90 protein-coding genes, 1 pseudogene and 2 riboswitches (1 of these 93 only partly in view) are annotated in these 114,443 nt (G+C 59.5%); of the genes and pseudogenes, 65 read left to right on the top strand and 26 right to left on the bottom strand.

Annotated features, from left to right (window positions below):
* The 3 genes in view from J2046_RS23725 to J2046_RS23735 are tightly spaced (at most 10 nt apart) and all read right to left on the bottom strand, a layout consistent with a single transcriptional unit that may run on beyond the window.
* Window positions 1–290, bottom strand: the 5' end (the start) of a protein-coding gene (locus J2046_RS23725; protein ID WP_037156461.1) for an NADP-dependent oxidoreductase. 637 nt of this gene lie to the left of the window's left edge; only the first 290 of its 927 coding nucleotides appear in the window; its start codon is at window positions 288–290; its stop codon lies off the left edge, out of view.
* Window positions 291–294: 4 nt separating this feature from the next.
* Window positions 295–1,254 carry a C-terminal binding protein gene (locus J2046_RS23730; RefSeq protein WP_210056098.1) on the bottom strand — a complete coding sequence of 320 codons (960 nt, stop codon included), beginning with the start codon at window positions 1,252–1,254 and terminating at the stop codon, window positions 295–297.
* A gap of 10 nt (window positions 1,255–1,264) precedes the next feature.
* Entirely contained in the window at window positions 1,265–2,020 is a 756-nt protein-coding gene (locus J2046_RS23735) for an HpcH/HpaI aldolase family protein (protein ID WP_210056100.1), read from the bottom strand.
* A 251-nt stretch (window positions 2,021–2,271) separates the two neighbouring features.
* On the opposite strand from J2046_RS23735, the gene J2046_RS23740 reads away from it, so the two are divergent.
* The 3 genes from J2046_RS23740 to J2046_RS23750 are packed head-to-tail and all read left to right on the top strand — an operon-like array spanning window position 2,272 to window position 4,576.
* Window positions 2,272–2,979, top strand: coding sequence for a GntR family transcriptional regulator (locus J2046_RS23740; protein WP_210056103.1), 708 nt, complete (start codon window positions 2,272–2,274; stop codon window positions 2,977–2,979).
* The gene (locus tag J2046_RS23745; protein ID WP_210056104.1) at window positions 2,976–4,070 is read left to right on the top strand and encodes an LLM class flavin-dependent oxidoreductase; all 1,095 of its coding nucleotides are present in this window, start codon (window positions 2,976–2,978) and stop codon (window positions 4,068–4,070) included. Before J2046_RS23740 ends, J2046_RS23745 begins: the two co-directional genes overlap by 4 nt.
* Window positions 4,067–4,576, top strand: a complete 510-nt coding sequence (locus J2046_RS23750; RefSeq protein WP_210056106.1) for a flavin reductase — start codon at window positions 4,067–4,069, stop codon at window positions 4,574–4,576. The genes J2046_RS23745 and J2046_RS23750 overlap by 4 nt, the downstream gene beginning before the upstream one ends.
* Window positions 4,577–4,616: 40 nt before the next feature.
* On the opposite strand, the gene J2046_RS23755 is transcribed toward J2046_RS23750, so the two are convergent.
* Window positions 4,617–5,894, bottom strand: coding sequence for a cysteine desulfurase-like protein (locus tag J2046_RS23755; protein WP_210056108.1), 1,278 nt, complete (start codon window positions 5,892–5,894; stop codon window positions 4,617–4,619).
* A 242-nt stretch (window positions 5,895–6,136) separates the two neighbouring features.
* On the opposite strand from J2046_RS23755, the gene J2046_RS23760 reads away from it, so the two are divergent.
* Window positions 6,137–6,823, top strand: a complete 687-nt coding sequence (locus J2046_RS23760; protein ID WP_210056110.1) for a GntR family transcriptional regulator — start codon at window positions 6,137–6,139, stop codon at window positions 6,821–6,823.
* A 42-nt stretch (window positions 6,824–6,865) separates the two neighbouring features.
* Here the strand turns inward: J2046_RS23760 and J2046_RS23765 are convergent, their stop codons facing one another.
* Window positions 6,866–7,684 (bottom strand): sugar phosphate isomerase/epimerase family protein, encoded by an 819-nt coding sequence (locus J2046_RS23765; protein WP_210056112.1) that lies wholly within the window; start codon window positions 7,682–7,684, stop codon window positions 6,866–6,868.
* Between the two features lie 496 nt (window positions 7,685–8,180).
* Here J2046_RS23765 and J2046_RS23770 point away from each other — a divergent pair, with 496 nt between their 5' ends.
* The 12 genes from J2046_RS23770 (at window position 8,181) to J2046_RS23825 (ending at window position 20,338) form a co-directional block, all read left to right on the top strand.
* Complete coding sequence (locus J2046_RS23770; protein ID WP_210056115.1) at window positions 8,181–8,855, top strand: TerC family protein; 675 nt, start codon at window positions 8,181–8,183, stop codon at window positions 8,853–8,855.
* A gap of 272 nt (window positions 8,856–9,127) precedes the next feature.
* The gene (locus tag J2046_RS23775) at window positions 9,128–10,084 is read left to right on the top strand and encodes a VOC family protein (RefSeq protein ID WP_210056117.1); all 957 of its coding nucleotides are present in this window, start codon (window positions 9,128–9,130) and stop codon (window positions 10,082–10,084) included.
* A 17-nt stretch (window positions 10,085–10,101) separates the two neighbouring features.
* Window positions 10,102–10,830 carry a PIG-L deacetylase family protein gene (locus J2046_RS23780; RefSeq protein WP_037156479.1) on the top strand — a complete coding sequence of 243 codons (729 nt, stop codon included), beginning with the start codon at window positions 10,102–10,104 and terminating at the stop codon, window positions 10,828–10,830.
* The gene (locus J2046_RS23785) at window positions 10,830–11,501 is read left to right on the top strand and encodes a 4-carboxy-4-hydroxy-2-oxoadipate aldolase/oxaloacetate decarboxylase (protein WP_210056119.1); all 672 of its coding nucleotides are present in this window, start codon (window positions 10,830–10,832) and stop codon (window positions 11,499–11,501) included. Before J2046_RS23780 ends, J2046_RS23785 begins: the two co-directional genes overlap by 1 nt.
* Before the next feature lie 23 nt (window positions 11,502–11,524).
* Window positions 11,525–12,580, top strand: coding sequence for a 4-oxalomesaconate tautomerase (locus J2046_RS23790; protein WP_210056121.1), 1,056 nt, complete (start codon window positions 11,525–11,527; stop codon window positions 12,578–12,580).
* 14 nt (window positions 12,581–12,594) lie between these two features.
* Window positions 12,595–13,467, top strand: a complete 873-nt coding sequence (locus J2046_RS23795; RefSeq protein ID WP_210056123.1) for an NAD(P)-dependent oxidoreductase — start codon at window positions 12,595–12,597, stop codon at window positions 13,465–13,467.
* Window positions 13,468–13,643: 176 nt separating this feature from the next.
* Window positions 13,644–14,378 carry a GntR family transcriptional regulator gene (locus tag J2046_RS23800; RefSeq protein ID WP_037156487.1) on the top strand — a complete coding sequence of 245 codons (735 nt, stop codon included), beginning with the start codon at window positions 13,644–13,646 and terminating at the stop codon, window positions 14,376–14,378.
* A 146-nt stretch (window positions 14,379–14,524) separates the two neighbouring features.
* Entirely contained in the window at window positions 14,525–15,937 is a 1,413-nt protein-coding gene (gene ligM, locus J2046_RS23805; RefSeq protein ID WP_210056125.1) for a vanillate/3-O-methylgallate O-demethylase, read from the top strand.
* Between the two features lie 90 nt (window positions 15,938–16,027).
* Window positions 16,028–16,951 (top strand): methylenetetrahydrofolate reductase, encoded by a 924-nt coding sequence (locus J2046_RS23810; RefSeq protein WP_210056127.1) that lies wholly within the window; start codon window positions 16,028–16,030, stop codon window positions 16,949–16,951.
* Between the two features lie 79 nt (window positions 16,952–17,030).
* Window positions 17,031–18,281: a LysR substrate-binding domain-containing protein gene (locus tag J2046_RS23815; RefSeq protein ID WP_210056128.1), complete on the top strand. Its 1,251-nt coding sequence runs from the start codon at window positions 17,031–17,033 to the stop codon at window positions 18,279–18,281.
* 91 nt (window positions 18,282–18,372) lie between these two features.
* Window positions 18,373–19,152 (top strand): IclR family transcriptional regulator, encoded by a 780-nt coding sequence (locus J2046_RS23820; protein WP_210056130.1) that lies wholly within the window; start codon window positions 18,373–18,375, stop codon window positions 19,150–19,152.
* Between the two features lie 172 nt (window positions 19,153–19,324).
* Entirely contained in the window at window positions 19,325–20,338 is a 1,014-nt protein-coding gene (locus tag J2046_RS23825) for an amidohydrolase family protein (RefSeq protein WP_210056132.1), read from the top strand.
* A gap of 54 nt (window positions 20,339–20,392) precedes the next feature.
* Here J2046_RS23825 and J2046_RS23830 read toward each other — a convergent pair whose 3' ends face one another.
* Window positions 20,393–21,205, bottom strand: a complete 813-nt coding sequence (locus J2046_RS23830) for an MBL fold metallo-hydrolase (protein ID WP_210056134.1) — start codon at window positions 21,203–21,205, stop codon at window positions 20,393–20,395.
* A gap of 187 nt (window positions 21,206–21,392) precedes the next feature.
* On the opposite strand from J2046_RS23830, the gene J2046_RS23835 reads away from it, so the two are divergent.
* Window positions 21,393–22,499, top strand: coding sequence for an acyltransferase family protein (locus J2046_RS23835; protein WP_210056137.1), 1,107 nt, complete (start codon window positions 21,393–21,395; stop codon window positions 22,497–22,499).
* Window positions 22,500–22,700: 201 nt separating this feature from the next.
* Here J2046_RS23835 and J2046_RS23840 read toward each other — a convergent pair whose 3' ends face one another.
* Window positions 22,701–23,609, bottom strand: coding sequence for a LysR family transcriptional regulator (locus J2046_RS23840; protein ID WP_210056138.1), 909 nt, complete (start codon window positions 23,607–23,609; stop codon window positions 22,701–22,703).
* A 235-nt stretch (window positions 23,610–23,844) separates the two neighbouring features.
* Between J2046_RS23840 and J2046_RS23845 the strand changes: the two genes are divergently transcribed.
* From J2046_RS23845 to pbpC, 20 genes and pseudogenes are all read left to right on the top strand, one after another.
* Window positions 23,845–25,908 (top strand): hydantoinase/oxoprolinase family protein, encoded by a 2,064-nt coding sequence (locus tag J2046_RS23845; protein ID WP_210056139.1) that lies wholly within the window; start codon window positions 23,845–23,847, stop codon window positions 25,906–25,908.
* Window positions 25,909–25,911: 3 nt separating this feature from the next.
* Entirely contained in the window at window positions 25,912–27,621 is a 1,710-nt protein-coding gene (locus tag J2046_RS23850) for a hydantoinase B/oxoprolinase family protein (protein WP_210056140.1), read from the top strand.
* An 11-nt stretch (window positions 27,622–27,632) separates the two neighbouring features.
* Window positions 27,633–28,745, top strand: a complete 1,113-nt coding sequence (locus J2046_RS23855; RefSeq protein WP_210056141.1) for a M24 family metallopeptidase — start codon at window positions 27,633–27,635, stop codon at window positions 28,743–28,745.
* Complete coding sequence (locus tag J2046_RS23860; protein ID WP_210056142.1) at window positions 28,742–29,797, top strand: aminopeptidase P family N-terminal domain-containing protein; 1,056 nt, start codon at window positions 28,742–28,744, stop codon at window positions 29,795–29,797. The genes J2046_RS23855 and J2046_RS23860 overlap by 4 nt, the downstream gene beginning before the upstream one ends.
* A complete protein-coding gene (locus tag J2046_RS23865; RefSeq protein ID WP_210056143.1) occupies window positions 29,794–31,080 on the top strand; it encodes an MmgE/PrpD family protein in 1,287 nt (428 codons plus the stop codon). The genes J2046_RS23860 and J2046_RS23865 overlap by 4 nt, the downstream gene beginning before the upstream one ends.
* 63 nt (window positions 31,081–31,143) lie before the next feature.
* Window positions 31,144–32,124, top strand: a complete 981-nt coding sequence (locus J2046_RS23870; protein ID WP_210056144.1) for an ABC transporter substrate-binding protein — start codon at window positions 31,144–31,146, stop codon at window positions 32,122–32,124.
* A 61-nt stretch (window positions 32,125–32,185) separates the two neighbouring features.
* On the top strand, window positions 32,186–32,980 hold the full coding sequence (locus tag J2046_RS23875; RefSeq protein ID WP_210056146.1) for an ABC transporter ATP-binding protein: 795 nt from the start codon (window positions 32,186–32,188) through the stop codon (window positions 32,978–32,980).
* The gene (locus J2046_RS23880) at window positions 32,977–33,792 is read left to right on the top strand and encodes an ABC transporter permease (protein ID WP_210056148.1); all 816 of its coding nucleotides are present in this window, start codon (window positions 32,977–32,979) and stop codon (window positions 33,790–33,792) included. Before J2046_RS23875 ends, J2046_RS23880 begins: the two co-directional genes overlap by 4 nt.
* Window positions 33,789–34,565 (top strand): ABC transporter permease, encoded by a 777-nt coding sequence (locus tag J2046_RS23885; protein ID WP_210056150.1) that lies wholly within the window; start codon window positions 33,789–33,791, stop codon window positions 34,563–34,565. Before J2046_RS23880 ends, J2046_RS23885 begins: the two co-directional genes overlap by 4 nt.
* Before the next feature lie 18 nt (window positions 34,566–34,583).
* Complete coding sequence (locus J2046_RS23890; protein WP_210056152.1) at window positions 34,584–35,594, top strand: amidohydrolase family protein; 1,011 nt, start codon at window positions 34,584–34,586, stop codon at window positions 35,592–35,594.
* 103 nt (window positions 35,595–35,697) lie between these two features.
* Window positions 35,698–36,504 carry an SDR family NAD(P)-dependent oxidoreductase gene (locus tag J2046_RS23895; protein ID WP_210056154.1) on the top strand — a complete coding sequence of 269 codons (807 nt, stop codon included), beginning with the start codon at window positions 35,698–35,700 and terminating at the stop codon, window positions 36,502–36,504.
* Window positions 36,505–36,818: 314 nt separating this feature from the next.
* Window positions 36,819–38,675, top strand: a complete 1,857-nt coding sequence (locus J2046_RS23900; protein WP_210056255.1) for a TRAP transporter large permease — start codon at window positions 36,819–36,821, stop codon at window positions 38,673–38,675.
* Window positions 38,676–38,722: 47 nt separating this feature from the next.
* Complete coding sequence (locus J2046_RS23905; RefSeq protein WP_210056156.1) at window positions 38,723–39,742, top strand: TRAP transporter substrate-binding protein; 1,020 nt, start codon at window positions 38,723–38,725, stop codon at window positions 39,740–39,742.
* 35 nt (window positions 39,743–39,777) lie between these two features.
* On the top strand, window positions 39,778–40,659 hold the full coding sequence (locus tag J2046_RS23910) for an IclR family transcriptional regulator (RefSeq protein WP_233470233.1): 882 nt from the start codon (window positions 39,778–39,780) through the stop codon (window positions 40,657–40,659).
* 16 nt (window positions 40,660–40,675) lie between these two features.
* Entirely contained in the window at window positions 40,676–41,845 is a 1,170-nt protein-coding gene (locus J2046_RS23915) for an acetyl-CoA acetyltransferase (RefSeq protein ID WP_210056157.1), read from the top strand.
* Window positions 41,842–43,470, top strand: a pseudogene (locus J2046_RS23920) (acyl-CoA synthetase); the annotation flags it as partial. The gene J2046_RS23915 and the pseudogene J2046_RS23920, both read left to right, overlap by 4 nt.
* A 396-nt stretch (window positions 43,471–43,866) precedes the next feature.
* Window positions 43,867–44,346 carry a PCC domain-containing protein gene (locus J2046_RS34160; RefSeq protein WP_267950867.1) on the top strand — a complete coding sequence of 160 codons (480 nt, stop codon included), beginning with the start codon at window positions 43,867–43,869 and terminating at the stop codon, window positions 44,344–44,346.
* Between the two features lie 2 nt (window positions 44,347–44,348).
* Entirely contained in the window at window positions 44,349–45,098 is a 750-nt protein-coding gene (locus J2046_RS23925) for an SDR family NAD(P)-dependent oxidoreductase (protein ID WP_210056159.1), read from the top strand.
* A 136-nt stretch (window positions 45,099–45,234) separates the two neighbouring features.
* Window positions 45,235–50,682, top strand: coding sequence for an alpha-2-macroglobulin family protein (locus J2046_RS23930; protein WP_210056160.1), 5,448 nt, complete (start codon window positions 45,235–45,237; stop codon window positions 50,680–50,682).
* Between the two features lie 16 nt (window positions 50,683–50,698).
* Window positions 50,699–52,780 (top strand): penicillin-binding protein 1C, encoded by a 2,082-nt coding sequence (gene pbpC, locus J2046_RS23935; RefSeq protein ID WP_210056161.1) that lies wholly within the window; start codon window positions 50,699–50,701, stop codon window positions 52,778–52,780.
* On the opposite strand, the gene J2046_RS23940 is transcribed toward pbpC, so the two are convergent.
* The 5 genes from J2046_RS23940 to J2046_RS23960 all read right to left on the bottom strand — a co-directional run bounded on the left by J2046_RS23940 (window position 52,781) and on the right by J2046_RS23960 (window position 58,175).
* Window positions 52,781–53,626, bottom strand: coding sequence for a dipeptide ABC transporter ATP-binding protein (locus J2046_RS23940; protein ID WP_210056162.1), 846 nt, complete (start codon window positions 53,624–53,626; stop codon window positions 52,781–52,783).
* Window positions 53,623–54,480, bottom strand: a complete 858-nt coding sequence (locus J2046_RS23945; RefSeq protein ID WP_210056163.1) for an ABC transporter ATP-binding protein — start codon at window positions 54,478–54,480, stop codon at window positions 53,623–53,625. Before J2046_RS23945 ends, J2046_RS23940 begins: the two co-directional genes overlap by 4 nt.
* Before the next feature lie 2 nt (window positions 54,481–54,482).
* Window positions 54,483–55,388 (bottom strand): ABC transporter permease subunit, encoded by a 906-nt coding sequence (locus tag J2046_RS23950; RefSeq protein WP_233470253.1) that lies wholly within the window; start codon window positions 55,386–55,388, stop codon window positions 54,483–54,485.
* Between the two features lie 27 nt (window positions 55,389–55,415).
* Window positions 55,416–56,420: an ABC transporter permease subunit gene (locus J2046_RS23955; protein WP_037156546.1), complete on the bottom strand. Its 1,005-nt coding sequence runs from the start codon at window positions 56,418–56,420 to the stop codon at window positions 55,416–55,418.
* A gap of 159 nt (window positions 56,421–56,579) precedes the next feature.
* The gene (locus tag J2046_RS23960) at window positions 56,580–58,175 is read right to left on the bottom strand and encodes an ABC transporter substrate-binding protein (protein ID WP_210056166.1); all 1,596 of its coding nucleotides are present in this window, start codon (window positions 58,173–58,175) and stop codon (window positions 56,580–56,582) included.
* Window positions 58,176–58,694: 519 nt separating this feature from the next.
* On the opposite strand from J2046_RS23960, the gene J2046_RS23965 reads away from it, so the two are divergent.
* From J2046_RS23965 to J2046_RS23990, 6 genes are all read left to right on the top strand, one after another.
* Window positions 58,695–60,128, top strand: a complete 1,434-nt coding sequence (locus J2046_RS23965) for a M20 family metallopeptidase (RefSeq protein WP_210056168.1) — start codon at window positions 58,695–58,697, stop codon at window positions 60,126–60,128.
* 133 nt (window positions 60,129–60,261) lie between these two features.
* On the top strand, window positions 60,262–61,617 hold the full coding sequence (locus J2046_RS23970; RefSeq protein WP_210056170.1) for an aspartate aminotransferase family protein: 1,356 nt from the start codon (window positions 60,262–60,264) through the stop codon (window positions 61,615–61,617).
* A gap of 77 nt (window positions 61,618–61,694) precedes the next feature.
* The gene (locus J2046_RS23975; protein WP_210056172.1) at window positions 61,695–63,155 is read left to right on the top strand and encodes a phospholipase D-like domain-containing protein; all 1,461 of its coding nucleotides are present in this window, start codon (window positions 61,695–61,697) and stop codon (window positions 63,153–63,155) included.
* A gap of 73 nt (window positions 63,156–63,228) precedes the next feature.
* Window positions 63,229–64,059, top strand: coding sequence for an endonuclease/exonuclease/phosphatase family protein (locus tag J2046_RS23980; protein WP_210056173.1), 831 nt, complete (start codon window positions 63,229–63,231; stop codon window positions 64,057–64,059).
* An 87-nt stretch (window positions 64,060–64,146) separates the two neighbouring features.
* On the top strand, window positions 64,147–65,121 hold the full coding sequence (locus tag J2046_RS23985; protein ID WP_210056176.1) for a threonine ammonia-lyase: 975 nt from the start codon (window positions 64,147–64,149) through the stop codon (window positions 65,119–65,121).
* A gap of 175 nt (window positions 65,122–65,296) precedes the next feature.
* Window positions 65,297–65,440, top strand: coding sequence for a hypothetical protein (locus J2046_RS23990; protein WP_210056178.1), 144 nt, complete (start codon window positions 65,297–65,299; stop codon window positions 65,438–65,440).
* Between the two features lie 74 nt (window positions 65,441–65,514).
* On the opposite strand, the gene J2046_RS23995 is transcribed toward J2046_RS23990, so the two are convergent.
* Window positions 65,515–66,678 (bottom strand): M20 aminoacylase family protein, encoded by a 1,164-nt coding sequence (locus J2046_RS23995; protein WP_233470235.1) that lies wholly within the window; start codon window positions 66,676–66,678, stop codon window positions 65,515–65,517.
* A gap of 438 nt (window positions 66,679–67,116) precedes the next feature.
* On the opposite strand from J2046_RS23995, the gene J2046_RS24000 reads away from it, so the two are divergent.
* Window positions 67,117–75,621, top strand: coding sequence for a GH36-type glycosyl hydrolase domain-containing protein (locus J2046_RS24000; protein ID WP_210056180.1), 8,505 nt, complete (start codon window positions 67,117–67,119; stop codon window positions 75,619–75,621).
* An 86-nt stretch (window positions 75,622–75,707) separates the two neighbouring features.
* Here J2046_RS24000 and J2046_RS24005 read toward each other — a convergent pair whose 3' ends face one another.
* The gene (locus J2046_RS24005; protein ID WP_210056182.1) at window positions 75,708–77,477 is read right to left on the bottom strand and encodes a glucan ABC transporter ATP-binding protein/ permease; all 1,770 of its coding nucleotides are present in this window, start codon (window positions 77,475–77,477) and stop codon (window positions 75,708–75,710) included.
* 302 nt (window positions 77,478–77,779) lie between these two features.
* On the opposite strand from J2046_RS24005, the gene J2046_RS24010 reads away from it, so the two are divergent.
* The 6 genes from J2046_RS24010 to J2046_RS24035 all read left to right on the top strand — a co-directional run bounded on the left by J2046_RS24010 (window position 77,780) and on the right by J2046_RS24035 (window position 86,765).
* A complete protein-coding gene (locus J2046_RS24010) occupies window positions 77,780–78,520 on the top strand; it encodes a LuxR family transcriptional regulator (RefSeq protein WP_210056184.1) in 741 nt (246 codons plus the stop codon).
* A 134-nt stretch (window positions 78,521–78,654) separates the two neighbouring features.
* Entirely contained in the window at window positions 78,655–82,116 is a 3,462-nt protein-coding gene (gene pyc / locus J2046_RS24015) for a pyruvate carboxylase (protein WP_210056186.1), read from the top strand.
* A 216-nt stretch (window positions 82,117–82,332) separates the two neighbouring features.
* A complete protein-coding gene (locus tag J2046_RS24020; protein WP_210056188.1) occupies window positions 82,333–83,523 on the top strand; it encodes an MFS transporter in 1,191 nt (396 codons plus the stop codon).
* Between the two features lie 128 nt (window positions 83,524–83,651).
* On the top strand, window positions 83,652–84,902 hold the full coding sequence (gene ispG, locus J2046_RS24025; protein WP_210056190.1) for a flavodoxin-dependent (E)-4-hydroxy-3-methylbut-2-enyl-diphosphate synthase: 1,251 nt from the start codon (window positions 83,652–83,654) through the stop codon (window positions 84,900–84,902).
* A 3-nt stretch (window positions 84,903–84,905) separates the two neighbouring features.
* A complete protein-coding gene (hisC, locus tag J2046_RS24030) occupies window positions 84,906–85,973 on the top strand; it encodes a histidinol-phosphate transaminase (RefSeq protein ID WP_210056191.1) in 1,068 nt (355 codons plus the stop codon).
* Window positions 85,974–86,099: 126 nt separating this feature from the next.
* On the top strand, window positions 86,100–86,765 hold the full coding sequence (locus J2046_RS24035) for an OmpA family protein (protein ID WP_037156571.1): 666 nt from the start codon (window positions 86,100–86,102) through the stop codon (window positions 86,763–86,765).
* Between the two features lie 27 nt (window positions 86,766–86,792).
* Here J2046_RS24035 and J2046_RS24040 read toward each other — a convergent pair whose 3' ends face one another.
* Together J2046_RS24040 and J2046_RS24045 are read right to left on the bottom strand one after the other, a co-directional pair.
* Entirely contained in the window at window positions 86,793–87,434 is a 642-nt protein-coding gene (locus tag J2046_RS24040) for a LysE family translocator (protein WP_210056193.1), read from the bottom strand.
* An 11-nt stretch (window positions 87,435–87,445) separates the two neighbouring features.
* Window positions 87,446–88,360, bottom strand: coding sequence for a polyprenyl synthetase family protein (locus J2046_RS24045; protein WP_210056195.1), 915 nt, complete (start codon window positions 88,358–88,360; stop codon window positions 87,446–87,448).
* Window positions 88,361–88,490: 130 nt separating this feature from the next.
* On the opposite strand from J2046_RS24045, the gene mtgA reads away from it, so the two are divergent.
* From mtgA to J2046_RS24065, 4 genes are all read left to right on the top strand, one after another.
* A complete protein-coding gene (gene mtgA / locus J2046_RS24050) occupies window positions 88,491–89,231 on the top strand; it encodes a monofunctional biosynthetic peptidoglycan transglycosylase (RefSeq protein ID WP_411828548.1) in 741 nt (246 codons plus the stop codon).
* Window positions 89,232–89,304: 73 nt separating this feature from the next.
* Window positions 89,305–89,952, top strand: coding sequence for a glutathione S-transferase family protein (locus J2046_RS24055; protein ID WP_210056199.1), 648 nt, complete (start codon window positions 89,305–89,307; stop codon window positions 89,950–89,952).
* 147 nt (window positions 89,953–90,099) lie between these two features.
* Complete coding sequence (gene rpmF / locus J2046_RS24060; protein WP_003535764.1) at window positions 90,100–90,285, top strand: 50S ribosomal protein L32; 186 nt, start codon at window positions 90,100–90,102, stop codon at window positions 90,283–90,285.
* A 128-nt stretch (window positions 90,286–90,413) separates the two neighbouring features.
* Window positions 90,414–90,821, top strand: coding sequence for a hypothetical protein (locus J2046_RS24065; protein WP_210056201.1), 408 nt, complete (start codon window positions 90,414–90,416; stop codon window positions 90,819–90,821).
* Between the two features lie 15 nt (window positions 90,822–90,836).
* Here the strand turns inward: J2046_RS24065 and phaR are convergent, their stop codons facing one another.
* Window positions 90,837–91,412, bottom strand: a complete 576-nt coding sequence (phaR, locus tag J2046_RS24070; protein WP_210056203.1) for a polyhydroxyalkanoate synthesis repressor PhaR — start codon at window positions 91,410–91,412, stop codon at window positions 90,837–90,839.
* Window positions 91,413–91,661: 249 nt separating this feature from the next.
* Here phaR and J2046_RS24075 point away from each other — a divergent pair, with 249 nt between their 5' ends.
* Together J2046_RS24075 and phbB are read left to right on the top strand one after the other, a co-directional pair.
* Window positions 91,662–92,843 carry an acetyl-CoA C-acetyltransferase gene (locus J2046_RS24075; protein ID WP_210056204.1) on the top strand — a complete coding sequence of 394 codons (1,182 nt, stop codon included), beginning with the start codon at window positions 91,662–91,664 and terminating at the stop codon, window positions 92,841–92,843.
* 126 nt (window positions 92,844–92,969) lie between these two features.
* Window positions 92,970–93,698, top strand: a complete 729-nt coding sequence (gene phbB / locus J2046_RS24080; protein WP_210056206.1) for a beta-ketoacyl-ACP reductase — start codon at window positions 92,970–92,972, stop codon at window positions 93,696–93,698.
* A gap of 242 nt (window positions 93,699–93,940) precedes the next feature.
* On the opposite strand, the gene J2046_RS24085 is transcribed toward phbB, so the two are convergent.
* Both J2046_RS24085 and J2046_RS24090 read right to left on the bottom strand, forming a co-directional pair.
* The gene (locus J2046_RS24085; protein WP_210056208.1) at window positions 93,941–94,201 is read right to left on the bottom strand and encodes a YMGG-like glycine zipper-containing protein; all 261 of its coding nucleotides are present in this window, start codon (window positions 94,199–94,201) and stop codon (window positions 93,941–93,943) included.
* A 40-nt stretch (window positions 94,202–94,241) separates the two neighbouring features.
* Window positions 94,242–94,397, bottom strand: coding sequence for a DUF3309 family protein (locus J2046_RS24090; protein ID WP_081952972.1), 156 nt, complete (start codon window positions 94,395–94,397; stop codon window positions 94,242–94,244).
* Between the two features lie 701 nt (window positions 94,398–95,098).
* Between J2046_RS24090 and J2046_RS24095 the strand changes: the two genes are divergently transcribed.
* From J2046_RS24095 to J2046_RS24115, 5 genes are all read left to right on the top strand, one after another.
* Window positions 95,099–98,197 carry a helicase-related protein gene (locus tag J2046_RS24095; protein ID WP_210056210.1) on the top strand — a complete coding sequence of 1,033 codons (3,099 nt, stop codon included), beginning with the start codon at window positions 95,099–95,101 and terminating at the stop codon, window positions 98,195–98,197.
* Window positions 98,198–98,201: 4 nt separating this feature from the next.
* On the top strand, window positions 98,202–98,570 hold the full coding sequence (locus J2046_RS24100; RefSeq protein WP_210056212.1) for an RNA-binding S4 domain-containing protein: 369 nt from the start codon (window positions 98,202–98,204) through the stop codon (window positions 98,568–98,570).
* 238 nt (window positions 98,571–98,808) lie between these two features.
* The gene (fdxA, locus tag J2046_RS24105; RefSeq protein WP_037156591.1) at window positions 98,809–99,147 is read left to right on the top strand and encodes a ferredoxin FdxA; all 339 of its coding nucleotides are present in this window, start codon (window positions 98,809–98,811) and stop codon (window positions 99,145–99,147) included.
* A 389-nt stretch (window positions 99,148–99,536) separates the two neighbouring features.
* Window positions 99,537–100,109 (top strand): CarD family transcriptional regulator, encoded by a 573-nt coding sequence (locus J2046_RS24110; RefSeq protein ID WP_037156593.1) that lies wholly within the window; start codon window positions 99,537–99,539, stop codon window positions 100,107–100,109.
* Window positions 100,110–100,418: 309 nt separating this feature from the next.
* On the top strand, window positions 100,419–101,282 hold the full coding sequence (locus tag J2046_RS24115) for an RNA polymerase factor sigma-32 (protein WP_210056214.1): 864 nt from the start codon (window positions 100,419–100,421) through the stop codon (window positions 101,280–101,282).
* 11 nt (window positions 101,283–101,293) lie between these two features.
* Here J2046_RS24115 and J2046_RS24120 read toward each other — a convergent pair whose 3' ends face one another.
* The 7 genes from J2046_RS24120 to J2046_RS24150 all read right to left on the bottom strand — a co-directional run bounded on the left by J2046_RS24120 (window position 101,294) and on the right by J2046_RS24150 (window position 109,788).
* The gene (locus tag J2046_RS24120; RefSeq protein ID WP_233470237.1) at window positions 101,294–102,760 is read right to left on the bottom strand and encodes a M48 family metalloprotease; all 1,467 of its coding nucleotides are present in this window, start codon (window positions 102,758–102,760) and stop codon (window positions 101,294–101,296) included.
* 329 nt (window positions 102,761–103,089) lie between these two features.
* Window positions 103,090–103,797, bottom strand: a complete 708-nt coding sequence (locus tag J2046_RS24125; RefSeq protein ID WP_210056218.1) for a thiamine ABC transporter ATP-binding protein — start codon at window positions 103,795–103,797, stop codon at window positions 103,090–103,092.
* A complete protein-coding gene (gene thiP, locus J2046_RS24130) occupies window positions 103,790–105,409 on the bottom strand; it encodes a thiamine/thiamine pyrophosphate ABC transporter permease ThiP (protein ID WP_210056220.1) in 1,620 nt (539 codons plus the stop codon). The genes J2046_RS24125 and thiP overlap by 8 nt, the downstream gene beginning before the upstream one ends.
* Before the next feature lie 10 nt (window positions 105,410–105,419).
* The gene (thiB, locus tag J2046_RS24135; protein ID WP_210056222.1) at window positions 105,420–106,430 is read right to left on the bottom strand and encodes a thiamine ABC transporter substrate binding subunit; all 1,011 of its coding nucleotides are present in this window, start codon (window positions 106,428–106,430) and stop codon (window positions 105,420–105,422) included.
* A 35-nt stretch (window positions 106,431–106,465) separates the two neighbouring features.
* A riboswitch (TPP riboswitch) is annotated at window positions 106,466–106,567 on the bottom strand.
* Between the two features lie 133 nt (window positions 106,568–106,700).
* Window positions 106,701–107,156, bottom strand: coding sequence for a response regulator (locus tag J2046_RS24140; RefSeq protein WP_210056223.1), 456 nt, complete (start codon window positions 107,154–107,156; stop codon window positions 106,701–106,703).
* 157 nt (window positions 107,157–107,313) lie between these two features.
* The gene (locus J2046_RS24145; protein WP_210056226.1) at window positions 107,314–109,134 is read right to left on the bottom strand and encodes an ABC-F family ATP-binding cassette domain-containing protein; all 1,821 of its coding nucleotides are present in this window, start codon (window positions 109,132–109,134) and stop codon (window positions 107,314–107,316) included.
* Between the two features lie 3 nt (window positions 109,135–109,137).
* Window positions 109,138–109,788, bottom strand: coding sequence for a thiamine diphosphokinase (locus J2046_RS24150; RefSeq protein ID WP_210056228.1), 651 nt, complete (start codon window positions 109,786–109,788; stop codon window positions 109,138–109,140).
* Window positions 109,789–109,888: 100 nt separating this feature from the next.
* Here J2046_RS24150 and J2046_RS24155 point away from each other — a divergent pair, with 100 nt between their 5' ends.
* The 4 genes from J2046_RS24155 to J2046_RS24170 all read left to right on the top strand — a co-directional run bounded on the left by J2046_RS24155 (window position 109,889) and on the right by J2046_RS24170 (window position 114,158).
* Window positions 109,889–110,728 (top strand): AAA family ATPase, encoded by an 840-nt coding sequence (locus J2046_RS24155; RefSeq protein WP_210056230.1) that lies wholly within the window; start codon window positions 109,889–109,891, stop codon window positions 110,726–110,728.
* A 53-nt stretch (window positions 110,729–110,781) separates the two neighbouring features.
* Window positions 110,782–110,859: riboswitch (SAM riboswitch) on the top strand.
* Window positions 110,860–110,928: 69 nt separating this feature from the next.
* Window positions 110,929–111,867, top strand: a complete 939-nt coding sequence (gene metA, locus J2046_RS24160; RefSeq protein WP_210056232.1) for a homoserine O-acetyltransferase MetA — start codon at window positions 110,929–110,931, stop codon at window positions 111,865–111,867.
* 6 nt (window positions 111,868–111,873) lie between these two features.
* Window positions 111,874–113,055: a vWA domain-containing protein gene (locus J2046_RS24165; RefSeq protein ID WP_210056234.1), complete on the top strand. Its 1,182-nt coding sequence runs from the start codon at window positions 111,874–111,876 to the stop codon at window positions 113,053–113,055.
* A gap of 80 nt (window positions 113,056–113,135) precedes the next feature.
* A complete protein-coding gene (locus J2046_RS24170; protein ID WP_210056236.1) occupies window positions 113,136–114,158 on the top strand; it encodes an aldose epimerase family protein in 1,023 nt (340 codons plus the stop codon).
* The last annotated feature ends 285 nt before the right edge of the window (window positions 114,159–114,443 follow it).

A 114,443-nucleotide genomic window follows, 5' to 3' on the forward strand; every position in this document is an offset into this window, starting at 1 on the left:
CCCTGAGCGAAGACGCCGGCCATGACGGCAACTCGATCGCCAACCGTGAATTCGGTTACGCCGTTACCGACTGCGACCACCGTACCGCCGGCATCGCGGCCAGGCACACTCGGCATGGGCAGGGTGAAATGATTCTGCAGATACCCGGCACGAAGCTTCCAGTCGAAGGGCGTTACGCTTGCGGCCTCGATCTTCAGGAGGACCTGGCCAGGCCCGGCGACCGGATCCGGCAGGTCGATGTAGTGCATCACATCGGCCGGGCCGTGCTCGCTGTATTGAATGGCCTTCATGGTGTCATTCCTTGAAATTGACCGGGTATCTCGGCTTTTCGCCCTTCAACACGGCTGCGACATCCGCAAATACCTTGCTGCGGACTTCGGCATAGCTCTGCGTGGAATAATGCGCCGCGTGGGGTGAGACGATCACCTGGTCGAGTGTGAGCAGCGGATTGTCCGGTGCGGGTGGCTCCTTCTCGAACGTGTCGATACCAGCGCCAGCAATATGACCGCTCTGAATTGCCTCCGCGAGAGCAGTCTCGTCCACGAGCCCGCCCCGCGAGACATTGATCACATATGCGCCCTTTTTCATCTTTCTAAGTGCTTCGATCGAGATGATCTTGCGGGTCTCGGGCGTTGCCGGAATGTGCAACGAGATGAAATCGGCTTGAGCAAATAGTTCATCCAGAGAAACCGGCCTGGCGCCGGTGGCGGAAATTCGCTCCGCCGAGATATATGGATCGTAGGCGATGATCTCGTAGCCGAAGGCCTTTGCCTTCATGGCCGTCAGGCGGCCGATCTGTCCGAAGCCGATGAGACCAAGTATCTGCTGGTCCGGCCTTGTAATGCCGGCGCCGTCGTCCATGGCGAGCCAGCGGCCCTTGCGCACGGCGCCATCATAGACTTTGAGCTTTCGGGCGAGTGACAGGATCAGCGCCAGCGCATGGGTGCTGACCTCATCGATGTTGGAATCCGGCACGTAGGTGACCTGGACGCCGGCTTGAGTGGCTGCCCCGACGTCGATCGAGTCCAGGCCGACGCCGAAACGACCGATAACCTTGAGGTTCTTGAGCTCCGACAAAACGCGGGCGGTGATCGGCTCGCGCAACACCATCAGTGCATCGGCATCCCTGGCCTCGGCGATCAATGCTTCCTCGGTCAGCAGGGTCTTCTCCACGAACTCGGCGCCAAGACCTTCGAGATAGGCAAGTTGTTCCGGTTCGACGGCTAGCATGCCATCCGTCTTGATGATCTTCATGGCCGCCACCTCACACTTTGCGGGCGGCAGCAATGCCGGCGGCAAGGCTTCCACCGAGAAACATCGTGTCGCTGGCGAGCATGAAGAAGCTGATGCCGACTTCGGCCCATCTGCCGACGTCATCTGCCGACGGGCGAAAAATACCGACCGCCTTGCCGGCCTTGCGAGCGGCGTTGGTGATGGTGGTGATCGCCGCGCTAAGTTTTTCCGCTCCGGCTGGACCCATGGCGTCGATCGAAACGGAGAGGTCGCCGGGGCCGATGAAGATAATATCGACGCCTTCGACTGCGGCGATTTCCCCGACATTCGCAAGGCCTTCCGCCGTCTCGATCTGTATCGCCAGAACGAGGCTCTCATTGGCGGCCTTCAGGTAATCGGGAATGCGGTAGCCATAGGCGGAAGCCCGGCCGGGGCCGACTCCACGTTCGCCGATAGGCGGGTAGCGGGTCGCCATCACGGCGGCTTTGGCCTGAGCGGAGGTCGAAACGCGTGGAACCAGCACGCCCGCCGCGCCGGCATCGAGCGCTGAGGCGATCCACTCCGATGCGTGGCTCGGAACGCGGACCAGCGCCGGTATGCGATGGGCGTCAGAAGCCCGCACGAGATTTTCGATCAACTCGCGATCGATCTGCGAGTGTTCCGCATCGATGCACAGGAAGTCGAGCCCGGTCGCGGCAGTCACTTCGATCGCGACGGGATGGGGAATGGCGGCAAAGGTTCCGATCACCCGTTCATAGCTGATGCACTTCTTGCGGAAATCGCTCATGACAATCCTCTGGAAATTTATTCCCTTTACGCGCTGGCGGTGCACGGCCTCTTGGTGGGCAAAGGAAAGTTTAAGCCTAAAATTATTGAAGCTGCAAGCCGAATAACGGAAATGGTGCAGACTAAATTCACCCGTCTGCAGCGGCAGATCAGTATACGGAATATAGCGAAATCGATCGATATATGGGCTATTGCAACAATAATCCCTTGAAACTTGAAATAAACCGTATACGAATAAACTCGGAGATTTCGATGGTGAAACCGAGCGACAATCTGGTGGATACGGTTTATTCCGACCTGCGGTCGAAGCTGCAGAGGAGCGCGATTTCCCCATCCGTCAGATTGGTTGACACGGAGATCGCCGCGACAAATGGGATTTCCCGCATGCCGGCCCGCGAGGCGCTGCTACGTCTGGTGGCAGAGGGCTATTTGATCGGCACCACGCGTGGCTTCGCCGTCAGGGAATTGTCGCTCGAAGATATTTCCGGGCTATTCGAGGTGCGACGCCAGCTCGAGCCTCGGGCAGCCGCGAGTGCGGCCCGCGACATGACATCAGATATCGAGGAAGAACTCACCGCAGCGATGAACCGAGTGGAACAGATGCTCAACAGCAACGATATCTCGGGATTGCTGGCGGCGAATGTGGAATTTCGCAATGCCTGGCTGAAGGCGGTGTCGAACCCGCATATGGCGGCGACCATTTCCCGCTTCATGGATTATTTCCAGTCAGTGCGGCTCGGTACATTCACCGATCCCGGGACGGCTGAGCGATATATCGACGGCCTTTCCCGGATCTATTCGGCTTTTCTCGCCCGTGACCCCCTGATGGTCCAGGACCGCATGACGCTTTTCATGTTCGCGGCGGAGGAGGCCTATCTCTCCGTTCGCCGGCGCCAGTTGCAGGAAGCCGCGGAAACACGCCCCGGCCGAAGAAGAAACACCAGGAGACGAACAGCATGATCAAGCAGCATCCGCTGAAAGGTCCCAGCAAACTGAAACTCGGCGTGTTTTCCGCCAATGCGGATGGTGGCCTGGCAATCACTGACGTGCCGGAGCGATGGCAGGCCCGCTGGGAGGACAATCTCAATGCAATTCAGATTGCTGATCGCGGCGGGCTCGACTTCTTCTTGCCGATCGCCCGCTGGAAGGGTTTCGGCGGCAAGAACAGGGTGCGGGAATGGTCCTTCGAAACGTTCACCTGGGCGGCAGGACTCGCCTCCGTCACGGAGCGGATCGGACTCTTCATGACTGTGCATGTGCCGCTCGTGCATCCGCTTTATGCGGCAAAGGCACTTGCGACCGTCGACCATATCAGCAACGGTCGCGCTGGGCTCAACATCGTCTGCGGCTGGAATCCGAAGGAATTCGGTATGTTCGGGGTGCCGCTGGTGGAAAAGGGTTATGACCAGGCAGGCGAATGGCTGGAGCTCATGGAGCGAGCTTATACTTCAGACACACCCTTCGACTATGACGGCACCTACTACAAGCTGAGGGATGTCGTCAGTCGTCCTGCCAGTCTTCAGGCGCCTCGGCCGGTCACCATGAATGCGGCCTTCGGTGGGCCGGGCCGGGATTTCGCTGCCAAGAATTGTGACTATCTCTTTACCACCTTCACGGAGATTTCCGAGGCCGGAAAACATGTGGAGGACATCAGAAGGCGGGCGGACAAGCTCGGACGGGACGTTGGCGCCTACACGGTCTGCCACGTCGTCTGCCGTGGGAGCCAACGGGAGGCGGAGGACTATTACGAACGCTACGCCGTGACGTTTGCCGATCACGAGGCGGTCGATGCGCATATGGCCGGCAAAAAGGAATTCTCTCAGTCGCATGACAAGGATACCTACGACCGCTACCGCAAGCGGTTTGCCGGCGGTGCTGGCGGTTATCCATTGATCGGCACGCCGGAGAAGATCGCCGAGGACATGATTGCAATTTCCGAGCAGGGTTATTCAGGCATCGCCCTGTCATTCGTGAACTATACCTATGAACTACCCTTTTTCTGTGATCGAGTGATGCCATTGCTCAGGCAAGCGGGGCTGCGAGTCGAATGACGATCAATTCCATTCACGACGAGGTTGAGGCAACGCGGCTTGCCTTCCGCGATGGGATGTCGCGGTTGGCCGCTGCAGTCAATATAGTGACAACCGATGGGCCGGGTGGCCTCGCAGGTTTCACAGCGTCCGCCGTCTGCAGCGTAACAGATAAGCCGCCGACGCTCCTCGTCTGCCTCAATCGGTCGAGTTCGGTGGCCGGCATGTTCGAGAGGAATCGGGTGCTTTGCGTCAATACGCTGGCGTCCGGTCACGAAGCAATGTCGAAACTGTTCGGTGGATCGACGCCGCAGGAAGACCGATTTGCTGTCGGCGATTGGATAATGAGCACCACCGGTTCGCCGCGGCTGACGGATGCAATCGTATCTTTCGACTGCGAGGTGGAGAGCGCCATCGAAAGCGGGACGCATCACGTTCTGTTCTGCCGAGTCGTTGGCATCGCGTATGGCGCGGATGACGAAGAAGCGCTCATTTATTTCCGCCGGCGCTACCATCACATCAAATGAAAAAGGTCCGGCGGAAGCGCTTCCGCCGGACCTCACGATTTTAGTTCGTGTTGGCGATAATCTCGCCAAGCACCTTGTCGAAGCGGTCGATCTCTTCCACCTTGTTGTAGTGGACCATGGAAACGCGCATGCAGCCTGTTTCCATGGCCAAACCAAGTCGTTTCATCAGGCGTGGCGCAAACATGTGGCCATCGCGGCTGCCGATACTGTTTTTACCCAGTTCTGCGGCGATGTATTGCGGCGTTAGCCCTGGAATGTTGAAGCAGATGGTTGGGACGCGCCTCTCGATCTGACTTTCATCGGAAATCCCATAAATCGCAGCGCCATGCTTTTTGAGAACCGCGAGCATCTTTTTTGACAATGTCTGTTCGTAAGCTCGGATTGCGCCCATGGCGGCGGCGATTGCATCACGGCGGGAATGTTGACCTGCTCCCAAGAATTCGTGGCCGATCTCTTCGAGATAACGAACGGCGGCGTCCATGCCGGCGACGTTTTCATAGGTGAAAGTGCCGACCTCGATCTTGTAGGGAGGCACGTTCGGGATGAAATCCTCCTTGAACGTCGGCAGTTTGACGAGCGCGTCGTAGCGGCCCCAGAGGAACCCCATATGGGGGGAGAAGTTCTTGTAGCCGGAGCAGACAAGATAGTCGCAATCCCAGGTCTGCACGTCGATCAATCCATGTGGGCCGTAATGCACACAGTCGAGGAAGACCTCAGCCCCGGCCGCATGGGCAAGCTTGCCGACGGTTGCGACATCGACGATGGTGCCGATCGAATGGGCTGTGACCGTGCAGGCAACGAGGCGCGTCCTGTCGTTCAAAAGCGGCTTCAGATCATCGGTGTGCAGCATGCCGTCATCGCGCATTTTCCACCAGACGATCTTGGCGCCCTCGGCTTCGAGCGCCAGCCAGGTGGCGATGTCGGCGTCATGGTCCATGTCGGTGACGATGATCTCGTTACGCTCCTGCAGCATCTTGGCGATGCCGAGGCTGACGAGCCGGATGAAGGATGTGGCATTGAGGCCGAATGAAATCTCCTCCGGTCGGTAGGCGTTCACAAGGATGCCGACGCTAGTGCGGGCGTTTGCAACCGTTTGATCGACGCCCTGACTGTGCAGATAGGGCGCCATGCGCTGCACGTTACAATCCACGAGATGATTCGCGACCGCATCAACCACCGCCTGGGGTACCTGGGCGCCGCCGGCATTTTCGAAGAAGATGAAGTCCCGGTATTTCTGTAGTGCCGGAAACTTGGCTCGAATCTTGTCGACTGGAAAAGCCTTGGCGATGTTGTCGCCGGCTGAAACGTGCGTATCCATGGAATTCTCCCGGGTATCGGATTGGAGGAAGGCGGAAGGTGACAAAAACCTCTCCTCGAGTTATCTTCGCCGCCGACAGATGAGCATTTGATCAAATTGTAGGTGTTCTATTGTGCCGATAGCATTTGATCAAGGGGAGAATCGCTTCGAGAAGAAGGTTGCGCACACGGGCGATTACGCTTGAAGAGCAAGGCCTCTTATGCGAGGCCTGGTTGTGATTCGACGGATAGCAGAGGGTAAAAATGGCGGATACCGGGCTTTCGAAGGTGACGTCGCGGGTGACGGTTCAGGACACGGTCTATGAACAGTTGCGCCGTGCACTGATGTGGGGTTCGTTTGCTCCTTCCCAGGCCATTACCATCTCTTCGCTGGCAACCGAGTTCGGCACCAGCCACATGCCTGTGCGCGAGGCGCTTCGGCGGCTTGCCGCGGAGAACGGGCTGGAGATCGGTCACAATGGCTCGGCGCGAGTGCCGGCCGTTTCACGTCAACGACTTGACGATCTGTGCCAAGCGCGAATCGCGCTTGAGGGATTGGCGACCGAACTCGCGGCGGCATGTGCGACCAACGAGGACATGGATCGGTTGGAGGCGCTTGCTCGGGAACATGAGGAGACCGGGAAGGCCGGGGACGTCTATGGTATGTTGCGCAAAAACCAAGCCTTCCATTTCAGCATCTACGAAATGTCGGGCTCGGAAGTGCTGCCGCAACATATTGAAATGTTGTGGCTGCGTTTTGGCCCCTATATGCGGATGCTGACCAACTATGTGGAAAGGGAATTCGACAAGGGTGTCGTTCATCCCTTCTCCTCCTATCATTTCCAAATCGTCGCGGCATTGCGCGAGCGAAACGGCGTGCTCGCCCGGGAAATGATGGTGGGCGACATTCTCGCGACGCAAGTGCTGCTGCGAGATATGTGCTCGGAATAATCCCGGCGGTATCGCCGGGATTATGCTCATTCAGTCAGCAGATCACTGACCGAGACCCAGCAAGGCGAGATATTCCACCGAAGCAGGTATCTTCGACTTGTCTTTGATCTCAACGATCAGGCGCGGATTGCTGGTGAGATCGGCAAGCGCGGCGAAGACGGAACGCCAGAGGATATTGCCTTCGCCGAGCGCCCAATGGCGATCGGCATAACCATCAGCATCCTGCAGGTGGACGTGGTGTAAGCGATCGCCGGCGGCCTTCACGTAATAATCAACCGGTGGCGCGCCTGTGGAGCCGTGGGCATAATGGGCATGGCCGGTATCGATCGAAACTGCGACGGCCGGGGAGTTGAAACTATCAGCGAGCGCAATGCGGGCGTACTGGTCAATATCCTCGATGTTTTCGAGAACGATCACAACACCTATGTCTTCCGCCTGCTTGACGGCATCGCGCATGGTGAGATGCACGTATTCGAACACCCGGTCGCGCTCGCCTTTGTTGTTGTCAAGATTGTTGTAGGACCAGGTGGAATAGGGGCTATGGGAAACCATCTGGGTCGCGCCGATGGCAGCGCAGACATCGAGGCCCTGCCTCATGCGTTTGGCGACGACAGCGCGGATATCCGGATCCTGTGAAGCGATGGTGAAGCCCCAGAACGGACCGTGGATGCCAAGGCGGCCCTGGTAGCCGTTAAGCAGCTTCCTGGTGCGCTCGGCGAGTGCCGCCCAATCGCCGTTCAGGACGTCCGCGGTTGTGAAGTCCTGGAGCTCGAGATCGCGCTGCTTGTCAAAGAGCCAGTTACGATGGATTTCGAGTTCGTCGAGCGTCATGGCGGCGCCGATCACGGGAGGGGGAGACATGAAAACTCCATCAAACAGAAGAAATGTCGGAAAATGGAACTGGAAGAACACCCGGGGTATCGGGTCCATGACAGGGTTTTGTGTCGCCAATATTACATGTGTAACACGAAACTGCGAAACTTGTATCCAATGTCAATTTCTCGTCTCAAGCCGCGGTCGATAAATCGGCCACGGCTGTTTTTTTCCACTGAGGATGTGACGATGGGCCATCGGCCGATTTTCGGGGAGCGGAACTTGGCTCGCAAACTCACCACTTGAGTTTTTGCAGTTGTCCCGCTAAATCTCACGCCACCAGGACCGGGCCCCTCTGGCAGTTCATATCTGAGCTGTGATGTCGGACTGGAATTGTCCAACTTAGGTGCCTGGTGTTCGTGGAGGTCATCCGACAGAGGTGATGGCGAATTCTACGGCAGGCAGGAATGCCAGCCGTATGCACACCGTCGATCTGTTTCTACGACATAAGGCACGCTCGCGCTTTTAAGAGATTGGGTGCCAAATGATGGAATTTTTCACGCCGGAGGCGTTGTCCGCCCTCCTGCAAGTTATCATGATCGACCTCGTGCTTGCCGGCGACAACGCGATCGTCATCGGCCTTGCCGCCGCCGGCCTTCCGAAAGCACAGAGAACGAAGGCGATCCTCGTCGGCATCATCGCAGCGACCGTTCTGCGCATTGGCTTCGCGCTCGCAACCACGCAACTCCTGCAGATCGTTGGACTATTGCTGGCCGGCGGTATCCTTCTTCTCTGGGTTTGCTGGAAGATGTGGCGCGAACTGCGCACGCCTCACCACCAGGAGGAAGAAGCGAGCGAGGCGCTTGAAGAGACCGATTTCAACAAGGACGGAACGATTGCCGGAGGCGCTCCGCGCAAGACTTTCGCCCAGGCCGCATGGCAGATCGTTATTGCCGACGTTTCCATGTCGCTCGATAACGTGCTTGCGGTTGCTGGTGCCGCTCACGAACATCCCGAGGTTCTCATCTTTGGTCTGATTCTGTCCATCGCGCTGATGGGGGTTGCCGCGAGTTTCATCGCGCGCCTGCTCAACAAGTATCGCTGGATCGCGTATGTCGGTCTTGCCGTCATTCTCTACGTTGCACTTGAGATGATCTGGCGCGGCGGGATAGAGGTCTGGGGTGAGGCGCAGGCCTTCGTGCCGGGTCTCGGTAGCTGATCTTTCCTGGCGCGGCGGTCCTTTCGCCGCGCCCTTCCCTTGGCGCGTGCTCGTTCCCATCTTCTCCGGCGCCAACCGCTTTTCCCATCTCAACCAAAACTTATGCCGCGGCAGTAGAACCTATTCGTCAGGTCGCCGATCTGCTTCTATGTCTTCACAAAGCTGCGGCGCCTCGGGTGCTGGGCCGCGTCGAGGTGGAGGGCGCGGCCGCGATTTTGGAGGAGAATACGCCTCTCCACCGGGCGCTGGTGAACGACCACCTAGGAAAAGCCATGACCGAACCCTGTTATGATGTCGCCCATCTGGGCCATGTAGAACTCTATTCAGACCGGTTTGACGAAACGCTCGATTTTTTCGTCCGGGTCTACGGACTCACCGAAAGCGGCCGTGAGGGCAACAGTGTCTATCTTCGCGCTTATGACGACTATGAATTCCACACGCTGAAGCTCACCAAGCATCATACGACCGGCGTCGGCCATATCGCCTATCGTACCTCTTCTGCGGAAGCGCTGGAGCGACGCGTCAAGGTAATCGAAGAAATGGGTTGCGGCGTCGGCTGGATCGATGGCGACCTCGGCCATGGTCGTGCCTATCAGTTCAAGAGTCCGGACGGCCATCTCTTCGAGCTTTATTACGACACCAAGGAATATGTCGCGCCGCCGGAAGAAAAACCGGCGCTCAAGAACATTGCCCAGCGCTACCACGGCCGCGGCGCATGCCCGCGCCGCCTTGACCACGTCAACTTGCTCGCCGCCGATGTAAGCCTGATCCGCGAGTTCATGACCAAGGCCCTCGGCAGCCGCGTCACTGAAATGATCCAGCTCGACAACGGCCGTCTCGGCGGCTGCTGGTTCACCATCAACAACAAGACCTATGACCTCGCCTGCTCCGAGGATCATACCGGTGCTCATGGCCGTTTCCACCATGTCACATATGCCTGCGACCAGCGCGAGGACATCCTGCGCGCCGCAGATATCTTTCTGGAAAACGGTGTACATATCGAATCCGGACCGCACAAGCATGCGATTCAGGGCACATTTTTCCTTTATGTCTGGGAGCCGGCTGGCAACCGCGTCGAACTCGCCAATGCCGGTGCGCGGCTTATCCTGCGTCCGGACTGGAAGCCCGTCGTCTGGACCGAGGCTGACCGCAAGAAGGGGCAGGCGTGGGGCATGAAGACGATCGAGACCTTCCATACGCACGGCACCCCGCCGGTCTCCAAAAAGTAAGAGCAAGAGGCATTTCCATGGCAAAGACAGCATTGGTCATCAGCGCCCATTCGGCCGATTTCGTCTGGCGGTGCGGCGGTGCGATCGCCCTTCACGAGGAGAAGGGTTATGAAGTCACCGTCGTTTGCCTTTCCTATGGCGAACGCGGTGAAAGCGCCAAGCTCTGGAAGAACCCGGGCATGACGCTGGAAAAGGTGAAGACCGAGCGCCGCAAGGAAGCGGAAAACGCCGCGAAGGCGCTCGAAGTTACCGATATCCAGTTTTTTGATCTTGGTGACTATCCGCTCGTCGTGGATCAGGAAGCCAAATTCAAGCTAGTCGAAGTGATCCGCAAGGTGCAGCCGGAATTCATGCTCTCCCATTCCAGATGGGATCCCTACAACACCGACCACATGTATGCGACGCAGGTGGCGCTCGACGCGCGCATGATCGCCCAGGCCTGGGGCCATAATCCGGGTGAGAAAATTCTTGGCGCGCCGCAACTCTATCTTTTCGAGCCGCACCAGACCGAACAGATGGAGTGGAAGCCGGACGTCTTCCTCGACATTTCGCCCGTCTGGGAGAAAAAGTGGGCGGCTATCCAGTGCATGGAAGGCCAGGAGCACCTGTGGCATTATTACAAGAATGTCGCCGAGAACCGGGGCAACCATTTCATGCGCAATTCAGGCGGCCAGTCCGGCGGGCGCAAGTCGACCCATGCCGAAGGCTTTCAGTCGGTCTTCCCGCGTACTGTGGATGAACTCTGATGTCGGTCGTCGTCCAGAACATCGAGCGTGCGGATCAGTCGGTCATCGACCGGCTGGCCGTTTGTGGCGTCGCGACCGTGCATGAAGCGCAGGGCCGAAAGGGCCTGCTCGCCAGCTATATGCGGCCGATCTATACGGGCGCGCGTCTTGCGGCGAGTGCCATCACGATCTCTGCGCCTCCCGGCGACAACTGGATGCTGCATGTGGCGATTGAGCAGATCAGGCCGGGCGATATCCTGCTGCTCGCCCCGACGAGCCCCTGCGAGGATGGTTATTTCGGTGATCTCCTCGCAACGTCCGCCTCGGCGCGTGGCTGCAGAGGCCTTGTCATTGATGCCGGGGTCCGCGATGTGGCCGATCTTACTGCAATGAGATTTCCCGTCTGGTCCAGAGCTGTCTTCGCCCAGGGCACGGTCAAGGAGACGCTTGGTTCCGTCAATGTGCCGGTCGTCTGCGCAGGGGCTTATGTCCGTCCGGGCGATGTGATCGTCGCTGACGACGACGGCGTCTGCGTTGTGCTGCGTGAGGAAGCGGAAGCGGTGGCCAAGAAGGCTGAGGCCCGCATGGCGGCCGAAGATGATAAGCGCAAGCGGCTCGCCGCTGGTGAGCTTGGCCTCGATATCTACGACATGCGCGGCCGGCTTGCCGAAAAGGGCCTTAAATATATCTGAGCACTGCGAGATCGGAGGCGGTCATGAATGGAAATGAAACCGGCGTCCGGTGCATGTGGATGCGTGGTGGCACGTCCAAGGGCGGTTATTTCCTGGCCGAGGATCTGCCGGCCGATCGGGACAGCTTCCTCCTGCGGGTCATGGGTTCGCCCGATCCCCGCCAGATCGACGGCATGGGCGGTGCGCATCCGCTGACGTCAAAGGTGGCGGTCGTGAAGAAGTCGGAACGGGAAGGGGTGGATGTCGACTATCTCTTCCTGCAGGTTTTCGTGGATCAGCCGATCGTCACGGATGCGCAGAACTGCGGCAACATCCTTGCCGGCGTTGGACCTTTCGCCATCGAGCGCGGCTTGGTGCCAATCAAGGGCGAGAAAACCGAAGTCTCCATCTTCATGGAGAACACCGGCCAAATCGCGATTGCTACGATCGAAACGCCTGGCGGGAGGGTGAATTACAAGGGAGAGGCCAGGATCGATGGGGTGCCGGGTACGGCAGCGCCCGTGCCGATCGTCTTTGCCGACACGGCCGGCTCCTCCTGTGGTGCATTGCTGCCGACCGGAAATTCGGTCGATGAGATCGAAGGTATCGCCTGCACGCTGATCGATAACGGCATGCCCTGTGTCGTGATGCGCGCCGATGTACTCGGTATTATCGGCACCGAGAGCCCCAAGGAACTCGAAGCGAACCAGGAGTTGCGGGCGAAGCTGGAGGCGATCCGGTTGAAAGCCGGGCCGATGATGAACCTTGGCGAAGTCACCAAGAAATCCGTGCCGAAGATGACCATGGTATCGGCGCCGACGGCGGGCGGGGCGATCTCGACCCGGACCTTTATCCCGCATACGTGCCACGACGCGATCGGCGTGCTTGGCGCGGTCAGCGTCGCGACTGCCTGCCTCCTGCCGCAAGGGCCGGCAGCCGAACTGGCCGTAATCCCCGAGGGCGACGAGAAGCTGTTATCGATCGAACATCCGACGGGGGAGATGAGCGTCGTTGCGACGATGAAGGGCGATGAAGTCGATCGCGCTGCGGTTCTGCGTACGGCGCGCAAGCTTTTCGACGGCATCGTTTTCACAGGTTAAGCAAAGGGCAAGATATGAGGATCTCATTCTTAGGCTTCGGTGAAGCGGCGCGCGCCTTTCACGATAGCCTTGCGCCGAAGCTGGAACATGGCGAATTCCGGGCCTATGACCTGTTTCTCGATCACGCCGACAGCGCCGACGAGATGCGGGCGGCGATGACGAGCCGCGGTATCAAGTCTGCCCAGTCTCCCGCAGAACTCGGCGATGCCGAATGGATTTTCAGTGCCGTCACCGCCGACCAGAGCTTGAACGCTGCGCAGTCTATCGCTCCGTATCTCGGCCAGGGGGCGCTGTTCATCGATATCAATTCCGTCTCTCCGGAGCGCAAGCGTGAGACCGCGGCTCTCATCAACGGCTCGGGTGCCGAGTATCTCGACATGGCCGTCATGGCGCCGGTGCATCCGAAAGGCCACGCGACACCGGTCCTGCTCGCGGGCAAGTCGGCAGCCGAGTTGCTGAGGCGCTTTCGCGACCTCGGATTCAATGTCGAGGTCGCTGGAGACGCGCCCGGTTCGGCAACCGCCATCAAGATGGTGCGCTCGGTTTTTGTCAAAGGTTTGGAAGCGATCACGGTCGAAGCGCTGCTTGCAGCCGAAGCCTCCGGATGTTTCGAGGAAATCCTGTCCTCGTTGTCACAAAGCTTTCCCGGGCTCGACTGGTCGAAATTTCCTGATTATCAGTTCGAACGCACGACCCGTCATGGTCGCCGCCGTGCTGCCGAGATGCGGGAAAGTGGTGTCACGCTCGACGCGCTCGGGCTTAACGGAGGGCTTGCCCGGGAGATCGCGGTCGTCCAGGACGCAATGGCTGCCAGTGGCATCCAGCCGGGCGACGATCTGATGGACACCGTCGCACGTGTTCTCGCTGCACGCCGTCAGTTGAAATAGCGCCAAAAACATTGAGTTTATGCTGTATACGCGTCAGCTGCCGGCCGGAGGATGCAGCTCGTCATCCACAGCCTGGCGGTCTGTATACATCGGGCTTGGCCAATTCGTCAGATGTGGCTAAGATTTCTGGATCGACGGGCGCGCTTGCGCCAGCCTCGACGCAGGAAGGTGCTGATTTGGAAGAGACCGCAAGAACGACCCACACGATGCGCGCACTGATGGAGTTGCGCAAGAAGATATTGAGCGGCGACTATCCCGGCGGCACCCGGCTTTTCGAGGTTCCGCTCGCGGAGACGTTGCAGATTTCCCGTACGCCGGTACGCGAGGTGATGTCGCGCCTTGCTGAAGAGGGACTGCTTGACCGTCTGGCGAATGGCGGTTTCGTGGTGCGAAGCTTCACTTATGCAGATGCGGTCGACGCGATCGAGCTGCGTGGCGTATTAGAAGGAACCGCGGCGCGGCTCGCTGCTGAGCGCGGTGTTTCTCAAGCCGGATTGGACCAGCTTCGGGACCTTCTGGCGCGGCTTGAGGAATGTTTCGGCCAGGCGTTGGATGAAGTGGATCTGGAAGCTTATTCCGAGGCGAATGCCAAATTTCATGCAGGCCTCGTTGAACTTTCCGGAAGCACGGTGATCCAGCGCGAAGTCGACCGAGCCACGCGGCTTCCCTTCGCTTCACCTTCGGCGTTTCTTTCCGGTCGGGCGCATGTAGTCGCCTTCCGTCAATCCCTTCATATCGCGCAGGACCAGCATCGTTCGCTGGTGTCGGCGATTGCTGGCCGCGAAGGTGCGCGGGCGGAGTTCATCGCTCGCGAACATGCGCGCATTGCCCGCAAGAATCTCGAATATGCCGTCTTCGAGGACCCGGAACTGATGCTGACGGTTCCGGGCCTCGTCCTCCTCAATTCCTGACCGGTTCGTCACGAGTTTTCCACTGAACTGAAGCCTTCGGTTTACTAATCCGAGGGCGACTGTCAGCCTGCCGAATATTCCCCCTTGCATTTGTGCGTTGATGTCGTCATGTATACATCATACTTCAAACCACAGGGAGGAATTCCGTGACCCAAGCCAATCTTACTCAAGTTTTGAAGGATGCCGGCAACACCGTCGAGCATCTGCGCAACTCCAAGACCGGCATCTATGTATACCCGGTTGTTGCTCCGGAGTTTTCCAACTGGCGTTCCGAACAGGCTGCATGGCGCGAAGGCGCCGTTCTCTTTGACCAGTCGCATCACATGGATGAATTGGTCGTCGAAGGTCCGGATGCCGCCAAATTCCTCGAAAGCCTGGCGATCAACAGCTTCGCCAATTTTGGCACCAATCGCGCCAAGCACTATGTTCCGGTAACGCCGGCGGGTCATGTCATCGGCGACATGATCATCTTCCGCGAAACCGAAGAGAAGTTCGTTCTCGTCGGCCGCGCTCCGACCGCGAACTGGCTGCTCTACAACGCTTCGCTCGGCAAGTATAACGTCAAGCTCACCCACGACCCGCGCTCCCCGTCGCGTCCGGATGGCAAGCTGGTTACCCGCATCCATTACCGTTTCCAGATCCAGGGTCCGGATGCGCCGAAGGTCTTCGAGAAGATGAACGGCGGCCCGATCCCGGATATCAAGTTCTTCCACGTCGACTGGATCAATGTTGCCGGCCGCAAGGTTCAGGCTCTTCGTCATGGCATGGCCGGCGCTCCGGGTCTCGAAATCTGGGGACCGTATGCGGAGAAGGACGAAGTCCGCGCCGCGATCATCAAGGCAGCTGAAGACGCCGGCGTCGACCTGCGTCCCGTCGGTAGCCGCGCCTATGCCACCAACACACTGGAATCCGGCTGGATTCCGTCGCCGCTTCCGGCGATCTATACCGGCGCCGAACTGCAGGCTTATCGCGATTGGCTTTCGGCGCAGAGCTACGAAGCCAGCGGTTCGATCGGCGGTAGCTACGTCTCCGACAATATCGAAGACTACTACCTGAACCCCTACGAGCTGGGTTACGGCGTCTACGTCAAGTTCGACCATGACTTCGTCGGCCGCGCAGCCGTCGAGAAGCAGAAGGAAACGCCGCAGCGCCGCAAGGTCACCTTCGAGTGGAACTCGGACGACGTCGTCAAGGTGATCGCTTCAGCCTTCCAGCCGGGCGAACAGGCTGCCAAGTGGATCGACTTCCCGCTCTCCAACTACGCATCGTCGAGCTTCGATAAAGTCCTGAAGAACGGCAAGGTCGTCGGTCTCTCCATGTTCAACGGCTATAGCTATAACGAGCGCTCCATGCTGTCGCTCGGCGTCGTCGATGCGGACATCAAAGAGAACGACATCCTGACGTTGATCTGGGGCGAGCCGGATGGCGGCACCTCCAAGACATCTGTTGAGCAGGGCCATAAGCAGGCCGAGATTCGCGTTCGCGTCGCGGCTGTGCCCTATGCCCAGGAAGCACGCGAAAATTACGCCGAAAGCTGGCGCACAAAGAAAGCCCTCTAACTGCATGGCGTGCGAGAACGGGGTTCTCGCACGCCGCTCCGTCCATTTCGGCCGGGCGTTCATCTTGGAGCAGACGGGGGAGGATCAAGGATGGCACTTTTAAATCTTTTCAAAGGAAAGCAGGAAGAGAGGTTCGTGGAGCCGGCCAGCTTCAGGGACCTCATCGAAGGGTATTCGATCGAGGTCATGCCGCGCACGGCGGCGAAGATCGAAGACTTCAAAGCGCTGCTACCGAAGGGTACACGGGTGTATATCGCCCATATCGACGGCACGCCGATCGAGGAGATGGTTCAGACGGCAAAACGCCTGAGCACGGACGGCTTTCCGGTGATGCCGCATTTCCCGTCGCGCATTATTCCAAGCGCCGCTATCCTTGAAGATTGGATCAAACGCTACCACAACGAAGCAGGGGTCGAACAGGCGCTGCTGCTCGGAGGTGGCGTCTCGACCCCGGCAGGCGACTTCGACAGCTCGATCCAGCTTATAGAGACTGGCCTTTTTGACCGATATGGCTTCAAGCGCCTGCACGTTGCCGGCCACCCGGAAGGCAACAAGGACATCGACAAGGACGGCGGCACGAAGATCGTCGACGAGGCGTTGAAGTTCAAGCAGGCCTATTCAGAACGCACCGATGCTGAAATGGCAATCACCACGCAGTTCGCTTTCGATGCCAAGCCTGTCATTGCCTGGGCCGAACGCATTGCAGCTGCCGGCATCACGCTGCCGATCCATCTCGGCATCGCCGGCCCAACCAAGTTGCAGACGCTTATCAAATTTGCGATCGCCTGCGGCGTCGGGCCGTCCCTCAGCGTCCTGCAGAAGCGCGCGCTCGATCTGAGCAAGCTGCTTACACCCTATGAGCCGGACGAGTTGCTGACGAATATCGCCGATTACAAAGCTGCTCATCCGGAAAGCCTGATTCAATCCATCCATGTCTTCCCGCTCGGCGGTATCCGTGCCAGCGCTGAATGGATGAACGAACAACTGGCCGGCGAGCGTAACGTCGCTCCGTGATTTTCCTGGGGCGAGGCGTGTGTTGAACTCGCCTCGCATCCGCTGCCGGGAGGAGTAAGGCAGGGGAGGATATCGAGGGATGAACTATCCCAATCTGCGCCACATTCGACTGTTCTGCGCCTGCCTGCGTGCCGGCTCGCTGACGCAGGCTGCCGATATCGTCGGAGTCACTCAACCCGCTGCATCGCAAGCGATTTCCCGCCTTGAAGATCTCTTTGGCGCTCGTCTTCTGGAGCGTGGCCCTGGCCATGCCATGGCAACGCCGGAAGGTCGCGTCGTGCAAGGCCGTTCCCAGCGGGCTCTGGAGCTTATCCATGCCGGCTGTAAGGAACTCCAAGTCGATTCCGGATTGCGCAGTCTGAGTACCGATACACGGCTGACGATCTCTCATCTCAGGGCACTGCAGGCTTTTTCCCAGGCGGGTGGATTTCCTGGGGCGGCACGCATCCTCGAACAGTCTGGAGCCGCGGTTCAGCGTACGGCGCGCAACGCGGAAGCGATTTTGGGAGTAGGCCTTTTCGAGGCAGACGGAAGGATCACGCGGCTTACCAGCGCCGGTCATGCGGTCGCCCGATGGGCCGGCCTTTCTCTGAAAGAGCTCGGCAATGCCATGGAGGAGGTGCAGGAGTTGCGCGGCAACTTCGACGGCTTGATATCGATCGGTGCGCTACCTATGGCGCGTACGACGATCGTACCCGACGCGATCGCGTTACTGGCTTCCACCTATCCGTTGGCGCGTTTCGAGATCCTGGAGGGCAGCTATGAGCAGCTTCTCAGCGACCTCGAAATGGGCCATATCGATTTCCTCATCGGCGCTCTCCGCAGCCATGTAGCGACCGCACTGGTTCAAGAACCGCTTTTCGATTTCCGGCTCGCGGTTGTCGCCGGTGCCGGCCATCCGCTTTTGGACAAGGCGGACGTGTCAATCAACGATCTTGCCGAGTACCCCTGGGTCGTGGCGCGCAAGGGTACGCCGAACCGCAGCACGTTCGACGCACTGGCGGCGACGTTTCCGGAAGGGCGACCAAAACAAGGAACTGTAGAGACAGGTTCGCTGACGGCGCTACGCGGCATTCTCATGCAATCGGATCGATTGGCATTGCTCTCCCGGCATCAGCTCAGGCATGAACTGAAAGCCGGGTTCCTGACGCTCCTGAATTACGAAGTGCCGGCAATGCCGCTTTCCATCGGGATCACCACGCGCTGTAACTGGCATCCAACCGCCCTCCAGGCGGAATATTTGTCGGCGATCCGCCGGGTCGTTACAGGGGAGGCGGCGGCGAGTGCCTCAGAGGGAGCGCGTCTATCCACGCTGAAAGCAGCCGAATAGCGCCACTTGCCATTGTAGATTTCGTGTTTATCGTTATTTCCGCTTATGTTCGGCCGTCCGACGTCGCGCCGTTGAAAGAGAGCGGAGCATCTTGATAAAGAAGGCCGTCAACAGTCTCGAACGCCTGCAAGCTGTGCTTGACGTTTTCACTGAAGACCGTCTGGAATGGACGCCGGAAGAACTGATGGAAGAGCTCGGCTACAGCCGACCGACGCTCTATCGCTATCTGAAAATTCTGAAGGACCGTGGATTCCTCACGTCGATGCCCAACACCGGATTCACTCTCGGGCCGAGAGTGGTGGAGATGGACTATCTCCTCAGGAAATCCGATAACCTTATCCTGTCGGGGGCACCGTATTTGCGGAAACTCACCGAGCGGTATGAGTGCACGGCGCTTCTGGTCCGCTGGTACGGGGAGAAGATTCTCTGTGTCGATTCCTTAAGTTCCAGCCGTGAGGCGATCAGCAGCTATCCCCGCGGCCGGCCGATGCCGCTCAGTCGCGGCGCAATCGGTCGTTCCATCATCGCATTTCTGCCGCGACGCAATCTGGTGCCGCTGATCAAGCGCACGCTTCACGAGTGGCAGGCAGCGGGTGTTGGCGACACCGTGGATGCCGTCCTGAACGGACTCAAGTCGGTCCGCAAGAAGGGGTATGCCGTGGCCTATGGCGAGGTGACGCCGGGCGTTACCGGTTTCGCCGCGCCAATTTTCGATGCCGGCCAAAGCCCTATCGCGAGTTTTTCCGTGACGATTGCTCAGGATCAAGTCAGGGGTTCCGCCGTAGAGGAGATCGGTCTGGAAGTTCGCCTTGCAGCCGGTGAAATCAGCGCTGCACTCGCTTCTCACAGGCACAAAATTTTGAGTCAATAATCTCATATTACAAGAAAATTTATTGACTTTCAGCGAGTGTCTCCGCATCTTGACGCGACGGAGCGTGGCCGTGACGTTGGCGTATCTCCGCTCGCAGATTTTTCGGAAGCTTCGGCCACTGCACTTTTCGAGTTCGCGGTGCCGCGCGGAGCAAATCAGGAGGAACCATTCCATGAAGAAGATCGATATTTTCAATCACATCTGGCCGAAGCCGTTCTTCGATCGCCTGATTGGCTATATCGGCACCATGACGGACGTCACCATGCGCAGTGGCGCAGTGCCGATGATGACCGACCTCGACCGTCGTTTTCAGGTCATGGACATGTTTGGCGGAGATTATCAGCAAGTCCTGTCGCTCGCGTCGCCGCCGCTCGAAAAGCTTGCCGGCGCCGAGCGTGCACTTGACCTCGGCCAGATCGGCAACGACTCCATGGCCGAACTCTGCCAGAAATATCCGGAACGCTTCCCTGCCTTCATCGCCACCGCGCCGATGGAAAATGAAGAATGGATGATGAAGGAAACCAGGCGTTGTATCGAGGATCTCGGTGCCTCCGCCATACAGATCTTCACCAACTACAGCGGCAAGCCGCTCGATCTGCCGCAGTTTGAGCCCTTCTTCGAATATATGGCGAAATCCGGCAAGCCGGTCTTCCTGCATCCGTCGCGCGGCGCAAACTTCCCGGATTACCTCACTGAAGACCGTTCGGAATACGAGATCTTCTGGACCTTCGGCTGGCCATATGAGACCTCGGCGGCCATGGCGCGCCTCGTCTTCTCGCGTATCTTCGACAAGTACAAAGGCTTGAAGGTCGTCACCCACCATGCCGGGGGAATGGTGCCCTTCTTCGAAGGCCGCGTTGGCGCAGGCTGGGACCAGATGGGCAAACGCACCTCCGATCGTGACCTTTCGGTCGTGCTGAAGGCGCTGGAGCGGCCGCATTTGGAATACTTCAAGGAATTCTATGCCGATACGGCGAGCTTCGGCTCGACCAAGGCCATTGAACACGCGATCGAATTCTTCGGGGAGGACCGCGTCGTGTTCGCATCCGACGCGCCGTTCGACCCGGAAGGCGGTCCGATGTATATCCGCGAGACCATCAAGGTTCTCGACAACATGAACATCTCCGATGCCACCCGGCAGAAGATCTATGAGGGCAATGCCAAGAAGCTGCTTGGCCTGAAGTAAGCGATTACTGTTTGGACCTTCCCAAGCGCGCGGATCCCCGGGTCTGCGCGTTTTTCATTCTTCCGGCCCTGCAAGGCGGGCGATATAGCGCTCTGCCGACCGGGTGACGATCTCCTGGCCGTTTCTCCGAACATTCTGGTGCGAAAAGGCGCCATAGATGCGTTCGAACGGCCAGGGTGCCAGCCGCTCGGCAACATCTGCGACTTCCACGGCGCTGAGCGGCAGCATGTTGGGATAGCTCCACATGAAGGAAACATAGTCGGCGCCAGGTGTCACCTGCACGATGTCGCCGGCGAACAGCACGCCCTGGCCATCATCGCTTGCCCAATGCAGCATCGTACCGCCGGCGAAATGCCCGCCACCGCGGACAAGCGTTATGACGGAGGATAGGACAAGTGCATCGTCCTCCCACAGCCGGATGTAATCCGAAGGGCGGCAGACCCACTCCTTGTCGGCGGCATGCAGATAGATTGGCGCATCGAAGGCCGCAGCCCAATCCTGCATCGTCGTGTAATAATGCGGATGCGAAATGGCGATGGCGCTCAAGCCGCCCAGAGCCTGAACTATCGCCTTCGTGGCATCATCGAGTAACGCGATGCAATCCCAAAGCACATTTCCCACCGGGGTCTGAAGCAGCAATGCGCGTTGGTTGATGGCGAAGGCCGGCATGGTCTGGATCGCCATGAGGCCAGGCTCGAGCTGGAGCCAAGCGTTGCGATGTGTTCTTGCGAGTTTCTCCGTGGTCGTCCACGCCTGACCGGAAGCAGGGACGTACTGACGTTCATCATTGCAGATCGGGCAGGCTGCCGGCGCTTCATTCGTTTCGCCAAAGGACGTGCCGCAAGCGGAGCAGAGAAAAACAGTCATCGAATCCTCCCTCGTTATTGGATCGTGCTGCCAGGAAACAGATAAGAAATGATATTCGCGACAGAAAGAAAAGCGTTGCTTGTCTTATGGACAATCGGGAGGTCCACATTCGCGCTGATGGATTCATCTTTTCCAAAGGCTCCCGCGGTAAGGTTCGCGCTAATTTTCTTCGCGCACTGAGGATCGGATGACGAGCCCGAAGACGTCACGGCTGCTGAACCTGGATATCCTGCGCCTCATTTCGGCGCTGATGGTGCTGACGTTCCACTACGGTTTCCGGATGCGGATTTCGGGCGAAGGCGGCGGCTTAGGCTTTCCGGAACTGGCACCTGTCGCCATGTGGTTCGATACGGGTCTGCTGATCTTCTTCGCGATTTCCGGCTATGTCATCACCATGTCGGCGGAGGGGCGTTCTGCCTATGATTTTGCTGCGGGGCGTTTCGCCCGGCTCTGGCCGACCTTCATTGTCTGTGCGAGCCTAACGGCCGTCGTGCTTACCATTTGGCCAGTGCCGACCATCGATCCCCCAACCGTCGGACAGTGGCTGGCGCATGCTGTGATCATCTCGCGCGGGTTTGGCCATCCATTCCTCGACGGCGCCTATTGGACGATCGCCTACGAGATGATCTTTTACGGCTGGATCTTCCTGATGATCGCGACGGGCGTTTTCAACCGCAGCTGGCGAGTTGTCGTGATGGCTTGGCTGGCAATTTCCGTCGTCAACGAGATGACGATCGGCAGCGGTGTGATCCGGAAACTGCTGATCACCGAATATTCCGGATACTTTGCCTTCGGATTGGCGCTTTATAAGACGCAAAAGCAACTCTCGATGGTGAGCCTCCTTGTGTTGGCTGCGGCTGCCTGTTGGGCGATCGTGACGCCGTTCCTCACCGAGCCGGATTTCGTCGAAATGTATGGACTGAACCGGAGCACTTTGGGCCTTGCTTCGATCGGGCCACTGGCGCTCGGCGTGATGGCCTTGTGCGCGACAGCGCCGTCGCTGCGTATCTCGCCACCACTGGCGATCGGCCTCGGTGGGCTAACCTACCCGCTCTATCTGCTCCACCAGAACATCGGTTACGCCCTCTTTGCGCATTTCGGCACGGAGCAGAACCGCTGGGCTGTGGCTCTCATGCTGATTGCGGTCCTGCTTCTCGTCTCTTGGGGGATCGCCGGAACCATCGAGCCAAGGGCGCGGCGGGCAATCATCCGTCTCTCCCTCCGCTTCAAGGAAGCATTCCTGCGGTTCAAGTCGCGGGATGCCTTCGAAACCCAGCAATCGGTCAAGAAGTAGGCCCGGTCGTAGTTTCTTTTCCTGGGCATCGTTCTGGTTTTCGTGGGGTTTGTCTTCGACACGATGCTGGCCTCCGCGGGCTCGGCGCTAGGTCGCTTCCTGAGGTATCATCCTCTGATTCGGGCTATCCAGAAGTGGATGTTCGCATCGCTGCTGATCGGCTTTGGTGTACGCTTGGCGCTGTCCGGTCGACCGCAATAGTCAGGCGAAGGCTTTGTGGTTGGTCCTGAGATAATCCATCAGGTCAGCCGCCGGCTTGGAGAGCGGCCGGCGAAGCGAGGCGATCTGGCGGACGTCGAAGGTCAGATCGTCACCGGCGAAGTCGAGTTTCGTAAGCTGGCCGCGCTCGATATCGGCGGCGACGCTTCGCTCCAGCGAACAGGCGATGCCGACACCGGCGACCACGAATTCGCGCAGGAACTGATACTCCGTCGCCTGGGCAGCGACCTTCACATGGCTGACCCCCGCATTGGCGAGCAGTTTCGAGACGCCGCGCCCGAATAGCGAAGAGGGCGGCGGACCGACGAAATCGTAGCGCGCCACGTCCTGCGGCCTGATCCGCTTGCGGCGGGCGAGCGGGTGTTCGGGGGAGGCGATCAGCACCAGCTTTTCCCGGCCGATGATCTCGGCGCGCACGCCGCGCAGGTCTTCGTTCCCTAAAAAACAGCCGACATCGGCGACACCGTCGCGTACTTCGGAAAAAACGTCTTCCTGCTTGCCGATTCTGAGGACGAGCTGGATATCCGGCCGAGCAAGCGCGAAGTCGGTGATTTCCTTGCGTAAAACGAAGTTGGCCAGGCTGCGCTGGCAGGACAGCACAACCTGCTGGCCGGTCTCGCCGCGGATTTTCACTACCTCGGCCCGCATGTCGTCGGCTTCTGCCAGAAGCTCGCGCGCATGTTGTAACACGCTCCTGCCTATCTCTGTGAGCAGCGGCTTGCGGCCGCGCCGGCGCAAGAAGATCTGGCCGCCGATTTCCTTCTCGATCGCCATGATATGCGCGCTGACGGAGGGTTGGGCGATGCCGAAACGATCCGCGGCGGCCGCGAAGCTTCCCTCCTCGACCACTGCAACCAGGACTTCCATGCGCCGGAGCGTGACATTGAACATGGTGATAACCTATAGCCTATAGGCTATCAAACCTAAAGCCTCCAAACCCGTTGCTAGTTATCGTTCGAATGGATCAAATGCTGTTCGAGGACGAGGAACGACATGGAACATTCTGATTTGGGAGCCTGACGGGATCACCGTCAGCCGGAGCGTTCTTGTCGCCTGAGGCCGAGGTTTCGGCCAATCCCTGAAGAGACAGCATTCCGCGCGCCGTGGCGTGCGGACAGGAGGACGTATGAATATTGTCGGAATTGATATTGGCGGTACTTTCACCGATCTTGTCGGTTATGTCGACGGAAAGATCGTGACGTCGAAGACCTCGACGGTGCCGGCCGATCCGACCCAGGGCATAGCCCGCAGCCTGGAACTCGCCGATTGCAACCCGAATGCACTCAACGAAATCCTGCATGGCTCGACCATCGCCATCAACACAGTGTTGGAGCGCAAAGGCGCCCGCACGGCGCTGATCACGACGAGCGGTTTTCGCGATGTCTATGCTATCGGCCGCTCGAACCGCATCCAGGCCTTCAACCTGTTCTTCAAGCGCCCGCAGCCGCTCGTGCCGCGCAGCCTGACCTTCGAAATTCCGGAACGCGTCCTGGCTTCTGGCGAAGTCCTGCAGGCCCTCGACGAGAAGACGGTCGCGGGTATCATCGCGGAAGTCGAGGCCGCCGGCGTCGAATCCGTCGCGGTCTGCCTGCTGCATTCCTGGGCCAATCCTGCCCATGAACGTCGCGTTGGCGATATGCTCCGGGAGGCGCTGCCGAATGTCTTCGTCACGCTGTCACATGAAATTCTCCGCGAATACCGTGAATACGAACGTTCCTCGACCACCGCGCTCAACGCCTTCGTCGGTCCGCGCGTCGAAGGCTACCTGAAGCGACTGGAAACCTACCTCCGGTCCGGCGCCTTCGGCGGCAAGATCCATATCATGCGCTCTAACGGCGGCGTCATGTCGATCGGCCAGGCGCAGGAACAGCCGGTCTCGATGATGGAATCCGGCCCGGTTGCCGGCATGATCGGCGCGGGGCGTCTTGCGAAATTGCTCGGTCTGAAGCGCTGTATTGGTTTCGACATGGGCGGCACCACCGCCAAGTCGAGCCTGATCACCGATGGAGCGCCTGCTATCGAAACAGGTTATGTCATTGGCGAAGAGGCCGATGGCCAGCCGATGCAGCTGCCGGTCGTCAATATTGTCGAAGTCGGCGCCGGCGGCGGTTCGATCGCCTGGGTCGACAACGCCGGCGGCCTGCATGTCGGTCCGCAGAGCGTCGGCGCCGATCCGGGCCCGGCTTGCTATGGCAAGGGTGCGGATCTGCCCGTCGTCACCGATGCGGACCTGATCCTCGGCCGCATCAACCCTGAGCGCTTCCTGAACGGCGGCATGCCGCTCGACAAGTCCGCGTCCGAACGGGCGATGATGAGCAAGGTCGGCACGCGGCTGGGGCTCAATGCGGTGGAAGCAGCACTCGGTGTCGCAAAGATCGCTGACACGTCCATGTCGCTTTCGGTGCGCGCCGTCTCGATCCACAAGGGCATCGATCCACGAGATACGGCGATGATCGCCTTCGGCGGCGCAGGTCCACTGCATGCGATCGCGATCGCACGCGAAATCTACATCCCGCAGGTCATCATCCCGAAGCTGCCCGGTACCTTCTCCGCACTCGGCATGCTGATGGCCTCCTGGCGCCAGGATTTCGTGCAGACCTTTATCGGCCGGGTGGGCGAACTCTCGGAAGACGCGGTCAACAAGGTTTATGCGGAACTTGTCGCCAGCGCCCGCGAGCAGATGAAGCGCGACGGCATTTCCGAGACGGAAGCAGATTACCGCTTCTTCGCCGATCTGCGTTATGTCGGCCAGGAACATGCGATCTCCATCACGATCGAGAGTACAGCCCAGCTTTCCGGCGATACGAGCGAGGTCCGCAAACGCTTCGACGCCGAGCATGACCGCCGCTACAGTCAGTCGGCGCCGACCGAGGCTCTTGAAATCGTCAGCCTGCGCCTGGTGCTCACCGCCGCCCGCACCGACAAGGTCGCCGAGGAATGGCTGTCACGTCCGTGGGAGCCGGAAGCGGAGGCCGAAGTCGGCAGCCGCGACGTCGTCTTCGATGATGCGTCGAAGCCGCTCAAGACCGCGATCTACTGGCGCCCGGCGCTGCCGGCCGGTTTCAGGCTCACCGGTCCCGCGGTGATCGAGGAGCCGAACTCCACGATCCTGATCCATCCCGGCGATGAGGTTGTCGTCCATGAAGCCGGCCATTTGCTGGTGACGCTCGCCAAGCAGAGCGAGGAATAAGATATGACTTTCAAGAAGAACGATCCGATCACCGTTGAAGTCGTCCGCAATGCCATCGTTGCCTATGCCGATGAAATGGCCGAGGCGCTCTGCAAGTCCGCCTACAACATGATGATCTATGAGGTCCGCGACTATTGCTGCGGCCTCATCGACACGACCGGCCGGATGATCTCGCAGAACCGCGGTGGCCTGCCGATCTTCCTCGCCGACCTCGGGATCGCGGTCGAGGATGGCATTAAAAAGTACGGCCTTCAGGGTTTTGACCAGGGCGACGTCCTCGTCATGAACCACGGCCATATCTGCGGCCAGCACCTGAACAACGTCGTTGTCTATGCACCCTGCTTCCATGACGGCGAACTGATCGGCTTTGCCGCCAACCGCGCGCATTGGGTGGATATCGGCGGCGGCCGCCAGGGTTTCGGCTCAAACGCGACGACGGATATTTTCTCCGAGGGCCTGCAGATGCGCTCGCTGAAGATCTACAAGGCCGGCGAACTGAACGATACGCTCTACCAGATCATCCAGGACAATATCCGTTATCCGGATGCGAGCCTCGGCGACCTGCGCGCCCAGATCGCGTCCTGCCAGATCGGTGCAAAGCGTTTCTCCGAACTCGTCGCCCGTTACGGCCGCGCTGTGGTGGAAAGCTGCGTCGAAACGATCTGGGATCATGCCGACAAGGCGGTCCGCCAGGTTGTCGAGCGCATTCCGGACGGCACCTATTCGGCTGAAAGCTATCTCGACAATGACGGCCGCGATCTTTCGACGCCGCTGAAGATCGCCGTCAAGGTGATCGTTTCGGGCTCGACCATCACCGTCGATTTCCACGGCATGCATCCGCAGGTCAACGGCCCGCTGAATTCCGGCCGTTCGGGCGGCATCGCCGCGGCCCGTGTCGCCTTCAAGGCCCTGACTTCGCCGGAACTCGACGTCAACGAGGGCTGCTTCCGGGCGCTGAACGTCGATCTGCCGGACGGCACGATCCTGTCAGCCCGTCCGCCGGCGGCGCTCGGCCAGTGGAGCATCGCGCTGCCGACCGTCATCGACACGATCCTCAAGGCGCTTGCGCCGGCCGTGCCGGAGCTCATCCCGGCCGCCCACAAGGGCGACATGGGAGGCTGCTCGTTCTTCGGCTTCTACGACGACGGTTCGCGCTTCCTGCTGATGAACATCTTCGGCGGCGGCTGGGGCGGCCGCCCTCATGAGGACGGCGAGTCCGCGGCGGTTTCCGTCTGCCAAGGCGACGTGCGCAACACGCCGGTCGAATTGCAGGAGATCAAGTATCCCTTTATCATCGAAAAGCATGCGCTGAGGCCGGATTCCGGCGGCGCCGGCGAACATCGCGGCGGTCTGGGCATCGAGCTGACCTACCGCTGCCTGCGCGCCTGCCGCGGCAATATCAACTTCGACCGCACCGTCACCCCGCCCTGGGGCCTGCATGGCGGCAAAGCTGGCGAGATCAGCCTCGCGATCATCGACCGGGCCGACGGCACGCAGCAGAAGGTTCACAAGGCGACCGACGTACAGTTCAAGCCGGGCGACCGCATCACCTTCCTCACGGCCGGCGGCGGCGGCTATGGCGATCCGCGCAACCGTTCTCGCTCTGATCTGGAAGAGGATCTCGCCAACGGCCGCGTCTCGCCGGAAGCGGCGGTCCGCGACTATGGCTACGACGAACCCGCCCAACCGCGCCGCATCGCGGTAAACGGTTGAGGAGCGTGACGATGATCGGCGAAATCCGCAAGAGACGGTTGATCGAGGCGATGGAGGATGCGGGGCTGGACGGCCTCGTGCTCTACGGCAATGCCTGGCAGAACGACTACCTGCGTTATGCCGCCGATTTCGGCATTCTGGAGGGCGAGGGGCTGGCGGTCGTCACCCGCGATGGCGACGTGACCCTCTATCTCGACGACGAGCTGGAAGGCGAGCGTGCTGCGGTCGAATGCCCGGAGGTGAAGACCTCGATTGCCAACGATCTGATCGGCACCGTATCGGACGTCGTCGCCCGGCTGGGCAACAGCCGCATCGCCGCCGGTCCGAAGCGTCATCTGCCTTACGGACTTGCCGCCCGGCGCGGCGACCTGTGCTTCGAGGACGCGACGGCACTGCTCGACCGGCTGCTGATGGTGAAATCCATCGACGAGTTGAATGCGGTGCGCAGCGCCGCACGGCTGGCTGACGAAGGTTATGCAGTGTTTCGCAATGCCGCTGCCGTTGGCAAGAAGGATTACGAGTTGATAGCGGAGATCGAATCCTTCTTCCGCAACGAAGGTGTCGACGACAATTTCATGATCATCGGCGTCGGTGGTCCGGAAGTGCGCGGTATGGCACCGCCGCTCGGCAAGGTGCTGAAGTCGGGCGATCTGGTAACGACCGAGCTTACCCCTTGCGTCAACGGTTACTACGTGCAGATCTGCCGCACGCTTGTGGTCGGCGAGCCGAACGAGGCGCAGCGCAAGGTCTTCGGCATCTATAACGACGCGCTCGAAGCCGGGCTTGCAGTGGTAAGGCCGGGCGTCACCGCCGCCGATATCGCCCGCGCTGAAAACGACATTTTTCGCGCCCACGGTTTGGGCGAATATGTGACCAGCGAATATACCCGCGTGCGTGGTCACGGTCTCGGCCTCTTCCCGGATACCAAACCGCATATCCTCGAAGACGTGAATACGGTGATCGAGGAAGGCATGTCGTTGATCGTGCACCCGAACACTTACAACCCCGAGATCGGCTATTTCGTGCATGGCGACTCGCTGATCGTCCGCGCCGATGGGCCGGAAATTCTGACGACGACGCCGCGCCAGCTGTTCTCGGTCGATGCGAGGAGGGTTGCGGCATGAGACATGGCCTGATCCTCTGGCGCGAAGGCGAACTCTCGTTTTCCGACGTGAAGGCGCGGCAGGTTCGCCTGCAACAGGCGATCATCGCAGCCGGCCTGGATGGCGTCCTGATCTACACCAACCATGTGCGTTCGGCTGGCGTTACCTGGGTTTCCGGCTTCACGCCCTACTGGTCGGACGGGCTGGTTCTGGTGCTGCGCGAAGGCCTGCCGATCTTCCTGACGGCGCTTTCGAAGCGCGTCGGCGAATGGGTGAAATCTGTCGCTCCGACATTCGAAGTGGCGCACTCGCCATTCCCGGGCAAGCTCGCCGGCGAGCGGCTGGCCAAGGTGGGCGCCAAACGCCTCGGCGTGGTCGAACTGGACCGCATGCCGGGCGGTGTTGTGGAAGAGATTGACTCGGTCCTGCCGGTCGAGCTTTCCGATGCGACCGACCTATTCACCAAAGTGCGTGGTCAGGTCGATGGGGCGGAACTCAATCTCGTGCGCCTGACGGATGGGATCGCCCGCGAGGCCTTCAAGGCCGGTGATGCAACTTCGAAATTTGCCGGCGATTTCACCGGTCCCGTCGAACGGGCGGTGCGTCTAGCCGGCGCCGAGGAATGTTATGTGGCTGTCGCGCCCGATCTTTCGAAGGATCGCTGCTTCATCCGCACTGGCAAGGCGGCACTCGGCCGCACCTTCGCGGCGCGCCTTTCGGTCGCCTATAACGGCGTCTGGGTCCGCCGCATAGAAACCTTCTCAGCTGTTTCCGAAATCGCGTCGCGCCTTGCCTCCGTGAGCGTGGAGCTGGACCACGCTTCTCCCATCCATCCGGCCGATGGCTCGATTTCGGCTTTCTATCTGCCTGATGGGGCCAAGCTCATCGACTGGCATCTCGAAGCGCCCTATGGCACGCGGCCGCTCAAGATCGTCGCAGACGCCGAGAAGCCGCTCGCCGCACCGGTGCCCTACGGCATCCTGACGACGGCCTTTACCCAGGGCGGCGAGACGATCGTTGCCGCACGGCCGGTCGGGATTGGTGATACATGGCGACGAGAGGCAGCCGAATGAACGCACGTGATCTCGTTTCCATTCTTTCGGTGATCGATGGCGGGGACCAGAAGCTCCGTGATCTCGTGAGCCTGCATACCGTCGACGCGCTCGCATGTCTGGCGGCCGGCGCCGGTTCGAGGGAAGGTTCCTCACTTCTCGCCTTCTATCGCGAAACCGGTGCGGGCGACGCAGTCTCCTCTGCTGCGGGCGCGTCGGCGGTTATCCGTTTCACGGAATGGGATGCGATCCATGTTCCTTCCTGCGCTACGCCGGATGCGATGGCAGTGCCGGCGGCGCTGAGTTTTGCGCAGGATATTCCGACCTATGTGAAGGCTGTTGCGGCAGGCCATGCGATCGGTGTCGCACTGTCGGAAGCGGTCGGCGGTGTCGCGGCCCTGCCGGAAACATGGCCTGGCCTGTTTGCCGCGCCGGCTGTCGCCGCCGTCAGTGCGGCAATCGCGATGGGTCTTTCCGATGAGCAGATCGCGCAGGCGTTGGTGCTTTCGGTGGCCGGCAGTTCAGGCCGCAATGGGCGCCCCTCTGGCATGCCGTCTGCGCGCTGGCTGGTGATCGGCGAGGCGGTGCTGAAGGGTATTCGTGCGGCGCTCGCTGCCAAAGCCGACATCAAGGGTGATCTCGATCTCCTTTCTCCCTGCTGGATGAAGGGGCAGGCGGCTTCGGCGGTCCCGCTTGAGGCAGCCCATATCAATTCGGCCGTGATCGCAAAGGTCGTCGCAAAGCCGTTCGTCTCCGCCCGTCAGGGCATCAATGCCATTCAGGCATTTTCGACCCTTCTGCAGAAAGGTGCCGATCCCATTGATATCGAAAGCGTGCAGGTCTATCTGCCGCCCGTCGCCGTGCCGGTTGTCAGCCGGCCGCTTGCGGCCGAGGATCGCCTTTCGACCATCGCTCACCTTGGCCTCCAGCTCGGTATCGCAGCTTTCGAGCCCGCCCGCCAGATGGATGTCGATCGCAGCCGGGCGTTCGGCACGGATGTTTTGGATTTCGCAAAACGGGTTACGGTTTCCGCCGATGAAAGCCTCACCGCTGAAGGCTGGCCGGCGCGAGTTGTCGTCTCGGAGAAGGGGCAGACACGCGAAGCCGTCTGGCCGCAGAATTTCAACGAGGATGCGCAGGCCGTGCTCGATCGCAAGATTGAAAGCCTGCAGCCGGCCGTTGCCCACGCATTGCAGCGGATCGAGATGGCGTTTACAGGCGCCGACCCATCGGCGGTCGCCGAAACGCGCGGCCTGATGCGGAGCCTGACCGATAGCCCGGCTTCGAAAAGCGAGGCCGCTTAGGGCCAAGAGTTCAAACATAACAGATGCCGTGGAGGAGTACCGGCATCGAACAAGGAGGAGAGAATGCTGAAATTCCTGAAAATTGTAGCGACGGCGGCGGCTCTGACCGCGCTGTCCTGGAGCGGGGCAAGCGCCCAGGCGATCGAGAAAAAGGACATCACGATCGGCTTGCCGCTCAACACTTCGACATTGCTGCCGATCTACGTCGGCGATGCCAAGGGCTTCTTCACGGAAGAGGGTGTCAACGTAAGGGTTGTCGCCTTCAAGGGTGGAACGGAACTGGTGCGCGGCATGGTCGCCGGTGCGGTGGATATCGGCGTCGGCGCCTTTTCCGAAGCGCTGGTCGGCGTCGAGACTGGCCAGGGCGTGAAGGTCTTTTATGGCGGCTTCAACATGGCAGTCTTCGATTGGTATGCCGTGCCGTCGATCAAGACGCTCGAGGAAGCCAAGGGCAAGCGTTTCGGCATCTCGACCTTCGGTTCCTCAACTGACTTTCTGACCCGTTATGCGCTTTCGACCAAGGGCATCAATCCGAAGACGGACGTGCAGATTGTGCAGGGGGGCGGCTCGGTTCCACGCCTTGCCGCGATGGAAGCTGGTCAGCTCGAAGTCAATATCTTTGCGACGCCGGAAAAGTTCATGGCGGCGGATCGCGGTTTCAACCTGGTTCTGCAGCAGAAGTCGATCGCGCCGGACTTCCCTTTCCACGTCTTCTATGCGCGCGAGGACTTCATCAAGAACGATCCGAACGCCATCAAGGCCGTGCTGCGTGGCTTTGCCAAGGCGGTCCGCTGGGCGAAAGCGAATAAGGACGAGTCGGTCAAGCTTCTGGCTTCCAAGCTCGGACTTGAAGAGAAGTATCTGAACCGCGGCTATGACGATTTCATCGATGAGATCTTCGAAGACGGCCGTATGCCGAGCGAGGCCGGCATGAAGACCTTCTGGGACATCGGCATCATGAACGGCACCTACAAGGAGCCCATGCCGGTTGAGAAATACTGGGTCGGGACATTCCACGACACCTACAACGAATGGAAGCCGTAGGTCTTTTTGTATGATAGTATGGCAAGGGCAGGCGAAAGCCTGCTCCATGAGGAGGCAGGAAGTGGCGCAGATTGAAATCCGCGATCTCGGGATCGATTACCGGAAACCAAAAAGCAACGAGGTGTTTTCCGCGGTCGATGGCGTAGCGCTGTCGATCGAGAGGGGCGAATTTGTCACCATCGTCGGCTCCAGTGGTTGCGGCAAGAGCACGCTCCTGATGGCGGTCGCCGGGCTTGTGAATCTGTCGCGCGGTTCGATCCGGATCGACAGCAAGGAGGTTATCGGGCCTGGCCCCGATCGTGCCGTTGTGTTTCAGGAAGCGTCACTTCTGCCCTGGCGTTCGGTCCGCGGCAATGTCAAGTTCGGGCTCGAGATGCAGCGCTGGAATGGCGGAGATCTGAACGAACGGGCCATGCAGATGATCCGCCTCGTCGGTCTCGGTCGTTTCTCCGACTATCATCCGCACCAGCTTTCCGGGGGCATGCGCCAACGTGTCAACATCGCTCGCGCGCTTGCCGTCGATCCTGAAGTTCTTCTTATGGACGAGCCGTTCGGGGCGCTCGACGCTCAGACCCGCGAGATCATGGGCACCGAACTCCTGCGCATCTGGGAGCGGGACAAGAAGACGGCGCTGTTCGTCACCCACGATATCGACGAGGCGATCTTCCTTGCCGACAAGATCGTGGTGATGGGCCGCAACCCCGGACATATCAAGGAAGTCATCAAGGTGGATCTGCCACGTCCGCGCGATGAGGCCGTGCTCGACAGCGAGGACTTCAACAATCTCCGCAGGCGGCTGCGTGCCCATCTTGCGGAGGATATGTCCAGCATGCAACTGGTGCAGGAGGTCGCATGAGATCGGCAGAAATGACCGCCGCACCGGCGGAAACCCGGCAGATTTCCCTTTCCTTCTTGCGGCCGTCACGCTCGACGGTGGTTGGCCTCGTTGCGGTTCTCCTGTTCCTCATCCTGTGGCAGATAGCGCCCTCCATGGGGTGGGTGAACGGTCGCTTCACCAGCAGGCCAACGGAAGTTTTCTTCGCGGCGCTCGATATCTTCCGGAACGATAGTTTTCTTTATCATGCCCGCATCAGCCTGACTGAGTTCGTTGCCGGTTTCGCGTTGGCGATCGTCGTCTCCATCCCGCTCGGCGTGCTTCTCGGCACATCGAAGATCGCCCGTTATCTGATCGATCCGCCGCTGATGGCGCTTTATATCGCGCCGACGCTGGTGCTGCTGCCTATCCTTGTCATCTGGCTCGGCATCGACATGGCGCCGAAGATCGCCGTGGTTTTCCTGGGCGCAGTCTTTCCAATCGTGCTGAACACCATGGCGGGCATGAGCGAGGCCGATTCGCGGCTCCTTCGTATGGCGCGTTCGTTCGGGGCTTCAAGGTTCGACATTTTCACCCGCGTTCTGGTGCCAGGTTCGTTGCCGGCACTGCTGACGGGCATCCGGCTGGCAGTTGGTCGCGCCGTACTTGGCGTTGTCGTCGGCGAGCTTTTCGTGTCGCAGGCCGGCATCGGCTATCAGCTCAATCTCTACGGTCAGGCTATGCGCATCGACCGCCTGCTGGTCTATGCGCTGATCGTCAGCGCCTTCGGCTACACGCTGACCATCATGGTCCGCTCGGTGGAAAACAAGATTCGCGACTGGAGATCGAAATGATCGAGCTCTTTTATCGCCGCCAGGCGTTGTTCCTCGGGACTCTGTCCATGATCGGCATCGTTGTCCTGTGGCAGATCGCTGTTGACGGAGGGTTCATCAATCCGTTCTTCATCTCGACGCCGAGTCAGGTTTGGGCGGAGTTCATCGTTCAGTTCGAGGACGGTCAGGTCGCCGCTAATGTCAGCGCAACGCTCTATTGCTTCGCGTGGTCGATGGGGCTCGCGACCGTGGCAGGTATCTTGCTCGGCATGCTGGCCGGCTGGTTCCCGGATGTAGAGGCGGCACTCGAACCTTTCATCTGGTTCAAATATTCAGCTCCCACCGTCGCCTTCTATCCGCTCTTCGTGGCTTGGCTTGGCTACGGCACGCCGACGATCATTGCGATCGCCTTTCTCTTCGCGTTGACGCCGATCTATGCCAACACCCTGTCGGGTATCAAGAATACCGACCGCGACCTTGCCAAGGCCGCCCGTTCCTTCGGGGCGAAACCGTTCGACATCTTCCTGCGGGTCGCGTTGCCGGGTTCGGTGCCGGTGATGATGGCCGGTCTTCGCCTCGGCGTTGGCCGCGCGCTGACGGGCGTTGTGGTGGCCGAGCTCTTCGGCGCCAATGCCGGGCTTGGTTATGCAATCACCTATTACGGTCAGCTCATGCAGACAGCCAAGATGATGGTGTCGATCGTCATCGTCATACTGCTCGGCGTCATCCTGACCCAGATCCTGTCGTTCATGGAATCCAAGACTGACTCCTGGCGGGTCGATAGCGGCCGCTGAAAACTTGAGGTTAGTGTCATGAAGATCATCGATTCCCATTTCCACTGGTGGCCGCGGTCGATTTTCGAGCCGCTTCTTAAGCGCGAAGGCTATCCGAAGGCCGTCGTGAATGCGCGTGGTGGTTATACCTACCACGGTGCCAACGGCCGGCGCGGGACGGTGGCGAGCTGGAAAGAGTGGTTCGACCTCGATGAAGAGCTCGCCTATATGGATAGCCTCGGCCACGACATTTCCGTCGTCTGCTCAATCGGTCCGCTATCGGTCTATTTCTCCGAGCTGCCAGTCGAGGAGGGGCGTGATGCTGCGCTCGCCTGGAACGAGGAAATGGCTTGGGCGCAACGGCGCTATCCGGGTCGTGTCTGGGCGTCCGCTGCCGTGCCGCTGGTCGATACCAGGGTAGCGATCGACGTGCTGGACGATGCCGTTAACCGGCTCGGACTGATGGGCATCAACCTGCCGGGGAGCGTCGGCAAGGAAGGCATGATCGATGACGAACGGCTGGAGCCCTTCTACAGCAGAGTCGAAGAACTCGGCCTGCCGATATTCCTGCACCCGACCGATGCGGTCTTCGCCGACTTCCTGCAGGGATATAACGATGCGTTGCATCTGAGCCTGGGCCGCGTGATGGAGGTGAGCGCTGCGGCCTCGCGTCTCATCCTCTCCGGCATGATGGAACGGCATCCGAGCCTCAAGATCGTCATGTCGCATACGGGCGGTGCGCTGCCCTATCAGTCAGGCCGCATGGACAAGAATTCCAGGACCGCCGGCCTGCCCAAGCCTGTCAGCCATTATCTGCACCGCATGTTCACCGATACCGTCTCGCCGCACTCGGCGGGCATGAAGTTTGCGATCGAATATTTCGGCGCGGATAACGTCATGTACGGCACCGATTATCCCTGCTGGGATCCGGCCGTCTGTCTGAAGCTGCTCGACGAGATAGAAATGACGCCGGCGGTGAAGCAGAAGATTTTCCACGACAATGCGGTGCGTATCCTCGGACTGAAGATGCCGGCTGCGGCTGCCGCCTGATTGCATTTCTGCACATGATCTGTTCGTCATTGAACATGGACCGGATGGCGAGCTCATCGTAAGTTGCCTCAGACCGCCGGGAGGGCGGTCTGGAGGAGCATTTATGGATCGCATGAAGAATAAGGTCGTTCTCGTGTTCGGCGCCGGCTCGGCCGGTCCGGGTTTCGGGAACGGCAAGGCTGCGGCCGTCGCCTATGCCCGCGAGGGAGGCAGCGTCGTCTGCGTCGACGTCAATCTCGATGCTGCGAAGAATACGCTCGACGTCATCGAATCCGAGAGTGGGACGGGCCTGGCACTGGCCGCCGATGTCACCAAATCCGCCGACATCGCGGCCGTCGTCGAGAAAACCATGGAACGCTTCGGGCGTATCGACGTGCTGCACAACAATGTCGGCATCAATGCGCCGGGCGGTGCTGCGGAGGCCACCGAGGAGAGCTGGCGGCGGGTGATGGACGTCAATCTCACCAGCGCATTTCTCACCTGCAAGGCAGTTCTGCCGATCATGGAGCGCCAGAGAAACGGGGCGATCATCAATATTTCGTCGCTCGCTTCCATCCGGTGGACCGGATATCCCTACGTTTCATATTATGCATCGAAGGCGGCGCTCAATCATTTCACCCGCGCGGTCGCGGTCGAATATGCCGCCAAGGGCATCCGAGCCAATGCCATCCTGCCGGGGGTTATGGATACGCCGCATATCCAGAAGCAGATCAGCGGTTACTATGGTTCGACTGAGGAGATGAAAGCGAAAAGAGATGCGCTTTCACCGATGAAGCGGCAGGGAGACGGCTGGGACATCGCCTGGGCATCGGTTTTCCTGGCTTCCGATGAAGCTAAATATATTACCGGCATCGAGCTGCCGGTTGATGGCGGGTTGCATATCACGGTTTCCGGGAGTGTAAACTTCTAAGGGTCATTGAACATTCCACAATGTGGATCGATTCGGCAAATTTTTCATTGCCCGGGCGTTTTTGGACTTGCCTAAATTCGATGGGTTACGCACACTCCCATAATCCGAAGAGGATTGTGATCCATAGTATGGATCAGGGCGGATGGCTGGAGGAGCCTGCCGTCGGGAGGAAAGGGGCGAATCATCGGGGAGGATGTATTCGTCTATTGCGGCAGAGACTGCGATCATTCCGGAGCTAAGTCCTTCAGCCTGCGCGATCAGCGCGCAGCAGAGGAGGATGACGCGTGACAGCAGCCCATAACACGATTGAGCCCATGGACGAGGCGTCGTTGCTCGCGGGCCTCGAAGGCGTCGCGCCTCAGCAGACCGGTTCCGCCTGGATGCGGCCCGTCGAGGCGATTGCTGCGGTTTTGCTCGTCGTGATCATCGCGCTGCTTCTGGCCGGCGTTATTTCCCGTTACATTTTCTCCTTTCCCATTATCTGGATCGATGAGGTTGCGTCGATCTCCTTCCTCTGGCTTGCGATGCTGGGTGCGGCGATGGCAGTCGATCGCAGCGAACATCTGAGGCTGACGCTTTTTGTCGGTATGCTGCCGGAGAGGGTGCAGGCTTTGGCAGGTACTTTCACCATGCTGCTGGTGGCTGTTTTTCTGGGTGCCATGCTGCGACCGGCCTATGAATATGCGATCGAGGAATCCTTTATCACCTCGGCAGCGCTCAACATCCCGATGAGCTATCGCGCAGCCGCGCTGCCGGTTGGCGTGGCGCTGATGCTGGTTCTGGCGCTCGCCAATGCGTTCAAAGGCTCCAGCATCAGGCAGATCGCCGTTTCCGTCGTGGTCATTGCCGCCGTGACCGGTCTGCTCTGGCTGATCGGTCCTAGTCTCAGAGAGATCGGCAACTGGAATATCCCGATCTTCCTTGTCGGGTTGGTGGCGCTGTTCCTGGTGCTCGGCGTACCGATCGCCTTCTGCTTCGGGCTCGGGACGTTGGCCTTCCTCGCATTCACCACCTCCGTGCCGGTTTTCGTGATGATCGGTCGTATAGACGAGGGCATGTCGAGTATCATCCTGTTGTCGGTGCCGATCTTCGTGCTGCTCGGCTGCATTCTCGATGCGACGGGCATGGGCAAAGCGATCGTCGAATTCCTGGCCTCATTGCTCGGCCATGTGCGGGCCGGCATGTCCTATGTGCTGCTCGGTTCGCTCTTTCTGGTTTCCGGTATTTCCGGCTCGAAGGTATCCGACATGGCGACCGTCGCGCCGGCGCTCTTTCCGGAAATGAAACGTCGTGGCCACAAGCCGCCGGAAATGATAGCGCTTCTGGCGACGGGCGCTGCGATGGCGGAAACTGTGCCGCCTTCGATCGTGCTGATCGTGCTGGGGTCCGCAGCCGGCGTCTCGATTGCCGGGCTCTTCACCTCCGGTTTCGCGATCGCCATGGTGCTGTTGCTGGTGCTTGCGGTGCTGGCGCGTTGGAAATCCAGACATGAAGCCATGGAAGGCGTGCGCCGGGCGCCGTTTACCGTCATCAAGAAGACACTGATGGTTGCTGCGCCGGCACTTGTCCTGCCCTTCCTGATCCGCACCGCCGTCGGCGAGGGTATTGCGACTGCGACCGAAGTTTCGACGATAGCGGTGCTCTATGCGATGATCATCGGCATGGTGCTTTACGGTGGTATCAGCCGAAAGCGGCTCTATGGAATGCTGGTGGAAACGGCGGCACTTTCCGGCGCGATCCTGATGATCCTGGGCGCTGCTTCCGCCATGGCCTGGGCTCTGACCCAGACGGGTTTTGCCGCGCAGCTGGTGGAAGCCGTTCGGGGACTTCCGGGCGGCTGGATGACATTCATGGGTGTTTCCATCCTGATCTTCATGGTGCTCGGCTGTGTGCTGGAAGGTCTTCCGGCGATTGTGCTGATGGCGCCCATCATGTTCCCGGTCGCCCGCTCGCTCGGGATCAACGATATCCATTATTCCATGGTGGTCGTGACGGCGATGAATATCGGCCTTATGACCCCGCCGATCGGCATTGGTTTCTATATCGCCTGCAAGATCGGCAATGTTTCGCCGGATGAGGCCATGAAGGCCATCTGGCCCTATATCGGCGCACTGATGATCGGCCTCCTGGTGATCGCAGCCGTGCCCACCTTCTCGACGGTTTTCCTCTGAAGGCCGTGAGATCATAAACCCGGGAACTGAAATCGGAGGAGGATTTCATGAACGTCAACCGCAGAACGCTTCTTCTAGGCGCCGCCACGACCGGCCTCGCCACGACCTTTTCGATCCGCACGCGTCCAGCCAATGCAGCCGAATTCACTTATAAATTCGCCAACAACCAGGCGCTGACCCATCCGATGAATATCCGCGCCAAGGAGGCCGTCACGAAGATCCAGGAGGAGAGCGGCGGTCGTATGGCGATCAATATCTTCCCGTCGAGCCAGCTTGGTGCTGATACGGACATGTTGAACCAGGTTCGATCCGGCGGCGTCGAAATGTTCAGCCTTTCGCCGATCATCCTCTCTACACTCGTTCCGAATGCATCGCTCAACGGCGTCGGCTTCGCTTTCCCCAGCTACGATCAGGTCTGGCCGGCCATGGACGGAGAGCTCGGCAAGTATGTACGTGGCGAGATCGAAAAGAAGGGGCTGCTGACGCTCGAAAAAATCTGGGACAACGGCTTCCGCCAGATCACCTCATCCAAGGGGCCGATCGAAACGCCGAAGGATCTCGAAGGCTTCAAGATTCGCGTGCCGGTGAGCCCTCTCTGGACTTCGATGTTCACGGCCTTCGGCTCGGCGCCCGCGTCCATCAACTTCGCCGAAACCTATACCGCACTGCAGACCGGCATCGTCGACGGCCAAGAAAACCCGCTCGCGATTCTGACGACGGCAAAGCTCTACGAAGTGCAGAAATACGTCTCGATGACGAACCATATGTGGGACGGTTTCTGGATCCTGCTGAATCGTCGCGCGTGGCAATCCTTGCCTGAAGACCTACAGGATATTGTTGCCAAGCATTTCAACGCCGCTGCCGAGTTGCAGCGCAAGGATGTCATGGGCCTCAACGCCACGGTCCAGGCGGAATTGGAAGGCAAGGGCATGAAGTTCAACAAGCCGGACGGCGCTCTCTTCCAAGAGAAACTGCGCAGCGCGAACTTCTACAAGGACTGGAAGGCTAAATACGGCGATGAAGCCTGGGCAATCCTCGAAAAGGCTATCGGCAAGTCGTTGAGCTGATTGGTGTTCGCCGCGATATGGGAGAGAAGCGGTCGATGGAGAAAATGATCGAAAACCTATCCGGTCTTCGGCATGAAGTCGCTTCCGGTTCCGGCGCGCAGGCGGTGGAGCGGGCATTACAGCTTCTCTCCATCGTCGGGCGCGGGGCAGAAAAGGGAGTCGCCTTAAGTGACGTCGTTGCCGACAGCGGTCTCAACAAACCAACTGCCCGGCGCCTTCTCATGGCGTTGATGCGGTCCCGCCTCCTTGAGCAGGATGAGCTTAGCCGCCGTTATTATCTCGGCGGGGAACTCTATGTGCTCGGCATGCTGGCCTCACGCCGGCATGGTCTGCTGGAAATGGCAGGCGAAAGCCTGAAACGGCTTTCCGGACTGTCTGCGGATACGAGCTTTGTCTCGATGCGCCGGGACGACTATGCCGTCTGCCTGCATCGTGAAGAGGGCACGTATCCGGTACGTACCCACGCGTTGCTGACCGGCGACCAGAATCCGCTTGGGATCGGTGCCGGCTCGCTCGCCATGCTGGCGGCTCTGCCGGATTCGGAAGTGGAGGCGATAATCAGCAGGATCGAAAGCGTTATCGCGGTCCAGTATCCGGGATACTCGCCGGAGACCATACGCGAAGACGTCGCCCGCACGCGGGAATCTGGCTATGCATTGAACCCGGGTCGGGTGATCGCCAATTCCTGGGGTATCGGCATGGCGATCCTGCTGCCGGACGGGCGGCTTGCCGGCGCTTTGTCGATTGCGGCGATCGACAGCCGCATGGGTGAGGAGCGCCAGAAGGAACTTGCCGGGTTGCTGCGGCAGGAAGTGGAACGGGTGCAGAGCAAGCTGCGGACGCTCTTCAGTTCGCAGAAGCCCGCGACGCAAATCGTGCGGCAACCGGCGCGGCCCCGAACGCCAGAGCGTGTTTGAAACGAAGGAGAAGGTCATGTCTGGAGCACAGATTGTCGGTTGGGCGCATTCGAAATTCGGCAAGTCAGAGGCCGGCTCGACCCGGGAACTGATGGCTGAGGTGATTAATCCGGCTTTGGAGCATGCCGGCATTATGGCAGGCGATATCGACGGGATTTTTGTCGGCGTTTTCAACAACGGCTTTTCGAAGCAGGATTTCCAGGGCGCGCTGGTGGCGATGGCCGCCGACGGCCTCGATCACGTTCCAGCCGTACGCATGGAAAACGCCTGCGCGACGGGCTCGGCCGCGCTTTATTCGGCGCTTGATTTCATCGCTTCCGGGCGCGGCAGGATCGCGCTCGTCGTCGGTGCTGAAAAGATGACGGCGCTACCGACAAAAGAGACAGGCGATATCCTGCTTTCAGCATCCTACCGCGAGGAGGAGGCAGATGTCGAAGGCGGTTTCGCAGGGCTCTTTGGCCGCATCGCGAGCCACTATTTCCAGCGATATGGCGACCGCTCGGAAGAACTTGCGATGATCGCGGCGAAGAACCATGCCAATGGCATGAAGAATCCCTATGCTCATATGCAGAAGGACTTTGGCTTCGATTTCTGCAACACGGTTTCCGACAAAAACCCCTATGTCGCGGCTCCACTCCGCCGGACCGACTGCTCGCTTGTGTCCGACGGAGCAGCAGCATTGGTGATCGCAGCACCGGAGGTTGCCGCCGGCATGAAGCGTGCGGTGGCCTTCAAGGCACGCAACCATGTGAACGACATCCTCGCCATGTCGCGGCGCGATCCGATCGCCTTCGAGGGCGCTCGCATGGCCTGGCAAAAATCGCTCGCCGAAGCAGGCCTCTCTCTCGATGATCTCAGTTTTGTCGAGACACATGACTGCTTTACCATTGCCGAGCTCATTGAGTACGAGGCGATGGGGCTTGCCAAACCCGGAGAGGGTTACCGCGTCATTCGCGAAGGCATTACCCGCAAGGACGGCCGCCTGCCCGTCAATCCGTCCGGTGGGCTCAAATCGAAGGGGCATCCGATTGGAGCGACGGGTGTTTCCATGCACGTCATGGCGGCGATGCAGCTTTGCGGCGAGGCGGGCGAGATGCAGATACCGGGTGCGGCGCTCGCCGGCGTTTTCAACATGGGCGGCGCGGCGGTCGCCAACTATGTTTCCATCCTGGAGCGGACGAAATGAATGCGGTTACCTCGGTTGCCGCCGGCGGTCAGGCCGATCCGAGGGGTGGGCTTAGCCCGCGCTCGACGCGGGTGATGAACCTTGCCCGCTTTGTGACGCAGGCCATGCGCCGCGAGCCAAAAGGCGTCGCACTCGTCTGGGCGGACAAGACCTGGACCTGGGCGGAGTTGGAGACGCGTATCGATGCAATGGCAACGGCGCTGCAGGAGCGTTTCGGGGTCGTCAAGGGCGACCGCATTCTGGTGCAGTCGCAGAACTGCAACCAGATGTTCGAATCCATGTTCGCCTGCTTCCGGATCGGAGCAGTCTGGGTGCCGACCAATTTTCGACAGACACCGGAGGAAGTGGCGTACCTCGCCAAGGCAAGCGGCGCGACCGGAATGATCTGCAACGCGTCCTTTCCCCATCATGCCCGGGTGACACGCGAAACGAATGCTGAGATCGGCTTTGTCCTCAGTATCGGCGAGACCGATTTCGGCCCCTCCTACGATGCGATCGTAGAGGAGTTTTATGAGAGAAAGCCAGTCGAGGCGCGCGTCGAGCGGGATGATCCCTGCTGGTTCTTCTTCACCTCCGGCACGACTGGAAGGCCGAAGGCTGCGGTGCTGACTCATGGCCAGATGGCGTTCGTTATCAACAATCATCTCTGCGATTTGATGCCGGGTGTGACCTCCGCCGATGCGGCGCTGGTCGTCGCGCCGCTTTCTCATGGTGCGGGCGTGCACCAACTCACGCAGGTGGCGCATGGGGTGAAGACCATCCTATTGCCGACGGAGAAATTCGATATCGACGCTGCCTGGGCGCTGATCGAGACGTGGCGCGTCTCGACGATGTTCACCGTGCCGACGATCCTGAAGCTCCTGGTCGAGCATCCGGCGGCTGAGAAATACGACCATTCCTCGCTGCGCTACGTCATCTATGCCGGCGCGCCCATGTATCGCGAAGACCAGAAACGGGCCTTGAACAGCCTCGGCCCGGTCATCGTGCAATATTTCGGACTCGGCGAGGTGACCGGCGCGATCACGGTGTTGCCTCCGACGCTACATTCGGCGGAAGACGGCGAAGGCGTGAAGATCGGCACCTGCGGCATAGAACGCACCGGCATGCAGGTCTCGATCCAGAACGATGCGGGCGAGGAGGTTGCGCCTTTCGAGACCGGCGAAATCTGCGTCATCGGCCCGGCAGTCTTTGCCGGCTACTACGACAATCCGGAGGCCAATGAAAAGGCGTTCCGCAACGGCTGGTTCCGCACCGGCGACCTCGGCCATATGGATGACCAAGGCTTTCTCTACATCACCGGGCGCGCATCCGACATGTATATTTCCGGGGGTTCGAACGTCTATCCGCGTGAGATCGAGGAGAAGCTTCTTACGCATCCCGCGATCAGCGAAGTGGCAGTCCTCGGCGTACCGGACCCGCTCTGGGGCGAGGTCGGTTATGCGATTTGTGTTGCCAAGCCAGGCGTTTCGGCCAGCGAAGAGGAGATGTTCGCTTTCATCGACGGCAAGATGTCCCGTTACAAGATGCCGAAACGCTTCATCTTCTGGGACGCGTTGCCGAAATCTGCTTATGGCAAGATCACCAAGAAGATGATCCGCGAGGAACTGCAGGCGCGGGGTGAGCTAGATCCGAAGCCGGCTAACGAGAGGCCGGCGCTGCGGCAGCTTAAGCACCCGGGACCGATCGCGACGGTGCGGCGAGAGGCAGTGCGGACTGTGTTGCAACCTATCGAAGGCGTGTTACGGCCGGGCGAGACCTTTATGGCTGGCGTGGCGCGTGTTTTCGCCGAGGCTGGCTGTAAAGGCGGTTTCGTCAACATCGAAGGCGGTGCTTGCGATCCGTTCCGCTATGTACTGCCTGCTTTCTCGCCGGACGCAGATCATGCCGCCTGGTACAGCGCGACCTTCGCGCCGGAAGCGGGTGGCAAATTCCAGGCTGCGACAGCGATATTCGGCGAACGTGACGGTTCGCCCTTCCTGCATTGTCACGGCATCTGGGACACGGGTGAGGGCATGCTGCGCATGGGGCATGTTCTGCCGTTCGATAGTGTGGTGAGCCGGCCGATCCCGGTCAGAGGTTATGGAAGTGCGACGGCGACCTTCGATTCCGTTTCCGACCCGGAGACGAACTTCACGCTGTTTTCAGCCAAGGGGGAGAGCGTTTCGGGGAATGGTATCCTGCTTCGGGTGCGGCCCAACGAGGATGTGGGTATGGCGATCGAGGAGGTTTGCCGGAAACACGGCATCGAGAGCGCCCATATTTACGGTATCGGCAGCATCAATGAACCGGTCTTCGAGGATGGACACCGGGTCGCTTGCCTTGCAACCGAGATCGCCATCGAAAACGGCTTGCTTGAAAATACGGCGGATGGGCTTCGGGCCTCCGTCGACGCCGCAGTCGTCGATACGGAGGGCGTGATCTATCACGGCCGGCTTGCACGAGGCGATAATCCCGTCGGCGTCACATTCGAGCTGGTCATCATCGAAAAACGAGGGAGCTGAACATGCGGAGCGTCGTCGTCACGGGTGCGGGATCGGGGATCGGCCTTTCGACGACGGAGCTTCTGGTCGATGCCGGATGGCATGTGGTTGCCGCTGATCGCGACGCAGGCGCATTGGCGCGTCTCGATGAGAAGGTGGGGAACCGCACTGCAATGCTCACGCCCGTCGCACTCGACGTGACCGACGCGACGGCTGTGGCTCGGCTTGCGGATCAATGCCGTTCGCTGGCCGCGCCGCTTGCCGCGCTCGTCAACAGCGCCGGGATCGCAGCCAATGTCCGTTTTGCCGACACGACTCCGGACATACTGAGGCGAATCTACGAGGTGAACGTTGTCGGAGCCTTTGCCCTCTCACAGGCGCTGGCACCGGTCCTGCACGAAAACGGCGGTGGCTCGATCGTCCATATCGCATCGGTTTCCGGCATCAAGGGCAATCTCGGTCGTTCGGCTTACGGTGCCTCCAAAGGTGCGCTGATAACGCTCACGAAAATCATGGCCGTTGAACTCGCCGATGACCTGATCCGCGTCAACGCCATCGCGCCGGGGCCGATCGAGACGCCGATGGTCAAGGAAAACCATACGGCCACTACGCGGGAGGAATGGCACCGCTCCGTTCCAATGCGGCGCTACGGGCGGCCGGAAGAGATTGCTTCGGCTGTCGCTTTTCTCATCGATGATCGGCAGTCTTCCTATATAACCGGACAAATTCTCGCGGTCGATGGAGGCTTCACAGCGGCGGGCCTTATGGCCTGATCCGTTCCGGCACAGATCCTCTTTTGTGACAGAATCTTCACGAAATTCGGCAGCATCAGATGCCGAGGTTCGTTGACAAGTCCTTGCATAAATTAGAAAACTGGCTCATCCGATGGCAGCCACGGGGGGACGTATCATGTCTAGGCGCGCATTTTTCGGCTTTTCCGCTCTTCTTTTCTCCGCGCTTGCTCTAGCCTCGCCCCTGGCCGCGGCTGAGCGCCGCGTCGAGACGACACCGGACGGCGATTATCTCGGCTTCGATCTGAGAACCGTCAAGAATGTCAGCCAGGCCCAATGCGAGGCTGCTTGTATCGGCGACAATGGCTGCAAGGCCTTCACCTACAATATCAAAGCTAAATGGTGCTTCCTGAAGTCGGATTACGGCCAGCTCAATTCTTTCCAAGGTGCCGTTGCCGGCAAGATCGTGGAGATAGCGTCAGAGCCGGATATTGGCGCGCCACCGAGGCTCAGCTTCCTTTCGGAAGATCTGCTGCAACAGGCGCGCGAACAGAAGGACGGACTGACGCTCGGCGACAACCAGCAGGGCTACGGGATTGAGAACCTGAAGACCGTCGCCCAGAGTGAACTTCTCCGCGGTAACGTCGATACCGCAATCTATAACTTCAAGGGCGCCCTCTCCCTCACACCGGATGATGGTGCGCTCTGGATCGAGCTTGCCCGCGCTGCAGGCACGGCAAAGGATAACAGCAGCGCCGATAGCGAAGGGACGCTTGCCGCGATCAACGGTTATGAGCTCTCCCGCACGACGCAAAGCCGCGCCGACGCACTGGCGGTTCTCGCTGCAGCGCTGGCCAAGCAGCAGAACTACCGCTCGGCGCTCAACGCCTATAAGGCAAGCCTTGCCCTGGTGAATGCCCGCACCGTCCAGGCCGCTTACAACGATTTGCGTGATCGCCAGGGTTTTCGCGTGACCGGCAATACGGTCGATGCCGACAGTGCAAATCCGCGTGCCTGCGTACAGTTCTCGGAGCCTCTGGTGAAGACGGGCGTGGACTATGCACCGTTTGTGGTGATGGATGGGCAGGCGCCGAAAGCGATGGAAGCCAAGGACAATCAGATCTGCGTCGAAGGCCTGACACACGGTCAGCGCTACAAGCTGTCGCTTCGTCGTGGCATGCCTTCGTCCGTGGACGAACCGCTCGTCGCACAGGTCGATGTCGACATTTACGTCAAGGACCGCTCGCCGGTGGTGCGTTTCACCGGCGACAGCTTTGTGCTGCCTTCGACCGCCCGCCGCGGCATTCCGATCGTTTCGGTCAACACGGAAAAGGCAGATCTGAAACTTTACCGCATTGGTGACCGGAACATCGCTTCGCTGCTCGCCAATTCGCAGTTCCTGACCCAAATGGACGGCTACAATGCCAGCCAGATTGAAGAGCAGAGCGGCGAACTCGTGTGGCAGGGCACGATCGACACCGGTCAGGAACTCAACAAGGACGTGGTGACGAGCTTTCCGGTCGACGAAGTGCTACCCACTCGCAAGCCGGGCGTCTACGTGCTGACCGCAGCCGCCTCGAACGCCGTGACCCAGGAATGGGACAACAAGGCAACGCAATGGTTCGTGGTCTCCGATATCGGTCTTACGACCTATGCCGGTACAGACGGCCTGCATGTCTTCGCCCGTTCGCTCGGCACCGCGAAACCCATTGCCGGCGTCGATCTGCAACTCCTTGCGAAAAACAATGAAATTCTCGGCACCGCCAAGACCGATGCGGACGGCCGTGCCATCTTCACTGCTGGTCTGATGCGTGGCACCGCGGGAATGGTGCCGGCGGTTCTGACTGCTCAGAAAAGCGGCCAGGACTATGTCTTCCTCGACATGACACGTGCCGGGTTCGACCTTTCGGACCGTGGAGTGACGGGCCGGCCGGCGTCCGGCGCGATCGACATCCTGCCCTGGACCGAACGCGGCATCTATCGCCCCGGCGAGACAGTTCATGCGAGCGCGCTTGCCCGTGACGTCGATGCGGCGGCAATCGAAAACCTGCCGCTCACCTTCGTTTTCCTGCGTCCGGACGGCGTCGAGGACAGGCGCATGGTCAATAATGGCTCGCTCGGCGGCTATGCGCTCAACCTGCCGCTGCTCGAGACCGCCATGCGTGGCACCTGGACCATGCAGATCTTCACCGATCCCAAGGGCTCGGCGATCGGCGAGAAGACCTTTTTGGTCGATGACTTCGTGCCGGACCGTATCGAATTCGACATGACGAGCGAGGCAAAGGAAATCGAAGTCGGCCAGCCAGTATCGGTCAATGTCGATGGTCGCTTTCTCTATGGTGCACCAGCAGCCGGCCTCGATCTCGAAGGCGAAATCACGCTGAAACCGACGCGTGAGAATGCCGCCTTTCCCGGTTACCAATTCGGCCTCGCTGATGAGGAAGAAACGGAAGCCGTGCGCATTCCGCTTGATGCGCTGGAACCTACCGACGAAGATGGCAAGGTGACTTTCGATGCTGCCGTCAGCGACGTGCCCTCGACGACGCAACTTGTCAATGCGGAGATCGTGGTGCGTATGCAGGAGGCCGGCGGCCGTGCCGTCGAGCGCTCGCTCGCCCTGCCGGTCAAGCCGGATGGCGCGCGGATCGGCATCAAGCCGGAATTTACAGGTGACCTTGCCGAAAATTCGGTCGGCAACTTCACCGTGATCGTCATCGATACGGATGGCCGGAAGCAGCCGATGCAGGGTTTGTCCTGGAAGCTGATCAAGGTCGAGCGCGATTACCAATGGTATCGCGACGGCTCCTCCTGGCGTTTCGAACCGGTGACCCGAACCAGCCAGGTTTCGAACGGCATTGTCAACGTAACGGCCGACGGCGGAAAGATTTCCGTGCCGGTAGAGTGGGGCCGTTACCGTCTGGAAATCGAGACCGCCGATGTTGGCGGCCCGGCCTCCAGTGTGGAGTTCGATGCCGGTTGGTTCGTAACGGCGACGTCGACCGAAACCCCCGATGCGCTTGAGATCGCGCTGGACAAGCAGAGCTATAAGGTCGGCGAAACCGCCAAGCTCAAGGTTTCGTCGCGTTATGCTGGCGAGCTGATGATTACCGCCGGTTCCGAGGACCTGATCTCAGTGCAAAACACCAGCGTCGGTCAGAATGGCGGTGAGGTGGAGATTCCTGTCACGGCCGATTGGGGTGCCGGGTCTTATGTCACCGCGACCCTCTATCGTCCCGGCGAAGCGCAGGAAAGCCGCATGCCGATGCGTGCCATCGGCATTACCTGGTTGAAGGTCGATCCCGAAAGCCGCAATCTGCAGGTGTCGATCGATGCCCCGGAAAAGACGCTGCCGCGCCAACCGCTCGATATTTCCGTGCAGGTGGCGGGAGCAGGTGCCAATGAGAATGCCTATGTCACGGTTGCTGCGGTGGATGTCGGTATCCTCAATCTCACACGTTACGAGCCGCCGGCGCCGGATGATTGGTATTTCGGTCAGCGTCGTCTCGGCCTTGAAATCCGTGACATCTATGGCAGGCTGATTGACGGTTCCCTCGGCGCGACCGGGCGGTTACGCACCGGTGGCGACGGCGGCAGCGTTGCGTTGCAGGGCAGTCCGCCGAAGGAAAAGTTGGTCGCCTTCTTTTCCGGTCCGGTCAAGCTTGATGCGGAGGGCAGGGCAAATGTCTCCTTCGACATCCCGCAATTCAATGGCACCGCACGCGTCATGGCGGTGGCGTGGTCGAAGACCGGGGTCGGGCATGGCGTGAAGGATGTGGTGGTCCGCGATCCGGTCGTGATCACTGCAAGTCTGCCGCGATTTCTGGCGCCTGGCGACGACAGCAATTTGAGGCTCGATCTTGCGAATGCCGATGGACCTGCCGGCATTTACGACCTCAGTGTCACGACGAGCGATGCGGTCGCCGTCGGTCAGAGCGGGATCAAGCCGGTGGAACTCGCCGCAGGAGCCAAGACCAGTGTCACGCTGCCGCTGGTCGGTATCGAGCCGGGTGACGGGGCTGTGTCTATCCGCCTGTCGAATGCGTCCGGCCTGTCATTGGAACAGGTGCTCAATATTCCGGTGCGGCCGGCTGCGATGCCGGTGACCGAGCGCCGGCTGGTCGATCTCCGGCCCGGCGCCAGTGTCACGGTCGATTCCAATCTGCTCGCCGATAGCGTACTTCAGGGCGCTTCGGTTAGCATCAATGTCAGTCGCTCGAACGCCTTCGACATTCCGGCATTGCTGATGAGCCTCAGCCGCTACCCTTACGGCTGTGCCGAGCAGACGACCAGCCGGGCGCTGCCACTTCTCTATCTCAGCGAGATGGCCGTACAGAACGGTTTGGCCGACGATGCGGAGGTCAAGAAGCGCGTGCAAGATGCGATTTATCGCGTACTCTCCTACCAGTCCTCTGCGGGCAGTTTCGGCCTGTGGGGACCTGGCGGCGGCGACCTCTGGCTCGATTCCTACGTGACGGACTTTCTTTCACGCGCCCGGGAGCAAGGGTATGACGTTCCGGAACAGGCGTTGGTCCAGGCTCTCGAAAGCCTGCAGAACTCGCTGGGCTACACCAACAACGTCCGGGATCAGGGCAACGAAATCGCTTATGCGCTCTACGTGCTCGCCCGCAATCGCAAGGCAGCGATCAGCGACCTTCGCTATTACGCGGACACGGCGTTGAACGACTTTCCGACACCGCTGGCCAAAGCGCATATCGCTGCCGCCCTCTCGCTTTATGGCGATGCCCAGCGGTCGAAGAGCATCTTTGCGGACTCCCTGCAGATGTCGGAACAGGCGCATATTCACAAGGTGAGCCTGGTGCGTTCCGACTACGGCTCGTCGTTGCGCGACGGCGCTGCCGTGTTGGCGCTTGCCGCCGAAAGCAAGCCGGTGCCGCCGATCGTCCCGGCATTGGCGGACATTGTTGCCAAGGAATGGAGTGCCAAGAAGTATACAAGTACCCAGGAACAGACCTGGATGCTGCTTGCCGCTCGCGCTCTGCAGAAGGGTGATGACAACCTGCGGCTCAATGTGAATGGTGCGGACCATCGGGGCACCCTGATGTCGCAGATGACGGGAGATGCGCTCATCGATCATCCGGTGACAATCCGCAATGATAGCGGCGATCCGTTGTCTGCGGCGATCACAACGGTGGCTGCGCCGGCCCAGCCGCTGCCGGCCGGCGGTGACGGCTTCGAGATCACCCGCACCTACTACGATATGGCCGGTGAGGAGGTGAATGTCAGCGAGGCGCAGCAGAACGAGCGTTATGTCGTTGTTCTGAGCATCACCGAAACCAATGAATGGCCATCGCGCATCGTCGTCACCGATCTGTTGCCGGCAGGTTTCGAAATCGACAATCCGAGCATTGTCAACAGTGCCAGCCTCACCAACTTTGATTGGATCGAGGAGGTACAGGCCGCTCATACCGAATTCCGCAATGATCGTTTCGTTGCGGCCTTCGACCGGAGCGCCGGCGACAATCGGCAGATCACGCTGGCCTATGTCGTCCGCGCCGTAACACCCGGCGTCTACGATCACCCGGCGGCGCAGGTGGAGGACATGTATCGTCCGCAATTCTCGGCGCGCACCGCGACGGGCAAGATGGAGGTCGTCGCTAAGCAATAAGCGGCGGCTCAATCCGATGAAGCGCAGGTGGAAATTCTCGATCGGTCTAGCCATCAGCCTCGCCGCTGCGGCGGGGCTGATAGTCGGCCTTGACGCAGCCGACAGGGCCTTTCCGCCGCCGCTTGAAAAGGCGCAGGTCGTTTCGCCAGAAGTGCTTGACGCCGATGGCGACCTGTTGCGGGCCTTCGCGACGCCGGAAGGGCGCTGGCGGCTGAAGACGACGACTGAAGATGTCGATCCGCGTTTCCTGAAGATGCTGATTGCCTATGAGGACCAGCGTTTCCACAGCCATTCGGGCATTGATCCTCTGGCGCTCGGCCGTGCAGCATTACAATTCGTCACCAACGGACGGATCGTCTCCGGCGCTTCCACGCTTTCCATGCAGGTGGCGCGGCTGATCGAGCCGCGCGAGACCCGTTCCGTCTCCGCCAAGCTGCTGCAGCTTGTCCGCGCCCTTCAGATCGAGAGGCGACTGAGCAAGGAGCAAATCCTCGAGCTTTATCTCACGCATGCGCCCTATGGCGGCAATCTGGAAGGGGTGCGCGCAGCCAGCCTTGCCTATTTCGGCAAAGAGCCACGCCGCCTGTCGGTGGCAGAGGCGGCGCTTCTGGTAGCATTGCCGCAATCGCCGGAAGTCCGGCGACCGGACCGGCATGTCAACGCCGCCAAAGTGGCGCGCGAGCGGGTGCTGATGAGATCGGCCGTCGTGGATGTGTTGGGAGATGGCGAGGCAGAACGGGCCGCGGGTGATGCGATCCCGACGCGGCGCCTGCAGTTGCCGGCCTATGCCGCGCATCTCGCCGAAGCGGCGGTCCGCAGACAGCCGAAGGCCCAAGAATACAAGACGACGCTCAAGCGCAGCATTCAGCAGGGGCTGGAACAGGTCGCCCGCGAGGCGGCGACAAAGCTCGCGCCAAAAATTTCGCTCGCAATGGTGATGGCCGACGCGACGACCGGCGCGATCGTCGGCGAAGTGGGATCGGCCGATTATTTCGATGCTAGCCGCTCCGGCTGGATCGATATGACGCGTGTCTACCGCTCGCCAGGCTCGACGCTGAAGCCTTTCATTTATGGCCTTGCCTTCGAACAGGGCCTTGTCAGCCAGGAGACGATTATCGAAGACAGGCCAGCGGATTTTTTCGGTTACAGGCCAAAGAACTTCGATATGAGTTATCAGGGCGATGTAAGTGTCCGGCAGGCTTTGCAACTGTCGCTCAACGTGCCGGCAGTGCGACTGCTCGATGCGGTCGGGCCATCGCGGTTGATGATCCGCTTCCGTCGCGCCGAGGTGCGCCCGGTTCTGCCGCCCAACGAGGCGCCAGGGTTAGCAATCGGGTTGGGTGGAGTGGGCATCACGCTCAAGGATCTGGTGCAGGCTTATGCAGCGCTTGCCAATCGGGGCATTCCGGTCAGGGTCGGCAACGGTATCAAGGATCAGCCTGGCGCGATCGAAGGTGAGCCGCTGCTGGAGCCGCAGGCGGTTTGGAATGTTGCGGATATCCTCTCGGACGTCCTGCCGCCGCAAGGAAGCCGCAGGCTCGGCATCGCTTACAAGACGGGCACGAGCTACGGCTATCGCGATGCCTGGTCGGTCGGGTTCGACGGGCGCTATGTGCTGGGCGTGTGGGTCGGCCGACCGGACAATGGCGCGGTGCCAGGTATCGCCGGTTATCAGACGGCGGCACCCATCCTCTTTGAAGCGTTTTCGAAATCCGACGTGCCGATCACGCCTTTGCCGCCCGCGCCCGCGGGCGCCATACGGCTTGCGCAGTCCGACCTGCCAATCAGCCAGCGGCGTTTCTCGATGACGGCGAATGGTCTCATTTCCGCATCCGCGCGGGAACCGGCGCCGCAGATCGTTTATCCGCCCGAAGGAGCGCGGGTCGACCTAGGCGCCCAAACCGGGGAAATCTCGCCACTGGTGCTGAAACTGCAAGGCGGGCGGGCGCCTTTCCGCTGGCTCGCCAACGGCAGGCCGCTTAGCGATATTTCCCGCCGCCGTACCAACGAATGGACGCCCGACGGCGCCGGCTATTCGACGCTGACGGTGATCGACGCTGCCGGCCGTGCCGCCAGCGTCAGAGTCTTTGTCGAGTAGTCAGGCGACGGCTTTTGCCGCGTTCTTCCTGGCAATGCGGGCGCGGATGGATTCGATATCCGCGCGGGGCGTCGCGGCAAACAGCGTGCGTGTATATTCGTGCTTCGGGTCCGAGAAAACCTCGTCTCGGGTGCCATACTCCACCGCTTCGCCAAAATACATCACCATCACTTCATCCGCGATATAACGCACCACAGAAAGGTCGTGGCTGATGAAAACGTAGGTGAGGCCGAATTCGTCCTGCAGGTCGGCAAGCAGGTTCAAAACCTGGGCCTGTACCGAAAGGTCGAGTGCCGAAACCGGCTCGTCCAGCACCAGCAGCTTCGGGTTCATCATCAGCGCGCGGGCAATGGCGATGCGCTGGCGCTGGCCGCCCGAGAACATGTGCGGGTAGCGGTTGTAGTGCTCCGGGCCAAGACCGACCTTCTTCAGCATCTCGTTGGCGCGATGCCGTCGTTCCTCCGCCGACATGCCGGTATTGATCGCCAGCGGTTCGCCGAGCACGTCGCCGATCTTCTGGCGCGGGTTGAGCGAGCCATAGGGGTTCTGAAAGACGATCTGCACCTTCTGGCGCATTTCCTGAGTCAGGTGGCCGGGACGCGTATCGACCTTCTTGCCGTCGATCAGCAGATCACCGGAGGTCGGCTCGTCGATGAAAGTTATCATGCGGGCGAGTGTCGACTTGCCGCAGCCGGATTCGCCGACGATCGCAAGCGTCTTGCCACGCTCCAGCTTGAACGAGACGCCTTTGACTGCATGGATGATCTTCTTCGGCTTGAAGAGGCCACCCGGCAATTCGTAATCGCGCTTGATATCGCGCACTTCGAGCATGGTGTTTTCAGTCATGCGCTTACTCCCGGAGTTGGTTCCGGATTACCGTCGAAAAAGGCGGAAACGGTGGTCAGACGGTCGCCGGTGGCATTTTCCGGCAATGCCGCCAGCAACGCCTTCGTATAGTTGCTCTTCGGGCTTTCGAAGAGGGAAAGCACGTCGGCCTCCTCCATCTTGCGGCCCTTGTACTGCACGACGACGCGGTCGGCGGTCTCGGCTACGACACCCATGTCGTGGGTGATCATGATCAGGCCCATGCCGTTCTTGGCCTGCAGCGACATGATGAGGTCGAGGATCTGCTTCTGGATCGTCACGTCGAGCGCGGTGGTCGGCTCGTCGGCGATCAGGAGCTTGGGATTGCAGGCGATCGCGATCGCGATCATCACGCGCTGGCACTGGCCGCCGGACATCTGGTGCGGAAAGTGGTTCAGCCGCTCTTCCGGATTGGGCAGACCCACCTGCTTGAACAGCTCGATTGCACGAGCACGGCGTTCCTTTTTGTCGAGGCCGAGATGGATGCGCAATACTTCCTCGATCTGGAAGCCGACCGTGAAGCACGGGTTCAGGCTGGCGATCGGCTCCTGAAAGATCATCGCGATATCCTTGCCGATCAGCTTGCGGCGCTCAGCCGGGCTGATTTTCTGAATGTCGCGGCCTTCGAAAAGCATCTGGTCCGCTGTAATCTTCGCGGTCCAGGGGAGAAGCCCCATGACGGCAAGCATGGCGACGGATTTCCCCGAGCCGGATTCGCCGACGATGGCGAGAACTTCGCCCTTCTCGACGGACATGGAAACGCCGTCAACGGCCTTGAACCAGCCGGTTGCGGTTTCGAACTCGACGGTGAGATTGTCGATTTGCAGAAGCGCCATGTTCAGGACCTCTTCAGTTTCGGGTCGAGCGCATCGCGCAGACCGTCGCCCATCAGATTGATGGCAAGGACGGTGATGAGGATAGCGAGGCCGGGGAAGGTGACCACCCACCAAGCGCGCAGGATGAATTCCCGTGCCTCGGCAAGCATCGTGCCCCATTCCGGGGCCGGCGGCTGAGCGCCCATTCCGAGGAAGCCGAGAGCGGCTGCATCAAGGATGGCGTTCGAGAAGGAAAGCGTCGCCTGGACGATCAGCGGCGCCGTGCAGTTCGGCAGGATGGTGCGGAACATCAGGCGCAACGGTCCTGCGCCGGCAAGGCGGGCGGCCGTCACGTAGTCGCGAGTTTTCTCAGCCATGACCGCTGCACGGGTCAGGCGCACGAAATGCGGCTGCAGGGTGAGCGCAATCGCAATCATGCCGTTCGTCAGGCTGGGGCCGAGGATCGCGACGAGCACGAGCGCCAGCAGCAGCGACGGGAAGGCGAGGATGATGTCCATCAGGCGCATGATGACGGTATCCACCCAGCCGCGGTAATATCCGGCAATGAGGCCGACCAGAATGCCGCCGGTCAGCGACAGCGTCGTCACGAAGACGCCGATGAAGAGCGAATATTGCGCGCCGTAGATCAGGCGCGAGAGGATGTCGCGGCCAACCGGATCGGTGCCGAGCAGGTAGCCGGCACGTCCGCCTTCGGTCCAGATTGGCGGCACAAGAACCGCGTCGCGATACTGTTCGAAAGGCGAATGGGGTGCGATGAGAGGCGCAAGAACAGCGACGACAACGAGCAGAAGGAAAACGAAGAGTCCAATGACGGCGCCACGATTTTCCGAGAAATAGAACCAGAATTCCTTTAGCATCTGGCGGCGCAGCGCAGCGCTGGACACTGGTTCAGGCGCCTTGTCGACCATGATATCGGCCATGGGATTTTCTCCTTCTTAGTGCCGGATACGGGGATTGATCAGGCCGTAGAGCAGGTCAACGATGAGGTTGACGAGCATGATGATGCCCGCGATCAGCAGCAACCCGCCTTGGATAACCGGATAGTCCCGGCGGAAGACACTGTCGACCATCCACTTGCCGATACCCGGCCAGGAGAAGATCGTTTCGGTGAGAATGGCACCCGCGAGCATGACGCCAATCTGCAGGCCAATCGTGGTGATGACCGGGATCATGGCGTTGCGCAATGCATGAATGCCGACGACACGGAAGGGCGATAGGCCTTTCGCGCGGGCGGTGCGAACGTAATCTTCCGACAGGACTTCCAGCATGGCCGAACGCGTCTGGCGGGCGATGACCGCGAGAGGAATGGTCGCCAGCACGATCGAGGGAAGTGCGAGATGGCTCAGCGCAGAGGCGAAGGCGCCTTTCTGGCCGGAGAGCAGCGAGTCGATCAGCATGAAGCCGGTGACCGGCGGGAAGAAGAACATCAGCGAGATCCGGCCGGAGACCGGAAACCACTGCAGGATGCCAGAAAAGAAGATGATGAGCAGGAGGCCCCACCAGAAGATCGGCATCGAATAGCCCACGAGGGCCACGCCCATCAGCGCCTGATCGAAAAACGATCCACGCTTGATCGCCGCGATCACACCTGCCGGGATACCGAGTGCGACAGCGATGATGATCGCACAGAGCGAAAGCTCGACCGTGGCGGGAAAGAGCGCGAGGAACTGGTCGAGAATCGGTTTCTTCGAAACGATGGAAGAGCCGAAGTCGCCGGTCAGAACGCCTCCGAGATAATCCAGGTATTGAATTACCATTGGCCGGTCGAGGCCGAGCTGCTGACTGATCAACGCATGGCGCTCCGGCGACATGACGCGCTCGCCCGAGAGCAATGCGACGGGATCGCCTGGCAGCAATCGGATAAACGAAAAGGCGATAATCGAGACCCCGATGAAGGTCGGGATCAACACGGCAAGACGCCGCAACAGGAAGCCAAACATTCTAAACCTTCGATGGTTTTTCGGTCTTGGCCGATTCATGGGCTTGTCAAGCCACGAAAGCGGCAATTGAGGCGTCTTCGCCACATTTTTCGGCGTCTCATAAGAAAATGCCGCGGGAAACGCAACGCATCCCGCGGCAAAAATATCGTGAGCGTCTAATTATTCGGCGATATCGACGGCTTCGAAGGTAAAGTCGCCAAGCGGGCTCTGGGTAAAGCCGGTGACACCCTTGCGCATCGGAACGACGGAAAGGGAGTGATCGAGTGTTGCCCAGGGAGCTTCTTTCTTGAAGACGGTCTGAGCCTGTTCGTAGAGTTTGGTGCGCTCGGACTGATCAGACGCGACCTTGGCCTTCTTCACCAGATCGTCGAACTCCTTGTTGCACCACTGAGCACGGTTGTTGCCGCCGACGGCATTGCAGCCCAGCAACGTGTCGAGGAAGTTGTCCGGATCGCCGTTGTCGCCGGTCCAGCCGAGGATAACGGCACCGTCACGATCCTTGGCCTTGGAGCGATCCAGGTATTCAGCCCATTCGTAGGACACGATCTCGACCTTGACGCCGATCTTGGCAAAATCGTCCTGGATGATCTCGGCAGCGCGGCGGGCATTCAGCATGTAAGGGCGCGAAACCGGCATCGCCCAGACCTTCATGGAGAGGTCCTTGACGCCGGCATCAGCCAGCATCTTCTTGGCCGCGTCGAGGTCATACGCATCATCCTGAGTGGATTCGTTGTAGGACCACATGGTCGGCGGGATCGGGTTTTTAGCGGGCGTTGCCATGCCCTGGAAGACGGCGTCGACGATCGCCTTCTTGTTGATCGCCTTGTTGAGCGCCTTGCGGACTTCGACCTTGTCGAAGGGAGCCTGGGTGGTGTTGTAGGCGAGATAAGCTACGTTCAGGCCTTCCTGTTCCAGCACGGTCAGATTCGGATTGGTCTTCATGGACTGGACGTCGGCGGCGTTCGGATACGGCATCAGGTGGCATTCGCCGGCCTGCAGTTTCTGGTACCGAACGGCTGCATCAGTCGTGATCGCGAAAACGAGATCATCGATCTTCGGCGCCGGACCCCAGTAATCGGGGTTTTTCTTGTAACGGATGACCGCGTCCTGCTGATAGCCAACGAAGACGAACGGGCCGGTGCCGACCGGCATCTGGTTGAGCTGCTCCTTTTTGCCGGCCGTGTCGAGGCTGTCGGCATATTCCTTCGACATGATCGAAGCAAAGGGCATGGCGAGGTTGGCGAGGAACGGGGCTTCCGGCTTGTTCAGCGTGAACTTCACCGTGAGGTCGTCAACCTTCTCGACGGACTTGATGAGCTCCGGGAAACCCATGCCGGCAGCATATTCCCAGGCTGCGCCGGGGATATACTGATTCCACGCATTCTTCGCATCAATCTGACGACCGATGGAGAAGACGACGTCATCGGCATTCAGGGTGCGGGAGGGCGTGAAGAAGTCGGTCGTCTGGAACTTCACGTTCTGCCGCAGTTTGAAGGTATAGACGGTGCCATCCTGCGAAATTTCCCAGCTTTCCGCGAGGCCTGGTTCCGGCTGCGTCGTGCCCGGCTTGAACTCGAGCAGACGGTTGTAGATGGGATGAGCGGAAGCGTCGAAGGTCGTGCCGGCGGTGTAAAGGCCAGGATCGAAACCTTCCGGAGAACCTTCGGAGCAGTAAACGAAGGTCTTGGCGCTGGCTGCACTGGCAAAGAACGTTGCCGACAGAAGTGCTGCGGCAAGGGTGAGCTTGTATTTCATATCGGTCTCCCTGTGACCTCTGGCCGGTTGCCCGACCCGGTTGATTCGTGTCGTTAGAATGATGCGCCGCAGGGCGCTTCAAGCTTGATATTCTTGTTATTCACCTCCCGGTCGGCGAAACTTGCCGTCGCCCATTACAGTAATTTCTCCTGACGACCTGCCCCAGCTTGCGCCGTGCATCTCCACCTTGGTCGCCTTTGGCATCGATCGGGATCGCCCGTATCGAATTCCGCTTGCATTTCATTTTTTAGAAAAATTTCCACAAATTTGGCAAAATCCCCGTATGTTCTTATTATTTTAGATCCATTCCTTGGATTTTCGGCGGGCTGCGGCGCGAGAGCATAGCGATTATGATCTCGTTGTCGAGATGCTAAAATTCGCATGCCGATCACATCCGCTTTTCCAATGCCTCATCTTTCCGTAGCGTCAATTTTGCTGCGTCGCCGCATTGTCATCGAGCCAAAATGGAGTACGGTTCGGGCCTCCCAGAGGCATAGGCGTATCGAGGCAACGATTTTTATGACGACAGGCAATTCCAATCTCCCGCTCGTTTGGGATTTCATAGACCGCAAGACGGAAGTGTTCACCGATCTTGCGGACCGTGTCTGGGAGACGCCGGAAACTTGCTACATGGAGAAGCTTTCCGCCGCCGCGCACCGCGAAATGCTGGAGGCGCAAGGTTTTCGGATCACGGAAAATGTGGCCGGCATCCCGACCGCTCTCATCGGCGAAGCGGGCGAGGGCGGGCCGGTGATCGCGTTCCTCGGCGAGTACGATGCCCTGGCCGGCCTCAGTCAAAAGGCGGGCGCGGTTCAACAAGAGCCGCTGATCCCCGGCGCAAATGGTCACGGCTGCGGCCATAACCTCCTCGGCTCGGCTTCGCTGCTTGCGGCGACCGCGCTCAAGGATTGGTTGGAAATGACTGGCACGCCCGGTCGGGTGCGTTACTACGGCTGCCCGGCCGAGGAAGGGGGCGCCGCCAAGGCCTTCATGGTGCGTGCAGGTGCCTTCGAGGATGTCGACATTGCGATAAGCTGGCATCCGAGCAATTTCGCCGGAGTGCAGCGGGAAACCTCGCTCGCCAATTGCCGTATCGATTTCACTTTCACAGGTAGGGCAGCGCATGCTTCGGCCGTGCCGGAGCTTGGCCGCAGCGCGCTCGATGCCGTTGAATTGATGAATGTCGGTGTCAATTATATGCGCGAGCACATGCCTTCCGATTGCCGCATCCACTATGCGGTCCTCGATACCGGCGGCATTTCGCCGAACGTGGTGCAGGCGCATGCCAAGGTTCGTTATGTTGTCCGTGCGCCGGAACTGCCGGGCCTTCTGGCGTTGATCGAACGTGTGAAGAAGATCGCCGAGGGAGCGGCGCTGATGACCGAGACCAAGGTCGAGAGCACGATTCTGGCAGGCGTTTCCAACCTCATCGTCAACAAGCCGCTGATGGATGCGATGCAGGACATCTGGGACAGCATGGGACCACCGCCTTTCGATGAAGCCGATGTCTCGTTCGCCGAGAAGATCCGCGCGACTCTGACACCGGAGGATATTGCCGCGAGCTGGAATCAGGAACGCCTCGAGCCAAGGGATATCCCGCTGGCGGACTTCGTCCTGCCAGCTCACAACGAGGTAAGGCAAATGGGCGGGTCGACGGATGTCGGAGATGTGAGCTGGGTCGTGCCGACCGTGCAGGCCTACGGTGCGACGCTTGCCGTCGGCACCCAGCTTCACACCTGGCAGGTGGTGGCGCAGGGGCAGAGCGCGCTTGCCCACAAGGGCATGGTTTCCGCCGCCAAGGCAATGGCTGCGACCGGCCTTGTGGCAATCGAAAGCGAACAGCTTCGTGAAGCCGCCTGGGTGGATCTCAAGAAGCGCCGCAAGGGTCAGGAATACACCAGTCCCATTCCGCCCGGCGCCGAGCCGCCCGTGGCGGCGATGACGGTCAAATGACCAAATGCGCTGATTGACACGTCAATTATTTTGAACGGTGTTCGGCTTGAACGCGGCGATTTGGGCTGTCCAATCTCGCCGTTTCCGCCTATGAAATTTATATGCGTTCCGCATGTTTCACAGGAGGTCCGTCGTGACTGTTCAGCCCAATTCCATCGAAGCCCGCGACAAGGCTTACCAGCTTCATTCCTACACCAATGCCCGGGTGCTGGAGCGTGACGGTTCACTGGTGATCGATCGCGGCGAGGGCGTCTATGTCTATGACAACAACGGCAACAAGTATATCGAGGCCATGGCCGGGCTGTGGAGCGTTGCGGTCGGCTTTGGCGAGAACCGTCTCGTCGAAGCGGCCGCCAAGCAGATGGCGAAGCTTCCATACTACCACACCTTCACGGCCCGCAGTCATGGTCCCTCCGTCGAACTGGCCGAGAAGCTGATACAGATGGCACCTGTGCCGATGTCCAAGGCCTATTTCACCAATTCAGGTTCCGAGGCCAATGACACTGCGATGAAGATGGTCTGGTATCGCTCGAATGCCTTGGGCAAACCGGAGAAGAAGAAAATCATCTCCCGTATCAAGGGCTATCATGGTGTGACGATCGCCAGTGCCAGCCTGACCGGCCTGCCGAACAACCATCGTTCCTTCGACCTGCCGCTACCGGGCATCTTCCATACGACCTGCCCGCACTATCGCGTCTTCAAGCAGGAAGGCGAGACCGAATCGGCCTTCGTAGAGCGTTGCGCGAAGGATCTCGAGGATCTGGTTCTGCGGGAAGGTCCGGAGACGGTTGCGGCCTTCATCGGCGAACCGGTCATGGGGGCCGGCGGCGTCATCGTGCCGCCCGCGGGCTATTGGGAAGCGATCCAGAAGGTACTGAAAAAATATGACATCCTCTTCATCGCCGACGAAGTGATCTGCGGCTTCGGTCGCACCGGCAAGATGTTCGCCACCGAGACTTTTTCGCTAGAACCGGACATCATCACCGTCTCCAAACAGATTTCGTCGTCCTATCAGCCGATCTCAGCGCTGCTGATCAACGAGAAGGTTTACCAGCCACTTGCCGACGAATCGGCGAATATCGGCACATTCGGCCATGGGGTGACGGCGGCCGGCCATCCGGTTGCCGCGGCCGTGGCTCTGGAGAACATCGCGATCATCGAGGAGCGCGATCTTGTCGGCAACGTGCGGGCGTTGGCACCGAAATTCCAGAGCCGTCTGAGGGCAATGGAAAGCCATCCTCTGGCGATCGAGGCCCGCGGCACAGGTCTGATCGGTGCCTTGGAACTCAAGCCGCGCGACGGGTTCGCCGCCGGCGAGCTTGGCCCGAAGCTGCTTGCAGTCATGCTGGAAAAAGGGCTCATCTCGCGCGCCATCGGCGACTCGCTGGCGCTTTGCCCGCCGATGATAATTAATGAGAGCCAAGTGGATGCGGTCTTCGACCTATTCGAAGCCTCGCTCGACGCTTTCCAGAAGCAGCTCTCTGCCTGACAGTCTTTCGGAGCCGGACTTAAGGTCACTGTTCGGCTCCGATTGCGCAAAATGCGCGCGCGCCTATATTTCGCGTCATGCTTGAGCTCGCTGAGGCCTATTGGCCGCATATCCTCTTCACCATTTCGGTCCTGGCGGGAACGGCAGCGGCGATTCATGCCGCCATGACGAAAGAGGAGGTGCGTTCTGCGGTCGGTTGGGTCGGCATCATCGTCCTTTCCCCGATTGTCGGGGCGCTACTTTACCTGATCGCCGGTATCAATCGCATCCGCCGTACCGTCATCAGCGATCGTCGCGCGCTGCTCCAGGGGGATATCCGCGCTCATTTTGCTTCCTATGACGCTACCGATGATCTGGTGACCGGCCAATTCGGTTACAGGTTCCGAGCAATGAAAACACTTGGCGATCGTGTGACGCATCATCGCCTGACGACCAGCAACACGATCCTGGCGCTCGATACCGGCGACGAAGCTTATGGCGCGATGCTGGAGGCGATCGGCCAGGCGCAACGCAGCATCATCCTCGAGACTTATATCTTCGACCGCGACCGGATCGGGCAGCGATTTGCCGACGCGCTGATCGCGGCGGTAAAACGCGGTGCCGAAGTGCGCATTTTGATCGACGCCGTTGGCGCCCGGTATTCGGTGCCGAGTGTGCTCGGCATGCTTCGAGATGGCGGTGTCACGGTCGATGTCTTTAACGGCAACGTCATTATGGGGCTGCGATTGCCCTATGCGAATCTCAGGACCCACCGGAAAATCCTGGTCATCGACGGCAGGGTGGCTTTCACCGGCGGAATGAATATCCGCGAGGGCTTTTCGCGCGAATTCAGCCGCGACAAATGTTCCCTCGATACGCATTTCAAGATCACGGGGCCGGTCGTGGCCGATCTCTTCGCAATTGCCGCGGCTGATTGGCGATTTGCGACTGAGGAAATGCTGACCGGGGAACCCTGGGCGCTCGATCCGTCCGAAACGGAGCCAGGGAATCCGGTCTTCGTTCGGGCGGTTTCCTCCGGTCCCGACCGCAGCGTCGAGACGAATCACAAGATGCTGATGGGTGCTTTTTCCGTGGCGCGCTCCTCAATCCGGATCGTCTCGCCCTATTTCCTGCCGGACCGCGAGCTGATCACCGCACTGATTACTGCAGCACGGCGCGGTGTGGCAGTCGATATCGTCGTGCCCACCGCCAATAATCTCGTTCTGGTCGACCGTGCGATGACGGCGCAGTTTGACCAGATGCTGAAAAACTATTGCCGCATATGGCGTGCTTCGGGGCCTTTCGACCATTCCAAGCTGATGGCGATCGACGGATGTTGGGCCTATATCGGTTCCTCCAACCTCGATCCACGGTCGCTGCGGCTCAATTTCGAGGTGGATCTTGAAGTTTTCGACCGTCCTTTTGCCGAAGCGCTGGAACGAAGGATCGATCTGGCGATTTCTTCGGCGACCGAAGTGACGCTTGATGGATTGCAGTCCAGGTCCTTCCTTGTGCGGCTCATCGAGCGGGTGCTTTGGCTGGGTTCGCCTTATCTCTAGTGATGATGGGAAAAGCTGGATCGGCAAGCGGATTATCGTATAGTTTGTGTGTATGCGAATAGCCTTTCAGATCATGCGGGAAAAACGCCCAAATCTCTCAGCAAGCATTCTGGCATCCATCCGAGCTCACAAGAATCGGGGCGTGGGGGGGCATGAGCCCCATGATCGCAGCAAGGGCATGCTGATCGCCTCCTACAATGTCCATAAATGTGTTGGCGTCGACGGCAAGTTCGATCCTGCTCGAACCAGCCATGTGATCCGCGAAATCGGAGCCGATGTGCTCGCCCTCCAGGAAGCCGATACCCGGTTCGGCGAACGGCGGGGGTTGTTGGATCTTGCGTGGATGGAGCGGGAGACCGGGCTTTTCCCGGTCCCTGTCAACGGAGTCACCAAGGCTCATGGCTGGCATGGCAACGCGGTCTTCCTTCGCGAGGGCCTGGTCCGCGACGTGCACCAGGTGAAGTTGCCCGGGCTTGAGCCGCGTGGTGCGCTTATCACGGAACTCGAACTCAAGGACGGCAGCATGTTCCGTATCATTGCGGCGCATCTCGGCCTGCTCAACCGCTCGCGGCATCAGCAGGCGCGCGTCATTCTCGATTTCCTGAGTTCGCGCGAAGAGCAGCCGACCGTATTGATGGGCGATCTTAACGAATGGCGGCTGGGCGACCGGTCCTCGCTCAACACGCTTGCCTCCGTCTTCGGCTTGCCTGCCGCCGTACCGAGCTTTCCCTCTCGCTTGCCGGTTCTGGCGCTCGACCGGATCATGGCGAACCGCCCGGGGCTCATCGACGCCGTGAAGACCCATGATACGCCACTTGCACGGCTCGCCTCCGACCACCTGCCAATCAAGGCCGTGCTGAAGCTCGGCAAGCTGCCATTTGCCGAGGAGATAGAAACCGGCTGATGCTGTTGCTTCAATCTTTACGGCGGCCAAAGGCATCGATAGGGTTGCCAGCCGGTCTACCCTCTCTCCCCTCGACTGGATTTCCGCATGACTGATATCGCCATGATCGAAGCCGCCCGTGTCCGCCTCGATGGTCACGTGCGCCGAACACCGCTGCTTTCTTCTCCATTCCTGGACGAGATCGCCGGACGGCGCGTCTTTGTAAAGCCGGAATGCCTGCAGCATACGGGCTCTTTCAAATTTCGGGGTGCCTGGTCCGCGATTTCGGCGCTACCGACAGAGGTGCGCGCCAAAGGGGTGATTGCCTTTTCCTCCGGCAACCATGCACAGGGTGTCGCGCTAGCAGCCAGAATGCACGGTATTCCGAGCGTCATTGTCATGCCGTCCGACGCTCCCCGCATCAAGATCGAGAACACTCGCGCCTATGGCGCCGAGGTTGTGCTTTACGACCGAGCCAACGAGGATCGCGATGCAATCGGTGAGAGGCTATCGCGGGAGCGCGGTCTGACGCTGATCAAGCCTTTCGATGAGCCGCTGGTTATTGCCGGTCAGGGAACGACCGGTCTTGAAATTGCAGAGCAGGCCAAGGAAGAGGGGATCGGGAAGGCGGATGTTCTCGTGCCGACAGGTGGCGGCGGGTTCATTTCCGGCGTTGCGCTGGCACTCGAAGCCAAGGCACCGCAGTTCCGTGTCCATCCTTGCGAACCGCAGGACTTCGACGATGTGACGCGCTCTCTTGCATCCGGAAAGATCGAGCGGAATGCGGCGCAATCCGGTTCACTCTGCGATGCAATCATTACGCCTCAGCCGGGCGCCATCACATTTCCGATCATGTCGCGGCTCTGCGGCCCAGGTCTCGTCGTTACCGAGGACGAGGCGCTTCATGCGGTGGCGCTTGCCTTCAGCCGCCTGAAGATCGTGGTCGAGCCGGGTGGTGCCGTGGCGTTGGCGGCTGCTCTTTTTCATGGTGAGACACTGGGCGACACGGTGATTGCTGTGTGCTCCGGCGGCAATATCGACGTCGACGTCTTCCGCCTGGCGCTCGACAAGTTTCCTACCTAATTGCCGGTCGGCATGGCCGGGGTATAATAAACTGTTAACTCGTCAAAGCCGCCGTTAAGAAAAAAGGATTTTCTACGGCAAGCGGATCGGATGGAACATTATCTCTATCGAGTTAATCGTGATAAGTTAACATAAGGCTGCTCTGAAAGGGCAAACCAGAACCCGGGAGATATCCATGCAGCAAGCTCAGCATCAGACACGGTCTTTCCCAGTTCGCAACGCTGCCTTCACAAGCAAATGGCAGTGGGCCACCAATACGGCTCTGGTGATCGCAGCCTTCATCTTCGTCGGGGCAGTGACGCTCGGCCTGTTCCCCTAAGCTTCCGATCCTTTCAAGGATCACGCCATACGCCTCCCGTGCTCTACCGGCTCGGGAGGTGTTGCATTCCTAGGCTATTTCATCGGCAGATAGGCTTCGGCAAGTTCCACCCAGAAGCTCGTGCCGATCGGTAGCGCGTCATCGTTGAAATCGAATCGCGGATGATGCAGTGGCGGGTCGTTGTCACTGCGCTTGGTGCCGAGGAGAAAATAGGTCCCTGGTCGCTCTGCCAACATATAGGCAAAATCCTCGCTGCCCATCGATGGACGCGGCAAATCGACGACCTTTTCCTCGCCGAAGACCCGCTTGGCCAGATTGCGAACGAAAGCCGTTTCCGTCTGGTGGTTGATCGTCGCCTCATAGCCGCGTTTATAGTCTATCGTCACAGTCATGCCGTAACTTGCCGCCTGACCTTCGGCGATCATGCGAATGCGATTTTCCAGTTCATTGCGGACGATCGGATCGAAGGAGCGGATCGTCAGAACCATCTCCGCCCGCTCTGGAATCACGTTGCTGGCCGTGCCGGCATGAAAGGCTCCGACGGTAACAACCGTCGGATCGAGCGGATGAACGTTTCGCGAGGCGATTGTCTGCAGCGCCATGATGATGCTCGCGCCGCAGACGATCGGATCGGCGGTGTCCTGCGGCTCGGCGCCATGGCCGCCGCGGCCGTTGACGACGATGCGGCATTCGTCAACCGCCGCCATCATGGCGCCGTCCTTCACGCCGATCTGCCCGAAAGCCAGGCTCGGATCGTTATGCAGGCCGAAGACGGCATCACAAGGAAAGCGCTCGAAAAGGCCGTCGTCGATCATCAGCTTTGCCCCGCCGAAATTTTCCTCGGCTGGTTGGAAGATCAGGTGAATCGTGCCGTCGAAATTCTTCCGCTCCGCGAGGATCCTGGCGGCTCCCAGTAGCATGGCGGTGTGGCCGTCATGACCGCAGGCATGCATCAATCCCTTGTTCCTGCTGGCATACTCAACGCCGGTCTCCTCCTCGATTGGCAGCGCGTCGATATCGGCACGGATGGCGACGGCGCGATTGCTGACGCCATTCCTGAGTGTCGCGACGAGCCCGGTCTGGCCGAGGCCTCGGGTGACTTCGTAACCGAGTTCGACAAGCTGCTTGGCGATGAAATCAGCCGTGTTGAACTCCGAAAGTCCGAGCTCGGGATATTGATGAAGGTAGCGGCGGGTCGCTATCAGTTCGGCCATGTAATTGGAAAACTGGATCGTCATTTCTCAAAGTACCGGAATTTCGATTGGATTGTTTGCGGGCGAACCGAGGCCATATCCTTCCGCTCGACATATGAATAGCAGCGTGACGCGCCGGAGGTAACCTGCCGGCGATCAAATTTCACGCCATTCAAGGGCATCTAGAAGGAGAAATGCGTACATTGCATCTGTGGGGAAATTCCGAGCATTATCAATAGCCCGCTTCTGTTCAGCCTCTATTCAGGCTGCCCCGGCTAGAGGCGGAAGATGTGTCGATCCGCGAAAAGCGGGCGATAGATTTCGGTCAATCATTTGCAATATCGAGGCTGCCCTCTATTTCCCTTCTTCGCGGATTTGCGTCAGATAGTCACCATAATCAAAATGATAACTGGCGCTTCTGACGCAGGCCGAGTAAGGCGAGGCCGACAAACCCCCAAGAGTTTTCACCCAGAAGCCGTATCCATGTCCCTTCACAATACGTCTCCAGTTTCCTCACGCGAAACCGAAGCCAGGCAGATAGACCACAACGATTCCATCCGCTCGATTTACTTCAACATCGACGGTTTGAGGGAATGTGGCGAGAAACTCGGGCGGGAGGGCGCATCCGGCCTGCCCGGCTTCGCGGGATTCGATTTCTTTCAACGTCTCAAGGAGAATGAGAAGGAGATATTCCGGGTCTATCGGGCGACCGCTGTCGATGTGGATGCCGGCGCGACAATTACGCCGGCTGCGGAATGGCTGCTCGACAACTACTACATCGTTGAGGAAGCGATTCAGGAAGTCCGCCGCGATTTTCCGCGCAAATTCTACCGCCAGCTTCCGACGATGAGGGTTGCCGGCGAGGAAATGCCGCGTGTTCTGGCGCTTGCCTGGCTGTATGTCGCCCACACGCACAGCAGCTTGTCCCACGACGGGCTCGGGGCGATGGTCGAAGGCTTCCAGCTCAACGAGCCGCTTCAGATCGGCGAGCTGTGGGCGTTGCCCTCTTTCACACGTTTTGTCCTGATCGAGAACCTTCGCCGCATCGCTACGCGCGTCGACCGCTCTCGCAACATGCGCCGTCGCGCGAATGAAGTTGCCGACGAGATTATCCGTCTCAACGACGAGACCGCGAGTGCGGGGTTGCTCAAGGGCGTTGAAGATCTGACAAACGACAACACCTTCACCACTCAGTTTCTCTATCGCTTGCGCAATGCATCTCAGACGTCCGGCTTCGCGATCGCCTGGCTGGAACAGCGACTGGAGCAGGCCGGCACTGATACCGAAGAAGTGATGCTCGCCGAGCAGAATCGCCTTTCGTCCGGCAACGTGACGATGGGTAACATCATCAAGAGCTTGCGCGAGATCGACGATACGGAATGGAGCGTATGGTTCGAGGAAGTCTCGCAGATCGACAGGATCTTCCGCGAGCGCACAGACTATCAAGCTCTCGATTTCGGATCGCGCAACGCTTATCGAAACCGCATCGAACAGGTCGCCCGCCGCTCTCGTAGAAGCGAAGCGGAAGTGGCGGAAGTGGCGATCCGTTTGGCTGAAGAGGCGGCTGCCCAGGAAAATGCCGATCCGCGCGAAACTAATATCGGCGCTTTCGTCGTGGGCCGTCGGCTGAAGGAACTGGAAGCGGCGGTCGGTTACAAACCGCTCTTGGTCCAGCAGATCGTGCGTCTCGTCCGTCGCCTCAACTGGTTCGCCATCGCCGGGCCTGTCATTTTCCTGACGGTATTGGCAATGGCGATCGCCGGCTGGTTCCTCGTGCAGGCGGACATGCCGCTGCCGGTCGTTTTCTTCTTCTTGCTGATGTTTGCGTTGCCGGCTTCCGAAGGTGTGACAGGCCTCTTCAATACACTCGTCACTTACGTGGTACGGCCGGCGCGGCTTGTTGGTTACGAATTCAAGGAAGGCATTCCGGAAGAGGCGAAGACGCTTGTCGTGGTGCCCTGCCTGATTTCGGACCGCGATACGGTCGACGAACTCGTTCGTAACCTTGAAGTCCACTATCTCGCCAATCCGCACGGCGAGATCTATTTCGCGCTCTTGAGCGATTGGCGTGACGGCAAGTTTGAGGAAACGGACGCTGACCTGGAAATTCTCGATTATGCCAAGCGCGAGGTCGCTGCGCTTGCCGCCAAATATGCCCGTGACGGTAAAACACGTTTCTACCTCTTGCACCGTCGCCGCCTTTTCAACCCAAACGAGGGCGCCTGGATGGGGTGGGAGCGCAAGCGCGGCAAGCTGCACGAACTGAACCTTCTGCTCCGCGGCGATCGCGATACCACCTATCTTCCTGGCGCCAACATCGTGCCGGAAGGCATCCAGTATGTCATGACGCTCGATGCCGACACGCGCCTGATGCGCGACGCGGTGACGAAACTCGTCGGCAAGATGCATCATCCAATCAACCGACCAGTGCTCGATCCGAAGTCGAACCGGGTGATCCACGGCTATGGTCTCATGCAGCCACGCGTGACGCCTTCGCTAACGACCGGCAAGGAAGCCTCGGTCTTCCAGCGTGTCTTTTCGGTTGGACGCGGTCTCGATCCTTATGTCTTCACCGTCTCCGATGTCTACCAGGACCTCACCGGCGAGGGTAGCTTCACCGGCAAGGGCCTGTACCATGTCGATGCTTTCGAGGCTTCGCTCAAGGGACGGATCGACGAGAACTCGGTGCTTTCGCACGACCTCCTCGAAGGTTCCTTTGCACGTTGCGCGCTGGTGACTGACGTGGAACTGGTCGAGGACTTCCCGATCCGTTACGAGGTCGAAGTCTCCCGCCAGCATCGCTGGGCCCGTGGCGATTGGCAGCTTCTACCGTATATTCTTGATCCGAAGCGCGGCGTCACGGCGCTTGGCCGCTGGAAGATGATCGATAACCTGCGCCGCTCGCTCACGCCGATTGCCTGGTTCTTCGCTTCCGTACTTGGTTGGTATTTCATGGATCCGCTTGGCGCGCTGATCTGGCAGATCCTGCTGATCTTCTCGCTGTTCGTGGCTCCGACCTTGTCACTGGTTACCGGTCTTCTGCCGCATTCCACGGACATCGTCCCCCGAGCGCATTTCTACTCCGTCTGGTCAGATATCCGCTCCGCCAATGCGCAGGTTGCGCTTCGCGTCGTCTTCATTGCGGATGCCGCCTGCATCATGACGGATGCGATCACCCGCTCTCTCTATCGCCTGTTCTTCAGCCGCAAGCTGATGCTGGAATGGCGCACCGCTGCTTCAATCCAGTCGAGTGCCCAAGGCAGCCCGCAGGAATACTACAAAGCGATGTGGCATGCTCCGGCGATTGCGGTCCTCAGCATCATCCTCTCGGCAATTCCTGGCGACAATGCTTTCCTCGTCGGCATCCCGTTTGCCGTACTCTGGATCTTCTCGCCGCTCGTCGCCTGGTATGTGAGCCAATCGGCGGAAACGGAAGATCGTCTCTTTGTGCCGGAACCGGTGTCGGTTGAGCTGCGCAAGATCGCCCGCCGCACCTGGCGCTACTTCGAAGCGTTCGTCACGCTCGAGCAGAACTATCTGCCGCCGGACAATTTCCAGGAGAAACCGGATCCGATCATCGCCAAGCGCACGTCGCCTACCAATATCGGCGTCTATCTGCTGTCGACGATTTCGGCGCGGAATTTCGGCTGGATCAGTTTTACCGACACGATCGAGCGCATCGAGCAGACTATTTCCAGCATAGAGAGAATGGACAAATTCCGCGGCCATCTCTTCAACTGGTATCACACCGACACGCTGAAACCGCTCGGGCCCCGCTACGTCTCGTCGGTCGACAGCGGCAACCTCGCCGGTCATCTGATTGCAATCTCGTCGGCTTGCCGTATCTGGTCTGAGGCGCCGTCTGCGCACCTCCAGGGCAATCTCGACGGTATCGGCGATGTCGCAGGCATCCTCGCCGAAACTCTGAAGGCACTGCCGGACGACCGCAAAACCGTTCGTCCGCTGCGTCGCCGTCTCGAGGAGCGCATTGCCGGCTTCGGCAATGCGCTTGCCGCCGTCAAGCGTGAGCACGAATTTGCCTCGATTCGCATCATCAATCTGGCGGTCCTCGCGCGCGATATCCAGAAGCTTGCGACCAATCTCGACCATGAAGTGCGTTCAACGCAGAGCGAGGAGGTCACCCGCTGGGCAGCATCGCTTGTCAATATCTGCGAGGTGCATATCGCCGACAGTGTCTTCGACAATGCAAATATCGAATCGTTACGCGAGCGGTTGATCGCCTTGCGGGACCGCACCCGCAATCTTGCCTTCTCGATGGACTTCAGCTTCCTGTTCCGTAAGGAACGCCGGCTGCTGTCGATCGGTTATCGTGTCGAAACCAACGAACTGGACGAAGCCTGCTACGACTTGCTGGCATCTGAATGCCGCCTCACCAGCCTTTTTGCGATCGCCAAGGGCGACATCCCGACCGAACATTGGTATCGCCTCGGCCGCCAGGTCGTGCCGATCGGCGCGCAGGGAGCGCTCGTTTCATGGTCCGGCTCGATGTTCGAATATCTGATGCCGCCGCTCGTCATGCAGGAGCGTCAGGGCGGCATCCTGAACCAGACGAACAATCTGGTGGTCAAGGAGCAGATGAATCACGGCAAGCGCCTCGGAACGCCCTGGGGTATTTCCGAAGCGGCTTTCAATGCCCGCGACCATCAGTTCAACTACCAGTATACGAACTTCGGGGTCCCGACTCTTGGTCTCAAGCGCGGTCTTGGGCAGAATGCCGTGATCGCGCCTTACGCGTCGATCCTTGCCAGCCAATATGATCCCATCGCGGCCGCGGAAAATCTGGAAGAGCTGCGCTCGCTCGGCGCACTCGGCATGTTCGGCTTCCACGATGCGGTCGATTTCACCCCGACCCGGGTGCCGGAAGGCCAGCGTTGCGCAGTGGTCTACAACTACTATGCCCATCATCATGGCATGTCGATCGCAGCGATTGCCAACGTCGTCATGAACGGTCTGTTGCGCGAGCTCTTCCATTCCGATCCGGTGATCGAAGCCGCCGAACTGCTTCTGCAGGAAAAGGCGCCGCGTGACATACCGGTCATGAGCGCCAAGCACGAGGAGACCCCCGGCAAGGGCCAGGGCGAACTGCTGCGCCCGGAAATCCGCACCATCAGCAATCCGGCCTCCAAGGAGCGTGAACTGGTGCTTCTGTCGAATGGCCATTACTCGGTCATGCTCACGGCCACCGGCTCCGGTTATTCCCGCTGGAACGGCATGTCGGTCGCCCGCTGGAAACCCGACCCGACGGAAGACCGCTGGGGGCAGTTCCTGTTCCTGCGCGATACCGCGACCGGTGACTGGTGGTCCGCTACCACCGAGCCGCGACGTGCGGAAGGCGAGCAGACGAAAGTCATCTTCAGCGATGAACGCGCCGAGTTCCACAAGACGATCGGCGATTTGACGAGCACCGTCGAATGTATCGTCGCGACGGAGCACGATGCGGAAGGTCGCCGCCTGACATTGCTCAACATGGGGACCGAGGACCGTTTCATCGAGGTAACCTCCTACCTCGAGCCCGTGCTGGCGGCAGAAGATGACGATAATGCTCACCCGGTCTTCTCGCGCATGTTCGTCCGCACCGAGATCGGCAAGCGTGGCGACGTGATCCGCGCCTGGCGCAACAAGCGCAACCCGAATGATCCGGATATGATCATCGCGCATCTGGCGGCCGACAATGCGGGCTCGGCGCGTCCCACCGAATTCGAAACGGATCGCCGGAAGTTCCTGGGCCGCGGTCGTACGCTTTCGGAGGCTGCCGCATTCGATGACGGTGCGACACTCTCCGGCACCGACGGTTTCACGCTCGACCCCATACTCTCGTTGCGCCGGGTCGTTCGCGTACCAGCCGGCAAGAAGGTGAGCGTCATATTCTGGACGATCGCCGCGCCGAAGCGCGACGAACTCGACCAGGCGATCGAACGCTACCGGCATCCGGATGCGTTTCAGACCGAACTCACCCAGGCCTGGACACGCACGCAGGTACAGATGCGCCATCTCGGCGTGTCGTCCCAGGATGCTGCGGCCTTCCAGCATCTGGCGCGTTATCTCATCTATCCGGACATGCAGCTTCGTGCCGATCAGTCAACGATCCAGGCCGGCATGCAACCGCAGTCGTCGCTCTGGCCGTCCTCCGTCTCGGGTGATTTCCCGATCTTCACGCTGCGCATCAATGACGACAACGACATGGCAGTCGCCAAGGAAGCGATGAGCGCGCAGGAATACTTGCGGTCACGCGGGGTGGTCTCGGACCTCGTGATCTTCAATGAGCGTGCCGCGTCCTATGCGCAGGAAATGCAGCATGCGATCGAATATCTCTCCGAAACCGCCCGCCGGGCCGGTCAGCAGGAAGGCCAGCGTCAGCACGTCTTTTCGCTTCGACGCGACATCATGGAGGAGGAGGGATCGGAGAGTCTGATCGCCGCTTCGCGCGTAGTCCTTCATGCACGCAACGGCAAGATCAGCGACCAGCTTAATCGCGCTGCCTCTATATTTGCGCCGTCGAAGGATCAAGAGATCGAGGTCGATCGCCGTCCGCTGTCGAAGGGCGAGATCTTCCAGGTTCCGGCAGAGATCGGGACAGCCGCCGATCTGGATTTCTGGAACGGCTACGGCGGCTTCTCGAAGGATGGCAGTGAATATGTCGTCCGCCTGCACGGTGGTCAGGCTACGCCTCAGCCGTGGATCAACGTTATCTCCAACGAGAAGTTCGGTTTCCATATCTCGGCGGAAGGAGCAGGCTTCACCTGGGCGCAGAATTCCCGCGACTACCAGTTGACGCCCTGGACTAACGACATGGTCGTCAATCGGCCCGGCGAAGCGTTCTACGTTGCCGACCGGGACAGTGGTGCTATCCTCACGCCATTTGCCGCTCTGTCGCGCAAGCCGGAAGTCAAGTTTGAGGCTCGGCATGGTCTCGGCTATTCGGTCTTCACCTCCGAGGATGATGGCCTGAGGCTGGAACTCATGCAGACGGTCGATCGCACACGTCCGGCGAAGCTGTCGTCGTTCTTCCTGCGCAATATTGGCTCCGAGACCCGTAAGCTGCGAGTTTACGCTTACGCGGAATGGCTGCTCGGTAGTAATCCGGCGCGATCGATTCCTTTCATCCTGTCGAGCCGCGACGAGGAAACAGGAGCGCTCTTCGCGACCAATCCCTACAGTATCGATCATCGCCGTTTCGCCTTCATGGCGATGAAGGAGATGCCGTCCGGCTTCACGGCCAGCCGCCGTGAATTCATCGGCAGGTTCGGTTCGGTGCAGTTGCCAGCGGCGGTTACGTCCGCGTCAGCGCTCAACGGCTCGCTTGATCTCGACGGCGATCCGTGCGCGGCGCTTTGCTGCGATATCGAGCTCGCGCCGGGCGAGGAAAAGAAGCTCACCTTCTTCCTCGGGGACGCGGATACGAAAGAGGATGCACAGGCGCTTGTCGCTGAACTGCGCAGCGAAGAGTTTGATGCGGTTCTCAAGGCAAGTCGCGATTTCTGGAAGGGGTTCACCGGGCGTCTCAAGATATCGACGCCGGATAAGTCGCTCGACAACATGGTCAATCACTGGCTGCCCTATCAGGCATTCGGTTGCCGCATCCTGGCTCGCACGGCCTTCTATCAGGCATCCGGAGCCTTCGGCTTCCGTGATCAATTGCAGGATACGCTGGCCTTCCTGGTGCATGAGCCGTCGCTTGCCCGCCACCAGATCGTCAATGCGGCCTCGCGGCAGTTCAAGGAAGGCGATGTGCAGCACTGGTGGCTGCCAAATTCCGGTGCCGGCGTCCGCACGATGATTTCCGACGATGTGGTCTGGCTGGCTTATGCGGCGCATCAGTATGTCGCGGCGACGGGCGACAAGTCGCTGCTGAACGAAGATCTCGCCTTCCTGGAAGGTCCGCTTCTGGAAAAGCACAAGCACGATGCTTTCTTCAAACCAGAGATTTCGTCCGAGACGGCGAGCCTCTACGAACATGCGGCGAGAGGGCTTGACCTTGCGATCGCCCGCACTGGCGATAATGGCCTGCCGCTGATCCTCGGCGGTGATTGGAACGACGGCATGAACAGAGTTGGGGTCGGCGGCCGTGGCGTGAGTGTCTGGCTTGGCTGGTTCCTTGCATGTGCTCTGCGGAACTTCCTGCCTTATGCGCAGGAGCGGAACGACCGTCAGCGTGTCGAGCAATGGACGGCCCATCTTGAAGGCCTGAGGCAAGCTCTGGAGAAGGCCGGCTGGGACGGTAGCTATTATCGTCGCGGTTATTTCGATGATGGGTCTCCGCTCGGTTCCGGCTCAAGCGATGAATGCCGTATCGATTCACTCGCCCAGTCCTGGAGTGTCCTTTCCGGCGAGGGCGATCCGGATCGTGCCCGCCAAGCCATGAATGCGGTGCTCGACAAGCTGGTCGATGAGGAGGCGGGCATCATCCGCCTCTTCACGCCGCCGTTCCAGGATACCCGCAAGGATCCCGGCTATATCCGCGCATATCCGCCGGGCGTCCGGGAGAATGGCGGCCAGTATACTCATGCGGCAATCTGGGTTGTGCTCGCTTTGGCGGCGCAGAAGCGTGGTGACGATGCCTGGAAGTGCTTCCAGATCCTCAATCCGATCAACCACGCGCTCGACCGCTCCGCAGCAGAGACCTACCGCGTAGAGCCTTACGTGATATCGGCCGATGTCTATGGTCATGGGCCATACACCGGGCGAGGCGGCTGGAGCTGGTATACAGGTTCGGCCGGCTGGCTCTATCGCGCGGCGGTCGAGGGCATTCTTGGCCTTCGGCGCCAAGGAGATAGGCTCTTTGTCGACCCCGTCCTGCCAACCGGCTGGAACGCCTTTACCGCCGAACTTACGATCGACGACGTGGTTCACAAGATCGTGGTTGAAAAAGGCAAGGTGACTGTCGACGGCAAGGCGGTGAACGAAACGGAAGGTTTTCTCTTGGGCACATCCGCTGCCAGGAAATTGTCAGAGCCGGCTCATAGCTAATACCTGCCGGTAAGAATCAACCAAAGAAAACCCGCCGCCATATATATATGGCGGCGGGTTTTCTCTTGGTAGTCGGGAAGATCAGATCAGGCGGGTTGCGCGACTGCTCCGGCCTCATTCCTGGTGTCGTCGTCAGTCAGGATGCCGCTGGCTTTGAGCAGCGAAGCAAAACGCCCGCCACTTTGGCTGAGCTGATCGTAGCTGCCCATCTCGATGATGCGACCATCGTCGAGGAAGATTACCTTGTTGGCATCCCGGATGGTCGACAGCCTGTGAGCAATGATAAAGGTCGTCCGGTCCTTGCGCAGCCGATCGATCGCTGCCTTTACACGAGCCTCGGTTTCCACATCGAGCGCGCTGGTCGCTTCGTCAAGGACCAGGATCGGTGCGTTCTTGAGGATGGCGCGCGCAATCGCGATGCGCTGACGCTCGCCACCGGAAAGACGGTTGCCACGCTCGCCGACAGATGTGTCGTAACCGCTGAGCCGGCTTTCGATGAAGTCGGTTGCGGCGGCAGCCTCGGCCGCCTTGGCAATTTCCTCCTCGGTCGCACCCTCGCGGCCGAGACGGATATTCTCACTGATCGAACGGTTCAGGAGGCCGGCATCCTGAAAGACGGTAGCGATGGATTGACGCAGCGATCTGCGCGTCACGGTGCCGATGTCCGTGCTGTCGATGAGGATCTTGCCCTCTTGAGGATCGTAGACCCGTTGCAGGAGATTGATGAGAGTCGTTTTGCCGGCGCCGGTTGGGCCGACAATCGCAACTGTTTCTCCGGCTTTGGCAATAAAGGAGATGTCATGCACCCCCTGCTTCGTGTTTGAAAAGCCGAAGGAGACATTGCGGAATTCCACTTCGCCCCGCACGGCGTCGAGTTCTCGGGCATCGGCCGGCTCGGCGCGTTCTTCGACCGAATCTTCAAGGGCGAAGAAGTCTTCGAGCTTGGCACGCGCCTCGAAAATCTGGGTGGCAAACTGGCGCAGCAGATCGAGGCGACCGATCAGGAGGTTTGCAAAACCGATAAAGGCCACGACATCGCCAACCCGCAACTCGCCCCGCTGTACCAGGAGAGTTCCTATGACGAGGATAACGCCCATGGATACGGTCGAAGCCGTGCGGTTCAGCGCGCTCGCAAGAGCCCACCAATCGAGCACCGGATATTGAGCGGCGAGCAGATCCTTGGTGTAGCCTCTGAGAGCCTTGGTCTCAGCCTCGATGCGATTGTAGCTATGCAGCACCGAAACATTGCTGATCGAATCGCTCACATGCGAAAAGACTGTGTGATAATGGTTTTCGACGGAAGCTTGTCCTTCCTTCGTGCGGTTCATCACCGTCACGCCGATGATCCAGTAGAGCACGCTCAGGACCAGCAATACGATGCTGAGCCGCCAATCCATCGATATCGCCGTAGGGACGAGGAGGATAAGTGCTACCGCCGTCGCGAGGTGGGTGCGCATGAATTCGAGCCAGAGGCCGAACAGGCTCTCTGCTGCCCGAAGAAGAGTGTGTAGTGCGTTGGACGTACCGCGCTGATGATGCCAGGAGAGCGGCATGGATATGATTCGCCCGAAGGCTTCCGTCAGCAGTGACGCCCTGCGGCCATGGGCAAGCCTGTCCGCCTCGCGGGCGACCAAGACGTAGGCAACAGTGTTGAAGACGCCGAATCCGGCCCAAAGCGTGAGCACCGGCGCCACCGGGCCGCCGGATGAAATGGCATCGATAATCCGGCCGAAGAGAATTGGTTCGGCAATGGTGATGACGGCAAGCACGATGTTTGCGATGACGACCGCAGTTACCCGCCACCGGTTCTTCGCCAGATATTTGAGAGCTCGTGCATAAACCTGGAACAGCGTCAAATGGCGCAACCTCTTGATATGAAGCCGCCATCGCGGCCGGCACTTGAAACTTAACGATCGGAAAAGGCAATTCCGCGACGGAGATAATGTCCTTCTGCCAGAAATGTTTCATAAAGAGCAAGGCTTGGCGTCATCGACGGCCCCGTCGGGTTGCCGGCTTCCCTAACGAAACCGTCAAGGGCTAGATTTCGCGATGTACCTTCAATGAATGATAACTATGCTAATCGATTATGTACGCGGGAATTTATTGAAATTTAACGTAAACCAAAAGACGCCAAGAATGGGCATATCAGGGGGCGGTTTTGAATATTCAACTGATCGTGCAACTCTTGGTACTTGTTGGGGAAGTCAAGACAGAGGCGGAATTAACGGCTGAACTCGAATCTCTGCTGAAGGCTTATGGCTTTGAATATTACAGCCTGCTCGTCCAGCCTCGACCCAATCAGGACCCTGCGCGTGTGGTGCTGGCCAGCCGCTGGCCAGCGGGCTGGCCGGAAATCTATGCTGGCCGCAAATACGTTCTCGTGGATCCGGCGATCCGAATGCTCAGCATCGCGCAGAGGTCCATCCGCTGGCGCGACGCCATCTTCGCGCTCAGGAACGACCCCCATAAGCAGCGCATGCAGCGGATGATGCAGGAAGGGATTCGTTACGGTCTGCAGGATGGCTACATCTTTCCCGTATATGGCCGCAATGGATTGCTTGGCTATATGACTATCGGAGGTCGGCCGGTCGATCTTTCGCCGGCTGAAATGGCACTTTTTGATGCGGCCGCCAAGAAGGTGTTCTGGCGTTTTATGGAGCTGCGCGGCCAGGCCGAAGAGCTAGAAACTGTTGCAAATGTGGATACGCAGCTCACGCGACGCGAAATGGAAGTCATCGGTCTGCTTGCAGATGGCCTGACTTCCAACGAGATTGCCAGGTCGCTCGATATTTCAAGCCATACGGTAGACTGGTACATCAACGGTCTGCAGGAGAAATTGAGAGCCAAGAATCGGCAGCATGTGGTCGCTTCCGCCTTTCGTTTGGGCCTTGTCATCTGAGCGCACCAGCGCCTTGAAGCCATCTGACACAAATTTGACATCCGGCATCCGTTCAAATTGCGCTTGCCTGATTAAGGCGATATGACTTTCTTTGCAGTGCAGCATTTTTCTCGATGGCACGTGGGAGGTCCGTTTTGCCGATTTCGAAAATTCTCGTTGCCAACCGCTCTGAAATTGCCATCCGCGTCTTCCGGGCCGCCAATGAGTTGGGCATCAAAACGGTTGCGATCTGGGCGGAGGAGGACAAGCTCTCGCTGCATCGCTTCAAGGCTGATGAAAGTTACCAGGTCGGCCGCGGCCCACATCTTGACCGGGATCTGGGGCCAATCGAGAGCTACCTATCGATTCCGGAGATTATCCGCGTCGCGAAGCTTTCCGGTGCCGATGCCATTCACCCAGGTTATGGCCTGCTGTCCGAAAGCCCCGAATTCGTCGAGGCCTGCAATGCTGCGGGCATCACGTTCATAGGGCCAACCGCCGAGACTATGCGGCAGCTCGGCAACAAGGTTGCCGCCCGCAATCTTGCGATTTCCGTTGGCGTGCCGGTGGTTCCGGCAACCGAGCCGCTGCCCGACGACATGGCCGAAGTGGCGAAGATGGCCGCGCAGATCGGCTATCCGGTGATGCTGAAGGCGTCCTGGGGTGGTGGCGGGCGCGGCATGCGCGTCATCCGCTCCGAAGCGGATCTCGCCAAGGAAGTAACGGAGGCCAAGCGCGAAGCCAAGGCCGCCTTCGGCAAGGATGAGGTCTATCTCGAAAAACTCGTCGAACATGCCCGCCATGTCGAGAGCCAGATACTAGGCGATACGCATGGCAATGCCGTGCATCTCTTCGAGCGTGACTGTTCGATCCAGCGCCGTAATCAGAAGGTCGTGGAGCGGGCTCCGGCGCCTTATCTCACGGATGCTCAGCGCAGGGAGCTGGCAGATTATTCGCTGAAGATTGCCAGGGCGACGAATTACATCGGCGCCGGCACGGTTGAGTATCTGATGGATGCCGATACCGGCAAATTCTACTTCATCGAAGTGAATCCCCGCATCCAGGTGGAGCACACGGTGACTGAGGTCGTCACCGGCATAGATATCGTCAAGGCCCAGATCCACATCCTCGAAGGGGCGGCGATCGGCACGCCTGAATCGGGTGTTCCGCCACAAGCAAACATCCGTCTCAATGGCCATGCGCTGCAATGCCGTATCACCACGGAGGATCCGGAGCACAACTTCATCCCGGATTACGGCCGCATCACCGCCTATCGCTCGGCGGCCGGTTTCGGCATTCGCCTCGATGGCGGCACGGCCTATTCCGGTGCGATCATCACCCGCTACTATGATCCGCTGCTCGTCAAGGTGACAGCGTGGGGCGCTTCGCCCGGAGAGGCGATCAGCCGTATGGATCGGGCGCTCCGCGAATTCCGTATCCGTGGGGTCGCGACCAATCTGACCTTCCTCGAAGCGATCATCGGTCATCCGAAGTTCCGCGACAATTCCTATACGACACGCTTCATCGACACGACGCCGGAACTCTTCGAGCAGGTGAAGCGGGCCGATCGCGCCACCAAACTGCTCACCTATCTCGCCGATGTCACCGTCAACGGCCACCCCGAGACCAAGGGCCGGCCAATGCCTTCCGAGCAGGTAGCAAAGCCAATCGTGCCTTACATAAACGGGCCTGTTCCCGACGGAACCAAGCAGCTTCTCGACAATCTCGGCCCGAAGAAATTCGCAGAATGGATGCGCAATGAAAAGCGCGCGCTTGTGACGGACACAACCATGCGTGACGGGCACCAGTCGCTGCTTGCCACCCGCATGCGGACCTATGACATTGCGCATATTGCAGGTGTCTATGCGCGAGCGCTGCCGAACCTCTTTTCGCTGGAATGCTGGGGCGGTGCGACCTTCGATGTTTCCATGCGCTTCCTGACGGAAGATCCATGGGAGCGTCTGGCGCTCATACGCGAGGGAGCGCCGAACCTGTTGCTGCAGATGCTGCTACGTGGGGCCAACGGCGTCGGCTACAAGAACTATCCGGACAATGTCGTGAAATATTTCGTCCGGCAGGCGGCGAAGGGCGGAATCGATCTCTTCCGCGTCTTTGACTGCCTCAACTGGGTCGAGAACATGCGCGTTTCCATGGACGCGGTCCAGGAAGAGAGCAAGCTGTGCGAGGCGGCGATCTGCTATACCGGGGACCTCCTGAACTCTGCGCGCCCGAAATACGATCTCAAGTATTATGTCGCGCTGGCTGAGGAACTGGAGAAGGCCGGTGCACATATCATCGCGCTCAAGGACATGGCTGGTCTCCTGAAACCCGCTGCGGCACGCGTGCTCTTCAAAGCGTTGCGCGAGGCGACATCTCTGCCGATCCATTTCCATACGCATGACACGTCCGGCATATCGGCGGCGACGGTTCTTGCCGCAGTGGAGGCAGGCGTCGATGCGGTCGATGCGGCCATGGATGCCTTGTCCGGAAATACGTCGCAGCCCTGCCTCGGCTCGATCGTCGAGGCGCTCGCCGGGTCCGAGCGCGATCCGGGTCTTGATCCGGAATGGATTCGCCGCATCTCCTTCTATTGGGAAGCGGTGCGCGCCCAGTATGCCGCCTTCGAGAGCGACCTCAAGGGGCCGGCTTCCGAAGTCTATCTGCACGAGATGCCGGGTGGCCAGTTTACCAATCTCAAGGAACAGGCCCGTTCGCTCGGCCTCGACACCAAGTGGCATAGGGTGGCGCAGGCATACGCGGACGCCAACCGGATGTTCGGCGATATCGTCAAGGTAACGCCGTCTTCCAAGGTGGTAGGCGACATGGCGCTGATGATGGTCAGCCAGGACCTCACTGTTGCCGATGTCGAGAACCCGGACAGGGATATAGCCTTCCCGGACTCGGTCGTCTCGATGCTGAAGGGTGACCTCGGTCAGCCGCCGGGCGGTTGGCCGAAGGCATTGCAGAAGAAGGCGCTCAAGGGTGAGAAGCCCTATACGGTGCGGCCGGGCTCTCTGCTGCCGGACGCCGATCTTGATGTCGAGCGCAAGACGATCGAGGATAAGCTCGGACGCGAAATTGATGATTTCGAGTTCTCATCCTATCTCATGTATCCCAAGGTCTTCACCGACTTCGCCATGGCGGTTGAGACATACGGCCCCGTCTCGGTTCTGCCGACGCCCGCCTACTTTTATGGTCTGAAGGACGGAGAGGAACTGTTCGCGGATATTGAAAGGGGCAAGACACTGGTCGTCGTCAATCAGGCAATCAGCCAGACCGACGCACAGGGCATGGTGACGGTGTTCTTCGAACTCAACGGGCAACCGCGCCGCATCAAGGTGCCGGACCGGGCGCATGGTGCCTCAGGGGCCGCGGTTCGTCGCAAGGCCGAGGTCGGCAATGCCACCCATCTCGGTGCGCCCATGCCGGGTGTACTCTCCCGCGTCTTCGTGTCGGCCGGTCAGGCTGTGAAGGCGGGCGATGTTTTGCTTTCCATCGAAGCAATGAAGATGGAAACCGCCTTGCATGCGGAAAAGGACGGCACAATCGCCGAGGTGCTGGTAAAGGCCGGCGACCAGATCGACGCCAAGGACCTCCTGATCGTCTACGGCGGCTGATTTTCACCGACGCTATTTCTTGGGGTCTATTTGATGTCGGAGGCGTCGTTCTTCGGAATGGCGTTTCCGCCTTTTACCGGCGCTGCCAACCCGAGGACCCTTTTTGGATCGTCGCGGGTTTCGTTCGCACATAATTTGTGAAACACAGGCCGGCGTTGCGCCGTTGCAATTTCAATCGATTTAAATATGGTCGCGGCAGCCAAAAGGATTGGACATATGGATACCCGCGCACCTCTTCGCTCTCCTATTCGGTCTCAAAAATTCGTCACCCGCGAAAGAACTGGAGTCGCACTGCTGTTCCTGATGAATGGCTTCATGGTTGGCGCATGGGCTCCGAAAATTCCCGAATTTGCTGCGCGTCTCGGTCTAAGTGAAAGCGCTCTCGGCCTGATGATCCTGACTTTCGGAATCGGCTCGATCGTTATGATGCCGCTCGCCGGCAGTCAGATCGCTCGCTTCGGATCAAGCCAGGTTTCGAAATGGGCAGCGGTGCTCCTGACGCCAACGCTGCTGTTGCTGACCTGGGTCGGCAGCATCTGGACCGGTGCTGTCGCCGTCTTCCTGTTTGGTGGTTTGATAGGCGCGATGGATGTCGCGATGAATGCCAATGCCGTCGCCGTCGAGAAACATATGCGGCGGGCCATCATGTCCTCCTGCCATGCCTTCTGGAGCCTCGGCGGGCTGATCGGCTCCTCAACCGGCGGCTTCTTCATCGAGTACATCGGCGTGTCGGCTCACGCGATCCTCGTTACTCTTCTGGCTGCGTTGATGATCGTAGTCGCATGGCGGGTGGTGCTTCACGATGCGCCGCATCCCGATGAACACAGGCATGGTGGCAGCCGGCTGCCGCGGTCACCTCTGCCCTGGCTGATCGGCATCATGGCGTTGTTCTGCATGATTCCGGAGGGTGCAATCCTGGATTGGGGCGCACTTTATCTGCGGAACGAACTGGCGGCCTCCGTCACGCTTTCAGGTTTCGCCTTCGCAGCCTTCTCGCTGACCATGGCGCTGATGCGATTTGCCGGCGACGTAATCCGCGACCGCTTCGGCGCTGTCATGACGCTGCGCGTCTGCGCCGTTATCTCCATCCTCGGTCTGCTGGTGATCGGCTTCGCACAAAGCACTCCAATGGCGATCGCCGGGTTTGCGCTCACCGGCATCGGAATCTCCAACATCGTGCCCATCGCCTTTTCCGCTGCCGGCAACCTGCCGGGCATGGCCGCTGGTGTCGGCCTCTCAGTCGTGACGACCATGGGATATTCAGGAATCCTTGTGGCGCCGTCGGCGATCGGATTCATCGCCGAGCATACCGGTCTAGCCGTAATCTTCGTCGGTCTCTCTGCGTTGATCGTCGTGGTCCTGCTGCTGTCGCCGCTTGCCCGGCATGCGGACAATGCGCATCACTGAAGGCAGGATGCCGGGAGGTTGGCCAAGCCAGGCTGCACGAGATAAAGTGAGTGCTGTGCCGGTTGACAAGCCGCAAGCCATACGCCACCTGAAAGGCGCTCCAACTGCTAAAGGCGACGAGAAGCTCCATGTCATCACCCGTCGATTATGATCCGAAGCCGCGCCGCGCCACCGTTGCCGTCGATGTCGGTGGCGTCATCGTTGGCGGCGGGGCGCCGGTCGTAGTCCAATCCATGACCAATACGGATACGGCAGATGTGGATGCGACGGTGGCGCAGGTCGCTGCGCTTTACAGGGCAGGTTCCGAAATTGTCCGCATCACCGTTGACCGTGACGAAAGCGCCGCTGCCGTGCCAAAGATCCGCGAGCGGCTGTTGCGTCTCGGGATGGATGTGCCGCTGGTCGGCGACTTCCACTATATCGGCCACAAGCTGCTTGCCGATCATCCGGCCTGCGCCGAGGCGCTTGCCAAATACCGCATCAATCCGGGAAATGTCGGCTTCAAGGACAAGAAGGACAAGCAGTTCGGCGACATCGTCGAGATGGCGATCCGCCACGACAAGCCGGTGCGGATCGGCGTCAATTGGGGCTCGCTCGACCAGGATCTCCTGACCACGCTGATGGACCGCAATGCGGCAGAAGGTTCACCGCTCTCGGCCCGTCAGGTCATGCACGAGGCGATCGTCCAATCGGCGCTGATCTCCGCCGAACTTGCCGAACAGATCGGTCTGCCGCGTAACCGTATCATCCTGTCGGCCAAGGTCAGTCAGGTGCAGGATCTGATCGCGGTCTATTCCATGCTTGCCGAGCGCTCCAATCACGCGCTGCATCTCGGCCTTACCGAAGCCGGCATGGGCTCGAAGGGCATCGTCGCATCGTCTGCTGCCATGGGTTATGTCCTGCAGCAGGGGATTGGCGACACGATCCGCGTCTCGCTGACGCCGGAGCCAAACGGCGACCGCACTCGCGAAGTCCAGGTGGCGCAGGAGCTCCTGCAGGTCATGGGTTTCCGGCAGTTCGTGCCGGTCGTTGCGGCCTGTCCGGGCTGCGGCCGCACCACGTCGACGGTCTTCCAGGAGCTCGCCCAGAACATTCAGAATGACATCCGCAAGAACATGCCGGTCTGGCGTGAGAAGTATCCGGGTGTCGAGGCGCTTAACGTCGCTGTCATGGGATGCATCGTCAATGGTCCCGGCGAGAGCAAGCACGCGGATATCGGCATTTCGCTGCCGGGCACGGGGGAAACGCCGGCCGCGCCCGTCTTCATCGACGGAAAGAAAGCGATGACGCTGCGCGGACCGAACATCGCAGCCGATTTCGAAAAGCTCGTCATCGACTATATCGAGAACCGTTTCGGCCAGAAGACGGCCGCTGAATAAAGCATGAGCCGGTATTGGTCTCCGATTGTCGATACACTGAAGCCCTATGTCGCTGGCGAACAGCCGCGCATCCGGAATCTCGTCAAGCTCAACACCAATGAAAACCCTTACGGCCCTTCGCCGAAGGTGCTTGCCGCCATCCGTGCGGCTGCCGACGACGGTCTGCGGCTTTATCCCGATCCCGCGGCGACGATGCTTCGCGAGGCGATCGCCGCGCATTTCGGAGTGCAACCGGACGAGGTTTTCGTGGGCAACGGTTCCGATGAGGTGCTGGCTCATACGTTCCAGGCCCTGCTGAAGCACGACATGCCGCTGCTCTATCCGGATATCACCTATAGCTTCTATCCTACCTATAGCCGGCTTTATGATATCGATGCTGTCGAGATTCCGCTCGACGAGGCCTTTCGCATCCGGCTTGCAGACTACGATCGGTCCTGCGGCGCGATCATCATTCCCAACCCCAATGCGCCGACTGGTGTCGGTCTGTCGCTTGCGGAGATCGAGACGTTGGTGGCCGGGCATGGGGATGCGCCGGTGGTGATCGATGAGGCCTATATCGACTTCGGCGGCGAGACCGCAGCGGGTCTGATCTCCCGCTATCCAAATCTGCTGGTCGTTCAGACGGTGTCGAAATCCCGATCGCTGGCCGGTATGCGTGTCGGTTTCGCGCTGGGTCAACGGCCGCTGATCGACGCTCTCGAGCGGGTGAAGGACAGTTTCAACTCCTACCCGCTCGATCGGCTTGCGCAGGTCGCCGCCACCGCGGCCGTCGAAGATGTGGATTGGTTCGAGACCTGCCGACAAAAGATTATCGCGACGCGCGAGCGCCTGACCGGCGAACTTCAAAGGCTTGGCTTCGAGGTGCTGCCATCGCGGGCGAATTTCGTCTTTGCCAGACATCCAGACCTGCCGGGTGCGGAAGTCCATGCAGCGCTGCGTGCCGAAGGCGTGCTGGTGCGGCACTGGAACAAGCCGCGAATCGCCGACCATCTGCGCATCAGCATCGGCACGGATGCCGAATGCGAGCGGCTGATCGAAGTCTTGAGGAGCCTTCCGCCGGCTGGGAAATGATGCAGCAAAACATCAGGCTTTTTCCCGGTCAATGATGATTGGCGAGGAGATATTGTCTCTCCTCGCTATTGCCGCAATTCATGGTAAATCAGGTGTCTTCACAGAAGACGGGGACTTCGATTTACAATGCTCAAGAAAATTGCAATCGTCGCGCTTTCCGCGACCTATCTTTCTGCCTGCACCACGACCGACCCCTATACGGGTGAACAGAAGGTTTCCAACACCGCAGGCGGCGCGGCGATCGGCGCCGGCGTTGGTGCTCTCGCAGGCCTTGCCATTGGCGGCACAGGCAAGAACGGCGCCCGCAACGCGCTGATCGGCGCCGGCATCGGCGCGCTCGCAGGCGGCGGGATCGGCGCCTATATGGACAATCAGGAAGCAGAACTGCGGGCCCAGCTTCAAGGCACCGGCGTTTCGGTGACCCGCATGGGTGACCGCATCATCCTCAACATGCCGTCCAACATCACTTTTGCCACGGACCAGGATCAGGTGATTCCGCCCTTCTACCGGACGCTCGATTCAGTCGCGATCGTGTTGAACAAGTTCAACAAGACCTTCATCGACGTGAACGGCCATACGGATTCGACCGGCAGCCTGCAGCATAACCAGGGCCTGTCCGAGCGCCGCGCCGCGTCCGTGGCGAATTATCTGGCAGGCCGCGGCGTCGATCAACGCCGTATGTCGACCATGGGCTTCGGCCCATCGCAGCCGGTTGCTTCCAATGCGACGCCGGACGGACGTGCGCAGAACCGGCGCGTCGAGGTGCAGATCGCGCCGATCACGCAGGGCTGATTGGAAACAGGGAGCGAGGCGGGCCGCTCAGATGCGGCTCGTCAGCAGCTTTAAGCCGGCGGCGCTGTAGACGATCGCCATCGTGCCTTCGATCCATCGCCGAGCGGCCTTGTAACCGCGCAGCGCATGTGGCGTCGAAAACACCATGGCATAACCGATGAAGATCATCAGGCTTGAAGAGATGCAGACGCCTATGATCAGCAGGATCGCAGCGGTCGGTGCATTTTCCGGCAGGCCGAGCGAAATGATCGCGAGCCATGCGAAAATCGCCTTCGGGTTGGTGACGTGGATGGCGTAACCACGCAGCCAGAGTTGGCGCGCCGTATAGTTCGTGCTGAGATTGCCGATCGCAGCTTTCGAATCCGGCAGGCGGGCCGATTTGTAGGCCTTCCAGGCGAGGTAGATCAGGTAGAGCCCGCCGAGCACTTTCAGGATTTCCAGGCCGATCGCATAAGAGCGGAGCAGGGCGGCAAGGCCGAGTGCGGCGGCGCAGGCCCAGGTGAACGAACCGCAGGCTATACCAAGCGCCATGATCAGCCCGGCGTGTCGGCCCTGCGAGATCGATGTGCCGATGATGGCGAAATTGGCAGGGCCCGGGGTTGCGACATTGATGATATAAGCGACGTAGGCCGGCCACATATACGACAGGTAAGTCAGGGCGTCTGACATCTTCCCTCTTTTCAGCTTTCACGATCTGCAATGAAACGTGCAGTTTCCTGCAGTATCACGGCCTTCTCTCCGTACGGAGCCAGTAGATCAATGGCTTCCTTGGTCAAAGCGCCAAGTCGGTCTTCTGCCCAGGCCATGCCATGCAGCGCAACGAGCGTACCCTTTCCGCGTGCGGCGTCCTTGCCCGTCGCCTTACCCATGGTGACGGTATCCGAGGTCAGATCGAGCAGATCGTCAGCAAGCTGGAAAGCCAGGCCGATCTTGCGACCAAATGCACGCATTCTTTCGCGATGTCCCGGCTCCGAGCCCGCGATGATGGCGCCCGCTTCGCAGGCAAAACGCAGAAGTGCGCCCGTTTTCATCGACTGGAGTGTCGTGATACCGACTTCGTCCGGAGGAGACTTCTCTGCCGCGAGGTCGAGCGCCTGACCGCCCACCATGCCACCAAGCCCGGCGGCGCGAGCAAGCGCCAGCACAAGTTCTGTCTTCAATCGGTCGGCAAGTACCGTCTCCGGAGCGGCGATGATATCGAAAGCATAGGTAAGCAGGCTATCCCCGGCCAGGATTGCCGTCGCTTCGTCAAAGGCCTTGTGTACCGTCGGTCGGCCGCGACGCAGGTCGTCGTTATCCATGGCTGGCAGATCGTCGTGGATCAGCGAATAACAGTGCAGGCACTCCAGCGCCACGCCGACCCGAAGCGCAGCATCCGGCGGTCCGCCGAGCAGGAACGCGCTTTCGCGGGCTAGGAAGGGTCGGAGCCTTTTGCCGCCGTTCAGCGATCCATGGCGCATGGCTGCCATGAGATGCGAGGGGCGGACAATCTCTTCGGGAAGAGTGGCATCGGACAGCAGCGACGCAAGCAGAGCTTCCGTCTCGGCGGCACTCTCCCGCAAGCGCTCTTCGAATACTGTCTTCGTGTCCGTCATGGCCGCTGTTTGGCATGCCGATGGCTGACTAGCAACGGCGATTTATCGGGTCATGGGAAGTTTTCGGCATCAGACTCGCCTTGGCTCCATTCAGAGTCTATGAAATCCAAAACAAGGAATGAGCGGGACATTGGACATCACGCCGGAGCAGCACGTGCAGGAGGAAGAGCCCGTGAAGGACAGACGGCGCTCGTTTTTCCCCAATCTCATCCGGCGGCTCGTATTGATCGCGATCGCTCTCGTGCTGCTGCCTTATCTTTTTATCTTTGTTTATGCCTTGCCGTTCATCCATCCCGTCTCGACCCTGATGCTGTCGGAACTGGTGCTGTTCCGCGGTTACGACAGGCGCTGGGTGGATCTCGATGATATCTCGCCCAATCTCGTCCGTGCGGTCATGATGTCGGAAGACGGTCAGTTCTGTTTCCACGGCGGGGTTGACTGGACGCAGATGCGCGGCGTGGTCGAGGATGCGCTGGACGGAGAGGCGACGCGCGGAGCCAGCACCATTTCCATGCAGACGGTCAAGAACCTGTTTCTCTGGAATGGCCGCTCCTTCATCCGCAAGGGGCTCGAACTGCCGCTTGCCATTGGGGCAGATTTCGTCTGGTCGAAGCGGAGGATGATGGAAATCTACCTTAACGTCGCCGAATGGGGGCCTGGCATCTATGGAGCGGAAGCCGCAGCCCGGCATCATTTCAAGATTCCGGCCTCGAAGCTCAGCTCCCGGCAGGCGGCGCTTCTCGCCGTTTCGTTACCCAACCCGATCACGCGGGTCGCCGGCAAGCCCGGTCGCGGCATGCAACGGCTGGCCGGCATTGTCGAGCGCCGCGCGCGCAATTCCGGCGACTATATCAAATGCATTTATGATTGACTTCTAGCAATTTCATTGGTCGCGCTCGGCTGTTGCGATTATAGGCTGAATGAACCAACCGGAGGCGTGGCCCATGGAAAAACTCACCCTTTACATCGGCAACAAGAACTATTCCTCGTGGTCCTTACGTCCCTGGATTGCGATGACTGCGGCGGGCATTGATTTCGAGGAAGTGTTGATCCCCTTCGATTTTCCGGCCGGCAATCCGAAGTTCAAGCCGATTTCGCCGACAGGCAGGGTGCCCGTCCTGCACCACGGCGATATCCGCGTTTGGGAATCGCTGTCGATCATCGAATACGTAGCCGAGCTTTTTCCAGAGAAAGGCATTTGGCCCAAGGCGGTTGCGGACCGGGCCGTCGCCCGCTCGATCTCCATGGAAATGCTCTCCGGCTTCCGGGCGCTTAGAAACGCCTGCCCGATGAATATGCGGCGCCCGAAGCGCAAGCTCGATCTGCCGGAAGGCGTGATGGACGATGTGACGCGGATTGAGACGATCTGGCGTGAAATGCGGGCAAAGTCCGGCGGGCCGTTCCTGTTCAGCGCCTTTACCGGAGCGGACGCCATGTTTGCGCCTGTCATCAACCGTTTCGACGTTTACGACCTTGTGACCGATGCCGATACGCTTGCCTATATGGCGGCGATGAAATCCCATCCGGCCTGGGTCAAATGGCAGGAGGCGGCGCTTGCCGAGTCCTGGATCGTGCCGGAAGACGAAGCCTAACGAGGCAATGTCGAAAAAATCCCGGCGGGGACTGGTCAAAGCCCTGCCGGACATGTATAAGCCCGGCAAATTTCCGAGATCGAGACGTGATGAGTTCGGCCTCAGTTCCGGCCGGGGATCATGTTTTGCACGAAGTGGAGTAACGAAATGGCTGTACCGAAGAGAAAAACGAGCCCGTCGAAGCGCGGTATGCGCCGCTCCGCCGACGCACTCAAGGCTCCGACCTATATCGAAGACAAGAACTCCGGCGAACTGCGCCGCCCGCATCACATTGACCTGAAGACCGGCATGTACCGCGGCCGTCAGGTTTTGACGCCGAAGGAAAACGCATAAGCGTTGCTACGGAAGTTCGCTTGAAGGGCCGGCCTTGCCGGCCTTTTTTGTTTTTTGCGAAGCCTTGCGCAAAATGCAGGCCGGCATCACAGTTCGGCCAGTCCATTTCTCGTGCTCCGGAGCCGCTCATGCTAGCTGCATTGCCGCTGATGATTTTCCCGTTTGTTCTCTACAACGTTGCCATGTTCGGCATTCTGGGTGGCGGCGGAGTTGTTGCGCTTGGCAATATCGTCAGTTCGCTCCAGATGCTTTCCGGTGCCATCTGGACGATGACGGTGGGCGACGCACTGATTGTCGTCGCACTCGTTTTTCTCTTTGTCGAAATCCTCAAGGCGAGCCGTAACGGTCGTGGCTCGCTTCTCAATCACATGCTGTCGATGCTGGTCTTCGTGGCCTACCTGGTTGAATTCCTGCTGGTCAGGGATGCCGCTACGCAGATTTTCTTCATCCTGATGACGATCACTTTCGTCGATGTCATCGGCGGTTTTGCCGTCGCAATCCGCTCGGCCGGTCGCGACGTTTCGATCGGACTCTGATCCAGGTTCTACAGATCAGAGATTATCGAGACGGTTCTGAAGGTTGCGAAGCTGTTCCTTCAATTCGTCGATATCTTTCGAATCGGTTTTCTTGGCAGCCGAGGCAGGCGGCTGGGCCGTAAAAGGCGAGAACATCTGCAGCGCCTGGCGAAACATTTCCGTGTTGCGGCGTACCTGCTCTTCCATCATCTGCATGGGCGCCTGCAGGTTCTTGCTAAGCGGTGTATCGCCGAAAGCACGGGTCATCTGTTCGCGCATCTGCACCTGCTGATCGGTAAACGCCTTCATCGAATGTTCCAGGAAGGTCGGTACGACCATCTGCATCTGGTCGCCGTAATAGGAAATCAACTGCCGTAGGAAGGAAATCGGCAGCAGCGTATTGCCGGTTTTGGATTCCTGTTCAAAGATGATCTGCGTCAGCACCGAGTGAGTGATGTCCTCGCCGGTCTTGGCATCCTGAACGACGAATTCTTCGCCTTTCTTCACCATCTTCGCCAGGTCTTCCAGCGTCACGTAAGTGCTGGTGCCTGTATTGTAGAGGCGCCGGTTGGCGTATTTTTTGATTATGATTTCGCCTTCGGTCTTTGCCATGATTGCCTCCTGCTCCCGTCAATATGGTTTGGTTATATCGATTGGCTGCTTCTCCCGACAGGAATGTAAGCCTAAATGAAGCGGACTTACAATCGATTTGTGCGATGCGGCGGTTGACTTGTTGCGCAGCAAACCCGCGAAAACTGAGGAGCATTTTTAGGTAAGGATCGTCGGCCCGCAGGATGTTTGACTCTGCGGTCAAGCTTTGTCAGTCTCGCGGATAAATATCTTAATAAGAGGAGACGTCCCATGACCAATCCATCCATCGTGATCGCGTCTGCCGCCCGCACGGCAGTCGGCTCATTCAACGGTGCTTTTGCCAATGTCCCGGCCCATGAACTGGGTGCTGCGGTGATCAAGGGCGCGCTTGCGCGTGCCGGTGTCGACGCGTCCGAGGTGGATGAGGTTATCCTCGGTCAGGTTCTGCCGGCGGGCGAGGGGCAGAATCCTGCCCGGCAGGCGGCGATGAAAGCCGGAGTGCCCAAGGAGAAGACCGCCTGGGGCGTCAACCAACTCTGCGGTTCAGGCCTTCGCGCCGTCGCGCTCGGCATGCAGCAGATTGCGCTGGGCGATGCGAAGATCATCGTGGCCGGCGGCCAGGAGTCCATGTCCATGGCGCCCCATTGCGCGCATCTGCGCGGCGGCGTGAAGATGGGTGATTTCAAGATGATCGATACCATGATCAAGGACGGGCTGACGGACGCCTTCTACGGCTACCACATGGGGATCACGGCGGAGAACATCGCTCGTCAGTGGCAACTCTCCCGCGATGAGCAGGACCAGTTCGCCGTATCCTCCCAGAACAAGGCGGAGGCCGCGCAACTCGCCGGCCGCTTCAAGGACGAGGTTATCCCGTATGTCATCCAGACGAGGAAGGGGGACGTGACCGTGGAAAACGACGAATTTATCCGCCCCGGCACGACGCTCGATGCACTAGCGAAGCTTCGTCCTGCCTTCGACAAAGAAGGGACGGTGACGGCTGGCAACGCTTCAGGCCTCAATGACGGAGCGGCGGCGGCTGTTCTGATGACGGAGGAGGAAGCTGTCCGCCGGGGTATCACGCCGATGGTTCGCATCGTTTCCTGGGCAACCGCGGGCGTCGATCCGCAGATCATGGGCACAGGCCCGATCCCTGCCTCCCGCAAGGCGCTGGAAAAGGCCGGCTGGAAAATCGGCGACCTCGACCTCGTCGAAGCCAACGAAGCCTTCGCGGCCCAGTCTTGTGCCGTCACCAAGGATCTCGGTCTCGACCCGTCGATCGTCAACGTCAACGGCGGTGCTATTGCCATCGGTCACCCGATTGGCGCTTCCGGTGCGCGCATCCTCAACACGCTCCTCTTCGAGATGAGGCGTCGCGGCGCAAAGAAGGGTCTCGCGACGCTGTGTATCGGCGGCGGCATGGGCGTCGCCATGTGCCTCGAAGCCATGTGATGTCGTGGATGGCCCGCCAGCGTTGAAAAAATGCGCCGCGGGCTATCGTCCTGACGAAAGCCTGTCAAAATAAGTAAGTATCCGGTCACACAGAAGGACAGGATCAATCTGAGAAGGGGAAAACAAATGAGCAGGGTAGCGTTGGTTTCGGGAGGAACACGGGGAATCGGTGCTGCGATCTCTGTGGCGTTGAAGGCTGCGGGTTATCGGGTGGCTGCCAATTTTGCCGGTAATGAGGAAAAGGCGAAAGCCTTTCATGGCGAAACCGGTATTCCCGTCTTCAAATGGGATGTGTCCGATTATCAGGCCTGTGTTGAAGGTATAGCCGAGATCGAGACAGCGCTTGGTCCGGTCGAGATCCTTGTCAACAATGCGGGTATTACCCGCGACGGCATGTTCCACAAGTTGACACCGGAACAATGGAATGAGGTAATCGGCACAAACCTCACCGGCCTCTTCAATATGACACATCCCGTCTGGAGCGGCATGCGGGAGCGCAGTTTTGGCCGCGTCATCAACATTTCCTCCATCAATGGCCAAAAGGGCCAGATGGGGCAAGTGAACTATTCCGCAGCCAAGGCCGGTGATCTCGGCTTCACCAAGGCCCTTGCTCAGGAGGGTGCGGCGAAGAACATTACCGTCAATGCGATCTGCCCCGGTTACATTGCCACGGAAATGGTTCGGGCTGTGCCGGAGAAAGTGCTGAATGAGCGGATCATTCCTCAAATCCCGATTGGTCGCCTCGGTGAGCCGGAAGAGATAGCCCGATGTGTTGTTTTCCTCGCTTCGGATGAAGCTGGCTTCATCACTGGCTCGACGCTCACGGCAAACGGCGGCCAGTTCATGGCCGGTTGAACTTTTCGCGCGTTAACCTTTAGGTGGATTCCGTCGCGCAAATGTGCGTGAAAATCATCTGTCACTATGGCTAACACGCTGTTTTCCCACCAAATGTTGCGGTGAACAAACCGGGAAAAAGACAATGTCGCCGATTCGTCAGCGTTTCGTTCCGGCTTTGGTCAAAAGTTAACACAGGGCCGATTGGGCAAAATAAAGCCGGCGTTGGTTGCAACGCCGGCTTCCGAGAAATCCAGAATATATCAGCGATAGCGGCAAGGCGCTTCGTAGGTGCGACCGTACCGATCCCGATAGACACAATAGCCGCGCCGCTTCTCGGATTCGCCAATTGCAGCGCCGACAAGACCGCCGGCCACAGCGCCCACCGCAGCGCCACCCCAGCTATTGGTGACAGCACCGCCGATGACTGCACCGGTACCCGCGCCAATCGCGGTGCCCTTCTCCGTAGAGGTACACGAGGCGAGCGCGCCGATCATGCAGCCCACAATCAGAATCTTTTTCATGTTTATTCCCTTCCCTTGGTGACATACGGCTGCGCCGCTCTTAAATCCTGCCCATCAGCAACAGGATGATGATGATCAGGACGACGAGGCCCAATCCGCCCGACGGACCGTAACCCCAACCTCGGCTATAGCCCCAATTCGGCAGCGCGCCAATCAGGAGCAGGATGAGGATGATGAGCAATACCGTTCCGAGCATGATTTTCCACTCCGCTAGATAATCCGGTATGGATTTGGCGAGGAAACGCGCCCTCGCAATTTTTGTTCCAAGGGATCGACGTGGCGCCCATGTCACATGTGGTTAAAGGCCGTTAGCCAACGTTAACGAGGGCATTCGTGATTCGTTTCCGAGCCCTCCGTAGGCCGTTCTTCTTGCGTCTTCGATCGGCAGATACCCACAATATCTTGTAAGAACAAAACGGGAATATGGAGATGTCGGCGATTCGTCGATGATTCGTTCCGCCTTTGGCCTGAATCTTAACATGGGCTGGTTTAGACGGTTGAAGTCCTTGAACTCGTTGAAGAAAGGTTAATCATATCAAGGGATTGACTCCGTCATCTCTCTGTGGGTGCACAGCCTCCGGGTGAATCTCCAGATTGTCGACACCCAAATTGAATGCAGATTCAGGATGTCGTGGCGGGAAATCGAGTCTGGTCAATATATAGCCGTGAACAAAGGCTGAATCTTCTTGAGTCTTCGATTCGTCTCCGATTCGTTCGCATCTGTTCCCGCATGGATGAAATACGAACGGCTGAATGTTGGGTTAAGCCTGCCAAACCGAGATTCTTCGGCAGCAAAACCATTCTTCAGGCTTGCGTTTGTCGGCTGGGATCGCCATGTGTGGCGTGGCTTGAGGTTTTCGCAAAGGCGAAGCCGAAGCCGTAAGTGATGCGCGGAACTTGGCTTTGAATTTCCAGCCCATGATGCCCACCGGGCGCGGCGTCACCGCCGTCCTCGGCCCCACCAATACCGGCAAGACCCATTATGCCATCGAGCGCATGGTTGCGCATGGCACCGGTGTGATCGGCCTGCCGCTTCGGCTGCTGGCGCGCGAGGTCTATACGCGCCTTGTCGAGAAGGTCGGGGTTTCCTGGGTGGCGCTCGTCACCGGCGAGGAAAAGATCACTCCGCCGAACGCCCGCTTTTCAGTTTGCACCGTCGAGGCCATGCCGCGGGAGACGAGAGCCTCCTTCGTCGCGATCGATGAAGTGCAGCTTGCCGGAGACCTGGAACGCGGCCATATCTTTACGGATAGAATTCTGCATCTGCGCGGCCGCGACGAGACCCTGCTTCTGGGAGCCGCCACGATGCGGCCGATCCTTGAAAAGCTGCTGCCGGGTATTGCCGTTGTCGAACGTCCGCGTTTGTCCCAGCTATTCTATGCAGGTCAAAAGAAGATCACCCGACTGCCGCAACGTTCGGCGATCGTGGCGTTTTCCGCCGATGAGGTTTATGCGATCGCGGAGCTGATCCGTCGCCAGCGGGGCGGGGCTGCGGTTGTTTTGGGCGCGCTCAGTCCGCGGACGCGCAATGCCCAGGTCGGGCTCTACCAATCGGGCGACGTCGAATATCTGGTTGCTACAGATGCAATCGGCATGGGTCTTAATCTCGATGTCGATCACGTTGCTTTTGCGCAGGACCGGAAATTTGACGGTTATCAGTTCCGTAATCTCAATCCCGCCGAACTCGGCCAGATCGCCGGCCGTGCGGGCCGGCATCTGAGAGATGGGACGTTTGGCGTCACCGGACAGGTCGCGCCGTTCGATGACGAATTGGTGGAGCGAATCGAAAGCCATCAGTTCGATCAGGTGAAAGTGCTGCAATGGCGCTCGAAGAATCTCGATTTTTCCACACTGCGCGCGCTGCGCGAAAGCCTGGATGTTTCTCCGACGATCATGGGACTCACTCGGGCGCTGCCTGCGACCGATAGCCAAGCACTTGATCATCTTTCGCGTTATCCCGAAATCCAGGATGCCGCGACGACACCGGAAAGGGTCGAAAAGCTCTGGGAGGCCTGTGCGCTGCCGGATTACCGCCGGATTGCGCCGGCACAGCACGCGGACCTTATTTCGACTCTTTTTTCCGATCTTGTGCGCTATGGAACAGTAAACGAGGATTTCATGGCGGAGCAGGTCCGCCGTGCGGACCGGACGGATGGCGAGATCGACACGCTGTCTGCCCGCATCGCGCAGATCAGGACCTGGACCTACGTCTCCAACCGTCCCGGCTGGCTTGCCGATCCGACACACTGGCAAGAAAAGACACGGGAAATAGAGGATAGGTTGTCGGACGCGCTACATGAAAGGTTGACGAAACGCTTCGTTGATCGCAGGACATCTGTGCTCATGAAGCGCCTGAGAGAGAATGCGATGCTGGAAGCTGAAATCAGTGTGAATGGCGATGTCTTCGTGGAGGGACATCACGTCGGGCAATTAGCCGGATTCCGGTTCACGCCCGTCACGGGGACGGAAGGACCTGACGCCAAGGCGGTGCAGGCGGCCGCCCAAAAGGCGTTGGCGCTGGAATTCGAGGCGCGAGCGGCGAGACTTTATGCATCCGGCAACAGCGATTTTGCTGTCGGCTCCGATGGTTTTGTGCGCTGGCTCGGCGAACCTATCGCCCGTCTTTCGGCAAGCGACCATGTGATGCGTCCGCGTGTCATCCTATTGTCCGATGAGCAGCTCACCGGCAATGCCCGCGAACACGTTCTCGCTCGCATCGAGCGCTTCGTGAACCATCATATCGCGACGGTCCTGAAGCCGCTCGACGACCTATCGCGTGCCGAGGATCTGCAGGGGCTTGCCAAGGGGCTTGCCTTCCAGATCGTCGAAAATCTTGGCGTACTCTTCCGTCGCGACGTAGCCGAAGAGGTGAAGTCGCTCGATCAGGATGCGCGTGCCTCGATGCGGCGCTATGGTATCCGGTTCGGCGCCTACCACGTCTTCATGCCGGCGCTTCTGAAGCCGGCTCCGGCCGAGCTCATCACGCTTCTCTGGGCGTTGAAGAACGACGGCCTCGACAAGCCCGGTTACGGCGATCTGATCCCGGCGCTTGCTGCTGGTCGCACCTCGGTCGTTGCGGATCCGAGCTTCGAGCGAATGTTCTACAAGCTCGCAGGCTTCCGCTTCCTCGGCAAGCGTGCGGTGCGTATCGACATTCTCGAGCGCCTGGCGGATATCATCCGCCCGCTCCTTCAGTGGAAGCCCGGCACGACGCCGCGTCCGGAAGGCGCCTATGACGGTCGTCGTTTCACGACCACGACTGCGATGCTCTCCATTCTCGGCGCGACGCCGGACGACATGGAGGAGATTCTGAAAGGGCTCGGCTATCGTGCTGATGCCGTGATGGCGGAAGAAGCGCAGGCTTTCCTTGAGACTCAGAATGCGAGCGCTGCCGGGGCTGCGATTCCCGCCGCAACCGAAGAGGCCTCGCAGGCCGCGATGAGCGATGGTGCAGACACAAGCGACGCCTCGAGGGGCGTGATTGAGGGAAGTGTTGAACTTGCCCCTGTGGAGGCTGTAGCGGAAGCCGCAACCGAACAGGCGTCTGCCGCTGTTGCGACAGATGGAGATGGAGCAAAGCCTGCCGAACCCGAGGAGCCGAAGCCGATCCTGCTCTGGCGTCCAGGCGGTGGCCGAGACAACCAGCGGAGCGGGCGTCAGCAAAATGGAGATCGCCGGGGTCACGGCGGACAGCGGAATGCCGGCGGGGAACGGCCCCAAGGATCCCAAGGTCATCGTGATGATCGTCGGGATGCACGTCAGAACGGCGATCGAGACCGACGGGACGGCGGGAGGCCGAATCGCGATAAAAACCGGGGGGATCGCCCGAATCGTGGGGAACGCCCTGAAGGCGGGCAGCGGCCTGAGCGGAACGACCGCGGCAAAGGGCCGCAGCCGGCCCGTTTCGAAGCGAAGCCGCCACGCAAAGAGAAACCGATCGATCCGGATTCGCCCTTTGCAAAACTTGCAGCTCTCAAGGAGCAGATGAAGAAGTGAGGCCATGACGGAAAAAGAGCTACCGGACGGTTCGCGACAGCGCATCGACAAGTGGCTTTTTTTCGCCCGCATCGTGAAATCGCGTTCGCTTGCCCAGTCGCTGATCGCCGCGGGTGCAGTGACGGTGAATGGAGAGATCTGCAGTCAGTCCAGCCGTACGATAAAACCTGGAGACCGCATTGAACTTGTCCTGGAGCGGCGGGATGTCATCCTTGTCGTTCGTGCTGGCGGCTGTCGCCGAGGTCCGTTTGAGGAGGCTAAGCTTCTCTATGGCGACCTGACGCCGTCTCCGGACAAGAAGACGCGGCTCACGCCTTTCGAGCGGGCGCAACGTGGCCTTGGCGCGGGCAGATTCGGTGGCCCCGATCGCTGAAAGAACCGGAAACCGATAAAGGGTCATGCTGAGGAATAAAGCTTCTCCAATTTGGCCTCGGAAGGATTGTTTAACCTTGCTAAGCAAGGCCAAAGGCTTTACCTGACAGTCGAAAAGCCGGATTGCCTGCCTCCTGTCCTCTTTTGCAGTAAGGGTTTCGCCTCTCCCGGCTTTCCGGTGTGCCGGCGCTTTCCTGCCGTCGACACGACCGCTGTCCGCGATAGTCTTGGAGTGCCGCATGACGTATGTCGTGACCGACAATTGTATCCGCTGCAAGTACACCGACTGTGTTGAGGTTTGCCCGGTCGATTGTTTCTATGAAGGCGAAAATTTCCTGGTCATCCATCCGGATGAATGTATCGACTGCGGCGTCTGCGAACCGGAATGTCCCGCCGAAGCGATCAAGCCGGATACCGAGCCGGGTCTCGACAAGTGGCTGAAGCTGAATGCCGAGTTCGCCCAGGTCTGGCCGAACATCACTGTCAAGCGCGACCCCTTGCCGGATGCCAAGGAGATGGACGGCGTCGAAAACAAGTACGATCAGTTCTTCTCTACAGAACCCGGAAAAGGCGATTGAGCTTTGCCGAAATGGCATGGCTCGACAGAGGCCTCGAATCACTCTGCCTTTTTGATGGGCAGAGGGTTGGCCGTGCCCTCTGAGCACATGCAAAAGCAAATTATTGATTTCCGCACTTTTTTGTGGTACACATCGCGAACTGTTCCACAAGGTGGCACTGGCGTGCCCAAAAAACATCACGAAAGCAACAGATCATCCAAAACGCGGTATCCGTGACATTGCAACGCTCGAATGTTGTCGATCGCAATTCGCGGTGGGATCTGTTTTTCGCGCGCGTTGGTCGGACCAGTATGGAGTGACCCGACGGTATCCCCCGTCTCATCCGGGCCTGACCGACCCGGTTTCCCCGACCCGAAAAACGGGTGAGTAACAGGGAGTTTGTGAAACGAATGACGACCCAGCAGAAGAAGAATTCTCCCGCCCGCCAAGGCTTCAAGACCGGCGAATCGATTGTTTATCCTGCTCATGGTGTAGGTATGATCACTGCCATTGAAGAGCAAGAAGTCGCGGGCATGAAGCTCGAACTTTTCGTTATCGATTTCGAAAAGGACAAGATGCGCCTCAAGGTGCCGGTCGCAAAGGCCGTGAGCATCGGCATGCGCAAGTTGTCCGAAACGGATTTTGTCGAACGCGCCCTCAAAGTTGTTCAGGGCAAGGCACGTGTGAAGCGCACCATGTGGTCGCGCCGTGCCCAGGAATATGACGCCAAGATCAATTCCGGCGATCTGATCTCGATTGCTGAAGTGGTCCGCGACCTTTATCGCGCGGAGAACCAGCCGGAGCAGTCCTATTCGGAGCGCCAGCTCTATGAAGCTGCCCTCGATCGCATGGCTCGTGAAATTGCTGCGGTGAACAAGATGTCCGAAACGGAGGCCGTTCGCCTCGTCGAGGTCAATCTTGCCAAGGGGCCGAAACGCGGCAAGACCATCGAAGAGGATGAGGCTCAGGAAGAGGCAGCCTGATCTTTTTGATCATCGTATTCTCTTAAAAACCCGGCCTTCGAGCCGGGTTTTTTATTGGAACTTTTTCCGCTGCCACGCGTTTACCCGCCGGTACGGCGAACTGACACTGCATCGACGCAGTTTCGTTTCGCCCCCGGAATACGTATCGCGGGCGGATAGTCGGGCTCTCGGGCCGATGTGAACTTCCGCGAAGCTCAAACGAGGGGAGCAAAGGCAGCAGGTCTCCAGATACGCATCACCGGTCCCGTGAATCGTTTCGGAATTCCTCCTTGCTGTTTTTGTCGGATCAGACCGTTCACGGAGAACACGATGACAGCCATGTCCGCAGACCGAACCATGATCAAGATAGCGATGTCCGCTCCCTATCTCGCCCGAGAGGAAGAGCGCGATCTGGCGGTCCGCTGGAAGGACGATCGCGATCAGGAAGCACGCAACCAGATCGCCCTTGCGCATATGCGTCTCGTTATCGCCATGGCTTCCAAGTTCCGCGGGTTCGGATTGCCGATGAGCGATCTTGTTCAGGAAGGCTATGTAGGGCTGCTCGAGGCGGCGGCAAGGTTTGAACCGGCGCGGGATGTTCGTTTTTCCACTTATGCCAGCTGGTGGATCCGTGCTTCCATGCAGGATTATATTCTTCGCAACTGGTCGATCGTTCGTGGCGGCACGAGTTCTGCCCAAAAGGCGCTGTTCTTCAATCTCCGTCGGCTACGTGCCAAGCTTGCCCGAGGCGACAGCAATCTGACTGCCCGAGCCATTCATGAGGAGATCGCTGTCGCTCTCGGCGTCAGCGTTGCCGACGTCCAGACGATGGATGCACGTCTTTCCGGCAATGACGCTTCCCTGCAGGCTCCATCGATAGCCGGCGATGCGGATAGCGGTGAGCGATTGGACCTGCTTGCGAGCGGCGAGCCACTGCCGGATGAACAGGTTTCCGGCATGATAGATGGCGAACGGCGCCTGAAATGGCTGCAAGGCGCGCTGACCAAGCTCAATGACCGGGAAAAGAAAATCATCCGTGCACGTCGCCTGACAGACGAAGGTGCCACGCTCGAAGCTCTCGGCGCTGAGCTCGGCATCTCCAAGGAGCGTGTCCGACAGATCGAGAGCCGCGCGATCGAGAAACTCAAGCTGGCACTGGTTTCCGCCAATCCGCAGATGGCTGCCGTCTGCTAAGCGAGTTTCGGCTATTCCGAAATGATCTTGACCTTCTGGCCGGGCGACACAACTGCACCGGCTGGAAGTGCATTGATCAGTTTGAAGAGATCGAGTTTTCGATCCGTGCCCATCATGCGGACGGCGAGCGAGGCGACGGTGTCACCCTGAGCGACCGTAACGATGCGTACCCGCAGTGGCTTCAAGGACGCAATCTCTTCTCGCGTCATGCGCCGGAAGCTTGACCGCAAGACGTCGGCCGTCGTCTGCAGGGCGGTACTTCCCTTGGGTACGGCAGTAAGGAACCGGAAAATCTTGTTGTCGACGCGGATGACCGTGACGTCGAAATCCCAGCGGTCGGCGGAAGCGCGCGCGTTTGCACCAGGCAATCCATTCACTTCGATCTGATGTACCGTATCGGGCTGTAGGCCAGCCACCCAGCCGCTTGTCAGGTAATTGGTCAAGCTGTTGTTGTCGTCGGCGGCAACACCATCAAAACGGATGGCCGTTTCACCCGGGCCTGTTGCTAGAACAGCTTCCACCTTGTTGTCGATGCGGAAATCCCGCGGAACGTCGAAGCGAATGCCGAGTCCGCCATGGAGGAAAGTCTCGCCGCGGACATAGCCCTCCTGAGGGCTATCACCGTAAAGCAGCCCGTCGATGCCGGCAAGATAATAGTCGCGCCCCTTGTCGCCGACCGTTCCCTCCTGACCGAAATTGCGGGCGTGGCGGCGTGCCAGGTCGACGCGCTGGGTCGAATTCGGGTGGCTCGAGAGGAAGTCAAGGCTCTGGTCGCTGTCCGGATCCACAGCCGAATAACGGGCATAGGCGGCCATGGAATCGAGGAAACGGGCAGCAGCGTAAGGATCGTAGCCGGCTTCTCCGAGCATCCGCACGCCGATTACGTCGGCTTGCAGTTCCTGCTGGCGCGAGAAGGCTGCAAGTCTAAGCTTGCCGCGGGCGAGCGCCTGTTTGCCGGCGAGGTCGCTGGAAAGCACTTCCGTCACGACGCGGCTTGCAATGACCTCCGCTTCCTCCCGGCGCTGGCGTTCGATACCGTGGTTGGCGGTTACGTGGCCCATTTCATGGGAAAGGACCGCTGCAACTTCGGAGGCATCATTGGCCAGCGCCAGCAGGCCGCGCGTTACGTAAAGATAGCCGCCCGGCAATGCGAAGGCATTGATTGCCGGCGAATTCAGAATGGTGATCCGGAAAGACTGGTTCGGGTTCTCGGAGACTGCCGTCAGCGCACCGGCAATGCGGGCGACCAGTCGCTCCGTCTTGGCGTCGCGATATTCTCCGCCATAGCTTGCGACGATACGGGGATGCTCCCTTGCACCCATCTGCGCCCGGGGATCGTTCTTTTGTACTTCATCGACGATCTGCGGTGAATTCGAGGGCGAAACGTTTGGTGTATAGGCCTGTTCGAAGATCGACTGGCAGCCGGCCAGCACGACGCCGCTCAGCAGGAGGGCGCCCAGAACTCGAAGGCCCGCCATGAAGCGGGCTCTCCGCAAGATAGCCAGGCTCGCCGTATCGCGCCTCATCGTCCTCGTGTTTCGCACCATCATTCCCACGGCCCGCCTTCCGGCTTCGAAAGGTTCCCTTCAACCCAAACCGGTTCACTCTCTATCTCCGCTTAGCGATTTTAGCGTCGCATGCACAGATAGTTATTGAGATATGTCTTACCGGCGCGTTTGCAAAGAAAAACCCCCATCGCTTTGTGGCGATGCCATTGCGTCACGTCCAAATTGTGGCGAGCCGGATAACGGACGGTTCGCCACGGTTTCGAAACGTGATCCGGCAAAAGGGCGATCAGACGACCCGATCAGCCGGAGAGGAATTCAGCGAGTGCCGGGATATCACGCCTGGCAAGGAATTCCGTTGTGGGTGCCTGGAGTAAAATTTGTCCGTAATCGATGAAGATGGCATGGTCGGCAAGCCGCCCGACCTCGTCCGGATCATGAGTGACGATCAACACGGTATTGCTCACCTCGCGGTGCAGTTCGAGCAGCAGCTTCGCCATCGAAAGGCGAAGACCCGGGTCGAGCGCCGCAAAGGGCTCGTCCATCAGCAGAACGGGCTTTTTGCGCACCAGTGCCCGGGCGAAGGCGGCCCTCTGCCTCTCGCCACCCGAAAGCGTGCCCGGCATGCGTTTCTCGAAGCCATCGAGGCCGACCCGTTGCAGCGCCTTGGAGATCGCTCTTCGGTCATCCGCGGAAAGCCGCAGCGATGGGTTGATGCCCAGGCCGATATTGGTGAACAGATCGAGGTGCGTGAAAAGATTGTTGTCCTGGAAGATCAGCGAAACCGGGCGTCCGGAGGGATGCTCGTGCGTCACGTCCTCGCCGCCGACCAGGACATGGCCTCGATCCGGCGTTTCAAAGCCAGCCACAAGGTTCAGCAAGGTCGATTTGCCGGAGCCCGACGGGCCGGTCACGGCCGTCACAGCACCGGCAGGCAGGGTACAATTGAAATGAAAGTCCTTTGTGCCAAGCCGGAGTTCGACCTTGTCCAGCACGACGCCATCAGTCATGTCTCGCCTCCTTTTGGCCGGCCGTGCCGAGCATGGTCAGCAACAGGCAGATGATGCCGAGGAGGAGTGCCAGCCCATCAGCGTCGTTGGTGCGATAGCTGGAGAGCCGGCTGTAGACAAGCCAGGGAAGCGTCGTGAGATCGTTGGAGCCGAATAGTGCTACCGCGCCGAGATCGCCGAGTGACAAGGCCATCGCGAAGGAGAGACCCGTCAAAAGGGGTCTTATCAGAACGGGCAGGTCGATTCGTCGAAGCTTTGCCAAGCCAGAAATACCGAGACTTGCCGATAGTCTGCCGGATTGCTGACGATGGGTCTCAATTGCCGGCGCGAGCACGCGCATAACGAAGGGCAATGCCATCAGCATATTGATCAACACCAGCAAAACCGGCGCAAAACGGGTAACATCCCCGATGGAGCGCAGGGTGAGGAACCAGCCGGTCCCAAGCACGACGGGCGGGATGAGGAGCACCAGAGAGGACATACCGCCAAGCAGGGCGGAGAACCCCTTGGCGGCTTTTCCAGGTCGCTTCATATCGGTCACAGCACCGCGGGCGGCAATGATTGCCAGCGATGTAAGGACGGCGAGCAGGCCGCCAGTAAGTGCGATGATAAAACTCGTCCATGTGGCGCGAAGGAAGGCGGTGCTGGTCGCAAGGTTCCAGAGATCGGCCTTCAGCCCGGCAAAGACGATCGAAGCCAAGGGCAGGACCAAGAAGGCGGTGGCGACCGAAATGGCAAACGCATCCCAAAGTCGTGCGGGCACGGTCCGGCCGTCGAAACGACGGGTCGCCCGACCTGCTGTCATGCCCGCATCGTCCGGTATGGGAAACCGCGCCATGGCGATCAGGATCAGCGCGGTAACGCCGATCTGCAGGAGCGCGAGCGCGACGGCGCGCGCGGGGGCGAAATCGAAACGCAGTGATTGGTAGATTGCAACTTCGAGCGTCGTTGCCGCAGGTCCGCCGCCGAGCACGAGCACGAGCGTGAAACTGGTGGCGCAGAGCATGAAGATCAGGCCGGCAATGCCGGGAATGACGCGTTGCACAGCCGGCCACTCGATGAACCGAAAGACCGAAAATGGTCGCATGCCGAGGCTGGAGGCGAGCTGCCAGTATTCCGCCGGAAGCCGCTCCAGCGCGGCGAGCAGCAGCCGGGCGGCGAGCGGCAAATTGAAAAAGACATGGGCCAGCAGAATGCCGGTAAGTCCGTAGATGCTGACCGGCTGGTCGAGGCCGAGTTTCAACAGCAGGCTGTTGATCACGCCCTGCCGGCCCCAGATGCCGATAAGACCCAGTGCGCCGATCAGCACCGGCAGGCCCATGGGAACCGCCATTAACCGGATAATCCAGACACGTACTGGAAAACGGGGGCGGCGCGCAAGCGCCAGCGTAACGGGTATTGCAAAAGCGATAGAGAGCAGCGTCGAAAGCACAGCCTGCCATAGGGTAAAGCGCAGGATTCGCCAGGTATAGGCCGTGAAGAGCCGGGCTCTTGTGTCCCCGACATCCCATGAAAGCAGTGCGGCGACCGCAATGCCGACGAAGAGGGCGATGCCAATGAGGCTCAGCAGGCCCCAGGCAATCCCCCGGCGTCGTTCGGCTCGGGTCAGCAAGGCGGAGGCCTTAGTTCATGCTCATGGCGGTCAGCCATTCGTCGATCCAGGCCTGCCGGTTCTTTGCCACCTCGTCCGAGCCCATCAGGAAGGTCGTTTCCGGTTGCACGAGCTTGTCGAAGGCGTCCGGCAACGGCTCGGATGTCTTCGAAACCGGCATCATCCAGTTGGTGGTGGGGATAATGTCCTGAAAGGCAGGTGAGACCATGAACCTGAGGAACTGTTTGGCCAGATCCTTGTCGGACGCGTTTGTCAGCATGCCGGCTACCTCGATCTGGATGTAGTGACCTTCCGAGAAGGATGCGGCCTGGTAGCGGTCGGTCTTTTCCTCGACCATGTGATAGGCGGGCGAAGTGGTGTAGGAGAAGACCATCGGCACTTCACCCTTTGTGAGAAGGCCATAGGCTTCCGACCAGCCGGGGGTGACCGTCAGTACGCGCTTCCTGAGCTTCGCCCAGGCTTCCGGCGCCTTATCGCCGTAGACCGACCTCACCCAGAGCAGCAGGCCTAGTCCCGGCGTCGAAGTGCGCGGATCTTCGATTGCGATTTTCTGCGAGAGGTCGCCCTCCACCAGTTCCTTCAGGCTTTTGGGCGGATTCTTCATCACCTGGGTATCATAGACGACGGCGAAATGACCGTAGTCATAGGGGATGAAAGTATCGTCGGTATAATTCCCGGGCACGCTGATAGCGGATGTATCGAGGCCGTGTGGTTCGAAAAGGCCGGTTGCCTTGGCTTCCGAAATCAGGTTGGTGTCCAGGCCGAGTGCGATATCGGCATTCGTCTTCTCGCCTTCGAGCTTGAGGCGGGTGAGGAGCGCCACACCATCGGCAACACCGACGAAATTGAGCCTGCAGGTGCAGCTCTTTTCGAAAGCTTGCTTGACCTTCGGGCCAGGCCCCCAGTCGGAGACGAAGCTTTCATACGTATAGACAGTCAGTGTCTTTTCCTGCGCCTGAGCGGACAGTGAAAAGGAAAGGGCGGCCGTGGCCGCGAACATCGAAAGAACGATCTTGCGCATCAACGCTTCCTCTTTTGATTGCGGGAATAGGCGCTGATGGGAAGCCGTCTAATCCCTCCGCCGGTCTTAACCGGATCAGGTTCCGCGGGTTGGCAAAGCCTCTCAGCCACACCGGCGTGGCACCCCGTTAGAGCGAATCAGGTGTAGCGGCGGCGGGATCGGCTGGCAAGAGCCTGCACCGCGATCAGGCAGCGCTCATATCCATGTCGATGACTTCCCCGACGTGGCAAGGACGGGATTGTGAAACCGACATCGCGCCAGGATTTTCTCTTAGTGATGCTGGTTCCGGTGGAACACCTTAAGTTCGCGCGGTACGACCGCCATGCCGTGAAGCCGGTTCGCAATGGCATAATCGATTGTTCTTTCCATGACCTCCGGCATGACGGGCTTGGTGAGAACACCAAGAGAGCCTTCCACGCCATCTTCGAGATCATCAGGGGTCGCGGTCATGAAGATGACCGTCACGCCATATCGTTCGGCAAGGCGCCGTCCGATCTCCGGACCGGTTTTGCCATCGGTCAGATTGACGTCGACGATGGCGATATCGGCGCGCGGTGCCAGTTCCAGGGCATGTTTTCTGGCATTGGCAAAACCCGCCACCTTCAGTCCCATATTTTCGACGGTTTCGGCAATATCGAGAGCGATCAGGAACTCATCCTCCACGATCAGCACCCGTTGACTCGTCACCTCACTGGGTGGCCGACGACGCGTTACATTTGTCAGCATGAGACGTCCCCACATGGTTTCCGGTCCTTAATTCCGATCGAGGCAATAACTGGCGCCTCGACCGTGAACACAGGCAGAACGAGCAGGGTGGTGGATTGTTCCGTTTTGCGACAGGCACCACCGCCGAAACGGGTATTAGAGTTAATAATTCTTTAGTTTAGCTCTCCAGCTCTTCCCGCAGCATCTCGAGCTCGAGCCACTCTTCTTCCATTTTCGTCAGTCTTTCGCGCAGGCTTTCCATTTCCGCCGCAAGCTTGTGGAAGGCGGCAGGGTCTTTGGAAAAGAGGTTAGGGTCTGCCATTTTCTTCTCGCGGACAGCAATTTCTTCCTCGGCCTTGGCAATTTCCTTCGGCAGGTTTTCGAGTGCGAATTTCTGCTTATAGGAGAGTTTTCCCTTGGCCTTGGAGGCTTCAGCCACCGGCGCGGCGGCCTCTGTCTTCTGCCGTTCCGTTCTCTCTGTCTTGCGCTTTTCCTCGATCGCGCCCGTCCTTTGGGCCAGCATGTCCGTGTAGCCACCCGCATATTCGATCCAGCGCCCGTCCGGCGCCTCCGGATTGGCCGGAGCGATGGTCGAGTTCACGGTGCGGTCCAGGAAATCGCGATCGTGGCTTACGAGGATCACCGTGCCATTGTAGCCAGCGACAATTTCCTGCAGCAGGTCCAGCGTTTCGATGTCGAGGTCATTGGTGGGTTCGTCGAGAATCAGGAGGTTCGAGGGCTTCGCCATGATGCGGGCGAGCATCAGGCGGGCACGTTCACCACCGGAAAGGCTCTTGATCGGTGTCCTGATCTGTTCCGGCTGGAACAGGAAGTCCTTCATGTAGCCCGCGACATGCCGCTGCTCGCCATTGACCAGCAACGTCTCCCCGCGGCCATCTGTCAGGTAGTGGGAGAGCGTCTCCTCCGGATTCAGGTTCTCTCGCTTCTGGTCGAGCGTTGCGATCTCAAGATTGGTGCCGAGCTTGACGGTACCGCTATCTGGTGCGAGCTGCCCGGTCAGCATCTTGAGCAATGTCGTCTTGCCCGCGCCATTAGGCCCTACGAGGCCGATCCGGTCGCCGCGATGAACCCGGATCGAAAAAGGTGCGACGATCTGCCGGTCATAGGCTTTGGTGATGTTCTCTGCCTCGATCACAAGCTTGCCCGATTCACGACCTTCGGTGACCTGCGCCTGGACGATCCCTTGGGGCCCCTTGTGGCCGCGATAGATTGCTCGCATGGATTGCAGTTCGCCGAGGCGCCGCATGTTGCGCTTGCGGCGCGCGGTTACGCCATAACGCAGCCAATGCTCCTCGCGCTCGATCGCTTTGCCGAGCTTGTGCTGTTCTAGCTCTTCAGCCTCCAGCACTTCGTCACGCCATGCTTCGAAATGAGCGAACCCCTTGTCGAGACGGCGAGAGATGCCGCGGTCGAGCCAGACGGTCGCGGTCGAAACCCGTTCGAGGAAGCGCCTATCGTGTGAAATCAGTACCAGTGCGTTCCTTGTTTTCCGCAGCTCGTCTTCCAGCCATTCGATGGTCGGCAGGTCGAGATGGTTGGTCGGCTCGTCCAGCATCAGGATGTCCGGCTCGGGTGCCATGACACGGGCGAGCGCGGCGCGGCGGGATTCGCCGCCCGAAAGCGTCTTTGGATCCTCCTGGCCGGTGAGGCCGAGATGTTCGAGCAGGTAGGTAACGCGATAGGGATCATTGCCCGGACCGAGGCCTGATTCCGCATAGGCTTGCACGGTGGCATAGTCGGCAAAATCCGGCGCCTGTTCGAGGTAACGGATCGTCGAGGCCGGATGGCGGAAGACTTCGCCTGACTGCGGCTCGACCATGCCGGCAGCGATCTTCATCAGCGTCGACTTGCCGGAACCGTTGCGGCCGACGAGGCAGATGCGGTCGCCGGGCTCCACCTGCAGGCCAGCGCCGGCGAGCAGCGGAGTACCTCCGAAGCTCAGGAAGATATCGTCAAGTTTCAGAATAGGAGGTGCCAAACGTCAGGTTCCTGTCATGTCGTAGGGGCGAGCAAGGATCATCGCTCTGCCGACCTTCAGATGGAATTCCACTGGTCCTTCCGCAATGTTCGAGACCGTCCGAGAAGAGCCGAAGGGAAGCCCGAAATTGTGGAGCGGATAACGCGCACCAACGATGTCCAGGCCTTCCAGTGCCGAAAAACCGATGATCGAAAAGAGCGAGCCTTTCGGCAAGTCGAGCTTTTTGTCCCCCGGCAGCAGCGGCACCGCTTCTTCCTCGCCGGACGTGAGCAAAATGTCGAAGCCGCGTTCGGCAAGGCTCATGGCATGGAAGAGGTGCTGGAGCGCGTGATCGCTCCGTTCCCCGCCGAGCGCACCGACAAAGATCAGCCGTGCAGCCCCGCGGTCGATCGCTTCCGCCGTGGCGATCTCGCCGTCTGTCTCGGTCTTGGCGGGCGGATAGGTCTGCTGTTTCACGCCCGGCCATTGTTTTGCAAGTTCGGCGTCAGTGGAATCGAAATCGCCGACCCACAGTTCGGGCTCGACGCCGAGTGTCGCTGCATGTCGCATGCCGCTGTCAGCTGCGATGAAGCGGCTGGCACTGGTCGCTTCCAGCAGGCGGTCGGTGACGGTGAGATCGCCGCCAAGCAGGATGGTAAAGGTCGAATGGCTCATGGTCACTGCCCTTAGCGTAAAGGGACCTCATTGGGAAAGCTGTTGCAGCACCGAAGCCAAGCTTTTAGTTTGCGGCTCGCTTTTCAATCGGGATAGCAGGATGCAGTTTCAGGGTACAGCGGACTATATCGCGGACAAGGATCTGATGGTGGCGGTGAATGCCGCGATCCGTCTCGAGCGCCCGCTGCTGGTGAAAGGCGAGCCGGGTACCGGCAAGACTGAACTTGCCCGGCAGGTGGCGGCGGCCCTTGGTCTCGATCTCATCGAGTGGAACATCAAGTCCACCACAAAGGCGCAGCAAGGTCTCTACGAATATGATGCGGTCTCGCGCCTGCGCGATAGCCAGCTCGGCGACGAGCGGGTCCATGATGTCGCGAATTATATCCGACGCGGCAAGCTTTGGCAGGCCTTTGCGGCGGGCAGGAAGGTCGTCCTGCTGATCGACGAGATCGACAAGGCGGATATCGAATTCCCGAACGACCTTCTGCAGGAACTCGATCGGATGGAATTTCACGTCTACGAGACCGGCGAAACGGTCAAGGCTAGAGTCCGGCCCATCGTCATCATCACTTCGAACAATGAGAAGGAGCTTCCGGACGCTTTCCTGCGCCGCTGCTTCTTCCACTACATTCGTTTCCCGGATGTCGAGACGCTGGCACGCATCGTCGAGGTGCATTATCCGGGTATCAAGCAGACCCTCGTGCGCAACGCATTGATGCAGTTCTATGAAATCCGCGAGATGCCGGGGCTCAAGAAGAAGCCGTCGACGTCCGAAGCGCTCGACTGGATCCGCCTTCTCGTTGCAGACGATGTCGATCCCGCCGATCTGCGCGGGGACATGAAGAACGCGTTGCCGAAGCTGCATGGGGCGCTCCTGAAGAACGAGCAGGATGTCCATCTTTTCGAGCGGATCGCCTTCATGGCGCGGCGCGAGCGATAAGCGGAAGATTTTGCTCCCATTGACGACAGGCATAGCAAGGCGTATTTGAAAGTCCGTAATTTCGTGGTGATTTGGCCGGCCGGCTTGCAGCCACGTAAAAAAAGTCGCTAAAGGGCCGCGAGAAGATGACTTCCCCAGATCATGCTTCCCCGGCCGGTTGCGATTTTTCGCCGCCGGTTTTTATTTTCGTGGGTTTAGACATGCCGATCAAGATTCCCGATACGCTGCCTGCCTTCAGCACCCTCGTTTCCGAGGGCGTGCGGGTGATGACCGAAACTGCGGCGGTGCGGCAGGACATTCGTCCGCTGCAGATCGGACTTCTCAATCTCATGCCCAACAAGATCAAGACAGAGCTGCAGATGGCGCGTCTCGTCGGTGCGACGCCGCTGCAGGTGGAGCTGTCGCTGGTGCGAATCGGCAACCACAGGGCCAAGAACACGCCGGAAGAGCATCTGCTGGCTTTCTACGAAACATGGGAAGAGGTGAAGCACCGCAAGTTCGATGGCTTCATCATCACCGGTGCACCGATCGAGACACTGCCTTACGAAGAGGTCACCTACTGGGACGAGATGGAGAAGATCCTCGACTGGACAACCACCAATGTCCATTCGACCATGAATGTCTGCTGGGGTGCGATGGCGGCCATCTACCATTTTCACGGCGTGCCGAAATACGAGTTGAAGGAGAAGGCCTTCGGCGTTTACCGTCACCGCAACCTCGTACCGTCCTCCGTCTACCTCAACGGCTTCTCGGATGACTTCCAGGTGCCGGTCTCGCGCTGGACGGAGGTGCGCCGCGCGGATATCGAGAAGGTACCAAGCCTGGAAATCCTGATGGAATCGGACGAGATGGGCATCTGCCTCGTCCACGAGAAAAGGGGAAAGCGTCTCTACATGTTCAATCATGTGGAATACGACTCCACCTCGCTGGCGGATGAGTATTTCCGGGATGTGAATGCGGGCGTCCCCATCAAGTTGCCGCATGACTACTTCCCGCATAACGATGATACGCTGACGCCCCTGAACCGCTGGCGCAGCCATGCGCATCTTCTCTTCGGCAACTGGATTAACGAGATCTACCAGACGACGCCCTACGATCTGGAGAAAATCGGCGAGCCGGAGAAGACCGGCACGGAATAGGTCAGCATGTTCATTCCCTTCTTCCTGCATTTAAAGGAGGCGAAGGTCCCGGTGACGCTCCGGGAATTCCTGGCGCTTCTCGAAGGCATTGAAGAGGGGGTGGCCGATTTCGACGTCGAGGCTTTCTACTTCCTCGCCCGCACGGCGTTGGTGAAGGATGAACGCCACATCGATAAATTCGACCAGGTCTTTTCCTCCTATTTTCGCGGCCTGGAGATGGTCTCCGGCAAGCCGGGCCTCGATACCCAGAACATTCCCGAGGAATGGCTGCACAAGCTCATCGAAAAACACCTGACCGAGGAAGAGAAGAAACTCATCCAGTCGCTCGGCGGTTTCGAAAAGCTGATGGAGACGCTGCGACAGCGGCTCGAAGAGCAGAAAGGGCGCCATCAGGGCGGGTCGAAATGGATCGGCACCGGCGGCACCTCGCCCTTCGGCGCCTATGGCTATAACCCGGAAGGCGTGCGCATCGGGCAGGACGAATCCCGCCATCGCCGTGCCGTGAAGGTCTGGGACAGGCGCGAGTTCAGGGATTTCGACGACAAGGTCGAACTCGGCACGCGCAATATCAAGCTGGCACTGAAACGGCTTCGGCGCTGGGTGCGGGAGGGCGCGGCCGAAGAATTCGACCTGCCCGGCACGATCCGCTCCACCGCCGAGCACGGTTATCTCGACGTGCAGACAAGGCCGGAGCGGCATAATGCCGTGAAGCTTTTGGTGTTCTTCGATGTGGGCGGGTCGATGGATGACCATATCCGCATCGTTGAGGAACTGTTTTCCGCCGCACGGGCAGAGTTCAAGCATATGGAGCATTTCTACTTCCACAATTGCCTCTACGAAGGCGTTTGGAAGGAGAACCGCCGCCGGTCGGACCGCCTGGCGACGATTGATCTGATCCGCAGCTATGGTTCGGATTACAAGGTGATCTTTGTCGGTGACGCTTCGATGAGCCCCTATGAGATCACCCATGCGGGCGGTTCGGTCGAGCACTGGAACCAGGAGCCCGGCGAGGCCTGGATTAGGCGCATCACCGGTCATTACCACCGCTGCGTCTGGCTCAATCCGGTGCCCGAAAATCAGTGGCGCTACACGACCTCGATCGGGTTGATGCGGCAGCTCATGACCGAACGTATGTTTCCGTTGACGCTCGGCGGGCTTGAACAGGCGACGCGCACCCTCGCCCGCTGACGGATTTTGCTTCCCGTGACATTGCAGCTTGCCGCCAAATCGCGCAGGTTGCCGCCAAATGTCCGGTGGAGGAAAAGGTCATGACGGATCAGAATTTCGAAGTCTTCGGCACGACGGAAAATGGCGAGCCCGTTTATCGCGTGAGAATTGCCGGCGGCGGATTGACCGCGAGTATCATTACATGGGGCGCCGTGATCCAGGATCTCAGGCTGGAGGGCCATCGGCCGCCGCTCGTGCTGGGGTTCGAGGCTTTCGATCCATATCCAATCCATTCGCCATATTTCGGCGCAACGCCCGGCCGCTGTGCAAACCGCATCTCCGCCGGCCGTTTCACGCTCGATGGGAAACAATACCAGCTTGAAATGAATCAACCGGGGATCGGCCACCTTCACGGGGGTACGGATGGTCTCGGTCGCAGCAACTGGTCGATCGTCGATCATGCGGCTGACAAGGTCGTACTTCAGATCACCGATCCCGATGGTCGCGCGGGCTATCCCGGCAATTGCACGGTGACTGCCACCTATCAGCTCAAGGACCACGGCGTGCTGTCGGTGGTCTACGAATCCACGACCGACCAGCCGACACTCGCCAACATCTGCCAGCACTCCTATTTCAATCTTGACGGCCGTGAAGACGCCCTTGGTCACGACATTATGATCGCCGCCGATCAGTTGGTCGAAGTGGATGAGAAGCAGTTGCCGACCGGCAGACTGATATCGGTCGCCGATACATCCTTCGACCTACGGGAGATGGGACCGATGAAGCGGTTCGACGACGGCAGACAGGTCCTGTTCGATCACAACTACTGTCTGTCGCCGGCGCGGACGCGGAAGCGTTCCGTGGCGCTGGCGCGCAGCGTTTATTCCGGCGTTTCGATGGAAGTGCGTACCACCGAGCCCGGTGTGCAATTTTATGCCGCCTTCAAACTTGAGGAAATCCCGGTGCCGGGCCTCGAAGGTCGCCGCTACGGTCCCTTTGCCGGGTTTTGCCTGGAAACCCAGGTATGGCCGGACGCGATCAATCATCCGGATTTCCCCAACGTCGTGCTGCGGCCGGGCGAAGTGCTGCGGCAAGAGACAGACTATGTCTTTTCGAAGCAGTGAGCGGGACAAGCTTGCTTCACCCATGTTGCGGGCGGGGTGCGAAATAGATTCGATGATGGGAAGTCGAGCCGCCTCGACATGAGACTTTGGCCGTCGACAGGAAGTCGGCGGCACAAGCCGGGTCTGCACTCTAGAATTCAAGCAGTGACGCTTCCGGCCCAAAAAGGCCTTTTCAAGGTATGATTTGAGAGTGCCCAACCCGAGAGATAGGTGACGTTTCGTACCGGAGACATGGGTAACACTTTTCGCTTTTTGGCGGGAGGTGTTGATGCCGTGGAAAGCGAC

Source organism: Neorhizobium petrolearium, from assembly GCF_017873175.1.
In the GTDB taxonomy this organism is placed as follows: Bacteria; Pseudomonadota; Alphaproteobacteria; order Rhizobiales; family Rhizobiaceae; genus Neorhizobium; species Neorhizobium petrolearium.

Bases quoted from the DNA above. Each gene is read 5' to 3' on its own strand.
- J2046_RS23730 (WP_210056098.1), bottom strand. From the start codon at position 1,254: ATGAAGATCATCAAGACGGATGGCATGCTAGCCGTCGAACCGGAACAA.
- J2046_RS23735 (WP_210056100.1), bottom strand. From the start codon at position 2,020: ATGAGCGATTTCCGCAAGAAGTGCATCAGCTATGAACGGGTGATCGGA.
- J2046_RS23740 (WP_210056103.1), top strand. From the start codon at position 2,272: ATGGTGAAACCGAGCGACAATCTGGTGGATACGGTTTATTCCGACCTG.
- J2046_RS23745 (WP_210056104.1), top strand. From the start codon at position 2,976: ATGATCAAGCAGCATCCGCTGAAAGGTCCCAGCAAACTGAAACTCGGC.
- J2046_RS23750 (WP_210056106.1), top strand. From the start codon at position 4,067: ATGACGATCAATTCCATTCACGACGAGGTTGAGGCAACGCGGCTTGCC.
- J2046_RS23755 (WP_210056108.1), bottom strand. From the start codon at position 5,894: ATGGATACGCACGTTTCAGCCGGCGACAACATCGCCAAGGCTTTTCCA.
- J2046_RS23760 (WP_210056110.1), top strand. From the start codon at position 6,137: ATGGCGGATACCGGGCTTTCGAAGGTGACGTCGCGGGTGACGGTTCAG.
- J2046_RS23765 (WP_210056112.1), bottom strand. From the start codon at position 7,684: ATGTCTCCCCCTCCCGTGATCGGCGCCGCCATGACGCTCGACGAACTC.
- J2046_RS23770 (WP_210056115.1), top strand. From the start codon at position 8,181: ATGATGGAATTTTTCACGCCGGAGGCGTTGTCCGCCCTCCTGCAAGTT.
- J2046_RS23775 (WP_210056117.1), top strand. From the start codon at position 9,128: ATGACCGAACCCTGTTATGATGTCGCCCATCTGGGCCATGTAGAACTC.
- J2046_RS23780 (WP_037156479.1), top strand. From the start codon at position 10,102: ATGGCAAAGACAGCATTGGTCATCAGCGCCCATTCGGCCGATTTCGTC.
- J2046_RS23785 (WP_210056119.1), top strand. From the start codon at position 10,830: ATGTCGGTCGTCGTCCAGAACATCGAGCGTGCGGATCAGTCGGTCATC.
- J2046_RS23790 (WP_210056121.1), top strand. From the start codon at position 11,525: ATGAATGGAAATGAAACCGGCGTCCGGTGCATGTGGATGCGTGGTGGC.
- J2046_RS23795 (WP_210056123.1), top strand. From the start codon at position 12,595: ATGAGGATCTCATTCTTAGGCTTCGGTGAAGCGGCGCGCGCCTTTCAC.
- J2046_RS23810 (WP_210056127.1), top strand. From the start codon at position 16,028: ATGGCACTTTTAAATCTTTTCAAAGGAAAGCAGGAAGAGAGGTTCGTG.
- J2046_RS23815 (WP_210056128.1), top strand. From the start codon at position 17,031: ATGAACTATCCCAATCTGCGCCACATTCGACTGTTCTGCGCCTGCCTG.
- J2046_RS23825 (WP_210056132.1), top strand. From the start codon at position 19,325: ATGAAGAAGATCGATATTTTCAATCACATCTGGCCGAAGCCGTTCTTC.
- J2046_RS23830 (WP_210056134.1), bottom strand. From the start codon at position 21,205: ATGACTGTTTTTCTCTGCTCCGCTTGCGGCACGTCCTTTGGCGAAACG.
- J2046_RS23835 (WP_210056137.1), top strand. From the start codon at position 21,393: ATGACGAGCCCGAAGACGTCACGGCTGCTGAACCTGGATATCCTGCGC.
- J2046_RS23840 (WP_210056138.1), bottom strand. From the start codon at position 23,609: ATGTTCAATGTCACGCTCCGGCGCATGGAAGTCCTGGTTGCAGTGGTC.
- J2046_RS23845 (WP_210056139.1), top strand. From the start codon at position 23,845: ATGAATATTGTCGGAATTGATATTGGCGGTACTTTCACCGATCTTGTC.
- J2046_RS23850 (WP_210056140.1), top strand. From the start codon at position 25,912: ATGACTTTCAAGAAGAACGATCCGATCACCGTTGAAGTCGTCCGCAAT.
- J2046_RS23855 (WP_210056141.1), top strand. From the start codon at position 27,633: ATGATCGGCGAAATCCGCAAGAGACGGTTGATCGAGGCGATGGAGGAT.
- J2046_RS23860 (WP_210056142.1), top strand. From the start codon at position 28,742: ATGAGACATGGCCTGATCCTCTGGCGCGAAGGCGAACTCTCGTTTTCC.
- J2046_RS23865 (WP_210056143.1), top strand. From the start codon at position 29,794: ATGAACGCACGTGATCTCGTTTCCATTCTTTCGGTGATCGATGGCGGG.
- J2046_RS23870 (WP_210056144.1), top strand. From the start codon at position 31,144: ATGCTGAAATTCCTGAAAATTGTAGCGACGGCGGCGGCTCTGACCGCG.
- J2046_RS23880 (WP_210056148.1), top strand. From the start codon at position 32,977: ATGAGATCGGCAGAAATGACCGCCGCACCGGCGGAAACCCGGCAGATT.
- J2046_RS23885 (WP_210056150.1), top strand. From the start codon at position 33,789: ATGATCGAGCTCTTTTATCGCCGCCAGGCGTTGTTCCTCGGGACTCTG.
- J2046_RS23890 (WP_210056152.1), top strand. From the start codon at position 34,584: ATGAAGATCATCGATTCCCATTTCCACTGGTGGCCGCGGTCGATTTTC.
- J2046_RS23895 (WP_210056154.1), top strand. From the start codon at position 35,698: ATGGATCGCATGAAGAATAAGGTCGTTCTCGTGTTCGGCGCCGGCTCG.
- J2046_RS23900 (WP_210056255.1), top strand. From the start codon at position 36,819: ATGGACGAGGCGTCGTTGCTCGCGGGCCTCGAAGGCGTCGCGCCTCAG.
- J2046_RS23905 (WP_210056156.1), top strand. From the start codon at position 38,723: ATGAACGTCAACCGCAGAACGCTTCTTCTAGGCGCCGCCACGACCGGC.
- J2046_RS23910 (WP_233470233.1), top strand. From the start codon at position 39,778: ATGGAGAAAATGATCGAAAACCTATCCGGTCTTCGGCATGAAGTCGCT.
- J2046_RS23915 (WP_210056157.1), top strand. From the start codon at position 40,676: ATGTCTGGAGCACAGATTGTCGGTTGGGCGCATTCGAAATTCGGCAAG.
- J2046_RS34160 (WP_267950867.1), top strand. From the start codon at position 43,867: ATGGGGCATGTTCTGCCGTTCGATAGTGTGGTGAGCCGGCCGATCCCG.
- J2046_RS23925 (WP_210056159.1), top strand. From the start codon at position 44,349: ATGCGGAGCGTCGTCGTCACGGGTGCGGGATCGGGGATCGGCCTTTCG.
- J2046_RS23930 (WP_210056160.1), top strand. From the start codon at position 45,235: ATGTCTAGGCGCGCATTTTTCGGCTTTTCCGCTCTTCTTTTCTCCGCG.
- pbpC (WP_210056161.1), top strand. From the start codon at position 50,699: ATGAAGCGCAGGTGGAAATTCTCGATCGGTCTAGCCATCAGCCTCGCC.
- J2046_RS23940 (WP_210056162.1), bottom strand. From the start codon at position 53,626: ATGACTGAAAACACCATGCTCGAAGTGCGCGATATCAAGCGCGATTAC.
- J2046_RS23945 (WP_210056163.1), bottom strand. From the start codon at position 54,480: ATGGCGCTTCTGCAAATCGACAATCTCACCGTCGAGTTCGAAACCGCA.
- J2046_RS23950 (WP_233470253.1), bottom strand. From the start codon at position 55,388: ATGGTCGACAAGGCGCCTGAACCAGTGTCCAGCGCTGCGCTGCGCCGC.
- J2046_RS23955 (WP_037156546.1), bottom strand. From the start codon at position 56,420: ATGTTTGGCTTCCTGTTGCGGCGTCTTGCCGTGTTGATCCCGACCTTC.
- J2046_RS23960 (WP_210056166.1), bottom strand. From the start codon at position 58,175: ATGAAATACAAGCTCACCCTTGCCGCAGCACTTCTGTCGGCAACGTTC.
- J2046_RS23965 (WP_210056168.1), top strand. From the start codon at position 58,695: ATGACGACAGGCAATTCCAATCTCCCGCTCGTTTGGGATTTCATAGAC.
- J2046_RS23975 (WP_210056172.1), top strand. From the start codon at position 61,695: ATGCTTGAGCTCGCTGAGGCCTATTGGCCGCATATCCTCTTCACCATT.
- J2046_RS23980 (WP_210056173.1), top strand. From the start codon at position 63,229: ATGCGGGAAAAACGCCCAAATCTCTCAGCAAGCATTCTGGCATCCATC.
- J2046_RS23985 (WP_210056176.1), top strand. From the start codon at position 64,147: ATGACTGATATCGCCATGATCGAAGCCGCCCGTGTCCGCCTCGATGGT.
- J2046_RS23990 (WP_210056178.1), top strand. From the start codon at position 65,297: ATGCAGCAAGCTCAGCATCAGACACGGTCTTTCCCAGTTCGCAACGCT.
- J2046_RS23995 (WP_233470235.1), bottom strand. From the start codon at position 66,678: ATGACGATCCAGTTTTCCAATTACATGGCCGAACTGATAGCGACCCGC.
- J2046_RS24000 (WP_210056180.1), top strand. From the start codon at position 67,117: ATGTCCCTTCACAATACGTCTCCAGTTTCCTCACGCGAAACCGAAGCC.
- J2046_RS24020 (WP_210056188.1), top strand. From the start codon at position 82,333: ATGGATACCCGCGCACCTCTTCGCTCTCCTATTCGGTCTCAAAAATTC.
- ispG (WP_210056190.1), top strand. From the start codon at position 83,652: ATGTCATCACCCGTCGATTATGATCCGAAGCCGCGCCGCGCCACCGTT.
- hisC (WP_210056191.1), top strand. From the start codon at position 84,906: ATGAGCCGGTATTGGTCTCCGATTGTCGATACACTGAAGCCCTATGTC.
- J2046_RS24035 (WP_037156571.1), top strand. From the start codon at position 86,100: ATGCTCAAGAAAATTGCAATCGTCGCGCTTTCCGCGACCTATCTTTCT.
- J2046_RS24040 (WP_210056193.1), bottom strand. From the start codon at position 87,434: ATGTCAGACGCCCTGACTTACCTGTCGTATATGTGGCCGGCCTACGTC.
- J2046_RS24045 (WP_210056195.1), bottom strand. From the start codon at position 88,360: ATGACGGACACGAAGACAGTATTCGAAGAGCGCTTGCGGGAGAGTGCC.
- J2046_RS24055 (WP_210056199.1), top strand. From the start codon at position 89,305: ATGGAAAAACTCACCCTTTACATCGGCAACAAGAACTATTCCTCGTGG.
- rpmF (WP_003535764.1), top strand. From the start codon at position 90,100: ATGGCTGTACCGAAGAGAAAAACGAGCCCGTCGAAGCGCGGTATGCGC.
- J2046_RS24065 (WP_210056201.1), top strand. From the start codon at position 90,414: ATGCTAGCTGCATTGCCGCTGATGATTTTCCCGTTTGTTCTCTACAAC.
- phaR (WP_210056203.1), bottom strand. From the start codon at position 91,412: ATGGCAAAGACCGAAGGCGAAATCATAATCAAAAAATACGCCAACCGG.
- J2046_RS24075 (WP_210056204.1), top strand. From the start codon at position 91,662: ATGACCAATCCATCCATCGTGATCGCGTCTGCCGCCCGCACGGCAGTC.
- phbB (WP_210056206.1), top strand. From the start codon at position 92,970: ATGAGCAGGGTAGCGTTGGTTTCGGGAGGAACACGGGGAATCGGTGCT.
- J2046_RS24085 (WP_210056208.1), bottom strand. From the start codon at position 94,201: ATGAAAAAGATTCTGATTGTGGGCTGCATGATCGGCGCGCTCGCCTCG.
- J2046_RS24090 (WP_081952972.1), bottom strand. From the start codon at position 94,397: ATGCTCGGAACGGTATTGCTCATCATCCTCATCCTGCTCCTGATTGGC.
- J2046_RS24100 (WP_210056212.1), top strand. From the start codon at position 98,202: ATGACGGAAAAAGAGCTACCGGACGGTTCGCGACAGCGCATCGACAAG.
- fdxA (WP_037156591.1), top strand. From the start codon at position 98,809: ATGACGTATGTCGTGACCGACAATTGTATCCGCTGCAAGTACACCGAC.
- J2046_RS24110 (WP_037156593.1), top strand. From the start codon at position 99,537: ATGACGACCCAGCAGAAGAAGAATTCTCCCGCCCGCCAAGGCTTCAAG.
- J2046_RS24115 (WP_210056214.1), top strand. From the start codon at position 100,419: ATGACAGCCATGTCCGCAGACCGAACCATGATCAAGATAGCGATGTCC.
- J2046_RS24120 (WP_233470237.1), bottom strand. From the start codon at position 102,760: ATGGCGGGCCTTCGAGTTCTGGGCGCCCTCCTGCTGAGCGGCGTCGTG.
- J2046_RS24125 (WP_210056218.1), bottom strand. From the start codon at position 103,797: ATGACTGATGGCGTCGTGCTGGACAAGGTCGAACTCCGGCTTGGCACA.
- thiB (WP_210056222.1), bottom strand. From the start codon at position 106,430: ATGCGCAAGATCGTTCTTTCGATGTTCGCGGCCACGGCCGCCCTTTCC.
- J2046_RS24140 (WP_210056223.1), bottom strand. From the start codon at position 107,156: ATGCTGACAAATGTAACGCGTCGTCGGCCACCCAGTGAGGTGACGAGT.
- J2046_RS24150 (WP_210056228.1), bottom strand. From the start codon at position 109,788: ATGAGCCATTCGACCTTTACCATCCTGCTTGGCGGCGATCTCACCGTC.
- J2046_RS24155 (WP_210056230.1), top strand. From the start codon at position 109,889: ATGCAGTTTCAGGGTACAGCGGACTATATCGCGGACAAGGATCTGATG.
- metA (WP_210056232.1), top strand. From the start codon at position 110,929: ATGCCGATCAAGATTCCCGATACGCTGCCTGCCTTCAGCACCCTCGTT.
- J2046_RS24165 (WP_210056234.1), top strand. From the start codon at position 111,874: ATGTTCATTCCCTTCTTCCTGCATTTAAAGGAGGCGAAGGTCCCGGTG.
- J2046_RS24170 (WP_210056236.1), top strand. From the start codon at position 113,136: ATGACGGATCAGAATTTCGAAGTCTTCGGCACGACGGAAAATGGCGAG.